This window comes from Rhodobacter capsulatus (genome assembly GCF_003254295.1).
GTDB classification, from domain to species: Bacteria; Pseudomonadota; Alphaproteobacteria; order Rhodobacterales; family Rhodobacteraceae; genus Rhodobacter; species Rhodobacter capsulatus.
The window spans coordinates 1-109,793 of sequence record NZ_QKZO01000007.1 but is presented as its reverse complement, the minus strand read 5'-3'; the positions used below and the strand labels follow the sequence as shown (position 1 = coordinate 109,793).

General features: G+C 66.2%; 118 protein-coding genes, 3 tRNA genes, 3 pseudogenes and 1 riboswitch. Of the genes and pseudogenes, 63 read left to right on the top strand and 61 right to left on the bottom strand.

Translation table 11 applies throughout. From position 1 onward, the window contains the following. Positions 1-5 precede the first annotated feature (5 nt). From LY44_RS11625 to LY44_RS11535, 20 genes are all read right to left on the bottom strand, one after another. Positions 6-677 (bottom strand): phosphoribosylanthranilate isomerase, encoded by a 672-nt coding sequence (locus LY44_RS11625; protein WP_055210008.1) that lies wholly within the window; start codon positions 675-677, stop codon positions 6-8. 7 nt (positions 678-684) lie between these two features. Beyond that, the gene (locus tag LY44_RS11620; RefSeq protein ID WP_055210006.1) at positions 685-1,041 is read right to left on the bottom strand and encodes a lipopolysaccharide assembly protein LapA domain-containing protein; all 357 of its coding nucleotides are present in this window, start codon (positions 1,039-1,041) and stop codon (positions 685-687) included. Between the two features lie 6 nt (positions 1,042-1,047). After that, on the bottom strand, positions 1,048-1,335 hold the full coding sequence (ihfB, locus tag LY44_RS11615) for an integration host factor subunit beta (protein WP_055210004.1): 288 nt from the start codon (positions 1,333-1,335) through the stop codon (positions 1,048-1,050). A gap of 275 nt (positions 1,336-1,610) precedes the next feature. Then, positions 1,611-3,290 (bottom strand): 30S ribosomal protein S1, encoded by a 1,680-nt coding sequence (rpsA, locus tag LY44_RS11610; protein ID WP_055210001.1) that lies wholly within the window; start codon positions 3,288-3,290, stop codon positions 1,611-1,613. 161 nt (positions 3,291-3,451) lie between these two features. Beyond that, on the bottom strand, positions 3,452-4,084 hold the full coding sequence (locus LY44_RS11605; protein WP_055209998.1) for an NAD(P)H-dependent oxidoreductase: 633 nt from the start codon (positions 4,082-4,084) through the stop codon (positions 3,452-3,454). 78 nt (positions 4,085-4,162) lie between these two features. Next, positions 4,163-4,750, bottom strand: coding sequence for a (d)CMP kinase (locus tag LY44_RS11600; protein WP_055209996.1), 588 nt, complete (start codon positions 4,748-4,750; stop codon positions 4,163-4,165). A 96-nt stretch (positions 4,751-4,846) separates the two neighbouring features. Continuing rightward, a complete protein-coding gene (gene aroA / locus LY44_RS11595; protein WP_055209994.1) occupies positions 4,847-6,190 on the bottom strand; it encodes a 3-phosphoshikimate 1-carboxyvinyltransferase in 1,344 nt (447 codons plus the stop codon). Between the two features lie 95 nt (positions 6,191-6,285). Next, complete coding sequence (gene trmB, locus LY44_RS11590) at positions 6,286-7,011, bottom strand: tRNA (guanine(46)-N(7))-methyltransferase TrmB (RefSeq protein WP_055209992.1); 726 nt, start codon at positions 7,009-7,011, stop codon at positions 6,286-6,288. 319 nt (positions 7,012-7,330) lie between these two features. Next, positions 7,331-8,497 carry a methionine adenosyltransferase gene (metK, locus tag LY44_RS11585; RefSeq protein WP_055209989.1) on the bottom strand — a complete coding sequence of 389 codons (1,167 nt, stop codon included), beginning with the start codon at positions 8,495-8,497 and terminating at the stop codon, positions 7,331-7,333. 7 nt (positions 8,498-8,504) lie between these two features. Continuing rightward, positions 8,505-8,553, bottom strand: a riboswitch (SAM-SAH riboswitch). Positions 8,554-8,560: 7 nt separating this feature from the next. Next, positions 8,561-10,096: an apolipoprotein N-acyltransferase gene (gene lnt / locus LY44_RS11580; protein WP_055209987.1), complete on the bottom strand. Its 1,536-nt coding sequence runs from the start codon at positions 10,094-10,096 to the stop codon at positions 8,561-8,563. A gap of 21 nt (positions 10,097-10,117) precedes the next feature. Then, positions 10,118-11,023 carry a transporter associated domain-containing protein gene (locus tag LY44_RS11575; RefSeq protein WP_055209985.1) on the bottom strand — a complete coding sequence of 302 codons (906 nt, stop codon included), beginning with the start codon at positions 11,021-11,023 and terminating at the stop codon, positions 10,118-10,120. Positions 11,024-11,051: 28 nt separating this feature from the next. Then, positions 11,052-11,564 (bottom strand): rRNA maturation RNase YbeY, encoded by a 513-nt coding sequence (ybeY, locus tag LY44_RS11570; RefSeq protein ID WP_055209983.1) that lies wholly within the window; start codon positions 11,562-11,564, stop codon positions 11,052-11,054. After that, positions 11,545-12,570 carry a PhoH family protein gene (locus LY44_RS11565; RefSeq protein WP_055209981.1) on the bottom strand — a complete coding sequence of 342 codons (1,026 nt, stop codon included), beginning with the start codon at positions 12,568-12,570 and terminating at the stop codon, positions 11,545-11,547. Before LY44_RS11565 ends, ybeY begins: the two co-directional genes overlap by 20 nt. 174 nt (positions 12,571-12,744) lie before the next feature. Further along, positions 12,745-13,047 carry a hypothetical protein gene (locus tag LY44_RS11560; protein WP_055209979.1) on the bottom strand — a complete coding sequence of 101 codons (303 nt, stop codon included), beginning with the start codon at positions 13,045-13,047 and terminating at the stop codon, positions 12,745-12,747. Between the two features lie 11 nt (positions 13,048-13,058). Beyond that, positions 13,059-13,616, bottom strand: coding sequence for an OmpA family protein (locus LY44_RS11555; RefSeq protein ID WP_111396018.1), 558 nt, complete (start codon positions 13,614-13,616; stop codon positions 13,059-13,061). A gap of 219 nt (positions 13,617-13,835) precedes the next feature. Next, positions 13,836-15,155, bottom strand: coding sequence for a tRNA (N6-isopentenyl adenosine(37)-C2)-methylthiotransferase MiaB (gene miaB / locus LY44_RS11550; RefSeq protein ID WP_055209977.1), 1,320 nt, complete (start codon positions 15,153-15,155; stop codon positions 13,836-13,838). Positions 15,156-15,307: 152 nt separating this feature from the next. Continuing rightward, entirely contained in the window at positions 15,308-15,469 is a 162-nt protein-coding gene (hemP, locus tag LY44_RS11545; RefSeq protein ID WP_074555411.1) for a hemin uptake protein HemP, read from the bottom strand. Continuing rightward, complete coding sequence (locus tag LY44_RS17965) at positions 15,466-15,630, bottom strand: hypothetical protein (protein WP_160320014.1); 165 nt, start codon at positions 15,628-15,630, stop codon at positions 15,466-15,468. The genes hemP and LY44_RS17965 overlap by 4 nt, the downstream gene beginning before the upstream one ends. A 75-nt stretch (positions 15,631-15,705) precedes the next feature. Beyond that, a complete protein-coding gene (locus LY44_RS11540; protein WP_055209975.1) occupies positions 15,706-17,832 on the bottom strand; it encodes an EAL domain-containing protein in 2,127 nt (708 codons plus the stop codon). Positions 17,833-17,880: 48 nt separating this feature from the next. Further along, entirely contained in the window at positions 17,881-18,690 is an 810-nt protein-coding gene (locus LY44_RS11535) for an alpha/beta fold hydrolase (RefSeq protein ID WP_055209973.1), read from the bottom strand. A gap of 154 nt (positions 18,691-18,844) precedes the next feature. On the opposite strand from LY44_RS11535, the gene LY44_RS11530 reads away from it, so the two are divergent. From LY44_RS11530 to LY44_RS11505, 6 genes and pseudogenes are all read left to right on the top strand, one after another. Next, on the top strand, positions 18,845-19,573 hold the full coding sequence (locus LY44_RS11530) for an NAD(P)-binding domain-containing protein (protein WP_055209971.1): 729 nt from the start codon (positions 18,845-18,847) through the stop codon (positions 19,571-19,573). Positions 19,574-19,675: 102 nt separating this feature from the next. Next, positions 19,676-20,548 (top strand): glycosyltransferase family protein, encoded by an 873-nt coding sequence (locus LY44_RS11525; RefSeq protein ID WP_055209970.1) that lies wholly within the window; start codon positions 19,676-19,678, stop codon positions 20,546-20,548. Between the two features lie 288 nt (positions 20,549-20,836). After that, a pseudogene (locus tag LY44_RS11520) lies at positions 20,837-21,088 on the top strand (tyrosine-type recombinase/integrase); the annotation flags it as partial. Between the two features lie 194 nt (positions 21,089-21,282). Further along, positions 21,283-21,633 (top strand): tellurite resistance TerB family protein, encoded by a 351-nt coding sequence (locus tag LY44_RS11515; protein WP_055209966.1) that lies wholly within the window; start codon positions 21,283-21,285, stop codon positions 21,631-21,633. Beyond that, entirely contained in the window at positions 21,633-22,274 is a 642-nt protein-coding gene (locus tag LY44_RS11510) for a terminase large subunit domain-containing protein (RefSeq protein ID WP_223230685.1), read from the top strand. Before LY44_RS11515 ends, LY44_RS11510 begins: the two co-directional genes overlap by 1 nt. Before the next feature lie 29 nt (positions 22,275-22,303). After that, on the top strand, positions 22,304-22,975 hold the full coding sequence (locus LY44_RS11505) for a hypothetical protein (protein ID WP_223230686.1): 672 nt from the start codon (positions 22,304-22,306) through the stop codon (positions 22,973-22,975). Positions 22,976-23,101: 126 nt separating this feature from the next. Here the strand turns inward: LY44_RS11505 and LY44_RS11500 are convergent, their stop codons facing one another. After that, positions 23,102-23,854, bottom strand: a complete 753-nt coding sequence (locus LY44_RS11500) for a DUF5131 family protein (RefSeq protein ID WP_081024361.1) — start codon at positions 23,852-23,854, stop codon at positions 23,102-23,104. Further along, positions 23,854-24,972: a three-Cys-motif partner protein TcmP gene (locus LY44_RS11495; protein WP_081024359.1), complete on the bottom strand. Its 1,119-nt coding sequence runs from the start codon at positions 24,970-24,972 to the stop codon at positions 23,854-23,856. The genes LY44_RS11500 and LY44_RS11495 overlap by 1 nt, the downstream gene beginning before the upstream one ends. A 215-nt stretch (positions 24,973-25,187) precedes the next feature. Between LY44_RS11495 and LY44_RS11490 the strand changes: the two genes are divergently transcribed. Beyond that, positions 25,188-26,417, top strand: coding sequence for a DNA methyltransferase (locus tag LY44_RS11490; RefSeq protein WP_055209962.1), 1,230 nt, complete (start codon positions 25,188-25,190; stop codon positions 26,415-26,417). A gap of 1 nt (position 26,418) precedes the next feature. On the opposite strand, the gene LY44_RS11485 is transcribed toward LY44_RS11490, so the two are convergent. Further along, positions 26,419-26,661: a hypothetical protein gene (locus LY44_RS11485; RefSeq protein WP_201778584.1), complete on the bottom strand. Its 243-nt coding sequence runs from the start codon at positions 26,659-26,661 to the stop codon at positions 26,419-26,421. 71 nt (positions 26,662-26,732) lie between these two features. Here LY44_RS11485 and LY44_RS11480 point away from each other — a divergent pair, with 71 nt between their 5' ends. Both LY44_RS11480 and LY44_RS11475 read left to right on the top strand, forming a co-directional pair. Then, on the top strand, positions 26,733-27,218 hold the full coding sequence (locus tag LY44_RS11480; RefSeq protein WP_055209960.1) for a hypothetical protein: 486 nt from the start codon (positions 26,733-26,735) through the stop codon (positions 27,216-27,218). Between the two features lie 234 nt (positions 27,219-27,452). Further along, a complete protein-coding gene (locus LY44_RS11475) occupies positions 27,453-27,998 on the top strand; it encodes a phage antirepressor KilAC domain-containing protein (protein ID WP_055209958.1) in 546 nt (181 codons plus the stop codon). A 269-nt stretch (positions 27,999-28,267) separates the two neighbouring features. Here the strand turns inward: LY44_RS11475 and LY44_RS11470 are convergent, their stop codons facing one another. Further along, positions 28,268-29,689, bottom strand: a complete 1,422-nt coding sequence (locus LY44_RS11470; RefSeq protein ID WP_055209957.1) for a tyrosine-type recombinase/integrase — start codon at positions 29,687-29,689, stop codon at positions 28,268-28,270. Between the two features lie 86 nt (positions 29,690-29,775). Next, positions 29,776-29,850 (bottom strand) — tRNA-Asn (locus LY44_RS11465). A 500-nt stretch (positions 29,851-30,350) separates the two neighbouring features. On the opposite strand from LY44_RS11465, the gene LY44_RS11460 reads away from it, so the two are divergent. Continuing rightward, positions 30,351-31,364: an extracellular solute-binding protein gene (locus LY44_RS11460; RefSeq protein WP_055209956.1), complete on the top strand. Its 1,014-nt coding sequence runs from the start codon at positions 30,351-30,353 to the stop codon at positions 31,362-31,364. A gap of 8 nt (positions 31,365-31,372) precedes the next feature. Then, the gene (locus LY44_RS11455) at positions 31,373-33,061 is read left to right on the top strand and encodes an ABC transporter permease (RefSeq protein WP_055209955.1); all 1,689 of its coding nucleotides are present in this window, start codon (positions 31,373-31,375) and stop codon (positions 33,059-33,061) included. Here the strand turns inward: LY44_RS11455 and LY44_RS11450 are convergent. After that, complete coding sequence (locus tag LY44_RS11450) at positions 33,058-33,933, bottom strand: MBL fold metallo-hydrolase (RefSeq protein ID WP_055209954.1); 876 nt, start codon at positions 33,931-33,933, stop codon at positions 33,058-33,060. The two genes, LY44_RS11455 and LY44_RS11450, sit on opposite strands and share 4 nt — an antisense overlap. A 39-nt stretch (positions 33,934-33,972) precedes the next feature. On the opposite strand from LY44_RS11450, the gene LY44_RS11445 reads away from it, so the two are divergent. Then, a complete protein-coding gene (locus LY44_RS11445) occupies positions 33,973-35,313 on the top strand; it encodes an ATP-binding protein (protein WP_055209953.1) in 1,341 nt (446 codons plus the stop codon). A gap of 22 nt (positions 35,314-35,335) precedes the next feature. Here LY44_RS11445 and LY44_RS17960 read toward each other — a convergent pair whose 3' ends face one another. Then, positions 35,336-35,485 carry a hypothetical protein gene (locus tag LY44_RS17960; RefSeq protein WP_160320013.1) on the bottom strand — a complete coding sequence of 50 codons (150 nt, stop codon included), beginning with the start codon at positions 35,483-35,485 and terminating at the stop codon, positions 35,336-35,338. Between the two features lie 413 nt (positions 35,486-35,898). Here LY44_RS17960 and lon point away from each other — a divergent pair, with 413 nt between their 5' ends. From lon to LY44_RS11430, 3 genes are all read left to right on the top strand, one after another. Then, the gene (lon, locus tag LY44_RS11440) at positions 35,899-38,310 is read left to right on the top strand and encodes an endopeptidase La (RefSeq protein WP_055209952.1); all 2,412 of its coding nucleotides are present in this window, start codon (positions 35,899-35,901) and stop codon (positions 38,308-38,310) included. Positions 38,311-38,445: 135 nt separating this feature from the next. Next, entirely contained in the window at positions 38,446-38,844 is a 399-nt protein-coding gene (locus tag LY44_RS11435; RefSeq protein ID WP_055209951.1) for an HU family DNA-binding protein, read from the top strand. Positions 38,845-38,863: 19 nt separating this feature from the next. Next, positions 38,864-38,938, top strand: a tRNA-Val gene (locus LY44_RS11430). A gap of 82 nt (positions 38,939-39,020) precedes the next feature. Here the strand turns inward: LY44_RS11430 and LY44_RS11425 are convergent. The 6 genes from LY44_RS11425 to LY44_RS11400 form a co-directional block, all read right to left on the bottom strand. Beyond that, the gene (locus tag LY44_RS11425) at positions 39,021-39,803 is read right to left on the bottom strand and encodes a tyrosine-type recombinase/integrase (RefSeq protein WP_223230761.1); all 783 of its coding nucleotides are present in this window, start codon (positions 39,801-39,803) and stop codon (positions 39,021-39,023) included. A 104-nt stretch (positions 39,804-39,907) separates the two neighbouring features. Next, a complete protein-coding gene (locus tag LY44_RS18560; protein ID WP_223230687.1) occupies positions 39,908-40,207 on the bottom strand; it encodes a helix-turn-helix domain-containing protein in 300 nt (99 codons plus the stop codon). Positions 40,208-40,403: 196 nt separating this feature from the next. Beyond that, positions 40,404-40,616, bottom strand: a complete 213-nt coding sequence (locus tag LY44_RS11415; RefSeq protein ID WP_055209949.1) for a hypothetical protein — start codon at positions 40,614-40,616, stop codon at positions 40,404-40,406. A gap of 86 nt (positions 40,617-40,702) precedes the next feature. After that, a complete protein-coding gene (locus LY44_RS11410) occupies positions 40,703-40,996 on the bottom strand; it encodes a DUF2312 domain-containing protein (RefSeq protein ID WP_055209948.1) in 294 nt (97 codons plus the stop codon). Positions 40,997-41,065: 69 nt separating this feature from the next. Next, the gene (locus tag LY44_RS11405) at positions 41,066-41,284 is read right to left on the bottom strand and encodes a hypothetical protein (protein ID WP_146707235.1); all 219 of its coding nucleotides are present in this window, start codon (positions 41,282-41,284) and stop codon (positions 41,066-41,068) included. A gap of 592 nt (positions 41,285-41,876) precedes the next feature. Further along, a complete protein-coding gene (locus LY44_RS11400) occupies positions 41,877-42,221 on the bottom strand; it encodes a hypothetical protein (protein ID WP_023917193.1) in 345 nt (114 codons plus the stop codon). Between LY44_RS11400 and LY44_RS17665 the strand changes: the two genes are divergently transcribed. The 35 genes from LY44_RS17665 (at position 42,220) to LY44_RS11230 (ending at position 70,448) form a co-directional block, all read left to right on the top strand. Next, complete coding sequence (locus LY44_RS17665) at positions 42,220-42,675, top strand: hypothetical protein (protein WP_146707234.1); 456 nt, start codon at positions 42,220-42,222, stop codon at positions 42,673-42,675. The two genes, LY44_RS11400 and LY44_RS17665, sit on opposite strands and share 2 nt — an antisense overlap. Beyond that, a complete protein-coding gene (locus tag LY44_RS11395; RefSeq protein WP_013067700.1) occupies positions 42,672-43,118 on the top strand; it encodes a hypothetical protein in 447 nt (148 codons plus the stop codon). Before LY44_RS17665 ends, LY44_RS11395 begins: the two co-directional genes overlap by 4 nt. Further along, a complete protein-coding gene (locus tag LY44_RS11390) occupies positions 43,115-43,435 on the top strand; it encodes a hypothetical protein (RefSeq protein ID WP_055209946.1) in 321 nt (106 codons plus the stop codon). Before LY44_RS11395 ends, LY44_RS11390 begins: the two co-directional genes overlap by 4 nt. Before the next feature lie 109 nt (positions 43,436-43,544). After that, positions 43,545-44,210 carry a hypothetical protein gene (locus tag LY44_RS11385; protein ID WP_111396016.1) on the top strand — a complete coding sequence of 222 codons (666 nt, stop codon included), beginning with the start codon at positions 43,545-43,547 and terminating at the stop codon, positions 44,208-44,210. A gap of 173 nt (positions 44,211-44,383) precedes the next feature. Then, complete coding sequence (locus LY44_RS11380; protein WP_055209945.1) at positions 44,384-44,995, top strand: hypothetical protein; 612 nt, start codon at positions 44,384-44,386, stop codon at positions 44,993-44,995. After that, entirely contained in the window at positions 44,992-45,903 is a 912-nt protein-coding gene (locus tag LY44_RS11375) for a hypothetical protein (RefSeq protein ID WP_081024355.1), read from the top strand. Before LY44_RS11380 ends, LY44_RS11375 begins: the two co-directional genes overlap by 4 nt. 122 nt (positions 45,904-46,025) lie before the next feature. Beyond that, complete coding sequence (locus tag LY44_RS11370) at positions 46,026-46,400, top strand: HNH endonuclease (protein WP_013067705.1); 375 nt, start codon at positions 46,026-46,028, stop codon at positions 46,398-46,400. Positions 46,401-46,524: 124 nt separating this feature from the next. After that, positions 46,525-46,965 carry a phage terminase small subunit P27 family gene (locus LY44_RS11365; RefSeq protein ID WP_065118387.1) on the top strand — a complete coding sequence of 147 codons (441 nt, stop codon included), beginning with the start codon at positions 46,525-46,527 and terminating at the stop codon, positions 46,963-46,965. Next, entirely contained in the window at positions 46,949-48,622 is a 1,674-nt protein-coding gene (locus LY44_RS11360) for a terminase large subunit (protein WP_055209943.1), read from the top strand. The genes LY44_RS11365 and LY44_RS11360 overlap by 17 nt, the downstream gene beginning before the upstream one ends. Next, positions 48,619-49,923 carry a phage portal protein gene (locus LY44_RS11355; RefSeq protein ID WP_111396015.1) on the top strand — a complete coding sequence of 435 codons (1,305 nt, stop codon included), beginning with the start codon at positions 48,619-48,621 and terminating at the stop codon, positions 49,921-49,923. The genes LY44_RS11360 and LY44_RS11355 overlap by 4 nt, the downstream gene beginning before the upstream one ends. Positions 49,924-49,926: 3 nt before the next feature. Then, complete coding sequence (locus tag LY44_RS11350; RefSeq protein WP_055209941.1) at positions 49,927-50,835, top strand: S49 family peptidase; 909 nt, start codon at positions 49,927-49,929, stop codon at positions 50,833-50,835. A 135-nt stretch (positions 50,836-50,970) separates the two neighbouring features. Next, complete coding sequence (locus tag LY44_RS11345; protein WP_055209940.1) at positions 50,971-52,296, top strand: phage major capsid protein; 1,326 nt, start codon at positions 50,971-50,973, stop codon at positions 52,294-52,296. Between the two features lie 54 nt (positions 52,297-52,350). After that, entirely contained in the window at positions 52,351-52,857 is a 507-nt protein-coding gene (locus LY44_RS11340; protein WP_055209939.1) for a hypothetical protein, read from the top strand. Beyond that, entirely contained in the window at positions 52,857-53,450 is a 594-nt protein-coding gene (locus tag LY44_RS11335) for a head-tail connector protein (protein ID WP_065118385.1), read from the top strand. Before LY44_RS11340 ends, LY44_RS11335 begins: the two co-directional genes overlap by 1 nt. 2 nt (positions 53,451-53,452) lie before the next feature. Then, the gene (locus LY44_RS11330; RefSeq protein ID WP_055209937.1) at positions 53,453-53,788 is read left to right on the top strand and encodes a phage head closure protein; all 336 of its coding nucleotides are present in this window, start codon (positions 53,453-53,455) and stop codon (positions 53,786-53,788) included. Beyond that, the gene (locus LY44_RS11325) at positions 53,785-54,288 is read left to right on the top strand and encodes an HK97-gp10 family putative phage morphogenesis protein (protein WP_055209936.1); all 504 of its coding nucleotides are present in this window, start codon (positions 53,785-53,787) and stop codon (positions 54,286-54,288) included. Before LY44_RS11330 ends, LY44_RS11325 begins: the two co-directional genes overlap by 4 nt. After that, positions 54,288-54,656 carry a DUF3168 domain-containing protein gene (locus LY44_RS11320; RefSeq protein ID WP_055209935.1) on the top strand — a complete coding sequence of 123 codons (369 nt, stop codon included), beginning with the start codon at positions 54,288-54,290 and terminating at the stop codon, positions 54,654-54,656. The genes LY44_RS11325 and LY44_RS11320 overlap by 1 nt, the downstream gene beginning before the upstream one ends. A gap of 10 nt (positions 54,657-54,666) precedes the next feature. Further along, positions 54,667-55,107 carry a phage tail protein gene (locus LY44_RS11315; RefSeq protein ID WP_013067716.1) on the top strand — a complete coding sequence of 147 codons (441 nt, stop codon included), beginning with the start codon at positions 54,667-54,669 and terminating at the stop codon, positions 55,105-55,107. Positions 55,108-55,112: 5 nt separating this feature from the next. Further along, positions 55,113-55,469 (top strand): hypothetical protein, encoded by a 357-nt coding sequence (locus LY44_RS11310; RefSeq protein ID WP_055210022.1) that lies wholly within the window; start codon positions 55,113-55,115, stop codon positions 55,467-55,469. A gap of 77 nt (positions 55,470-55,546) precedes the next feature. Then, positions 55,547-55,780: a hypothetical protein gene (locus LY44_RS11305; protein ID WP_055209934.1), complete on the top strand. Its 234-nt coding sequence runs from the start codon at positions 55,547-55,549 to the stop codon at positions 55,778-55,780. A 50-nt stretch (positions 55,781-55,830) separates the two neighbouring features. Next, positions 55,831-58,719: a hypothetical protein gene (locus LY44_RS11300; protein ID WP_111396014.1), complete on the top strand. Its 2,889-nt coding sequence runs from the start codon at positions 55,831-55,833 to the stop codon at positions 58,717-58,719. Continuing rightward, positions 58,716-59,654, top strand: coding sequence for a hypothetical protein (locus tag LY44_RS11295; RefSeq protein WP_013067720.1), 939 nt, complete (start codon positions 58,716-58,718; stop codon positions 59,652-59,654). The genes LY44_RS11300 and LY44_RS11295 overlap by 4 nt, the downstream gene beginning before the upstream one ends. After that, positions 59,654-60,598: a pyocin knob domain-containing protein gene (locus LY44_RS11290; protein ID WP_055209931.1), complete on the top strand. Its 945-nt coding sequence runs from the start codon at positions 59,654-59,656 to the stop codon at positions 60,596-60,598. Before LY44_RS11295 ends, LY44_RS11290 begins: the two co-directional genes overlap by 1 nt. Continuing rightward, positions 60,598-61,092, top strand: coding sequence for a DUF4376 domain-containing protein (locus LY44_RS11285; RefSeq protein WP_055209930.1), 495 nt, complete (start codon positions 60,598-60,600; stop codon positions 61,090-61,092). Before LY44_RS11290 ends, LY44_RS11285 begins: the two co-directional genes overlap by 1 nt. A gap of 61 nt (positions 61,093-61,153) precedes the next feature. Then, positions 61,154-61,474, top strand: coding sequence for a phage holin family protein (locus tag LY44_RS11280; RefSeq protein WP_023917239.1), 321 nt, complete (start codon positions 61,154-61,156; stop codon positions 61,472-61,474). Between the two features lies 1 nt (position 61,475). Further along, entirely contained in the window at positions 61,476-62,165 is a 690-nt protein-coding gene (locus LY44_RS11275) for an NlpC/P60 family protein (RefSeq protein ID WP_055209929.1), read from the top strand. A gap of 18 nt (positions 62,166-62,183) precedes the next feature. Further along, positions 62,184-62,531 (top strand): hypothetical protein, encoded by a 348-nt coding sequence (locus tag LY44_RS11270; protein ID WP_055209928.1) that lies wholly within the window; start codon positions 62,184-62,186, stop codon positions 62,529-62,531. A gap of 169 nt (positions 62,532-62,700) precedes the next feature. Continuing rightward, complete coding sequence (locus LY44_RS11265) at positions 62,701-63,510, top strand: DNA adenine methylase (RefSeq protein WP_055209927.1); 810 nt, start codon at positions 62,701-62,703, stop codon at positions 63,508-63,510. Positions 63,511-63,805: 295 nt separating this feature from the next. Further along, the gene (locus LY44_RS11260) at positions 63,806-64,774 is read left to right on the top strand and encodes a DNA cytosine methyltransferase (protein WP_055209926.1); all 969 of its coding nucleotides are present in this window, start codon (positions 63,806-63,808) and stop codon (positions 64,772-64,774) included. After that, entirely contained in the window at positions 64,774-65,613 is an 840-nt protein-coding gene (locus LY44_RS11255) for an NgoMIV family type II restriction endonuclease (protein WP_055209925.1), read from the top strand. Before LY44_RS11260 ends, LY44_RS11255 begins: the two co-directional genes overlap by 1 nt. 132 nt (positions 65,614-65,745) lie before the next feature. Beyond that, positions 65,746-66,609 carry a hypothetical protein gene (locus LY44_RS11250; RefSeq protein ID WP_146707233.1) on the top strand — a complete coding sequence of 288 codons (864 nt, stop codon included), beginning with the start codon at positions 65,746-65,748 and terminating at the stop codon, positions 66,607-66,609. Positions 66,610-66,638: 29 nt separating this feature from the next. Beyond that, positions 66,639-67,835, top strand: coding sequence for a helix-turn-helix domain-containing protein (locus tag LY44_RS11245; RefSeq protein WP_065118384.1), 1,197 nt, complete (start codon positions 66,639-66,641; stop codon positions 67,833-67,835). 446 nt (positions 67,836-68,281) lie between these two features. After that, on the top strand, positions 68,282-68,968 hold the full coding sequence (locus tag LY44_RS11240) for a phosphoribosyltransferase (protein WP_146707232.1): 687 nt from the start codon (positions 68,282-68,284) through the stop codon (positions 68,966-68,968). Positions 68,969-68,971: 3 nt separating this feature from the next. Beyond that, on the top strand, positions 68,972-69,934 hold the full coding sequence (locus LY44_RS11235) for a DNA-processing protein DprA (RefSeq protein ID WP_055209921.1): 963 nt from the start codon (positions 68,972-68,974) through the stop codon (positions 69,932-69,934). Between the two features lies 1 nt (position 69,935). Continuing rightward, the gene (locus tag LY44_RS11230) at positions 69,936-70,448 is read left to right on the top strand and encodes an HAD family hydrolase (RefSeq protein WP_055209920.1); all 513 of its coding nucleotides are present in this window, start codon (positions 69,936-69,938) and stop codon (positions 70,446-70,448) included. Between the two features lie 721 nt (positions 70,449-71,169). On the opposite strand, the gene LY44_RS11225 is transcribed toward LY44_RS11230, so the two are convergent. The 5 genes from LY44_RS11225 to LY44_RS11205 all read right to left on the bottom strand — a co-directional run bounded on the left by LY44_RS11225 (position 71,170) and on the right by LY44_RS11205 (position 76,629). Continuing rightward, a complete protein-coding gene (locus tag LY44_RS11225) occupies positions 71,170-72,039 on the bottom strand; it encodes a hypothetical protein (protein ID WP_146707231.1) in 870 nt (289 codons plus the stop codon). Between the two features lie 3 nt (positions 72,040-72,042). Then, complete coding sequence (locus tag LY44_RS11220; protein ID WP_201778583.1) at positions 72,043-72,351, bottom strand: hypothetical protein; 309 nt, start codon at positions 72,349-72,351, stop codon at positions 72,043-72,045. Positions 72,352-73,088: 737 nt separating this feature from the next. Further along, a complete protein-coding gene (locus LY44_RS11215) occupies positions 73,089-74,297 on the bottom strand; it encodes a tyrosine-type recombinase/integrase (protein WP_055209918.1) in 1,209 nt (402 codons plus the stop codon). Positions 74,298-74,772: 475 nt separating this feature from the next. Continuing rightward, positions 74,773-76,437 (bottom strand): FAD-dependent oxidoreductase, encoded by a 1,665-nt coding sequence (locus LY44_RS11210; RefSeq protein WP_111396013.1) that lies wholly within the window; start codon positions 76,435-76,437, stop codon positions 74,773-74,775. Positions 76,438-76,553: 116 nt separating this feature from the next. After that, positions 76,554-76,629 (bottom strand) — tRNA-Thr (locus LY44_RS11205). A gap of 101 nt (positions 76,630-76,730) precedes the next feature. Here LY44_RS11205 and LY44_RS11200 point away from each other — a divergent pair. Beyond that, positions 76,731-77,618: a hypothetical protein gene (locus LY44_RS11200; RefSeq protein WP_055209916.1), complete on the top strand. Its 888-nt coding sequence runs from the start codon at positions 76,731-76,733 to the stop codon at positions 77,616-77,618. A gap of 15 nt (positions 77,619-77,633) precedes the next feature. On the opposite strand, the gene LY44_RS11195 is transcribed toward LY44_RS11200, so the two are convergent. Continuing rightward, positions 77,634-77,882, bottom strand: coding sequence for a DUF2312 domain-containing protein (locus LY44_RS11195; protein WP_013068296.1), 249 nt, complete (start codon positions 77,880-77,882; stop codon positions 77,634-77,636). 142 nt (positions 77,883-78,024) lie between these two features. Here LY44_RS11195 and LY44_RS11190 point away from each other — a divergent pair, with 142 nt between their 5' ends. Next, complete coding sequence (locus LY44_RS11190) at positions 78,025-78,240, top strand: hypothetical protein (RefSeq protein ID WP_055209915.1); 216 nt, start codon at positions 78,025-78,027, stop codon at positions 78,238-78,240. Here LY44_RS11190 and LY44_RS11185 read toward each other — a convergent pair. The 10 genes from LY44_RS11185 to LY44_RS11145 form a co-directional block, all read right to left on the bottom strand. Beyond that, positions 78,233-80,170, bottom strand: a complete 1,938-nt coding sequence (locus tag LY44_RS11185) for an enoyl-CoA hydratase/isomerase family protein (RefSeq protein ID WP_081029198.1) — start codon at positions 80,168-80,170, stop codon at positions 78,233-78,235. The genes LY44_RS11190 and LY44_RS11185 overlap by 8 nt on opposite strands. Before the next feature lie 124 nt (positions 80,171-80,294). Next, on the bottom strand, positions 80,295-80,618 hold the full coding sequence (locus tag LY44_RS11180; protein ID WP_055209913.1) for a TraR/DksA family transcriptional regulator: 324 nt from the start codon (positions 80,616-80,618) through the stop codon (positions 80,295-80,297). Between the two features lie 95 nt (positions 80,619-80,713). After that, a complete protein-coding gene (locus LY44_RS11175) occupies positions 80,714-81,967 on the bottom strand; it encodes a FliM/FliN family flagellar motor switch protein (protein WP_055209912.1) in 1,254 nt (417 codons plus the stop codon). Between the two features lie 83 nt (positions 81,968-82,050). Next, entirely contained in the window at positions 82,051-84,783 is a 2,733-nt protein-coding gene (locus LY44_RS11170) for a sensor histidine kinase (protein ID WP_055209911.1), read from the bottom strand. Positions 84,784-84,786: 3 nt separating this feature from the next. Further along, on the bottom strand, positions 84,787-85,074 hold the full coding sequence (locus LY44_RS11165) for a hypothetical protein (protein ID WP_055209910.1): 288 nt from the start codon (positions 85,072-85,074) through the stop codon (positions 84,787-84,789). Beyond that, positions 85,074-85,517, bottom strand: coding sequence for a response regulator (locus LY44_RS11160; protein ID WP_055209909.1), 444 nt, complete (start codon positions 85,515-85,517; stop codon positions 85,074-85,076). The genes LY44_RS11165 and LY44_RS11160 overlap by 1 nt, the downstream gene beginning before the upstream one ends. A 60-nt stretch (positions 85,518-85,577) precedes the next feature. Beyond that, the gene (locus LY44_RS11155) at positions 85,578-86,927 is read right to left on the bottom strand and encodes a helix-turn-helix domain-containing protein (protein WP_055209908.1); all 1,350 of its coding nucleotides are present in this window, start codon (positions 86,925-86,927) and stop codon (positions 85,578-85,580) included. Between the two features lie 190 nt (positions 86,928-87,117). Beyond that, positions 87,118-87,273 (bottom strand): hypothetical protein, encoded by a 156-nt coding sequence (locus LY44_RS17955; protein ID WP_160320012.1) that lies wholly within the window; start codon positions 87,271-87,273, stop codon positions 87,118-87,120. Positions 87,274-87,381: 108 nt separating this feature from the next. Next, positions 87,382-87,837: a hypothetical protein gene (locus LY44_RS11150; protein WP_055209907.1), complete on the bottom strand. Its 456-nt coding sequence runs from the start codon at positions 87,835-87,837 to the stop codon at positions 87,382-87,384. Between the two features lie 94 nt (positions 87,838-87,931). Then, on the bottom strand, positions 87,932-89,257 hold the full coding sequence (locus LY44_RS11145) for an aspartate aminotransferase family protein (protein ID WP_055209906.1): 1,326 nt from the start codon (positions 89,255-89,257) through the stop codon (positions 87,932-87,934). 186 nt (positions 89,258-89,443) lie between these two features. Here LY44_RS11145 and LY44_RS11140 point away from each other — a divergent pair, with 186 nt between their 5' ends. The 4 genes from LY44_RS11140 to accC all read left to right on the top strand — a co-directional run bounded on the left by LY44_RS11140 (position 89,444) and on the right by accC (position 92,903). Continuing rightward, the gene (locus LY44_RS11140) at positions 89,444-90,094 is read left to right on the top strand and encodes a TetR family transcriptional regulator C-terminal domain-containing protein (protein ID WP_081024352.1); all 651 of its coding nucleotides are present in this window, start codon (positions 89,444-89,446) and stop codon (positions 90,092-90,094) included. 237 nt (positions 90,095-90,331) lie between these two features. Further along, positions 90,332-90,760 carry a hypothetical protein gene (locus LY44_RS11135; RefSeq protein ID WP_055209905.1) on the top strand — a complete coding sequence of 143 codons (429 nt, stop codon included), beginning with the start codon at positions 90,332-90,334 and terminating at the stop codon, positions 90,758-90,760. A gap of 297 nt (positions 90,761-91,057) precedes the next feature. After that, complete coding sequence (gene accB / locus LY44_RS11130; protein ID WP_055209904.1) at positions 91,058-91,549, top strand: acetyl-CoA carboxylase biotin carboxyl carrier protein; 492 nt, start codon at positions 91,058-91,060, stop codon at positions 91,547-91,549. Between the two features lie 7 nt (positions 91,550-91,556). After that, entirely contained in the window at positions 91,557-92,903 is a 1,347-nt protein-coding gene (accC, locus tag LY44_RS11125; RefSeq protein ID WP_055209903.1) for an acetyl-CoA carboxylase biotin carboxylase subunit, read from the top strand. Positions 92,904-92,930: 27 nt separating this feature from the next. On the opposite strand, the gene LY44_RS11120 is transcribed toward accC, so the two are convergent. Further along, the gene (locus LY44_RS11120; protein WP_055209902.1) at positions 92,931-93,638 is read right to left on the bottom strand and encodes a methyltransferase domain-containing protein; all 708 of its coding nucleotides are present in this window, start codon (positions 93,636-93,638) and stop codon (positions 92,931-92,933) included. 64 nt (positions 93,639-93,702) lie between these two features. Here LY44_RS11120 and aat point away from each other — a divergent pair, with 64 nt between their 5' ends. After that, positions 93,703-94,341 carry a leucyl/phenylalanyl-tRNA--protein transferase gene (gene aat / locus LY44_RS11115; protein ID WP_055209901.1) on the top strand — a complete coding sequence of 213 codons (639 nt, stop codon included), beginning with the start codon at positions 93,703-93,705 and terminating at the stop codon, positions 94,339-94,341. On the opposite strand, the gene LY44_RS11110 is transcribed toward aat, so the two are convergent. From LY44_RS11110 to LY44_RS11090, 5 genes are all read right to left on the bottom strand, one after another. Then, positions 94,305-94,673, bottom strand: coding sequence for a DUF2155 domain-containing protein (locus LY44_RS11110; protein WP_055209900.1), 369 nt, complete (start codon positions 94,671-94,673; stop codon positions 94,305-94,307). The two genes, aat and LY44_RS11110, sit on opposite strands and share 37 nt — an antisense overlap. Further along, entirely contained in the window at positions 94,670-95,143 is a 474-nt protein-coding gene (mlaD, locus tag LY44_RS11105) for an outer membrane lipid asymmetry maintenance protein MlaD (protein WP_055209899.1), read from the bottom strand. Before mlaD ends, LY44_RS11110 begins: the two co-directional genes overlap by 4 nt. Positions 95,144-95,182: 39 nt before the next feature. Then, entirely contained in the window at positions 95,183-95,557 is a 375-nt protein-coding gene (locus LY44_RS11100) for an NADH:ubiquinone oxidoreductase subunit NDUFA12 (RefSeq protein WP_055209898.1), read from the bottom strand. Between the two features lie 122 nt (positions 95,558-95,679). Next, positions 95,680-96,954 carry an ATP-dependent Clp protease ATP-binding subunit ClpX gene (gene clpX, locus LY44_RS11095; RefSeq protein WP_055210016.1) on the bottom strand — a complete coding sequence of 425 codons (1,275 nt, stop codon included), beginning with the start codon at positions 96,952-96,954 and terminating at the stop codon, positions 95,680-95,682. Positions 96,955-97,075: 121 nt separating this feature from the next. Then, entirely contained in the window at positions 97,076-97,705 is a 630-nt protein-coding gene (locus LY44_RS11090) for an ATP-dependent Clp protease proteolytic subunit (protein ID WP_055209897.1), read from the bottom strand. Between the two features lie 206 nt (positions 97,706-97,911). Between LY44_RS11090 and LY44_RS11085 the strand changes: the two genes are divergently transcribed. Beyond that, the gene (locus tag LY44_RS11085; protein WP_055209896.1) at positions 97,912-98,481 is read left to right on the top strand and encodes a hypothetical protein; all 570 of its coding nucleotides are present in this window, start codon (positions 97,912-97,914) and stop codon (positions 98,479-98,481) included. Between the two features lie 13 nt (positions 98,482-98,494). After that, a complete protein-coding gene (locus tag LY44_RS11080; RefSeq protein ID WP_055209895.1) occupies positions 98,495-101,143 on the top strand; it encodes a methyl-accepting chemotaxis protein in 2,649 nt (882 codons plus the stop codon). Positions 101,144-101,149: 6 nt separating this feature from the next. On the opposite strand, the gene uraH is transcribed toward LY44_RS11080, so the two are convergent. Further along, positions 101,150-101,506, bottom strand: coding sequence for a hydroxyisourate hydrolase (uraH, locus tag LY44_RS11075; RefSeq protein WP_055209894.1), 357 nt, complete (start codon positions 101,504-101,506; stop codon positions 101,150-101,152). A gap of 133 nt (positions 101,507-101,639) precedes the next feature. Here uraH and puuE point away from each other — a divergent pair, with 133 nt between their 5' ends. Both puuE and LY44_RS11065 read left to right on the top strand, forming a co-directional pair. After that, positions 101,640-103,055, top strand: coding sequence for an allantoinase PuuE (gene puuE, locus LY44_RS11070; protein ID WP_055209893.1), 1,416 nt, complete (start codon positions 101,640-101,642; stop codon positions 103,053-103,055). Continuing rightward, complete coding sequence (locus LY44_RS11065) at positions 103,052-103,882, top strand: bifunctional allantoicase/(S)-ureidoglycine aminohydrolase (RefSeq protein WP_055209892.1); 831 nt, start codon at positions 103,052-103,054, stop codon at positions 103,880-103,882. Before puuE ends, LY44_RS11065 begins: the two co-directional genes overlap by 4 nt. On the opposite strand, the gene LY44_RS11060 is transcribed toward LY44_RS11065, so the two are convergent. The 4 genes and pseudogenes from LY44_RS11060 to LY44_RS11050 form a co-directional block, all read right to left on the bottom strand. Continuing rightward, a complete protein-coding gene (locus tag LY44_RS11060; protein ID WP_081024350.1) occupies positions 103,879-105,141 on the bottom strand; it encodes a glycerate kinase type-2 family protein in 1,263 nt (420 codons plus the stop codon). The genes LY44_RS11065 and LY44_RS11060 overlap by 4 nt on opposite strands. Then, positions 105,129-105,383 (bottom strand): annotated as a pseudogene (locus LY44_RS11055) (D-lyxose/D-mannose family sugar isomerase); the annotation flags it as partial. The gene LY44_RS11060 and the pseudogene LY44_RS11055, both read right to left, overlap by 13 nt. A gap of 36 nt (positions 105,384-105,419) precedes the next feature. Beyond that, positions 105,420-105,506, bottom strand: a pseudogene (locus LY44_RS18555) (D-lyxose/D-mannose family sugar isomerase); the annotation flags it as partial. 96 nt (positions 105,507-105,602) lie between these two features. Beyond that, positions 105,603-107,168 (bottom strand): bifunctional metallophosphatase/5'-nucleotidase, encoded by a 1,566-nt coding sequence (locus LY44_RS11050; protein WP_055209890.1) that lies wholly within the window; start codon positions 107,166-107,168, stop codon positions 105,603-105,605. 158 nt (positions 107,169-107,326) lie between these two features. Here LY44_RS11050 and LY44_RS11045 point away from each other — a divergent pair, with 158 nt between their 5' ends. Then, positions 107,327-107,665 (top strand): DUF952 domain-containing protein, encoded by a 339-nt coding sequence (locus LY44_RS11045; protein ID WP_055210012.1) that lies wholly within the window; start codon positions 107,327-107,329, stop codon positions 107,663-107,665. After that, complete coding sequence (locus LY44_RS11040; protein WP_055209889.1) at positions 107,662-108,720, top strand: quinone-dependent dihydroorotate dehydrogenase; 1,059 nt, start codon at positions 107,662-107,664, stop codon at positions 108,718-108,720. Before LY44_RS11045 ends, LY44_RS11040 begins: the two co-directional genes overlap by 4 nt. Before the next feature lie 147 nt (positions 108,721-108,867). Here the strand turns inward: LY44_RS11040 and LY44_RS11035 are convergent. Then, the coding region (locus LY44_RS11035) for an AMP-binding enzyme (protein ID WP_146707230.1) at positions 108,868-109,793 on the bottom strand (926 nt) is incomplete at its 5' end.

Sequence of the window (109,793 nt, the reverse complement as noted above, 5' to 3'; positions counted from 1 at the left end):
CCACCCTACCCCTGCGCCGCCGCGACAAAGGCGGCGATCCGGGCGGCCTCCTTGACCCCGGGCGCGCTTTCGACACCGGAGGAGACATCGACCTGAAGCGCCCCGGTCAGCCGCACCGCTTCCGCCACATTCTCGGGCGTCAGCCCGCCTGCGAGCATCCACGGACGTTGCCAGACTCGACCCGCAATCAGCCGCCAATCGAAAGCCAACCCGTTGCCGCCCGGCAGCGCCGCGCCCTTGGGCGCCTTCGCATCGACAAGGATCTGATCCGCCACGGCCTCGTAATCGGCAATCGCCGCCAGATCGGCTTCCTCGGCCACGCCGACGGCCTTCATCACCGGCAGGCCGAAGCGCGCCTTCACCGCGGCCACCCGGGCCGGGCTTTCCTTGCCATGAAGTTGCAGCATGTCGAGCGGCACCGCATCGGTGATCGCCTCCAGAGCCGCGTCATCGGCATCGACGACCAGCGCCACCTTGGCCAGCCCCACGGGTGCGGCAAGCGCCAGATCGCGGGCCTGCGCAATCTCCAGATGCCGGGGCGAGCGGGGAAAAAACACAAGGCCGATGTAGCCCGCCCCCGCCTGCGCGGCAGCTTCCACATCGGCCGGTGTTCTCAGCCCGCAGATCTTGCAGCGCACCCCGCCGGGGCGGCCGCGATTGACGGCGACGGTGACCACGGCGCCCTCAGGCGCGCGGCTTGTCGAGCAGCGCCAGAACTTCGTCCTTCGGGCCCTGCGTCTTTTCCTTCAGCCGGCCCAGTTCGCGCTCCAGCGTCGCGGCCTGTTTCGTCGCCTTGCGGGCGGTCTTGCGGAAACGATGCTCGCGCAGATATTCCCAGACGAAGCCGACGCCCAGCCCCAGCAGCATCCCGCCGAAGAAGACGAAGAACAGCGGCACCGGCAGATGCAGGTTGAAGCCGACAAAAGCCTCGATCTCGGAGGTCAGCAGACTGAGCGTCACCACCTCGCGGTTGGACATCGCCAGCGTCACCAGAACAAGGATGAGGCAAGCCAGGAACAGGTAGCGGATCGCGCGGAACATCGGGTCTTACTCCTCTCCCCCGTTCAGCCGGTCACGCAGAAGCTTGCCGGTCTTGAAGAAGGGCACGTGTTTTTCTTCCACCGCGACCGAAGTGCCGGTGCGCGGATTGCGCCCGGTTCTAGCGTCCCGTTTCTTCACCGAAAAGGCGCCAAAGCCGCGCAGCTCGACCCGATCACCGCGGGCCATCGCCTCGATGATCTCGTCGAAGATCGTGTTCACGATCTTCTCCACGTCGCGCTGAAACAGATGCGGATTCTCTTCGGCGATCTTGGCGATCAATTCAGAGCGGATCATGCGTCATCTCCCCCGTCACCCGGCTCGACCCGGACTGGTTCTTGCCCAGACTATAGGAGGAATTTTTCGCGACACAAACAGCAATGGCTTGGAAAGGCGGGAAATTATCGCCTGCCATCGCGGTTTCGGCCCCGATCTGCGGCGCTCGGACGCAGTCGCCCATCGGTTGACCCCGCGGAAAGCCGGTTTCAGCCCCGACCCGCCCCCCCGTGGCGAATCGCGCAAAGGAAAAGGCCCCGCGAAAGCGGGGCCTTTCCGATCCCTTGCGGGAAAGATTATTCGCGGCCCTTGAGCGCGGCGCCAAGGATGTCGCCGAGCGAGGCACCCGAGTCGGACGAGCCGTATTGTTCCACGGCTTCCTTCTCTTCGGCGATCTCGCGCGCCTTGATCGACACGCCCAGCTTGCGGGTCTTGCTGTCGATGTTGACGACGCGCACGTCGACGTGATCACCGACCTGGAAGCGCTCGGGGCGCTGGTCGGCACGGTCGCGGGCCAGATCCGAACGGCGAATGAAGGACTTCATGCCGTTGTATTCGACCTCGATGCCGCCGTCTTCGATCGCGGTGACGTTGACGGTGATCACCGAGCCACGTTTCACGCCATCGACCGCATCCGAGAAGGTGTCGGCATCGAGCGCCTTGATCGAGAGCGAGATGCGTTCCTTGTCGGTGTCGACTTCGGTGACCGCCGCGCGCACGACGTCGCCCTTGCGGTATTCCTGGATCGCTTCTTCGCCGCGCTTGTCCCACGACAGGTCGGACAGGTGCACCATGCCGTCGATGTCGTTTTCGAGGCCGATGAACAGACCGAATTCGGTGATGTTCTTGACTTCACCCTCGATCACCGTGCCGACCGGATGGGCATCGGCGAAGGCTTCCCACGGGTTGCGCAGGCATTGCTTGAGGCCCAGCGACACGCGGCGTTTCGCGGTGTCGATCTCGAGCACCATGACGTCGACTTCTTGCGAGGTCGAAACGATCTTGCCGGGGTGCACGTTCTTCTTGGTCCAGGACATTTCCGAGACGTGAACCAGACCTTCGACACCGGCTTCCAGCTCCACGAAGGCGCCGTAATCGGTGATGTTGGTGACGCGGCCCTTGTGGACCGAGCCCAGCGCGAATTTGGTTTCCACCGAATCCCACGGGTCGTTCAGCAGCTGCTTCATGCCGAGGCTGATGCGGTGGGTGTCCTTGTTGATCTTGACGACCTGAACCTTGACGGTCTCGCCGATCGTGAGGATCTCCGACGGGTGGTTGACGCGGCGCCAGGCCATGTCGGTGACGTGCAGCAGGCCATCGACGCCGCCGAGGTCAACAAACGCACCGTATTCGGTGATGTTCTTCACCACGCCGTCGACGATCTGACCTTCGGTCAGGTTGCCGATGACTTCGGCGCGCTGTTCGGCCCGCGATTCTTCCAGGATGGCGCGACGCGAGACAACGATGTTGCCGCGACGACGGTCCATCTTGAGGATCTGGAACGGCTGCTTGAGACCCATGAGCGGGCCCGCGTCGCGCACCGGACGGACGTCAACTTGCGAGCCCGGCAGGAAGGCCACGGCGCCGCCGAGATCGACGGTGAAGCCGCCCTTGACGCGACCGAAGATGGCGCCATCGACGCGCTCTTCGCTGGCATAGGCTTTTTCGAGACGGTCCCAGGCTTCTTCGCGACGGGCTTTCTCGCGCGAGATGACGGCTTCGCCACGGGCGTTTTCGACGCGATCGAGGTAAACTTCGACCTCGTCGCCGACGGCGATCGAGGGAGCTTCACCGGGATTCGCGAATTCTTTCAGATCAACGCGGCCTTCCATCTTGTAGCCGACGTCGATGATGGCCTGGCCCGCCTCGATGGCGATGACCTTGCCCTTGACGACAGACCCTTCCTGGGGGGTGTCGATCTCGAAGCTTTCCTTCAGGAGGGCTTCGAATTCTTCCATGCTAGCTTTGGCGCACATGCGGTCTAGTTTCCTTTGTATGGGTTTTCTGGCCATGCGGTTGGCTCCGCCGGTCTTTCGTTGCGTATGTCACAAGGGGGCAGACCTGCGCCTGCCCCCCGTGGACGTGGCCCCTATAGGCGGGAATCGCCTGTGGGGCAAGGGTTTTCGACCCCGGCGCCTCAGTCGATCCGCGTCACCAGCTCCGACAGCGGCTTGCGCACCTTCTTCATGCCGGCCAGCCAGTCGCCGTCAGTCGCGCGGTAGCCCAGCGGCATCAGCGTGACAGACCGCAGCCCCTTTTCCCGCAGGCCCAGGATCTCATCCACCGCAGCCGGGTCGAAGCCCTCCATCGGCGTCGCGTCGACCTCAAGCTCGGCCGCCTGCGCCAGCGCGATGCCAAAGGCGATATAGGCCTGATGCGCGGCATGGGCGGCGTTCACCTCGGCGGTGCGGGCCAGATACATCGCCTTGAGGTTGTCGTAATAGGGCTGCACCATCTCGCGCGGGATCGCCCGCTCGGTCACATGCAGATCGACCACCGCATCGATGCGCTCGGCGGTGTAATTGTCCCAGGCGGCAAAGACGACCAGATGCGAGGCATCGGTGATCTGGGTCTGGCCAAAAGCCGCGGCCGAGATCTTGGCGCGCAGCTCCTTGTTGGTGATGACAAGAATTTCAAAGGGTTGCAGCCCCGAGGAGGTCGGCGCCATCTGCGCCGCGGTCAGGATCTTTTCGACCTTGTCCTCGGAAACGGCCTTGGCCGGGTCCATCTTCTTCGTCGCATAGCGCCAGTTCAGGGTATCAAGCAACATCGGGGGCATCCTTTCGCGGTTGAGCGTGTGGCGCCAAGATATGCGCACAGCCGCACGACGCAACGAAAGCTTCTGCGCCTATTTGCACAGCCGTTCGGACACCACCGCGCAGGCCGCCGCAACCGCTTCCTCGATGCCCAGACTTGACGTGTCGATCACCACGGCATCCGCAGCGGGGCGCAGCGGCGCATCGGCCCGGGTCATGTCGCGCGCGTCGCGCTCCTTCACCTCGGCCAGCACCTGCGCGGCATCGCCGCCGACTTCCAGCCAGCGCCGATGCGCCCGCACCTCGGGGCTGGCGGTGACGAAAAGCTTCACCTCGGCGGCGGGGCAAATGACGGTGCCGATGTCGCGGCCATCCAGCACCGCGCCGCCCGCGCGCCGGGCAAAGTCGCGTTGAAAGTCCAGCAAAGCCTGCCGCACCTCGGGGATCACGGCCACCTTCGAAGCCGCCTGCCCCGCTTCCAGCGTGCGCAGATCGGGCCGCGCCAGATCCTCGGGGGTCAGCCCGCGCGCAGCCAGAACAGGATCGCCGCCCTTGACGCCGACAGCCCGGTAAAGCGCCCCGGTGTCCAGATGCGCAAAGCCGAACCGTTCGGCCACGGCACGGGAAATCGTGCCCTTGCCAGCGGCGGCAGGCCCGTCGATCGCCACGGTGAACATCATCTTGAACCTCGCACGGGGCTTTTACGTTGCAGTTTGCGTATTTTGACCAAGAAGAAACCATTGGCTTTTTCTTGGTCCAAATACGCCCTTTCGACCTCAGTCCCGGGTGATGCTGGCGCCAAGATCGCGCATCAGATCCTCGAAGACCGGGAAGGAGGTGGCGATCGGCGAGCCGTCATCGACCGAGATCGGCTGCTGCGACACAAGGCCGAGCACCAGAAAGCTCATCGCGATGCGGTGGTCGATCTGGGTGGCGACGGTGGCGCCGCCGGGCACGCCATCGGCGCCCAGACCGTGCACGATCAGCGTGTCTTCGTCTTCCTCGACGCGGATGCCGCAGGCCTCCAGCCCGCGCGCCATCGCCGCGATGCGGTCGCTTTCCTTCACCCGCAGCTCGTGCACGCCGCGCATCACCGTGGTGCCGCTGGCGCAGGCGGCCAAAGCGGCCAGCACCGGATATTCGTCGATCTGGGCGGCGGCGCGCTCGGGCGGCACCGCGATGCCGCTCAGGGCCGAATGGCGCACGCGCAGATCGGCGACCGGCTCGCCGCCCTCCTCGCGTTCATTGAGGAATTCGATATCGGCGCCCATCTCGCGCAGGGTCAGGAAGAGCCCGTTGCGCGTCGGGTTCTGGCTGACCCCCGGCACGAGGATGTCCGAGCCCGGCACCAGCAGCGCCGCGCAGACCGGGAAGGCCGCCGAGGAGGGATCGCGCGGCACCGCCACCTCTTGCGCCACAAGCTCCGGTTGGCCCTGCAGGGTGATCCGGCTGCCCTCGGGCGTGGCCTCGACCGTCACCTCGGCGCCAAAGCCGCGCAGCATCCGTTCGGTGTGATCGCGGGTCGGCGTCTTTTCGATCACCACGGTTTGCCCCGGCGCGTTGAGCCCCGCCAGCAGCACCGCCGATTTCACCTGCGCCGAGGCCATCGGCGTGGTGTAGGTGACCGGCACCGGCTCGGCCGCGCCGACCAGCGTCATCGGCAGCCGCCCGCCCGCGCGCCCGTAAGACCGTGCGCCGAACAGCGCCAGCGGATCGGTCACCCGCCCCATCGGCCGCTTGCGAAGCGAGGCATCGCCGGTGAAGGTCGCACTGATCGCGCTTGTCGCCATGCAGCCCATGATCAGCCGCACACCGGTGCCCGAATTGCCGCAGTCGATCACCTCGGCGGGCTCGGCGAAACCGCCGACCCCCACCCCCTCGACCGTCCAGGCGCCCGGGCCGGTGCGGGTGACGGTGGCGCCAAAGGCCTGCATCGCCTTGGCCGTATCCAGCACGTCCTGTCCCTCGAGCAGCCCGGTGATCCGCGTCGTGCCGACCGAAAGCGCGCCCAGGATCAGCGCCCGATGCGAGATCGACTTGTCGCCCGGCACCGCGGCCACGCCCGAAAGCGGGCCGCCCTTGCGCGAGGTCATGCGGATGGGGGAACCGTGAGCGGACATGAAAGCCTCCCTGAATGTCAGGGCCCTGTTAGCGCACCGCGCCCCGACCGAAAAGCCCCGCGTTTCTTCTTGGCGCAAATACGCCCTTGCCCGGCTCAGGGTTTGCGGAAGGTGGCATAATCGGGCACCCGCCCTTCGCGGAGCGCTTTTTGCTCGTAGCGGGTCGACAGCCAGTCGTCCCAGGGGGCAGGGCTGTGCGAGACGAGAGTGAAGCCCGCCTTCGGCACTTCCTCAAGCGCCTGCTCCATGTAATTCGGGATGTCGGTGGCGACGCGGAATTCGGCGCCCGGGGCGAGGATGCGGAACAGCGCGCCCAGATAGCCCGGCGTCACGAAGCGCCGGCGATGGTGGCGGCGCTTGTGCCAGGGGTCGGGGTAATTCAGGAAGGCCTTGGCGATGCAGCCCTCGGGCAGCACCTCCATCACGTCGCGCACATCGCCCGGCCAGATTGCGACGTTGGACACCCCCGCCGCGCGGATCTTGCCCAGAAGCATCGCGACACCGTTGATGAAGGGCTCGCAGCCGAGGATGTTCACCCCCGGATTGCGCGCGGCCATATGCACCATGTGCTCGCCGCCGCCGAAGCCGACCTCCAGCCACAGGGGCGCGTCCTTGCCGAAGATCGTGCCGGGATCAAGGATCTCGCGGCCCGGGTTGTCCTCTTTCGAGATGCCGCCGGGGGTGAGCGAGGCCAGATCCTCGCTGAGATAGGTCTTTTGCGACGCCCGCATCGTCTTGCCCGAGCGGCGGCCATAGAAATTGCGCCACTCCGGTTGCGGGGCGGGCGGGACGGTGTCGGGCGTTTCGGGGCTCTCGGTCATGGGGCTGCGCCTTAGGGTGCAAAGGGGCTCCCGGTCAAGGGGCATGCGCTGCGATGATTTCGCCTCGGCTTGCGCCGAGGCGACCCGCGGGGGGCTCCGCCCCCCGCACCCCCCGGCGTATTTTGCCAAGGAAAAACTGAAGACGAGGCCCCTCATTCCGAATGGGGGCCTCATCCCATTTCACCTTGGCGCAAATATCCCGGGGGTCCGGGGGCGGAGCCCCCGGCGGGTCGCTTCGGGCTCGCCCGAGGCGAAATACCCTGCAACGCATTGAAAAAGGGGGCCGAAGCCCCCTTCCCCGTGATCCTGGCAAACCGGCTCAGACGGCTTTCTTCAGCGCCTCGACCAGATCGGTGCGCTCCCAGCTGAAGCCACCATCGGCTTCCGGCGCGCGGCCGAAGTGGCCATAGGCCGAGGTGCGCGCATAGATCGGGCGGTTCAGATCCAGCTGCGTGCGGATGCCGCGCGGCGTCAGATCCATGCATTCCGCCACGATCCGCTCGATTTCCGCATCCGGCAGCTCGCCCGTGCCATAGGTGTCGGCATAGATCGACAAGGGCTTCGCCACGCCGATCGCATAGGACACCTGAATGAGGCAGCGCTTCGCCAGACCCGCGGCCACCACGTTCTTCGCCAGATAGCGCGCGGCATAGGCGGCCGAGCGGTCCACCTTGGTCGGGTCCTTGCCCGAGAAGGCCCCGCCGCCATGCGGCGCCGCGCCACCATAGGTGTCGACGATGATCTTGCGGCCGGTCAGACCGGCGTCGCCATCCGGCCCGCCGATGACAAAGGTCCCGGTCGGGTTCACCCACCATTCGGTCTTTTCGTCGATCCAGCCCGCCGGCAGCACCGCGCGGATATGCGGCTCCACGATGGCGCGGATGTCATCCGAGGTCTGGCTTTCGTATTTGTGCTGCGTCGAGAGCACGATCGAGGTCACGCCGACCGGCTTGCCGTCCTCGTAGCGCACCGAGAGCTGCGATTTCGCATCCGGGCCCAGCGTCGGCTCGGCGCCCGATTTGCGCACCTCGGCCAGACGGCGCAGGATCGCATGCGCATACTGGATCGGCGCGGGCATCAGTTCCGGCGTCTCGTCGGTCGCATAGCCGAACATGATGCCCTGATCGCCCGCCCCGTCCTTGTCGACGCCTTGCGAAATATGCGCCGATTGCGGGTGCAGGTAATTGGCGAAGTTCAGCGTCGCCCAGTGGAAGGCGTCCTGTTCATAGCCGATATCCTTGACGCAATCGCGCACGATCCCGTCGATGCGGCCCATGAACTCGGCCAGTTTCGCCTTGTCCGACAGACCCACTTCCCCACCGACAACCACCTGATTGGTGGTGGCGAAGGTCTCGCAGGCGACGCGGGCATTCGGCTCTTCGGCAAGGAAGGCATCCAGAACGGAATCGGAGATGCGGTCGCAGACCTTGTCGGGGTGACCCTCCGAGACGGACTCGGAAGTGAAGACATAGTTAGAACGTGACATGGGGAAGTGCTCCATTGATGTGTTCCCACCCCGCCAGGAAGCCGTTGGAGTGGTGGAGCGACGCTAGCCCCCGATCCGGCGCCGGTCAACGCGCGATTTGCGCCCAAGCCCCCAAACCAGGGCAACTGCGGCGATAAGACCTGCAAGCCAGGGCAGATCGCCCCAGCGCGCATAGGGCGGCGCGGCCAAGGACCCGGGCAAGGCCGCGTCGATCACGCCCTGCTGCCCCATGCCCAGGCTTTCGATCACCCGGCCCCGCGCGTCGATCAGCGCCGAGATCCCGGTATTGGCGGACCGCGCCAAGGGCAGGCCGAATTCGATCGCCCGAAACCGCGCCTGCACCAGATGCTGCACCGGGCCCGACATCTCGCCGAACCAGGCGTCATTGGTGATCTGCAACAGCCAGTCCGGGCGGCGACCCGCGTGCATGTCCTGGGGAAACACCGCCTCGTAGCAGATCAGCGGCTGAACAAGGCCCAGACGGCCCAGATCAAGGAGCTTGCGTTCCGTGCCCGCGGAATAGCCGTTGCCCTCGCGCGCGGCAAAGGCGCTGATGCCGAAGCGGGCAAGTTCATCGCCAAAGGGGATGTATTCGCCAAAGGGCACCAGATGCACCTTGTCATAGACCGGGCCGATCTTGCCGCCCGCTTCGATCATCGCCAGCGAATTGAAATAGCGCAGCCCCTCCTCGCGCTGGATGCCGACGGCGACGGGGGCGCCGCGCGCCGCCTCGGCGATCATCGTCAGGCCATCGCCCGCGCGATCGAGCAGAAAGGGCACCGCGGTTTCGGGCCACAGGACCAGATCCGGCGCTGCCTTGCCCGGCGCAGGCGGCTGCGCGGTCAGATCGAGGTGGCGAAAGAAGAATTCCTCGGCGTATTCGGGGCGCCATTTCAGGTCTTGCGGCGCATTGGGCTGCACGATGCGCAGGGTGACCGGCGTCGCGCGCGGCGGCACCGGCTGCGCCAGCTGCCAGCTGCCCGCGCCCCAAAGCCCCGCGATCACCGCCGCCGAAACGCCCGCCGCAGGCAGGCGCCAGTTTGCCCGGGGCATCAGCCAGGGCAGAACGGCGAGACACAGCGTCAGCGCGCTCAGCCCCATCGCGCCCACAAGGGCCGCGCCCTGCGAAAGCGGCGTGTCGATCCAGATATGGCCAAAGAGCACCCAGGGCAGCCCGGTGAAGAGATAGCTGCGCAGCAGATCGGCGCCGAAAAGCCCGACCGCGACGCCTGCCGCGCGCGAGACCGAAGCGCCCCCCAGCCGCGCGCCAAGGCTCATGCCCAGCGCCCAGAAGAGCCCCATGCCCAGCGCCATGAAAACAAGCGCGAAAGGCGCCATCCAGCCGTAGATCTCGGGCTCGACGAAGAACGGCTCGACGATCCAGAACATGGCCAGCGCCGCATAGCCCGTGCCCGCCGCAAGCCCCACCCGAAAGGGAGAGGTCGCCTGCCCCATCGCGATCAGAAGCGAGAGCGCGACCAGCGCGACCCACCAAAGCCCGAACGGCGCCTGTCCCAGCGCCACCCCCGCCCCGAGGAGCGCGGCCAGACCCCAGACAAGGATCTTGACCGCGGGATTGTAAAGCGGGGGCACGCGCATGGAATGTCCGTTCTGTTCAGTCTATTCGGCGGCGACGCCCGGCAGCCGCACCCGCAGCCGTTTCACCCGGCGCGGATCGGCGTCAACCACTTCGAATTCGACGCCGTTTTCCGCCACGATCACCTCGCCCCGGGTCGGCACGCGGTCGATCTGCATGAAGACAAGCCCGCCCAGGGTGTCGATCTCGGCGCCTTCTTCGGCATCGGCCAGTTTCATGCCGATCTCGGCCTCGAAATCGGTCAGCGGCGTGCGGGCCTGCACCAGCCATTGACCGGGCTTTTCGAGCTTCCACAGACCATCTTCTTCCTCGTCGTGTTCATCCTCGATCTCGCCGATCACCTGTTCGATCAGGTCTTCGAGCGTGACAAGCCCGTCCACCCCGCCGTATTCGTCGATGACCAGCGCCATGTGGATGCGCTGCAGCTGCATCTTTTGCAAAAGCACGCCGATCGGCATCGAGGGCGGCACATAAAGCAGCGGCCGCAACAGCTTGCGCAGCGAGAACCGGCCCGGGGCGCCGCCAAAGCCATGCGCCAGCGCCAGATCCTTCAGGTGCACCAGCCCCATCGGACTGTCGAGCGTGTCCTTGAACACCGGCAGGCGCGAATAGCCCTGGGTGCGGAAGACCTCGACAAGTTCCTCGCGGGTGGTGGTGACCGGAACGGCGACAATCTCGGCCTTCGGCACGGCGACATCGCCCACCCGCATCTTGCGCAGGTTGCCCAGGCCCGGCAGGCCCAGAGCGGCAGCCGCTGAGGTGGCGGATTGCGCCTCGGAGGCGTCGGCCTCGCCCGGAGAGGCGCCAAGCGCGCCCAATATGCGCCCGAAAAAGCCTCTAGGCTGAGGTTCGTTGCTACTCTCGCCGGCTTCGGGTTCCGAAGCGGGCGCGGCGGCGGCGGAATTGCTTCCGTCTGCGACTTGTCCCATCGTTCCTTCCAAATACGCCCCGGCGGGGCTAGATCTCGTAGGGATTGGCAATCCCCAGAGCGGCCAAGATACGCACTTCGATGGCTTCCATCAACTGCGCGTCTGCGTCGCGGATGTGGTCATAGCCCAGAAGATGCAAAACGCCATGTATCACCAGATGTGTGACATGATCGTGAACGGATTTGCCCGCGGCCTCGGCCTCGCGCGCGCAGGTCTGAAAGGCAATCGCGATGTCGCCAAGGGAATCGCGCTCGCCCGGCACGAAGGGCTCGGGGAACCAGGGCTCCTCGCCGTCGTTTTCGGCCGCCAGATCCTGCGCGGGCCACGAAAGGACATTGGTGGGGGTGGGCTTGCCGCGGAACTCGGCGTTCAGATCGGCGATGCGGGCATCATCGCAGCCGATCAGGCTGATTTCCCAGGCCTCCGGGTCAAGCTCCTGATCGGTCAGCACGATCCGGGCCACGCGTTCCGAAAGCCCGGCAAGGTCGATCCCCTGCCAGGCCGCTTCCTCGATCAGACAATCAACCAGCGGTTCCTTCATCCGCCCGTTCATAAGCGCCAATGATCCGCGCCACAAGCGGGTGACGCACCACATCGGCGGCGGTGAAATAGTTGAAGGAAATCCCCTTCACCCCGCCCAGGATGCGTTCGGCATCGGCCAGCCCCGAGGCGGTGCCGCGCGGCAGGTCGATCTGCGTGCGATCGCCGGTGATCACCATGCGCGAGCCCTGCCCCAGACGGGTCAGGAACATCTTCATCTGCATCGTCGTGGCGTTCTGCGCCTCGTCCAGCACGACAAAGGCATTCGAGAGCGTGCGCCCCCGCATGAAGGCCAGCGGCGCGATTTCGATGCGCTTTTCCTCCATCAGCTTGGCCATCTGCTTGGCGGGCAGAAAGTCGTTCAGCGCGTCGTAAAGCGGCTGCATGTAGGGATCGACCTTGTCCTTCATGTCGCCGGGCAGAAAGCCCAGACGCTCGCCCGCCTCGACCGCGGGACGGCTCAGGATGATCTTGTCGACCAGCCCGCCGATCAGCATCGTCACGCCCACGGCGACGGCGAGATAGGTTTTCCCGGTGCCCGCCGGACCGATGCCGAAGGCCATCTCGTGCTCGAACAGCGACCGCACATAGGCCTTTTGCGCATCCGTGCGCGGCTCGACCTGCTTCTTGCGGGTGCGGATCTCGTATTTTCCGGCCGCGAACATCTCCAGCTGCTCATCGACGGAGACGCCGTCATGGCCCAGATCCGACATCCGGATCGCCGCGTCGATCTCGCCCGCGTCGATCGGCTTGCCCGCCTCCAGCCGGGCATAAAGCGCATTGAGCACCCCTCCGGCCAGCCCCTGCGCCTCGGCGGTGCCCACCACCGCCAGCTGATTGCCGCGGCGCAGGATATGAACCGAGAGCTTGTGCTCGATCTGCGCCAGATTGCGGTCGAATTCGCCGCAAAGGTCGATCAGCAACCGGTTGTCGGGATATTCGAGAAGCGTCTCGTAAGCGTCCTGCGTGCGAGGCGGGGGGGTGATCGCGCTAAAGCCCAATAACATCTCCCTTGGCTGGGTTGGTAAAGATATGGTGCACCCCACCCGGGCCCCACGCAAGCGCTGGTTTGCCCGAAACCGGCCCGCAGGGAAAAAATTCATCTGCGCGACATGAAAGCGGCCGCGCAGGGCATTGCGCGGCCGGGTTGCCCAAATTTCGGGCAGATGCTGATTTCCCGGTCAGAGATAGTCGGGAACCGGCGTGCCTTGCTTGAACGGGCCGACGGCGGTGTTCGGCGGCGCCGCGCCCGAGCAGATCGGCTTGCCGTAATCATCGACGCGCGCGCTCATGTAGCCCTCGACGCCGTCATCGATGATCCAGTGGTCGCAGCCCTCGGGATCGACCCAGACCCCGGCCTTGAGCGTGCTCAGATGGTGGGAATTGATGCCGCGATCGATCGACTTGTCGGGGCCATAGCTGTCGTCGCAGGCCGCGAGCGCCAGCGCCGCGACGCCCAGCAGCAGGAGTTTCTTGCCGTTCATGGTGATGCCCCTCACTTCACGCAGATCACTTCGACGCGGCGGTTTTGCGCCATGCCCGCGGCGGTGGCGTTGGTCGCTTTCGGCATCCGCTCGCCATACCAGTTCACCGCCAGCACCGGGGCGCCGACCTGTTGCGCCACGCCCGCCACGGCCTCGGCGCGGCCCTTGGACAGGCGCATGTTGTATTCATCCGAGGCGCGGCTGTCGGTGTGGCCGGTGATGATGAAGCTGCGCGCCTGCGCGGATTGGAAGAATTGCTGCAGGGTGCCGCGCCCCGAGGCGGTCAGCTTCGTGCTGTCGGTGGCGAAAAGCGTGTCGGTCTGCAGCACGCCGCAGACGTTGCGGTGGCAGACCGGGCGGCCGTCGCGGGTCTTGCGCGCGTCCATGTAGCCCTCGCTGCCGTCATCCATCGCCCAATGTTCGCAGCCGTCAGGGTCGATCCAGATCGCCGGAATGTAGGTCTCGGCCTGTTGCTGCGCCGCCACCGGGCCGACCGAAGCCGCCAGCGCCAAAGCCGCCGCCCCAAAGATCGCGACCACGGGTTTCCCCCCCAGGGTCAATCTTGTCATCCCCCACGCCTCCTAGAATGGCCGCCCCGGCCGGGCCGGGGCGTTAACGAATATGAACCACAGTAACAAAAGCTTGAGACAAGGAAAGGGCTTTCGCCCGGTTATTGTGGCCGTTCCGGGAACAAACCGGGGCGCAATGCGCGCGAATTGGGACAATTTCAGGGCAGATGCCGAAACTGCCCCGCAATCGGGAAAGCGTTTCCGAAGTGCCCCAACGGGTCAGAGCAATTCGCCCGCCAGCGAATTCGGCGCCGAGGCGGTGATTCTCACCTGAGCCAATGTGCCCGGGCCGATGCCCTCGGCCGTCACATGCACCGCATGCAGGTAATCCGACTTGCCGCCCCATTGCCCGGGCAGACGGCCGGGCTTTTCGAACAGCACGCCGACCGTGCGCCCGACCATCGAGAGCTGCGTGGCCTTTTGCTGCGCGGTGATCAGCGCCTGCAACTCCTGCAGCCGCGCATCCGCCACCTCGGCCGCGACCGGGGTGCGGCTGGCGGCGGGCGTGCCGGGACGCGGCGAATATTTGAACGAAAACGCCGCGCCAAAGCCCACCGCGCGGATCAGATCGAGGCTCGCCTGATGATCGGCCTCGGTCTCGCCGGGGAAGCCCGCGATGAAATCGGAGGACAGCACCAGATCGGGCCGCGCCGCGCGCAACCGCTCGATCAGCCGCAGATAGTCCTCGGCACTGTGCTTGCGGTTCATCGCCTTCAGGATCGCATCCGAGCCCGATTGCACCGGCAGATGCAGATAGGGCATCAGCTTCGGTTCCGCGCCATGCGCTTCGATCAGATCCTCGGCCATGTCGTTGGGGTGGCTCGTGGTGTAGCGGATGCGGTCGAGCCCGTCGATCCGGGCCAGCGCGCGCACCAGACGGCCCAGGCCCCACGCCCCCCCCTGACCTTCGCCGTGATAGCCGTTGACGTTCTGGCCAAGGAGCGTGATTTCCCGCACGCCCTTGGCCACCAGCTTTTCGGCTTCCGAGAGGATGCGGGCCACCGGACGCGAGATTTCAGCGCCGCGCGTATAGGGCACGACGCAGAAGGCGCAGAACTTGTCGCAGCCTTCCTGCACGGTCAGAAAGGCGGTGGGACGCGCCTGCACCGGGCGTTCGGGCAGACGCTCGAACTTGTCCTCGGCGGGGAATTCGGTGTCCACCGGGCGCTCGCCGCGCGCCACCGCCGCCACCATCTCGGGCAGGCGGTGGTAGTTCTGCGAGCCCACCACCAGATCGACCAGCGGCATCCGGCGCATGATCTCCGCGCCCTCGGCCTGCGCGACACAGCCTGCGACGCCGATCGTCAAACCCGGTTTCGCCTCCTTGAAGGGGCGCAGCCGGCCCAGATCGGAATAGACCTTTTCGGCGGCCTTCTCGCGGATGTGACAGGTGTTGAGCAGCACCATGTCCGCCTCGGCCGGATCGTCGGTCAGGGTATAGCCCTGCACGCCCATCGCCTCGGCCATGCGCTCGCTGTCATAGACGTTCATCTGACAGCCATAGGTCTTGATATGCAGCTTTTTCGGCGTGTCGGACATGGGGCCTCCCGGGGTTGGCGCCCGATACCGCAAACGGGCCGGTGCCGCAAGTTTTGCGGGGGGGACGGTGCCGCCGGAGCAGAAAAAAAGGGCCGGTTGCCCGGCCCCAAGTCAGCGATGAGAGAGTGCGGGGACGCTGGCCGACCACGATCTTACTTGGTCAGGATCAGCTTTCCCTGCCGCGTGATACGCAGCGTATAGGTTTGTCCGTCGAGATCGATCTGCGCCAGATTGCCGCCCCGGGTCAGGATGCGCGCATCATGGGCGGGCAGGACCGGGGTGGCGGTGCCCGACAGCGGAAGGCTCATGTTCATGCGCGCCCCTCCATCCGGTCCAGGATCGCCTCGTGGCGGTGGGCGTGATCCAGCCCGGTGCAAAGCGCGGTGACCAGATCGGAGAGCGAGAAGGAAACCTGCCCCCGGTCGTCGCGCGGCGGCGCGGCCGGACAGGTGCGGAAGGAAAGGGCAAGGGCCATGGGCAGATCCTCGGCGGGTTGCGATCAATGACCTAAACCTGACAGAAATGATTGGGTATGTAAAGTCCGAATCTTTTAGTCGGATACCCCCTGACGCAGCGGAGCCGCCACCACCTCTGCCACAGGATCGGGCAGCGGTTCCGGCAACGGTTGCGGGCGGCCGAAATGATAGCCCTGCGCGGTCTCGAAACCGAGCTCGCGCAGCAGATCGGCCGCCTCGGCGCTTTCCACCCCCTCGGCCACGGTGCGCAGACCAAGCGCCTGCGCCAGCATCACGATCGCCCGCAGGATCGGCGCGTTGCGCGCATCCGCCTGCAGCCCCAGCACGAAGGATTTCTCGATCTTCAGCCCGTCGATCGGCAGATCGCGCAGATGCGAGAGCGAGGCGAAGCCGGTGCCGAAATCATCCAGCATGATCCGCAATCCGGCGGCGCGCAGCCGCGCGAAACCCGCCACCAGCTCGGGGGTGCGCTGATCGACCAGCACGGTCTCGACGATCTCCAGCTCGAGCTGCGTCGGCGCCACCCCGGCCCGCGCCAGCGCGCGCAGCAGATGCGTGGCGAAATCGCCCCGCCGCAGGCTGTGCTCCGAGACATTCACCGCCACCCGGCCCAACCCCAACCCCGTCCCCGACCCGGCGCGGCGCAGATCGGCCAGCACCCGGCGCAGCACCGCGGCATCGAGCAGCGCGGCGCATTCGGGATCGTCCAGCGCCTCGGCCCAATCCCCGGGGCCGCTGATCTGCCCGGCCCGGTCGAAGATCCGCACCAGCGCCTCGTGACCATCCGGGGCGCCATCGGCCAGCCGCAGCTTCGGCTGATACCAGACCCGGATCCGGTCCTCCTGCACCGCGTCGCGCACGCAGCCGATGGCCCGGTGCCGCGCGCCGACCCGCGCCAGCATCGCACCGCGCAGGAAATCGGCGCCGCCGCCCGCGCGCTTGACCTCGCTCAGCGCCTCCTTGGCACGGGCAAACAACGCCTCGGGGGCGCGGCCATCCTCGGGAAAGGCCGCAAGCCCCATCGCCGCGCGCAGCCGTACCGCCCCGCCGACCCCGGCCAGCGGCGCATCAAGCGCCGCCGAAGCCGCCGCCGCCAGCCCCCGCGCCGCCGCATCGGGGTCGGCAGCAGGCAGCAGCAGCGCGAATTCGTCACCCACCAGCCGGGCGGCGAACCCCTCCTCGGGCAGCAAGGCCGCCAGCCGTCCGCCGATCTCCTGCAGCATCGCATCGGCGCGATCCGCCCCGAACCGATGGTTCACCGCGCCGAAATCCGCGATGTCGATCAAGACCAGCGCCAGCGGCGCGGCCGCGGCACAGGCCGCGCGCAGGTGGCTGCGGAAATGATGCCGGTTCGCCAGCCCGGTCAGATCGTCGACATGCGCCATCCGCCACAGCCGCTGCCGGTCGTCATGCGCCCGGGTGATGTCGCAGACCACGCCCTGCACCCGCTCGACCCGGCCCCGCGCCCAAAGCGGCTCGCAAAACAGCCGGATCTGCCGCAGCGCGCCATCGGGGGTGCGGATCCCGGCCTCCAGATCCAGCGGCTGGCGCAGTGCCTCGGGCGCGGCAAGACAGGCGCGCAGCTGCCCGCGCAGCGGCTCCGAGATCAGCCGGTCGAGCAGCGTGTCAAGCCCATCCGCGGGGCCGGGGCGCAGCCCGAGAATGTCGAACATCCGGTCCGAGCCCTGCAGCCGGTCCTGCGCCGGATCCCAGGACCAGGCGCCCACCTCGGCCATGCGTTCGATCTGCGCCAGCCAATGCGCGCGGGTCTGCGCCTGCGCCACCTCGCGCGCCTGATCCTCCTCGAAGACATGCCGCCGCTCGGCCTCGAACAGCACCAGCGCGCAGCCCCCGCCCGCGGTCTGCCGCGCCGACACCAGACAGCGCCGGGTGCCGCCGCAGCGGTCGGGCAGCGCCAGCGACACCTCGTCCAGCCGCCCGTTCAGCCGCAATTGCGGCGCAAGATGCGTCGTCCAGAACAGCCGCCCCGCCGACGACAGCAGCCCCGCCAGATCGAGCCTGCCGATCACCTCGGCGGCGGGGCGGCCGATCCAGTCGCACAGCGTCGCATTCGCGCTTTCGATGCGCCCGGCCGGATCCAGCTGCAAAAGCCCGCAGGGCGCGGCCCGCGCCGCGGCGCCGTCCTGTGTCGCAAGATCGCGGGCGGCAAGATCGGGGGCCGCCAGATCGGGGGTCGGCATCCGGTGCGCCGAAACGGGCTTTGGCGGCGGCGACGGGCACATAGCGGATCAGGCCTGCGGCGGGGGCGTGTCAAAGGCGGCCCGCAGCGCTGCCACCACCGCCTGCGGATGGCTGATATGCGGGCAATGGCCGGAACTGGCGAGCCGCACCAGCCGACTGCCCGGGATCGCCCGATGCACGAAGGCCACCGCGGGGTCGGGCGCGATCGGATCGTCGGGCGATTGCAGGATCAGCACCGGCACCCGCAGCCGCGGCAAGAGCGCGCGGGTGTCGGAAAAGAAGGTGGCGCGGGCGAAGGCCGAGGCGATCTCGGGGTCGTTGCGCTGCAGACGCCGGGCGAAGTCCCGCGCCAGATCCGGCCGATCGGGGTTGCCGGTGGCGACCGGCGCGAAACTGGCGGCCCAGCCGATGAAATTGCGGTCCATCAGGGTCAGCAGATCCTCGACCGTGTCGCGGCTGAAGCCGCCGTGATAGCCGTCCTCGTCCAGATAGCAGGCCGAGGGGCCGATCATCACCAGCTCGGCGAAAAGATCGGGCCGCTCCAGCGCCGCCAGCGCGCCGATCATCGAGGAGACGGAATGGCCGACGAAGCGCACCGGCCCCAGATCGAGCCGTGTCAGCAGACGGACGACATCCTCGGCATAGCCCTGCAGACGGGCGTGGCGCTGGCGGTCATAAAGCCTCGGATCGGCCAGGCCGCAGCCTGCGTGATCGAACAGCACCACCCGATGCCGCAGCGCCAGCGGCGGCGCAACGTCTTTCCAGACCGTCTGGTCACAGCCGTAGCCATGCGCCAGAACCACCGGCGCGCCCTGCCCGCCAAGCATGCAAAGGTTGCAATCCAGGCTGTCAAGCATCCGCCCTGCCCCCGAAAGTTGAATCGATCCTGCTGCAAACATAAGTCTAGCGGTCAAAATTCGTTCTGCAAACCTTGCCGCGCGAAAATCTTTGCAATCCGCGCGTGTTCCGGTTTGTCTTGACGTGAACTGCGGGGGCGCGAACGGGGGGCGGATGCGGATCGGAATCTTGGGGACGGGCGCGATCGCCGAGGCGGTGGTACGGGGGATCGCTGCCGACGGGCACGAGATCACCGTCTCCGACCGCAGCGCGACCCGGGCGGCGGCGCTGGCGCGCGATGTCGTGGGGCTGCGCGTGGCGTCCAATCAGGCGGTGCTGGAGGCCGCCGATGTGGTGATCCTCGGCCTGGTCGCCGGGGTGGCGGGCGCGGTCCTGCCGGGGCTGCGGTTCCGGCCCGGGCAGCGGGTGATCTCGCTGATGGCGGGGGCGGGGCTGGCCGAGGTCGCCGCCTGGGTGGCCCCGGCCCGGGCCGAGGCGGTGATGCTGCCCTATCCCGCCATCGCCACCGGCGGATCGCCGATCCTGGCCTTTGGCGAGACCGGGCTGATCACCGCGCTGTTCGGCGCGCGCAACCGGATTTTCGCGCGCGCCTCCGAGGCGGAGCTGGCCGATTTTCTGGTGGCGCAGGCGGTGCTGTCGCCGCTGGCACTGGCGCTGGCGGACACCGCGGCCTGGCTGGCCCCGCGCATCAGCGACCCCGCCGCGGCCGAGGTCTTCCTGCGCGATCTGGTCGCCACCAGCCTGGCCGCCGGTCCGCTGCGCGATCTTCTGGCCGCGCTCGACACCGAAGGCGGCTACAACCGGCGGCTGCGCCAGCACATGGAGCGCGCCGGGATGACGCGGGATCTGCGCGCCGGGCTGGACCGTCTGGCGGACCCTTGAGGGTGGGGCTTTCATGTCGGGCCCCTGCCCCGTCCGCCCCGGCCAAGCCCGCTTGCATTTGCCCGCGCCATCCGCGACGTTGCGCAAAAAGGGACCAGAGGCATGGACTACGCTTCCCAGACCGACTTCCTGAGCATGGCGCGCGAGGTTCTGGCCAAGGGGCCGGTGGCGGTGATCCTGGCCGAGGATCTGGTCGAGGTGGAAAGCACGCTGCGCCACCATCTCAAGCTCGGCTTTCGCACGCTGATCCTGTGCGCCCCCACGGCGCTGCGCCTGCCCGACGATCTGGCGGCGCAGGTCCATCGCATTCCCTGGATCGCCGATCACCCCGAGGCCTTTGTTGACGCGCTCAATCCGCTGATCGCCGCCGCGCCGGAGGGCACCTGGTTCTATTACGGCTTCAACGCCGAATATCTGTTCTTTCCCTTCTGCGAGACCCGCTCGATCCGGGAAATGCTGGCCTTCCACACCGAGGAACGCCGCTTCGGCATGCTGAGCTACGTGATCGACCTTTATGCCGCCGATCTGGACAAGAACCCCGACGGGGTGAACCTGGCCGAGGCGATGCTCGACCGCACCGGCTATTATGCGCTTGGCCGCCCCGATCCCGACAATCCGGGCCGCCCGCGCGAACGGCAGCTGGATTTCTTTGGCGGGCTGCGCTGGCGGTTTGACGAGCATATCCCCCCGGCGCGGCGCAAGATCGACCGGATCGCGCTGTTTCGCACCGCCCCGGGGCTTCGGCTGCGCGCCGATCACACGCTCTCGGACGAGGAGAGGAACACCTATGCCTGCCCCTGGCACCACAATCTGACGGCGGCGATCGCGTCCTTCCGGGTGGCGAAGGCGCTCAAGCGCAATCCGGGGTCGACCTATGACATTTCAACGTTCCGCTGGCACAATTCGGTGCCCTTCGCGTGGTCCAGCCGTCAGTTGCTGGATCTGGGGCTGATGGAACCCGGGCAGTGGTTCTGAGCGGCTCGGGGTCTCTGTGCTGGTCCCTCAAACTTGCCGCAAGGGCAGGAAACGCCGCAAATTGACACTTGCAGCCGCCGCAGTCGCGCGCTGAGCGATTCCTGAGCCGTTTCACGCGGTTTTCAGACGATTTCGGCCAGATCCCCTTCCTCCCCTCCGGCCAGAAGCTGGTGGCCGATGACGACCAACCCGGGCTCTACCTGAAGGTGGGCAAGACCGCCAAGAGTTGGGTAGTCCAGACAGAGGTGCGGGTGCTGGACGACAAGATGAAGCCTAGCGGATGCAGAGTTGAACGGGGCGACGTGGCACCTTTCAGCGGCGCGCACCAAGAACGGGCGGGCGCATGACGTGCCGTTGAGCGAAGCCGTGCTTGGTGTTCTGGGGACGATTGACCGGATCGCAGATAAGGACGGCAAACTTCGCTACCTTTTCACGACCACCGGGAACACTCCGATCAGCGGCTTTCACAAAGCCCGCGCCAAGATCGCGGCCGAGATGGAAAAGGCGGCCGCGAAAGAGCGCGATGAGCCCGTCACCATTCCGCATTGGACCTTTCATGACCTGCGCCGCACCGCCGCAACCGGGATGGCCCGCTTGTCGATCACTACGCTTGCGGAACTGCTTCCTCTGGTCGAGGGCGCAAAGTCGTGCAGGGAGTTCGGGTTCGTGATCCTGGCCTGTGTCCCGGGTGCCAGGCTTCGAAGAATGCTGGCACGGGAAGCTCGGGACGAGCTTTGGCCGCGCTGGTCTCGGCCGCCGATGGCGAGATCGAAGACAGCGAGGTTGGCGCGATCCTGGACGCCCTCAGCAACCACGCCACGCTTTCGGCGGCATTCAAGGCGCCCGAGATCGAGGCCGCGCTGAACAAGCAGTTGGCTCGGGCAAAAGGCGGCATGGCGGGCAAGCTGGCCCTCAAGCGCGAGATCGCCGAGATGAAAGACAAGAACACGCACGACGAGCTGGAAATGGCCTTCGTGATCGCGATCGACGTTTCGCTCTCGGACGGCGAAATGGAGCCCGCCGAGAAGAAGGTGCTCGACGACCTCGGCAAGTCGCTGGGCTTCTCGCTGGCGAGCTACCTCTGATGCGTCCGCTGGTGGTTTGGGCCACTGGCCTGCTTGCCGTTTTTGCTGTCATCGTCGGACAGCTGGTGTTGACCATCTGCATCGCCCCCGCTGAACGTCAGGCGAAGATCATCGCCCGCGAGATCGGTCGCCAGCTTCGCCGCACGGACCTCGTGATCACGCGGTCAACCCTGACAGAACTCGAAATGTCGAACGGCGCGCGGGTCGTCGCGCTGCCGTCCACGTCTGACACCATTCGGGGTTTTCCGTCTGTGTCGTTGCTGATCATCGACGAGTGCGCCTTCCTGAAAGGCGACGACGACGAGGAAACGCGCGGCGAGACGTTGATCTCGGGCGTTTTGCCGATGTTGACGACGCAGGGGCAAGTGTTTTTCAGCAGCACGCCCGCAGGCAAACAGAACTATTTTGCGAAGCTGTTCCTCGACGCGAAACCCGATGATGGCATCCACCGCATTGTCGTGAAAGGAACGGCCATTCCGCGACTGGCCGAAAAGGTAGAGCGGATGCGCCGCACCCTGTCTGCGACGAAGTTTCGCCAAGAAATCGAAGTCGAAATGCTGGCCGATGGCGCAAGCTATTTCGATCTTTCAATCATCGAACAAGCCACAAGCACGGAGAGCGCAATATGTCCTCGTCTATAGACCTCGTTTTCATGCCCGATGGGCGCGTTGTGAATGACACGCACCAAGACCCCGCAATCCCGCGCGTGACGGGTTTTCAGAACTATTGGGTTGCTGCTGACCTCGGGCAGGCGCACGACTATTCGGCTGTCTGCGTGATCAAGGATCAGGCGTTGCCCACGGTGGACGAGGGGCGTGTGATCGTCGGCTCGCGCGAACGGACAGTCGTTTTCGCTGACCGCTTCCGTGGGGTCAGCTATGTTGACGTGGTGGACCATCTGATCCGCCTCAAGAACGTGCCGCCGTTCGGCGGCAAGTCGAACCTCGTGATTGACGGCACGTCCATCGGGCGTGTCGTCTCGGACATGCTGCACGAGCAGAACGTGCCGCACTTCGCCATTCAGATGACGGGCGGGCAGGAGTGGACGAAGAAGGGCCGCTACGTCAACGCGGGCAAGACGGCCATGATCGAGACCCTTGCCGTGATGTTCGCCGCAGGCGAGATCAAATTCGCCCACGACTGCCCCCTGCGTGCCGAGATCGAGGCCGATCTCGCATCCTTCACGACGCAGACGACGGCGGCTGGCAATCAGATCATCACACAAGGGCGCAACGGGTCTGGCCACGGTGATCTCGGGATTGCGCTGATCGTCGGCGGCTTTGCCTCGCAGCACCTCAAGCCGCAGCGGATGGAGGTTGCGCACCTGAGCGGGTATTACTGACAGCGCCGCAGCGCGGGCGGGGTAGCAGGCGCGTCTTGCGATTGCGACCTATCAGGGTAGGGCGCAAGCCGCGACCGCCTTCGCTGACGCGCTTTTCAGCCTATACTTGGGAAGGCAAACGCTAACTTAAGCAACAACCGACACCGGAAGTTCATCCCATGTTCTTCCATCAAGTGTCCGTCCAGACTTTTTCTTATTCACACCGCCCCACTGTTTGAAGTGGAACGCAACGCCGCTGCTGATGCATTGATCCCGGATTGACCGAACCCATTCAGGCTGCATATCACGCGCAGCAGGCCCGCTCTCGCCGCCTGCAATCGCCCAGTCAATCCCTTTCAAGTTCAATGCTCCAAGATCGCCGAGAAGGGGTTCAAGAGACAAGAACTTTACTTTGGCGGGTGTTTTTCTAAGGTTTTCGATCCTAAACTTGTAATCTTCTGACTCAACGCTAACACCCATCCAGATATTTGGCGTCCAATCGAGGTATGGAGCAACTTCGACAAGTTGCTCCGATCTTTTGGTAAGGACTTGAAATGTATGATGCGGGCAATCGCGCATTACTGCAAAAACCTGTTGGATGAAAGATAGCGGGACATCTTCATGGAAAAGGTCAGACATCGAGTTGACGAATATCATGCGTCCGACCTTCCACCCAAGAGGGATACGAAGCGAAGATTCATCCAGACGGATCAATCCGTTCCATTTTGGCCTGCCTCCACTAGTGCGAGTGAGGCCAGAATACTTGTCCTGCCCCATCGCCTCAAGCCGACGAGCCATTCTCATAGCGTAGCAGTTTGTGCATCCCGGTGAGACAATAGAGCATCCAGCAACCGGATTCCATGTCGCCTCTGTCCATTCAATTCGTGAGTTTGTTCCCATTATCCTGCCGCCTCTAGAAAAGTCACTAACAAGCGATCAGCGAAAGAATTCTTGCGCCTTTTCTTCCCCTCAGGGTCTGTTACTTTGATTTTGTCAGCTTCTTCGAGTTTTCCCAATACTTCCTTATAGTGTCTGCTGAGATAGGGGCGTCCGACGCTATGCTGGCAATAGATGTCACGCATTGAAATTGTCTGCCCCGAGAATGCTCTTGTTAGCATGTCACCAAGTTCGTCGAGCGGTCGTTGAAATTCGAAAAGAAACGGCATCGTCTCGTCTGCGGGAGAGTAGGCGAAGGAAGAAACGCCTTGCTCTTCGGTCGAGCTTTCCTTTGCCATAATCTCCTTCATGACTTCATACCCTTTGAAGCTCTTCGAGACAAAAACGAGATGATGCGTCAGGCGTCCTTCCTGATTTTTGAACCGGAATGGGAGGACGAAAGCAGCGCCCATTTCAATTAGTGCATTGGACAATTCCTCGAGAACCATTTCTTGCCGATGGGCTGGCTTCGCATTCTCGACTTTCCCTCGAAGACTTTCCGCGCGCTCGACCCCAAACAAAGCGTCAAGGTGCGACTTTACCATCGGATTGGATAGCCCGGCGTTTATGCGGTTGTAGTTAAAGAAGAAGACGCAATCGCAACCCCAGTCCTTGATCACTCCGTTGATTAGTTTAAGCGATAACCCCTTATATCCAAATGGGTCAAAGAAAGTGAATGACGGAATGATTTTCGTTTCTGAGAAGTAGGCTTCCGCATCAGCACCAACCTCATTGCAGTTCACGATTGGTTTGTGCTTAAGCTTCTCAATACCCGGCAGTGCCGCAATTTCTTGCTCCAAAGTCTTGGAGTTGTTTTGATCGCGGTCATTGAATAAGGCAACCAAGGCTTTTCTAATAGGTTCACTTTCAATTGCCTTCTCCAGAACCAATAGCGGTGTTGAAGCGGCTCCATCCTTGTATCGCCCGGGTCCCGCATAGAGGTCGATGTATGCAATTTTCGCATCACCAAACTTGGCCGCTGCTGCGACAATGATGTTCGCCCACGCAACAAAATACTTCTGGACAATTCGTGCTTTCACGACTGACTGATCGCCGCGCTCTTCAAAAAACTGCTTTGTCATAACCACCTTACTCCTTCGCATCGCCACACGCGATGGTAGAGCGCCACACTTAACCTTGACAATAGAACATTGAGGGAACAAAGGGAAGATGTCATTCCGTCTGGTCTGACATGCCAGACACACGCGATACCGGCTCGGTTCCCGGCGCGGGCGTGGTTGTGTTTTGGCGAGTTTTGCAGACATATGGTGACAGAACAAACTTTCGGCAGAGGCCCATGAACCAGCTTTCCATCTTCGATCAGGACCAGTTCGCGGCGACGGCTGAGACCTTCATCGACGACCTTCGGGCGTTCGATGAGTTTGGCCAGCGCACCGTGACTGAGACCGTGGAAGGCATCCCTTACCTGATCAACGAGTTCTGGACGGCTGGGCAGCGCCAAGCGCACTCGATCCACGAGGTGTCCTATCGGGCCTGCTTCAAGGCACAGTTGCCCGAGTTCTTCATCAATCGGCTGACCAAGCCGGGGGACGTGGTGTTCGACCCGTTCATGGGGCGGGGCACGACGCCTGTGCAGGCGGCGCTGATGGGCCGTCAGGCCTTCGGCAATGACATCAACCCGCTGTCGGTCCTGCTGACCCGTCCCCGGCTTCGCCCGATCACCTTGCAGGCTGTCGCGGCGGCGTTGCAAACCGTTGATTGGTCACGCGGTGAGATTGAGCGAGAAGACTTGCTTGCCTTCTACCACCCCGAAACGCTCAGAAAGTTGGAGGCGCTACGCTTGTGGCTTGCCGAACGTGCCCCGCTTGGTGGCGAGAGTGTTGACCCGGTGGCCGACTGGATTCGGATGGTGGCGATCAATCGCCTCTCTGGCCACTCTCCGGGCTTCTTCTCTGGCCGGTCGATGCCGCCGAACCAAGCCGTGTCGGTCAAGGCGCAACTCAAGATCAACGAGAAGCTCGGCGTTTCGCCGCCAGATCGCGACGTGGCCGCTGTGATCCTCAAGAAGTCTAAGACCCTGCTCAAGGACGGCTGTGCCCCTAGCCAGGTGCGTTCAGGCCTTCACACCGGCGCTGCGTGGGACTTGCGCGGCATCGCTGATGCTTCGGTCGATCTCACCGTCACGTCGCCGCCGTTCCTCGACATCGTGCATTATGCTGCCGACAATTGGCTGCGCTGCTGGTTCGCGGGCATAGACCCGGAAACCGTCGCCATCGACATGCACCGCACCGAGGAGGCGTGGACCGCGATGGTGCATCGCGTCCTAGCCGAACAAGCCCGCATCCTGCGCCCCAGTGGCTATGTCGCCTTTGAGGTTGGAGAGGTGCGCAATGGCAAGGTGCTGCTCGAACGGCTCGTCTGGAAGGCGGCGGAGGGCCTGCCGTTCAACCGGCTGGGCGTGATGGTGAACGATCAGGAGTTCACCAAGACGGCCAACTGCTGGGGCGTTGACAACGGCGCGAAGGGCACCAATACCAACCGGATCGTGCTGCTCCAGCGAGATTGAGTTAATTCATCTCGCTCAAGTGGTTTCCGAAGATCGACTTCAGTTGGTTTTCCCAACCGCCATTGCCGTAGTCGTAAGCATAGCGGCAGATTTTACCGCGATCCTCGTCGGTCAGATCAATTCGCCCGGTTTGTTGGTCGAGTTTGCCTTGGAGGTATTGAAGCAGACTCTGAAACCCACCTTGGCCGACTGTGGGTTGCATCAGGCGAGCAATTTCGACCGCGTCGAGGATAACTCTTTTCAACTCAAATCTCCAAGGGTTTACTAGGCGTCGCGAATAGGGGACAACGCTCTCATAGCAACTGTGAGGGCATTGTGGAAAGACGTTTTCAACTTCGCTGGGATGAGGAAGAGCTTGCCCGCGCGTTCCGGGTGACGCCCAAGGATGTCCGCGAATACCTGACCGATGGGCGGCGCGTCTCGTTCATCATCGAGCGGCGTCTGATGTGGGAGAATCCGGGCTGGAAGCTGGCTCCGTCAGAGGGCGCTGGCTACGATCTGCTAGACCCAGAGGGTGGCATGTGGGAGGTGCGTTCGATCACGCGGCAGGGGGTGTATTTCAACCCGAGCAATCAGGTCGGGTCTGGCAGGGTGTTCAATGAGGAAGGCTTCCAAGCCAAGTTGTCGGGCATCAAGGGCTTCATCCTGTCCGACATCGTGGGCTTTCCTGTCGTCGATGTCTTCGTCGTGCCGGTGGACAACGTGCTGCGCTGGCACCGCGGGCGCGCTCTCGGCAGCAACGCAAAAATCTCGCGGGACAAGTTTCTTAACATTCTGGCACGCGACATTCGCCACGAATGACTGACCCGAAAGCGAAGTATCGCCGGAAGAACCGGGCTTTGCTTGCCTACAAGCAGGCTTTGCGCCGGGCGGGGCCTGCTGCCCCGCCTTGGCTTATCCCTGAGCAGCACGCGCAGATTCTTGCGGTCTATCAGGAGGCGCAGGCATGGACCGAGCAGACAGGAATCAAGCACAGCGTTGACCACTTGGTGCCCCTAAAGGCCCAAAGCCACGGCATACACTACCCTCGGCGGCGTGCAATCGCTCAACATCATCTCGGAAAGCGGCCTGTATGCGCTCGCGCTTCGGTCCAACAAGCCCGAGGCGAAAGCCTTCCGCAAATGGGTCACGGCGACCGTGCTGCCGACGATCCGCAAGACCGGCTCTTATGTGCGCGGCGAGGAAGCCTTTGACGTGACCACCGAGGAGGGCCTAGCCGCTGCAACGATGCACGTCATGGCTGCCCTGCAAGCGAAAGCGGACGGGTTCAAGGCGATGTATGAGGCCGCCAAGCCCAAGGCCGACGCCTTCGCGGTCATCGAAGAGGCCACGGGGTCTATGACCGTCACCGAGGCCGCCAAGGCGCTGAAAGCAAAGCGGGTGGACCTCTACGGCTTCCTTGAACATCGGAAGTGGGTCACGAAGGGCAAGGGGCGTCAGGCCACGGCATACGCCCTGCGCACCGGCTATATGGACACACGGACCCACACGGACACCCGAGGGCGCGTCCACACGACCCCCGTGGTGACGCCTAAGGGCCTCGCCTATCTTGCCCAGATCAAGGCCCAGCAGCGGGCCTAGACGGGCACGGCATGGGCACCTGATCGGGGATGGGAGGAGGGGTTGACAGAGCAGGTTCGCACCCTCCGGGCACCTGCGAAGCAATTACGACACACCATAGGAGAGGGCCCCCTTTACATGCTAATAAACATGCATGGGATGCCCAAAGTGAGCGGCTAGGTTAGGGCACGTTAAGCGTCCCGTCAGTGCCTCCCGCTCATCCCTCCTCCCCTCCGACAACGCAAAGAGGCTCCTTTCGGGGCCTCTGCATGTTTTCGTCAGTGAGCCGCTTACGGCTGATCCTCGGCACCGTCCGCCTCGACTGCGGGCAAGCCCAGCGCCTTGCGCATCGCCTTCGTGGTCTGCCGCAGCTTCGCCACCTCGCCCCCATACACCCGGTCCCCCACACTCCCGAGGGCGTGACCAAGGATCAGGTTTTGCTCCAGTGTCGCCACCTCGGCCAGAATGAGGGCGTCCTTCATGTTGTGCCGCAGCGAATGGACAACGTGCTTGGGGTCTTTGGTCACGGTGCGCAGGTGCTTCATCAACGACGCTGAGGCCGCGTCAGCGCCCCGCTCAGACGCATAGGCGGGGAACAGTAGGTTGCCCTGCCGGGGCAGCTTAAGGGCCTCCTTGGCGGCTTCCAGCGCGTCACCGGCAAGGGGAACGGACCGGCGAGAGGCTTCGGTCTTGAGCCGCCTGTTCTCGTGCCATGTGACCTTGATATGCGGGAACTCCCCGCCCGTCACCACGTCCTCGACCCGCAGCCCTGTGACCTCGGCAAGGCGGCATCCGGTCCCCTCAAGGATGCGCCAGATCAGCACCAAATCGGCCTTAGCGTGGCCCACGATCCGCTCGCGGACCTTCCGCAGCACCGTTGCCGGAAGGGGGTCACGTTTCTCACCGTCCGACGCACGGCCCCGCACGGTGCCCAGAGTGAGCTTGTTAAACGGGTTCTGAAAGGTCGCAGGAAGGGGCAACTCAGTGGCCGCGAAGTTGATCACGGCTTTCAGCCCGTTCATGTCTCGCGCCACCGACGCCGGGCTGATCTTCTCGCCGTTGTCCTTGAACCGGGACAGCATGTAGTCGCGGACCCTGCGGGCATCATCGCGCGTCAGGTCCACAAGGACCGGATCAGACCCGAGGGCCGCGCGGACGTGGCCAACGATCCGCTCGACCTGCCCAGCAAACCGCGCCAGTGCATCCCCTGCTTCGCCGCTCTTGGCCCGTTCTTCGAGATAGAGCCGCTTCGCGTCTTCGAGTGTCGCGGCGGGTGCGGGGTAGCGCTTCGGCCCGAGGCGCAAAAGGTTGATCGTGTGGCGCTCCACAGGGGGCACCCCGATAGGCTCAAAGTGGTCTTGCGGGAAGCTATCCGCCAGCGAGGCAGCTTCAAGCGCGAGGTCTTCCTCGGTCGCGCCGCGCTCGATCAGGTCAGCCCGACGCCGCAGCGCTTCGACATAGGCTTCCCGGTCTGACGCCTCAGACGACGACGCAGCCGCAGCCCCGGCAAGCCGCCGCTTGGCCTCGGCAATCTCACGCTCAACTTCGGCATGGTAGCGGGGATAGGCGGCCAGAGCGGCCTTCTCAGAATCACCCAGCTTGCGCTTGAACTCGCGCTTGGTGATTACGGACGCGACCTCTTTGGGAACTCTCCGGCGATATTGCCAGCTTCCCGCTTTGGTGCGCTCTACATGCTTCAAGACCAGTCCCATGTGTGCCTCGCGTGTGCCGCAATGTGCACCGAGAGGGACGCAAAGTCACGGAAATCCTTGATATTCAGGACTTCTAGTTGGGATATTGGCTCCGGCGGTAGGGATCGAACCTACGACCAATTGATTAACAGTCAACTGCTCTACCGCTGAGCTACGCCGGAACACGAGGGGGTGTATAGCGGCGGCTGAATCGGGGTGCAAGGGGGGGCGACGTTTTTTTCTCCACCCCGAAACTTGTCTCCGCAACCGCCCCTCTCGTCGGTGCCGGGGCGAGAACGGGCGGTTCCAGCGTTATTACGCAGGGCGACAGGGCCGTCGGACCTGCCCCCAACCGCCTGCCCGCGACGTCAGATCGAAAACGGCGACGCGACTGTTCACGAAAACGTTTGCTTTCCGGGCGCCCCCCCGTGGGCGCGGCGCAGCGGGAATCGTCTCGAAACGCGGCCGCGCCCGCCAGGCTTTACCCGGTACCCCCCCGTCGGGCGGCCCGTTCGACCAACGGAGGACCGGCTCCGCCCCGTCCCGACCTCGCCCCAACCGCCCCCCGACAAAAGCTGAGCCAAACACTCATATTTATTTCTTGACGGATTTAGTCATGCATGCCATCCCGATCCAGCCCGATACCGGGCGACATGACCTTTCCAGCCCCGGAGGCCCTGCCATGACCCTTTCCCCGCGCGCCCTGCTTCTGACCTCGGCCCTGCTTGCCCCCCTGCCCCTCGCGGCGGCCGAGCTCAATCTTTACACCTCGCGCGAGCCGAAGCTGGTCGAGCCGTTGCTGACGGCCTTCACCGCCGAGACCGGGATCACCGTCACCACCGTCTTCCTGAAGGACGGCCTGGCCGAACGCGTCGCGGCCGAGGGCGCGGCCTCGCCCGCCGATGTGCTGATGGCGGTCGATGCCGGCAACATGGCCGATCTGGCCGCCAAGGGCCTGACGCAAGCCATTGACTCCGAAGCCGTTTTGGCCGCGGTGCCGAAAGAGCTGCGCGACCCGGAAAACCAGTGGGTGGCGCTGTCGATGCGGGCGCGCGTCGTCTATGCCGCCAAGGATCTGGGCCTGAGCGCGATCACCTATGAAGAGCTCGCCGATCCGAAATGGGCGGGCAAGATCTGCATCCGCTCGGGCCAGCACCCCTATAACACCGGGCTTTTCGCCGCCTATCTGGCGCATCACGGAACCGCTGCGACCGAGACCTGGCTGACCGGGCTCAAGGCCAATCTGGCGCGCAAGCCCGGCGGCGGCGACCGCGACGGCGCCAAGGACATCCTGGGCGGTATCTGCGACATCGCGGTGGCGAATTCCTATTACGTCGGGCTGATGCGGACGAACGAGAAAGAGCCCGAGCAGAAAGCCTGGGGCGAGGCGATCACCGTGCTTTTGCCCACCTTCAAGGACGGCGGCACGCATGTGAACATCTCGGGCGCGGCGATTGCGAAACATGCCCCGCACAAGGCCGAGGCGGTGCAGCTGCTCGAATACCTCACCTCGGATGCGGCGCAAAAACTCTATGCCGAGGCGAATTTCGAATATCCGGTCAAGGCCGGGGCCGAGCTTTCGCCGATCGTGGCCGGTTTCGGGCCGCTCTCTGTTGATCCGCTGCCGCTGACCGAGGTGGTGAAGGCCCGCAAGGAGGCAAGCGCGCTCGTCGACAAGGTCGGCTTCGACAACTGAGCCCGGCCATGGCCGTGACCGATCTGAACCCGCGCCTGCCCGGGCGCCTGCGCACCCGCCCCCTCATGGGGGGCGGGTCGCCTTGGCTTTGGGCGGCGGGCGGCATCGCCGCGCTGGTGCTGGCGCCGGTGGCGGCGCTGCTCTGGCAGGCGGCGCAGGGCTCGAACGGGCTTTGGAACCATCTGTGGGCCTATGTGCTGGCCCCCGCGCTGGGGCAGACGGCGCTGCTTCTGGCCGGGGTCGGGCTCGTCGTCACGGTTCTGGGCACCGCTTTGGCCTGGCTGGTGGCGGCGCATGCGTTTCCGGGCCGCAGGCTGCTTGACTGGGCGCTGCTGCTGCCGCTGGCCGTGCCAAGCTACATCATCGCCTTCGTCTATCTGGAGGTGACGCATCCGCTCGGCCCGCTGCAAGACGGGCTGCGGGCGCTTTTGGGCTACACCTCGCCACGGGAGTTCCGGCTGCCCGACATCCGCTCCCTGCCGGGGGCGATTTTCCTTTTGGGGCTGGTGCTTTACCCCTATGTCTACCTGCCGGTGCGGGCGATGTTCGCGATGCAGGCGGCGGGGCTTTTGGAGGCCGGGCGGATGCTGGGCTGCACGCGGCGGGGGCTGCTGTGGCGGCTGGCGCTGCCGCTGGCCCGTCCGGCGATCGCGGCGGGGGCGAGCCTGGCGCTGATGGAGACGCTCAACGACATCGGCGCGGCCGAGTTTCTGGGCGTGCGCACCCTGACGGTGTCGATTTATGCGACCTGGGTCACGCGCTCGGATCTGCCCGGGGCGGCGCAGATCGCGCTCGTCATGCTGGCGGTGGTGGCGGCGCTGGTGGCGCTGGAACGCTTCGCGCGGCGCAGGCAGCGCTTTGCGGGCGGGGCGCAACGGATGCGCCCGCTGGTGCCGGTGCGGCTGACGGGGCTGCGCGGCTGGGCGGCGCTGGGGCTGGGGCTGGTGCCGGTCCTGCTGGGCTTTGGCGTGCCGCTGGCCTGGCTTTTGTCCGAGGCCGTGACGCGGATCGCCGAGACCGGGATTTCCGCGCAGCTGCGCGCCGAGATGCGGGCGACGCTGCTGCTGGCGACGGCGGCGACGGTGGCAGTCGTGGCGGGGGGGCTGGTGGTGGCGCTGACGGCGCGGCTTTGCCCCGGCGGGCCCGGCGCAGTGATCGGGCGGCTGGCAAGCCTTGGCTATGCGATGCCCGGAACCGTGGTGGCGCTGGGTGTGCTGGTGCCGGTGGGGGCGCTGGACCGGCTGCTCGACGCGGGCGCGCGGGCGGTTCTGGGTCAGGGCACCGGGCTGGTGCTGATCGGCTCGGGGCTGGCTTTGGGCTATGCGTATCTGGTGCGGTTTCTGGCGATCGCGGTGGGCGGCTGTGAAAGCGGTCTGGCGCAGATCCCGTCTTCGCTCGATCAGGCGGCGCGCAGCCTTGGCCATGGTCCGGCGGCGAGCCTGCGCCGGTTGCATCTGCCGTTGCTGCGCCCGGCCCTGATCGCCGCCGCGCTGCTGGTCTTTGTCGACACGATGAAGGAACTTTCGGCCACGCTGCTTTTGCGCCCGCTGGGGGTCGAGACGCTCGCCACCCATCTTTATGGCGAAGCGGCGCGGGGCAGCCATGAAGACGGCGCCATCGCGGGCCTTGCCATCGTCGCCGTGGGCATCCTGCCGGTGATCGCGCTGTCGCGGCTGGCGCAGCGGCGGGGGATCTAGTCGGCGCGGGCGAAGACCGCGGTCACCGCCAGACCCGGATCCGCCACCACCCGGCCCTGCGCCACCAGCGCCACCAGATGCGCGAAAAGATTGCGCGAAGCCGCCCGGTGCAGGGCCGCGGGCGTCTCGGCATAGACCCGCGCGGTCAGCGTGGGCAGCGTCGCAGGCCCCGCGTCCAGGGCCTGCAGGATCTGCGCCGTGCGGGCCTGCCGATGCGCCGCAAGCGCGGCCAGCCGCGCCGCGGGATCGGGCACCGGATCGCCATGGCCCGGATAGAACACCCGCGCCCCCTGCCCCGCCAGCCGGTCGAGCGCGGCGAAATAGGCCTGCAGATCGCCATCGGGCGGCGAGATCAGCGTCGTCGACCAGCCCATCACCACATCGGCGGTAAACACCGCATCCCCCATCGCGAAGCACAGGTGATTGCCGAAATGCCCCGGCGTGTGCAGCGCCGTCACCGACCAGTCGCCCATCGCCAGCGTCTCGCCATCGGAAAGCGTCTCATCGGGGCGAAACCCCGCATCCACCCCCTCGCCGCCGCCCGCCAGCCCCGCTTCGGCCAGCGCCCGCATCGGCGCCGAGCGCCCCGCCGCCGCATCACCAAAAGCGAAGATCGGCGCCCCGGTCAGATCGGCCAGCGGCCGCGCCGCCTCGGAATGATCCAGATGCGCATGGCTGACCAGAATCGCCGCCACCCGCTCGCCCGGGGCCAGATGATCGAGCAGCGCGCGCAGATGCCCCGGATCGGCGGGCCCGGGGTCGAGCACCGCCACCTCCCCCCGGCCCAGCACGTAAGAACAGGTGCCCCGATGCGTCAGCGCCGAGGGATTGGGCGCCACAAGCCGCCGCACGCCCGGTTCCAGATCCTTCATCCCTCTTTCCCTCTGCCGCCATCAGGGCTAGGTTGTGGCATGGATTTCGCCTGGCTCAAACACTTCCTGCCGCGCGGGCTTTACGGCCGGGCCGCGCTGATCCTGATCTTGCCGGTCGTCACCATCCAGCTGGTCGTCTCGGTCGTGTTCATCCAGCGCCATTTCGAACGCGTGACCGAGCAGATGACCACCTCGATGCTGCGCGAGATCGCGCTGGTGGTCGAGCGCGCCGAGACCGCCGAAACCGGGGCAAAGGCCGCGACGCGGATGGCGGAGCTGGCGCAGGCGCTGGATCTGCGGCTGGAGCTGCCCGCGCCCCGGCCCGTTCCCGCCACAGACCGGCGCGAGATCACCGATTTCACCGGGCTGACCGTGCAATCGACGCTGCGCGCGGGCCTGCCGGGGATGATCGCGCTGGATCTGACCGCGGGCGGGCGGGTGCAGCTTTGGGTCGCGACCCGGCACGGGCCGCTTTACATCGGCTTTCCGCGGATCTGGGTCTCGGCCGCGAACCCGCATCAGCTGCTGGTGCTGATGGTTTTCGTCTCGGTGCTGATGACGCTGATCGCGTTCTTGTTCCTGCGCAACCAGTTGCGGCCGATCCAGCGGCTGGCCCGCGCCGCCGAGGCTTTCGGCAAGGGCCAGATCGCGCCCTATCGCCCCACCGGCGCGCTGGAGGTGCGGGCGGCGGGCAAGGCGTTTCTGGAGATGCGCGACCGGATCGAGCGGCAGACCGAAAGCCGCCGCCTGATGCTGTCGGGGATCAGCCACGATCTGCGCACGCCCCTGACGCGGCTCAGGCTGGGTCTCTCGATGCTGCCCGAAGAGCCCGAGACCGAAGCCGAGATCGCCGCGATGGCGCGCGACGTGACCGAGATGGGCAAGATGATCGACGCCTTCCTGAATGTCGCGCGCGAGGAGGCGATGGCGGGCGAGCCCGAGCCGGTGGAGATCTGCGCCTTTGTCGCGCAGGTGGTGGAGGACGCGGTCCGCGCCGGGCAGCCGGTGCAGCTGGTGGCCTGCCCCGAAGCGCCGGTGCAGACGGTGCTGCGCCCCGATGCGCTGCGCCGGGCCCTGGAAAACCTGATCGGCAATGCGGTGCGCTATGGCACCCGGGCCGAGGTTTCGGTGACGGTGCGCCCGCGCAGCCTGCGTCTGCTGGTCGAGGATGACGGCCCCGGCATCCCGGCCGAGCGGCGCGAAGAGGCGATGCGGCCCTTTACCCGGCTTGATCCTGCGCGCAATCAGGACCGTGGTCAGGGCGTCGGGCTGGGGCTGGCGATCGCCGCCGACATCGCCCGCGGCCATGGCGGCAGCCTGAGCCTGCTGGAAGGCAAGCGTCTGGGCGGGCTGGCGGCGGAACTGATCCTGCCGCTCTGACGTTGCCGTTCCGGGACGGGTCTCAGAAGATCAGCACGAAGACACCGATCCAGACCCCGGCCCCCGCAAGCACCATGGGCAGGATCCACCAGCCAGAGGTTGTTTCGATCGGCCGGACCTCGGTCGCGACGTCCCGCGACGGATCAAGACCCGGCTTCGCTGTTGTGTCCACCGCTGTGCTCCTTCACGTCGGACCTGGGGTCCTGCAACTGCAGGATGCGCGCGAAGTCTTAACGAAACCTTAACAGCCCCGGGCCCGCGGAGCTTGGGCAAGGGATTGGGGGCAAGGTTTGGCGCACCGCCTCTTGCGCGCCGGGTTTCGGCACCGATGATCCCCCCTTCCGCGGCCTCTCTCCCAGATGCAAAAGGTCAGACGACAATGGCAAAAGTTTGTCGGGCATATGAACCAAGCTTCGCTTGCAGCACGGGGCATTCTGCCGCAGTGTGAAGACTTGATGACGGCGGCGCGGGCTGTCGGTTCGGTGCAGTTGAACTGTGCCTCACCCCCCCCTAGATATGGGGCATGGGAAGGGACGGGTTGCCAATCGCGGGACCGGTGCCTTTCGCCGCAAACAAGGACAGAGAATGACCGCACTCCCCTCCACCCATCCGGTCCTGCCGCTGCGCGACATCGTGGTGTTCCCGCACATGATCGTGCCGCTTTTTGTCGGCCGCGAAAAATCCGTGCGCGCCCTCGAAGAGGTGATGGCCGACGACCGGCAGATCCTGCTGGCCAGCCAGATCGACCCTTCGATCGACGACCCCACCGATGAGGGGATCTTCCGCGTCGGCGTGCTGGCCAATGTGCTGCAGCTGCTGAAACTGCCTGACGGCACGGTCAAGGTGCTGGTCGAGGGCAAGAGCCGGGTGCGGATCACCGAATTCGTCGAAAACGACCGCTTTTTCGAGGCGCAGGCCGAAACCCTGACCGAGGTCGAGGGCGATCTCGACACGATCAAGGCGCTCTCGCGCTCGGTCGCCGAGGAATTCGAGCGCTACGCCAAGATCAAGAAGAACATCCCCGAAGAGGCGATGGCCGCGGTGTCCGAAACCCGCGAGGCCGACAAGCTGGCCGATCTCGTCTCGGGGCATCTGGGGCTTGAGGTCAAGCTCAAGCAGGAGCTGCTGGAAACGCTCGACATTTCCGAACGGCTGGAAAAGGTCTACGGGCTGATGCAGGGCGAGGTCTCGGTCCTGCAGGTCGAGAAGAAGATCAAGTCGCGCGTCAAGTCGCAGATGGAAAAGACGCAGCGCGAATATTACCTGAACGAACAGATGAAGGCCATTCAGCGCGAGCTGGGCGATGGCGAAGACGGTCAGAACGAGCTCAACGAGCTTGAGGAAAAGATCGCCAAGACCAAGCTGTCGAAAGAGGCCAAGGACAAGGCCGAGGGCGAGCTGAAGAAGCTGCGTTCGATGAGCCCGATGTCGGCCGAAGCGACGGTGGTGCGCAACTATCTGGACTGGCTTCTGAATCTGCCCTGGGGCGTGAAAAGCCGGGTGAAGAAGGATCTGATCGGCGCCGAAAAGGTGCTCGATGCCGATCACTACGGGCTGGAGAAGGTCAAGGAGCGCATCGTCGAATATCTCGCGGTGCAGGCGCGCTCGGACAAGCTGAAGGGGCCGATCCTGTGCCTTGTCGGCCCGCCGGGCGTCGGCAAGACCTCGCTGGGGCGCTCGGTCGCGCGGGCGACGGGGCGGGAATTCATCCGCATCTCGCTTGGCGGCGTGCGCGATGAAAGCGAGATCCGCGGCCACCGGCGCACCTATATCGGCTCGATGCCGGGCAAGATCATCCAGGCGCTGAAAAAGGCGAAGACCACCAACCCGATGATCCTGCTCGATGAAATCGACAAGATGGGGCATGATTTCCGCGGCGATCCGGCCTCGGCGCTTTTGGAGGTGCTGGACCCGGAACAGAACTCGACCTTCGTCGATCACTATCTCGAGGTCGAATATGACCTCTCGAACGTGATGTTCCTGACCACGGCGAACAGCTACAACATGCCCGGGCCGCTTCTGGACCGGATGGAGATCATTTCGCTTGCGGGCTATACCGAGGACGAAAAATCCGAGATCGCCCGTCAGCACCTGATCCCCAAGCAGGTCAAGGCGCATGGGCTGAAGAAGGGCGAATTCACCCTGACCGACGGCGCGCTTTCGGACATCGTGCGCTATTACACCCGCGAAGCCGGGGTGCGGAACCTGGAGCGCGAGATCGCGAAAACCGCCCGCAAGGCGGTGACCGAGATCATCAAGGCCAAGGGCGCGGTGAAATCGGTCACGGTCGATGAAGCAAAGCTGGGCGATTATCTGGGCGTGAAGCGGCACCGTTACGGTCTGGCCGAGGCCGAGGATCAGGTGGGCGTCGTCACCGGTCTGGCCTGGACCTCGGTCGGCGGCGATCTGCTGCATATCGAGGCGCTGAAACTGCCCGGCAAGGGGCGGATGAAGACCACCGGGAAACTGGGCGACGTGATGAAGGAATCGATCGAGGCGGCCTCGAGCTATGTCCGCTCGATCGCGCCGGAAATCGGGGTGAAGCCGCCGAAATTCGAAACGCTCGACATTCACGTCCACGTCCCTGACGGGGCGACGCCGAAGGACGGCCCCTCGGCCGGGCTCGCCATGGTGACCTCGATCGTTTCGGTGCTGACCGGCATTCCGGTGCGCAAGGACATCGCGATGACCGGGGAAGTTTCGTTGCGCGGCAATGCGATGCCGATCGGCGGGCTGAAGGAGAAACTGCTGGCGGCGCTGCGCGGCGGCATCAAGACCGTGCTGATCCCCGAGGAAAACGAAAAGGATCTGGCCGAGATCCCGGCCAACGTCAAGGCAGGGCTGGAGATCATCCCGGTGACCCATGTCCGCGAGGTTCTGGCCCGCGCGCTGGTGCGGGCGCCCGAGCCGGTGGAATGGGACGAGGCGGCCGAGGAAGCCGCCGCCGCCGCCCGCGCCGCCGCCCGGGCCGAAGCGGCGGGCGCCACGGCGCATTGATCTGCCCTTGAAACGGGCTCTGACGCGCCCCCCTTGCGGGGGCGCGTTGTTTTTTCTGCGCCCGGCCTTGCACCGCATGGATTGTTGCGCCGTTGCGGCCTAACCTTGGCGTGACAGCAAACCGATGGGGCCGAGATGCGCAAATCCACGAAAAAATCCACCGCGGCAAAGGCCGTGCCACCGCAGCCGGTGCCGGAAGAGCTCGCGCCCGAGGCAGCACCCGAGGCAGCGCCCGTCGCGGTCCGCGTGCAGGTGAAGAAAAAGGACTTCGTCGAGCGCGTGGTGCTGCGCAGCGGCGCCAAGAAGCCGGTCGTGCGCGATCTGACCGAGGCGGTGCTGGCGGTGCTCGGCGAAGCGCTGGCGAAGGGCGAGACGCTGGTTCTGCCGCCGCTGGGCAAGATTTCGGTGGCCCGTTCGGTCGGCAAGGCGGGCGGCGAGATCCTGCATGTGAAGCTGCGGCGGATGGCTGCGCCGGAAGATGCGAAAAAGGATGAAGATTCCGCGTCAAACCCCCTTGCGGATGCCGAGGAGTGAGGCTAAACACCGCTCCACCGGGCGATTAGCTCAGCGGTAGAGCGCTTCGTTCACATCGAAGATGTCAGCGGTTCAAATCCGTTATCGCCCACCATGTTTCCCGTTGAAAGCGCTGGATTTTTCCGGCGCTTTCTTCATTTCAGCGAAGCGCGCTCCGGTTCGGTGAACCTAGTATGTCACTTCGGAACCCTCCGCAGGTTCATGAAATCGAGCGCCGCGACGGCATCGTCCATCTGGTTCGGCAGGTAGCGCGCATAGGTTCGGAACGTCACTGCGGTGTTGCTGTGGCCGAGGACCTGCGAGACTTTCTCGAGCGGCACCCCTGCCCCGAGCATGTGAACCGCCGCGGTGTGGCGCAGCTCGTGGATGGTGACATGCCCCAGCCTGGCCCGGCGCACCGCCGCGCTCACGCCGTTGCGGATGCACGCCACCGGCCCGCCCGCATATTCGATCACCGAATCGGACAGTGCCGCCTCGCGCGCCGTCGCCAGTGCGGCGCGCACGCTGGCATTCATCGGCACGATGGCCCTGCCCTTGCGGGTCTTGCTGTCGGCGATCCGCAGGTTGATGCAGTTGCGCTCGAAATCCACCCGGTCCCAGGTCAGATCCAGCACGGCGCCGACCCGCGCGCCGGTCCCGAGCAACAGGATCAGCGCCAGGCGGATATGCGGCGCGCTGGCGTGCTCGATCAGCCGCCGCGCCTCACCTGCATTCAGGATGCGCTTTTCAGGATCCGGTTTCGGCGGGCGCCAGAGGTGCACGGCCTCCCCGGCATAAAGGCGCGTTTTTTTGCCGTAGTTCAGCGCGCTTTGCAGGTGGCCGAGTTCGGTCCAGATGCTGCCCTGCGAGATGCCTGCCGCCTCGCGCGCCGCGGCATAGGCGCGGCAGGCGGTGCGGTCTATCTGCTCTGGCGCCATGTGGCCAAAGGCGGGCAGGATCGCCTTGCCGGTGTAGCCCATCGTCTTTGCGGTCGGCTTGTCGCCAAGGTCACGGACGTAATCAGCCCAGATCGAGGACACCGTCGCCACGCTGGTCGACGCCGCGGCTTTCTGGCGATAGACGGCTATTGCCTCGCTCTCGGCCTCCTTTCTGGTGCGTGCCTCAAGCTGATAGCGGCGGCGTCCGGTATCGTCGTGCCAGTAGACGCAATATCCGCCTCGCAGGCGTCCGATGCTGATGTCGGGCATTGCTCCGCGTTCCTTTCGTATTCTTCGACGGCGTCGGGTTTGATGCGCAACAGGCGGCCGACTCTGTAAGCGCGCAGTTCGCGCCGGTGTATCAAGTTGCGCACCGTCTGCGGAGAGACGCCCCACAGATCGGCCAGGGTGTCCGGGGTGAACGGCCGCTGGTCATGTTTGGTCATTGGCTTGCCCCCCTTTGCTTCCCGGCATTTCGTCCCATGTGCGCCCATCGAGCAGGCGGCCAGCGCGGGCTTTTCCGACGCGGAACATGCTCATAGACCCCGGGCCGGAGAACGCTCCATGTTCCAGCAAATGATACTGGCCTGCTTTGCCGGTTGACCAAGACGGACACAAAAACAAGAATAGCGCCGATGATGGTCATGTTTCGCTCCTGCCTCTCGGGATGCCGTGCCGCGGGCGGGCCAGCGGGGTGATTTTCAGCGCAAGGCCGCTCAGCAGCCGGGACATGATCTGCCCCTGCAGCCAGCCGCGACCGGCGGGGGTGTGATAGTCGATCTCGCACCGGCCGGTGTCGCGGATCACTTCGTCAAGCTCTGGGTCGATGACTTCGACGCGGACAGGAAAGGTCATGGGGGGCTCGCGTGTTGGGGGGCTGCGGCGCGTGGAGGGGGGATGACGCGCCGCAGCCATGCCCGTGCGGGTGGGCGCACGGGATCTCAGATCATGCCGAGGGCGGATTTGTAGAGATCGAGGATCGCCTCTTCCTCGGCGACATCGGCCTTGTCGCGCTTGCGCAGGGCGATGATCTTCCGGATCACCCTGGTGTCATAGCCGCGCCCTCTGGCCTCGGCCATGATGTCCTTCTGCTGCTCGGCGATGTCCTTCTTTTCGGCGTCAAGCTGCTCGTATTGTTCGACAAACTGGCGCAGCTCGTCGGCGGCGACGGCATAGGCGCGATCGCGCACCGCGCGATCGGCGGCGGTCTCTTTCATCGGGGTCTGGTCCAGCATCCTGTGTCCTGGAAAAAGGGCCCGGGCGCGGCGTCGCTTGAGCGCCCGGGCCAGGTGCCAGGCCGGGAGTCAGCGGCACTCGGGATAGAGAGGCGCCGCCGCAAGGGCCGGGTGGCAGATGTGCGGTTCGAGCGCGAGGGTGAGGTTCAAGGCGGTGCGCAGGCCCAGATGGCCGAAGAGCAGCGTGGCCGCGAGGATCGCCGCATAGGCGGGAAACGAGAGCGAGGGGTGATGCGACACGGCAAGCCCGTCGCGCAGTCGCAAAAATCTGGGTTCGTCGCGCCGCATCACTGCCTCCTGTGTGGTGGTTGGTGCGGTATTGTTGCGATAATCGCAATCGCAGGTCAAGCCATGAAGTTGCGCTTATCGCAACTTTTCATTTGCTTCGATTCGTGGGGACTTCGACGGGCGGGCCCTGGGGGACCGAAGCTCAAAAGCCCCGCTTTCCGGCGAGGCCAAGGCCGAGCGACGGTGAAGGCAGCGCCACAGCGGCGGTCGATCTGCGTGCAATTCTTCCAAGGTTGCGACGCTGCGATGCGGGGGACCGTGCCCTGGGCGCGTCGCTCGGCGGCAGGCGCAATCTTTCTGCCGACGGGCGGCCATTTTCATCGCGTGAAAGCATAGTCGCCACTCTCAAGGTGGCAGTGCGAAAAGGGCAATCGCCTCGGTGCCGAGCCTGCCCGCGATCCGCTTTCCGGGGGCCTCTCGGCAAGCGCCCTCGTCAGCGCTCATAACATATTGATTCTTTTGAAACTAATGTCGCCGCATGTCTCTTTTTGCGGTTTGGTGGGTACCTGACCGCAAGATCTGGCGGCTTGAACGCGGACAATGTTCCCGTAAGGTTCCGGCCCTTGGAGATAGGGGGTCAGGGTGGACGCAGTCACTTTTCAGAAGCATGCCGAGGCGCTTTCTGCGGATCAACAGGACCTTCTTCTGGACTTTCTGCTTTCGCTTTTAGGTAGAGAAGAAACTCTTCCGCCTGCTCTTGCAGCTTTGGTGGAAGATGCTCGAAGATCGCTGCAAAGGTGTCCGTCCTAGTCCGCCCCCCTTGCGCCCTGAAGAACTCCAGAACCTTCGGGATCTCCTCGGGTTGCACCCGACGACTGCCCGAGAGTGTCTTGGTGACCTTCTCCAGAGAAATGCCGAGAGCTTGAGCGAGTTCGGTTTTCTCGCCCCTCCGGCCTGTCAGGCGTTGCTTGATCCAGTTTCCGTCAATCACTTCCATGGCCGCAGCATCGCAAAAGCTGCGAAAATCGAAAACTGCCGAAAATCGCAAGTCGTCACTTGACCGAACATTGCGATTATCGCAATGTCTCGGCATGTTGAACCCTGCCAAACGAGTGATCCAGATTTGCGGCGGATACGATGCCGTTGCCGAGATGACCTGCCGCAGCGCCGCGAGGGTGCGGCGTTGGGAGTATCCCCGCGCGCGCGGCGGCACCGATGGGCTGATCCCTGCGGACTGCCAGAAGGCGCTCCTCGCCGCGGCGCGGGCGCGCGGAATCGATCTGCGGCCGGAGCATTTCTTCGACTGGCCTGATCCCCCAGCCGTTGCCGAGGGCGCGAGCCTTGCGCCGGGTCTTCGCACCTTGCCTGCCGTTCAAATGGCACCTGACCTTTCCCAAAATTCCTTGACCGATACGCGTCATCCTGACGGTGCGGAGGGACGTCTCCCATGAGAAACGGCACTTTGATTTCGCAAGAAGATGCGGCGCGGCGGATCGAGGATGCGCTGCGGCTTCGGGTCGGGCGGGGGCGGCGGTTTTCGTTTCCGGCGCTGTCGGATGCGACGGGCATCCCGACGCGGACGCTGGAGAGCTATGTGCAGGGGGCGACGCCGCAGCTGAACGCGCTGTTGTCGATCTGCTCGGTGCTGGGGCCGAGCTTTACCAGCGACATTCTGGCGGCCTGCGGGCAGATGGCGCATGAGGCAAGCCCGGGCGAGCCCGAGCATCTGCGGGTGGCGGCCTCGCTGGGCGAGCTGGTGATGCAGATTTCCGAAGCGGTGGCAGATGGTTACGTCGATCACCGCGAGGCGGCGCAGATGCGCCCGCTGGCGGCGCGGCTGATCGAGCTCTTGGAGCCGCTGGCCTATGACCCGGCGGCGCGGGGGCGGCCATGAGCGGCGCGGCGCTGCGGATCGAGACCGGGCGGATGGCGCGGTTTCTGGGGCTGATGCGCGACCGGCTGGCGCTTCTGGGCGATGGCGAGATCGACGCGGTCGAGCGGTTTTGCGACGCCGCGGGGCTGGTGCGGCTGGTGCAGGGACCGCCCGAGGGCGGCGCGCTGGTGCTGCTGGCGGTGCCGAGCCTGCGCATGCTGCATTTTCTGGACCGGATCGGCTGCGCGCCCTGGGCGGCGATGGCGGTGGCCTTTGCCGGGGTCGAGGTGCCGCCCGAGCTGGGCGAGGTCGATGACCTGCTGGCGCGGGCGTTCTGAGGACGGGGCGGCACGATGGGCATGAAGCTGATCAGCGGGCCGCGGGCACAGGGCAAGGTGATGCTGCCGCCTGTCGGCGGGGCAGTTCTCAACGCGGGGAGGATCTGCGATGGTTGAGGCATTCCATGGGGCCGGGATACAGCGCGCCGCGCTCTTCAAGCCGGTGGGCGCCGAGGAGATCCGCGACTATCCGCTGTCGAACGAAGACCGGCTCGACAGCCATTACTTCGTGCCCTGGGAACGGCGGCGCTGGCTGAACTCCGACATGCGCTTGCGCGGCACGGCCGAATGCCGGGCGCTCTATCTGGATCTGATCTTCATCTCCTATGACCAGTCGCCGGTCGGCACGCTGCCGATCGACACCGACATTCTGGCGCGGCTGGTGATGGTCGATCCGGTGCATATGCGGGCGCTGTGCAGCCTGCCCTACGGCCCCCTGCACCGCTGGGAGCGCTGCCGCTGCGATGGCGGCGAGATCCGGTTGATGCATCCGATGGTGCTGCGCACCCTGACCGAAGCGATCGCGCGCAAGGAAGACAACCGCGCGAAGAACGAGGCGGCCAATGCCGCCAAGCGCCGCCAGCGGCTGCGGATCACGATCTCCGGCTATGCGGCGGATCTGGCCAAGAACGATGCGGCGCTGCTGTTCATGGATGAATGGCTGGTGAGCCAGGGCTGCGAGTACCGGTCCTCGGTATGGGTCGAGCGGGCGCTGGCGGCCTGGTCGGATCACATGCTGGCGCTGACCATGCGGGCCAGATCGGACCGGCCATAACTGTCCAAGATTGTCCGAAAGACAGTGTCAAGACAGTCCCGGACACTCTCGGACTGTCCTGCACGACAGGGAAAAGGACAAGACATTGAAAGGGATAGAGGCCGATCCTCAGGCAGGCCCGGGCGGGCGAACCTGTGGATATGTGGATAAGTGCTGAGAAAGGAGCAGGGAAGATGACAGGGCAGGATCAGGAACAGGACGTGGAGCGGCCGGACGGTGAACGTCCGGACGGGGGCCGGAGCGAGGCGCGGGTGCGCGCCGAGTTGCTCGGGCCGATGGCCGGGCTGCGGCGCAGCCGCAAGGTGACGGCCGGGGACCATGCCCGCGATCAGGCGATGATCGCGCGCAGGCTGTCTTACATGAGCCGACAGAACCTGCGGGGCCTGTGCGAGATGGCGCTCAAACAGGCGCGCGGGGTCTGGCCGGAACCGGCGCTCTTGCTGAGCTGGGCCTATGGGCTGGAACAGCCGCCGCCGCAAAGAAGCGATTACGTCGCCTCGTTGCTGCGTTCGGCGGCGGGGCGCGAGGCGCGCGACGGCGGCTATCTGGTCGAGCTGATGCGGATGGCCCGGCGGCTGGGCCCGCCGCCCGGGCGTTACATGATCTCGAAGCTGCGCGAAGAGGCCGCCGACAATGCCCGCCGCCGCGCCGGGCTGCGCCAGATGCTGGAGCGCGGCAGCAGCCTGCGCCGCGAGGATCACGCCTGGCTGGAGGCCTATCACGCCGATCTGGCGCTGGCGGAGGCGATGATGAAGAGTTCGGATGCAGAGGATCGCGCAGCATGAGCCTGATGACATTTCCCGGGGGGCGGGTCGTTCCCGCGACGGTTCTGGCGGATCTGGCGGTGCGCCATCTGACGGGCACGGCCGATCCCGCGGCGATCCGGGCGCTGGCCGCGCGCGATCGGGCACAGTTCCGCTTCTGGGTCGAGGTGCTTGACTGGGCGCTGACGACGAAAGCGGTGGCGCGGAGCGAGCTTTGGGCGCGACGGGGCGGCGCGGGTGGCCCGCTTGAGGTGGTGCTCTCAGTCACGCGGATGCAGGCGCTGGCGCAGGCCTGCGTGATGGCGCGGGCGGCGGCGCCGCAAAGCTGCGGGCCGGAGATCGCGGCCGCGCCCGCGCGGGGCGCCGCGCTGCGGTTTCAGCCGGTCGCGATGGTGCCGAAGGGCGCCGCGGGCTTTGCCGCGGAACCGGCGGGCTATCGCGGCCGCGATGCGGTGCGCCGCGCCGATCTCTTCGACAAGATGGACCGGGCGGCGCAGCGGCGCGGTCAGGCGGCGCCGTTCTCGCCCGGGCAGGTTCTGGCGGGGCGCAGCTATGCGGCGCTGGCCGAATTCGTCTCGGCGGGCGGGGTCAGATGCTCCAGCCTCGAAGGGCGGCTCGGCGGCGGCGGCGCGGGCGGGCTCGACTGGATCGAACGGCACGCCCAGGCGGCGGCGCGGCTGGCGCGGATGCAGGCGCGGATCGGCCCCGGCGCGGCGCTCTCGGTGCGCCGGGTGCGGCCCTCGAAACGCGCCGAAGAGGGCGGCGCGCGCCTGATCGCGGACCGGGCGCTGGTCGACGGTTTCTGCCTGCAGGGCCAGAGCCTTGGCGATGTGCTGCTGGCGCATGGCTGGGCGAAGAGCGGGCAGAACATCGAAGCCCTGCGCAAGGCGCTGGCGGCGGCCCTGGAGCGGATGCGACTTTGCGCTTGACCAAAACGAATGCGACTTTGCGCTTGACCGTTAAATCGCGACTGCGTATGGATTTTGCATGATCTCGAATTGCGCCCGAAGGCTGACCGGCCTTGCGGGCGTTTTTATTTTCCGGGGACGACATGGCGATCAGGAAGCTGTGTTCGGCGCCGGGCTGCGAGGCGCTGGCCCTGCCCGGCGGCTCGCGTTGCCCCGAACATCTGGCCCGTGACCGGGAGCGCAAGGCCAAAGCCGCACGCTCGGCCGAGGCCACGCGCTGGCACGCGCTTTATCACGATCCGCGCTGGCGGCGGGCGGCGGCGGCCTTTCTGGCGGCGCATCCGCTTTGTGCCGATTGCGCCGAACTGGGCGTGATCGAAGCCGCGCGCGAGGTCGATCACATCACCCGCCACAGGGGCGATGCGCGGGCGTTCTGGGACCGGACGAACTGGCAGCCGCTGTGCAAGCGCTGCCATTCGCGCAAGACCGCGCGCGAGATCTGGCACGGCGCGGACTGAGCCCCCCCGGGGGGTATCCGGAAACTGGCCCCCTCCCCCCCGCACCGGCGGGAGGAGCTCCGTTTTCGCGGGCGGGAAATTGGGATCAAAAACCCACTTGGAAGGAAGGAACACGGGGGGCGGCATGCGCGGCGCGAAAGGCACTCTGAGGATCGTCACCCCGATGAAGGGCGAAGACGAGACCATTCCGGCGCCGCCCGAGTTCATGAGCGCGGATGCGCGCGCGGTCTGGCTGCGGCTGGCCCCGCAGCTGGTCCGGCTCAAGCGGCTGGAGCCGCATTATCACGAGCTCTTCGCGGGCTATTGCGAGGAGGTCGCGGTCTATATCGCGATGACGCGCGATATCGGCGCGAACGGCGTGACCTACGAGACCGGCGCGGGGCGCAACGGCAACCAGAAGCGCACCCGCCCCGAGGTGCATCTGCGCAAATCCGCGCTGGAGGGAATGATCCGGCTCGGCGCGCTTTTCGGGCTCTCGCCGATCGACGAGAAGCGGCTCGGCGCGGCGAGCCAGGGCGATCTTTTTGAGGATCTGATGCGGGCGGTGAATGCGCCCTGCGCTTGATCACCCGGTCTCGCGCTATGCGACCGATGTGATGGAGGGGCGGATCGTGGCGGGCGAGCTGGTGCGGCTGGCCTGCGCGCGCCATCTGCGCGATCTCGACACCGGCGCCGAACGCGGGCTTTACTTCGACTGCGCCGCCGCCGACCGGATCATCAATTTCGCGCGGATGCTGCAACATACGGTCGGCCCGATGGCGGGCAGGCCGCTGGAGCTGCAGCCCTGGCAGGTGTTCCGGCACGGCTCGGTCTTTGGCTGGAAGCGCGAAGGCTCGGGGCTGCGCCGGTTCCGCTCGACCTATCATCAGGTCGGCAAGAAGAACGGCAAGACCACCGATACCGCGGTGCCGATGCTGTTCACCCAGCTTCTGGACGGCGAGGCGGCGCCGCAGGGCTTTTGCGCGGCGACGACGCGCGATCAGGCGGGGCTTTTGTTCAAGGAGGTGGGGCGGATCGTCAAGCGCTCGCCGGTCCTTTGCAGGATGATGCAGACGATGCGCCACGAGATCGTCACGCCGCGGGTGGACGGGGTGATCAAGTGCCTGTCGCGCGATGGCGATTCCAGCGACGGGATCAACCCGAGCTTTCTGGCGCGCGACGAGATGCACCGCTGGACCGACCGCGAACTGGCCGAAACGATCGTCGAATCGATGATCGCGCGGGCGCAGCCGATCGACTGGGTGATCACCACCGCGGGCCATGACCGCCAGTCGCTCTGCGGCGAGCTGCGCGGCTATGCCGAGGGCGTGCTGCGCGGCGCGATCACCGATGACGCCTTTTTCGGCTTCGTCGCCGAGCCGCCCGCCGATTGCGACCCGCTCGATCCGGCCTTCTGGCCGATGGGCAATCCGAACCTCGGCGTGTCGAAGCCGATCGGGAAGATGCACGAGGCGGCCTCGAAAGCGGCGGCGATCGCCGCCTCGATGCCGAACTTCAAGCGCTTCCACTGCAACCTCTGGACCGAGGGCGAGCAGATGTGGATCGCGCGCGAGAGCTGGGACCAGGGCGCGGCCGATGCGCCCTTCGATCCGCGCAGGCTTTACGGCCGCGATGCCTGGGTGGGGGTGGATCTGTCGAACAAGATCGACACCACGGCGATTGTCGTCGCGGTGCCGCTCGACGGGCTGATCTACCTGATCGCCTATACCTTCCTGCCCGCCGGGCCGAAGGGCTTCATCGTGCGGGCGCAAAAGGAGAAACGGGAATATGTCGCCTGGCGCGACCAGGGCTGGCTGGAGGTGCATACCGGCGGCGCGATCGACGAGGCGCAGATCGAGGCGCGGATCGGCTGGATCGCGAAGACCTTCGCGGTGCAGGAGATCGCCTATGATCCCTGGGGGATGAAGTACATGGCCGACCGGCTGGCAAAGCGGCGCCTGCCGATGGTCGAGCACCGCCAGGGCTTTGCCAGCATGTCGAACCCGATGAAGCGGGTCGAGGAACTGGTGGCGCAAAACCGCCTCCGCCACGGCGGCAATCCGGTGCTCGCCTGGCAGGTGGGCAACGTGCACCGCGACGAGGACGCGGCCGAGAACATCAAGCCGAACAAGAAACGCTCGACCGGGCGGATCGATGCCGCGGTGGCGATGATCATGGCGGTGGGACGCGCCGCCGCGGGCGAGCGAAGGCGCAAACAAGCAAGAGGGGTGGAGACATTATGAACCTGCGCGGTCTTCTGGGCCTGGGCGCCCGTGCCATGCCGCCTGCCATGCCGCCTGCCGCGGCGCGGATCGAACCGGCCCTGACCGGACCGGCCCTGGGGCGGGCGACGGCGGGCGCGGCCGCCCTGCCCGTCTCGCACGACGCGGGCTGGCGGGAGTTCGGGATCGCGGGCGCAAGCCGGGTGCGCAGCCTGCCGCGGGTGACGCCCGATCTGGCGCAAAAGCATGCGACCGTGGTGGCCGCCTGCACGGTGATCGCGGGCGATCTGGCAAAGCTGCCGCTCGGCGTGTTTCAGCGCGCGGGCAGCGGGCGCGAGATCCGGCTGCGCGACCATCCGCTTGATCACCTGCTCAATGCCGAAGCCGCGCCCGGCGTGCCCGCCCATGTGATGCGCTTCGCCATCGGCTATGCCTTCACCCTGCGCGGCCGCGGCTTTGCCTTTGCGCCGCGCGACGGCGCGGGCGAGGTCACGCTGATCGAGGCGATCCGGCCCGATCACTGCACCGTGCTGCGCGCCGGGCGCGAACGGTATTACGAGTTTGAGGACGGCGCGCAGGTACACCGCCGCGTTTCGGGGCGGGTGATGGCGCATCTGCGCTACATGGCCGAGGACGGCTGGACCGGGCGCAGCCCGATCGAGGTGGCGGCCGAGACGCTGGGCATTGCGCTGGCGCGTCAGGAGGCGGCGGCGCGGCTGGCGGGCGGCAAGGGCTTCAAGGCGGTGGCGAAGCTCGAGGATTTCGGCGCCGATGACGAGACCTGGCAGCGCGCGCGGGCGCGGCTCAAGGCGGCGATGGCCGAGGATGCCGACGAGGGCGTGCTGATCATCGGACAGAGCGACGACATCAAGTCGCTTGGCCTTTCGGCGGCGGATCTGGAGCTGCTGGCCTCGCAGAAGTTCGACCGCGAACAGATCGCGGCGCTTTACCGGGTGCCGCCCGCCAAGCTGCAGATGCTCGAATACGGGGTGAAGGCGAACGGCGAGCAGCAGGCGCTGGATTACAAGGCCGAATGCCTGACGCATTGGGGCCGGTTCCTTGAATCGGGTCTGGGCCAGGGGCTGCTCAGCGCGGCCGAGCGCCGCGCCGGGCTGTTCCTGCGCCACCAGTATGACGCGCTGCTGATGGCGACGACGAAGGAACGCTACGAGGCGATCACCAAGGCGGTGGGCGGGCCGATCCTGACGCCGAACGAGGGGCGCGCGATCGAGGGCAAGGACCCGATCGCGGGCGGCGATGCGCTTTATCCGCCGCCGAACATGACGCGCAAGGACGAGGCCGCAACCGGGAAGGAAGACTGAGCGATGGGCAGAACGGTGCGGGAGGTGCTGGCCGCGGGCGGCGGGCTGATGGCGCTGGACACGGCGCGGGCCGCCGATCTTCTGGCGACGGCCTGGCCCGCAGCGGCGGCGGCAGAGCCGCAGGCCCTGGCGGGCGATCCGGCGCGCTACACGCGCGAGCGCGGCCTTGCGGTGATGCCGGTGCGCGGCCTGCTGACGCCGAATTCGGCGCTTCTGGAACGCTATCTGGGCTGGGCGACCTATCGCGGCATCGCGGAGGCCTGCGCCGAGCTCGCCGCCGATGCTGCGGTGTCGGCGGTGGTGGTCGAGTTCGACACGCCGGGCGGCTACACGCTTGGCATCGAGGATGCGGTGACGGCGCTGCGCGATCTGGCGGCGGTCAAGCCCGTCCATGCGCTGGCCGCGCCGCTTGCCGCCTCGGCGGGCTATTGGCTGGCCAGCCAGGCGCGCGAGCTGGTGATGACGCCCGGCGCGGCGGTGGGCTCGATCGGGGTGGCGGTGACGGCGGCGGCCAATGTCGCGCCGGGCGCCGCCTCGGGGGTGCAGCTCTTCGATTTCACCTCGCGCCATGCCCGGGCAAAATGGCCCGATCCGGCGACCGAGGACGGCAAGGCCGAGATCCGCCGCGGCCTTGACCGCACCGAGGCGCGGTTTCACGCGGCGGTGGCGGAAGGGCGCGGCATCGCGCCCGAAGATCTCGCCGCGCGGCTGTCGGTCAGCGACGATCCCGAAGATGGCGGCGCGGTCTTTGATCCCGCCGAGGCGCTGGCCCGCGGGCTCGCCGACCGGATCGAGACCCGCGCCGCCTTTTATGCCCGGCTGCGGGCCGCCCATGCCCGCGCCCCCCGCAAGGGTCTGGCGCGGGGGGCGCGGGCGCTGGCCGCCGCGGCCCGGGCGAAGGCCCGTCTTTAAGATATCCCGGCGAAGGCCCGTCTCTAAGACATCCCGGCCCCGGCCGGTGTGACCCCGCGCGCGGTGGCGGCGGGGAATGTGGCCGCGCGCCCGGCGCCGCGGCCTTGGATCCCGGACTCTCGGAAAGGAAGAACGATGACGATCGATGATCTGCGCCGCGCGCGAAAGGCGGCGGCGGACGGCATGTCCGAAAGGGCCGAGGCGCTGGCCGCGCTGGAAGCGGCCGAGACGCCCGATGCGGCGGCGATCAGCGCGGCGGAAACCGCCTTTGCGGCGGCGCAGGGCGCCTTCGAGGCCGCCGACAAGCAGGTGAAGCGCGCCGAGGCGGTGGAAGCCGCAAAGGCCGCCGCCGCGGGGCCGGGCGACACCGATCCGGGCGCGACCCCGGGCGCGGCTCCGGCTCCGGGGGTGGCGGCGGTGCCGAAAGACCCCGCCCACAAGGGCATCGAGGTCGGGCTGATCGTCGGCGCGCTCGCGGCGCAAAAGGGCGATCTGGGCCGCGCCGTCGCCCAGCTGGAGCGGGCGGGCTTCGGCCAGGTCGCGGCCGCGCTCAACGCCACCGATGCGACCGCGGGCGGCGTGACGGTGCCGCGCCCGCTGGCCGCGGATCTGATCGAGATGCTGCGCCCGCGGGTGGTGATGCGCCGCGCCGGGGCGCGGGTGGTGCCGATGCCCGCGGGGCAGCTGCGCAAGGCGCGTCAGGCGGGCAGCGCAAGCGCAGGCTATGGCGGCGAGACCGTGGCGCCGCGCGCCAGCGCCCCGGGCTTCGAGGCCGTCGACCAGAGCTTCAAGAAGCTGCGCGCGCTGGTGCCGATCTCGAACTCGCTGCTCTCCTATTCCTCGCTGCAGATGGGCGCGCTGGTGCGCGATGATCTGCTCAAGGTGATGGGCGCGCGCGAGGATCTGGCCTTCCTGCGCGGCGACGGCACGAACGAGGCGCCCAAGGGCGCGCGCAACTGGATCCCGGCGGGGCATTGGCTGGGCGCGGTGGCGGGCACCGACGCGCTGGCGATCGACAAGGCGCTGCGCAAGCTCGTCTCGCTGGTCGAGGATGCCAATATCCTGATGGTCACGCCGGGCTGGATCATGCGCCCGGGGGCGAAGAACTTCCTGGCCGCGCTGAAGGATCTGCATGGCAATGCGCTTTATCCCTCGATCGACGCGCGCGGCGAGCTGATGGGATTTCCGATCCACACCACCACCCAGCTGCCCAACAACCTTGGCGCCGGGGCGAACGAGACCGAGGTGATGTTTGCCGATTTCTCCTATCTGGTGATCGGCGAAAGCGGCCTCTTGCGGATCGCGCAATCGACCGAGGCCGCCTATCTCGACGCCAATGGCGAGATGCAATCGGCCTTTGCCAATGACCAGACGCTGATGCGCGCCATCGCCGAGCATGACTTTGCCCCCGAACATGAGGTGGCGATCGCCGGGCTGCAGGGCATCGGCTGGGCGCTGTGATCCCCCGGGCCGCGCCCGGTCGCGGCCCGGTCCCTGATCGGAAAGGAATGACACATGGCCAGGCTGGTCACGGTAAGATTTCTGCGGGGCTCCGCGCCCTACAACACCGGCGAGATTGCCGGGTTCGAGGCCCCCGTCGCGCGCGCGCTGATCGCCAGCGGCGCGGCCGAGGCGGTGAAGGCCGCGCCGTCCTTGCCCGCCACGGCGGCCGGGCCGGAAGCCTGCAAGCGCGTGGTGCTGACCTTCCTCGCCGCCGCGCCGCCCTATCATGCGGGCGATGTGGCGGGCTTCGATCCGCTTGAGGCCGCGGCGCTGGTGGCCCGGGGCAAGGCGGTGCCGCTGACCACCAGGACGGCGGCCGGGGAAGATCCGGCCGAAGAGGAAGAGCCCGCCGCCGATCACGCCGCCGACCCCGCCGCGGAAGGCCCCGATGACGAGACCGACGACGACGCGCCCGAGCCGGAGTTCGTGCTCGTCGACCCTGACGACGACGGCGCAGGCGAAGACCTTGACGACGACGGCGAAGACGGCGCCCCGCCGGTGCAGGGGCGCGCGGGCTGATGCGCGTTCTGGGACCGGTCCCGGGCGTGGTCAGCGTCGCCGAGTTCAAGCGCGCCACCCACATGGACGAGGGGACAGAAGACGACGCGACCCTCGCGGCCTGTCTTGCGGCGGCGCAAAGCCTGGTCGAACAGGCGACGAACCGCCCGCTCGGCCCGCGCGAGGTGGAGATCACGCTGGAGGCCGTGCCCGGCCTGCGGCGCTGGTGGTTTCCCTGCGCGCCGGTGGTGGCGGTGGCGCAGGTGGTGGTCGAGACCGAAACGGGCGCGCAGGCGCTTGACCCGGCGCGCTGGCGGCTGCGCCTCGCCCATGACGAACCGCGGCTCGACTTTGCCGCGGGCGCGCTGCCCTCCGGCGCAGCCCCCTGCCCCGTCACGATCACCGCCACGGTCGGCGCCGATCCCGAAAGCCCGGCGCTCCTGCCGCTGCGCCAGGCGATCGTGCTGATCGCGCGGGACTGGCACGCGGCCGGGATCACCATCGCAGGCGAGGCGGCAAGCCCCGGTGCGCTCTCCTTCGGGGCGCGCGCGATGCTCCGGCAAGCCCGCTATCTGCGCCCGCGCGTGATGGCGGGCGGGCTTTCGGGGGGCTGAGAATGGGCGAATGCCTTGACACAAGGGCGACGATCCTGCGCCCGCGGCTCGGCGATGACGGGCTGAGCCGCAGCCTCACCGGCTGGGACGAACATGCGACCCTCTGGGCCAGCCTGCGCGAGACCGCGGGCGAGGAAGCCGCCGCCGCCGGGCAGATCGGGACGCGCCGCGATGCAAGGCTGCGCCTGCGCGCCTCTCGCCTCGCCCGCCAGATCACCGCCGCGGACCGGGTGCGGGCGCGCGGCCAGCTGTGGGAGATCCGCGGGATTTGCGCCCCGGGCGCCGGGCTGATCGAGCTCTCCCTTGCGGCGATCATGATCGGAAAGGCGGCCGGATGACCGGCACGGTGAAGCTGGAAGGGCTGCGCGACCTCGAACAGGCGCTGGCGCAGATCGAAAGGACCGCCACGGCGAAAGCGGTGATGCGGCGCGCGCTGAAGACCGCCGCCCGGCCGGTGGTGGATCTGGCCGCGGCGCTCGCCCCCGAGGGGCCGACCGGCAATCTGAAGCGCTCGATCAGCATCAGCACGAAGCTCAGCAAGCGCCAGCAGCAGGCAAACCGCAAGCTGCAGGCCGAGGGCAAGGCCGCGGTCGAGATGTTCCTCGGCCCCGATTACAAACAGGCGGGCAATCACGCCCATCTGGTGGAATTCGGCACCAAGCCGCACCGCAACCGCGGTCAATTCGCCGGAACCCAGCACCCCGGCACCGCGCCCCGCCCCTTCCTGCGCCCCGCCTGGGAGGCCGAGGGCAGACCCACCCTCGATCGGCTGGGCAAGACGCTCTGGGTCGAGATCGAGAAGGCGGCGCGACGCGCGGCCGCAAAGGAGAAGGGCTGATGGAAGAGAGCTTTCGCGCCGCGCTGCTGGCCTCGGGCGCGGTCACGGCGCTGGCGGGCGACCGGATCGATTTCGGCGCCAACCCGCAGGACACCGCCTGCCCGCGCCTCGTGCTCTGGACGATCGCCGAGACCGGCGGGCTGCTGCTCTCCGGCCCCGATGGCATTTCCCGCGGCCGCGTCCAGGTCGATTGCTACGCCGAAAGCTACGGCGCGGCCAAGCGCCTCTCCCGCGCCGTGCGCGCCGTCCTGGATGGCTACAGCGGCGGCGGGTTTCAGGGGGTCTTTCACGCGGGCACGCGCGATTCACACGACAGCGAGGCCCCGTTCCGGGTCTCGCTCGATTTCATCACGGTTTTCACCAGCTGAGGAGGGCCGCATGGCCAACAGTCAAATCATCGCTTACGGCGCCACCGTCGAGCGCTCCACCGATGGCGTCGCCTGGACGGCAATCCCCGGATGCAAGGGCATCGCCATCCCCGCGCCGAGCACCGATTACATCGATGCCACCTCGCTCGACAGCCCGAACGGCTTCAAGGAATACATCCGCGGCATGCGCGACGCGGGCGAGATCTCGGTGCCCTGCGGCTATACCGCCGCGGGCTACGAACAGCAGATCGCCGATTCCCTCCGCGACGAGCCGGTTTACTACCGCACCACCCTCAAACCCGCCCCCGGCCAGAAGACCGGCGATGTCTTCCAGTTCCGCGGCTTCCCGACCCCGCAGGTCGAGGGCAACGACGTCACCGGCCTGATCGCCATGACGATCAGCATCCGCGCCACCGGCAACGTGACCTGGACCAAGGGGACGAAGGCATGACCGGCATGACCAGCTTGCGCGGCGCGGTGCCCTTCGCCGGAGAGCGGTATTTCCGGCTCTCCACCAATGCCCTCGTCCGCTACCAGGACGCCGCGGGCGAGACCCTGCTCGAGGCGATGGCCGCGCTCGAACAAAGCCCCGGCGACACGCGGCGCATCCGCCGCATGGTCTGGGCGGCGCTCTCGCATGAGGGCCTCACCGAGGAAGCGGCGGGCGATCTGATGGACGAGATCGGCCAGACCGAAGCGGCAAGGCTTCTGGGCGAGGCGATCCGCGCCGCCTTTCCGCAGGCGGGCGCCCAGACCGGGGACGCCGGAGAGACCGGGGGAAACGGGGCGAGCCGGAAGAAACGGACCCCCTGAACGCGCTGCTGCGCGCCTGGCTTGAGGCCGGGCAGGACTATCCGGGCTTCTGGGATCTGACCCCGCGCGAGGCGGTGATGATCCTGCGCGGTGCCGCCGCGCAGCGCCGCGCCGAGGTCGAGACCGCCCGCGCCCTCAATCACCAGCTCGCCGGGCTCGTGGCCTTTGCCTTCCACGATCCGCAACACCTGCCGGAGTTCCGGCCGGACGACACCGCCGCCACCGCCGCCCCCGCGCAGGGCGCGCGCGAGGTGGACCATGAACGGGTCCGGGGCGCGCTGATCGCCATGGCGCTGCGCCCCCGGCCTTGATCCGCTCAACCGGCCGCCTTCGGGCGGCCCTGTCTTTTCGGGGAATGCCCATGTCTGCATCCGCGGTGATCGGCGCGCTGCGCGTCAATCTCGGTCTCGACAGCGCCAGTTTCCAAAAGGGCGTCGCCAGATCGACGGCCTCGCTCGGCACGCTCAAGGGCGCGGCCATGGCCGCCTCGGCCGCGGTCTCCGCCATCGGCGCGGCGATCGGCGGCCCGGCCCTGGCCGCGATCGTCACCGCGGCCGCGCGTTCCGCCCGCGAGATCACCCGCCTGTCGCAGGTCGCGGGCGCCTCGGCGCAGGAGCTGCAGCACTGGTCCTTCGGGGCGCGGACGGTCGGCATCGAACAGGAGAAGCTCGCCGATATCCTCAAGGACGTGAACGACAAGGTGGGCGACTATCTCTCCACCGGCGGCGGCGCGATGGCGGATTTCTTCGAAAAGATCGCGCCGCGCGTCGGCGTGACCGCGCAGGCGTTTCGCGATCTTTCGGGGCCGCAGGCCTTGCAGCTTTATGTGTCGAGCCTGGAGAAAGCGGGCCTCTCGCAGGCGGAGATGACCTTCTACATGGAGGCCATCGCCAGCGATTCCACGCTGCTGCTGCCGCTTTTGCGCGCCAATGGCGCAGAAATGGCCCGCCTGGGCGAGACCGCGTCGAGCTTTGGCGCCGTCCTCGGGACCGATGCGATCACCGCGCTGCGCGCGGCCGAGCGGGCGCTCGACGATATCTCGGTCGTCATCGAGGCCACGCGCAACCGCATTGCCGCCGATCTCGCCCCGGCGGTCGAGGCGATGGCGCGCGCCTTCGTCAATGCCATGCGCGAGGGCGGGTTCCTGCGCGGGGTGATCGACGGGCTGATGGCGGCGCTGCCGCATCTGACCGCCTATGCCGCCGCCTTCACCGCCGGGCTGATCGCCTGGCAGGCGGCCGCGCTCGCCGCGCGTCTGGCGACGATGGCGCTCTCGGTCTCCATGGCCGGGCTGCGCGCCGCGATCGCCGCCACCGGCGTCGGCGTGCTCGTCGTCGCCATGGGCGAGCTCGGCCTTGCCATCCTCGATGCCGTGCGCAAGGCCGGGGGCTTTGCCGCCGCCTGGTACAAGCTCAAGGCGAAGTTCTTCGAGGTTCTGCGCGACATGGCCGGGGGATGGGTGGAGTTCACCTGGGCACTTGCCGACGGCATGAATGATCTGTTCGGCACCCGGCTGATGGGCGCAGATGCGGGGATCACGCAAACCCTGCGCGACCTGCAGATCGGGGCGGAAGACGCCGCCGCGGCCGCGCAGGAGGTGAGCGCGGCCGCCACCGAAGCCGAGGGCACGCTGACAGGTCTCGGGGGCGCGGGCTCCGGCGCCGGAAAGAAGGTCAAGAAGGGCCTGACCGAGGCGCAAAAGGCCGCGCAGGAGTTTGCCGATGCGCTGCGGGACGGGGTTCGGTCCTCGGTCGAAGGCGCGGTGGACTGGATGCTTGACGGGTTTCAGGGCGGCTTCAAGGGGCTGGTCAGCCTCGCCCGGGACGCGCTCAAGCAGGTCGTGGCGCTCTTTCTCAAAAACCGGATCACGCTCTCGCTCGGCCTTGGCGTCAGCGGCGGCGCCGCCACGGGGGCAGCGGCGGGGGCGGCGGGCGCGGCCGTCTCCGGGGCGGCGGCGGGCGGCTTTGCGGGACCGCTCGGCCTCCTTGGCACCGCGGGCAGCTTTCTCGGCGCGATCGGCTCGGGCGCGGCGGGGCTGGGCACCGCGCTTTTCGGGGCGGGCGGCGGCCTTGGCGCCGCGGGCACCTATCTCTCCTCGGTCGTCGGCAGCGCGACGAGCAGCCTCGGGGCCTTCGGCGCCGCCATCGGCGCGGCGCTGCCGATCCTTGCCGGGGTGGGCGTGGTCTTCTCGTTCTTCAAGAAGAAGGTCACCCAGCTTGACGCCGGGCTGCGGCTGACCGTCACCGACATGGACACGCTGGTCGAGACCTTCAGCAAGACGAAGACCTCGCGGTTCTGGGGGCTGTCGAAGAAGACCCGCGAGACCTTCACCGAAGCCGGTGCGGCGATTGCCGACCCGATCGAGGCCGCGGTGGCCGGGATCGTGGGCGGTGTCGCGGACATGGCCGACACGCTCGGCATCGCCGGGCGCGACGCGCTCAAGGGCTTTGCGACGCAGATCAAGATCTCCACCCACGGGCTCTCCGACAGCGACGCGCAAGAGGCGATCCGGGCGGGATTCACGCAGCTGTCCGACGAACTGGCGCGGATAATCCTGGCCGCGGGCGAAGGCGTCAGCGGCAATCTTTCGGCCTTCACCTCGGCCTTCGCGCGCCGGGGCGAGAGCGCAAGCGAGACCCTGACCCGGCTTTCCTCGGCGCTGGCCACGGCCAATGCCTGGCTCGACCGGCTCGGCAAGACCGCCTATGACACCTCGCTGGCGGGCGCCGATGCGGCCTCAAAATGGGCCGGGGCCTTCGGCGGCCTTGAGGCCATGTCCGAGGCCGTCAGCAGCTATTACGCCGGGTTCTACAGCCCCGCCGAACGCCTCGCCCAGGCACGCGAAGAGCTGTCGCAGGCGCTGGCGGGGCTCGGCATCGACGCCCTGCCCGGCTCGCGCCAGGCCTTCCGGCAGCTGATCGACGCCGCCTTTGCGAGCGGCGACAGCGATCTGGCCGCAAAGCTGATCCAGCTGGCCCCGGCCATGGCCGAGATCACCGATCAGGCCCAGGCGCTGACCGCGGCGCTGAAGGATCTCGACACCCAGTCGCTTTATCGCAGCGGCGCCGAGGCGCTTTATGCCGCGACCTCGGAAGGCCATCGCCGCCGCCTGACCGGCACCGATGCCACCGTGCAGGGCCTGCTGGCCGAGGTGGTGCGCGCGATCCGCGAAGGCGACATCAACAATGCCCGCCTCACCGCCCGGCTGCTGGCCGTGCAGGAGCGCATGAGCCTGGACCCCGCGCGATGAAGATCCTGACCCCGATTGCCGTCACCGATGCGACGCTGATCTCCTGCTCTATCCCCGAGACGGATTTTCCGCGCTGGAACGCGCAGACCACCTATCCCCGCGGCGCCTTCGTGATCAGCCCCGCCACCCATACCGTCTATCGCGCGCTCCAGGGCGACAACACCGGCCATGATCCCGATCTCGAACAGGCAGCGCTGGCCGATCCGCTGATCGACGACCCCGATCCGGTCTTCTGGCAGGTGATCGGCGCCACCAACCGCTGGCGGCTTTTCGACGGCAAGCCCTCGGTTCTGGCCCGCGCCGCCGAGATCATCCGCGTCACCCTCGCCCCCGGCGTGGCCGTGGGCGGCGTCGCGGGCTTTGGCATCAGCGCCGCCGAGATCCGCGTGACGATGACCGATGCCGGGGCCGTGGTCTACCGCCGCGCGATCGCCATGCAGGACGAAACCGTCGTCAGCGACGGGCTGGGCTATTATGTCGAGCCGATCACCGAGCTCTCCGAATTCGTCCTCACCGATCTGCCGCCCTATGCCGCCGCGCAGATCACCATCGAGGCCATCCGCCGCGGCGGGCAGGTCAGCGTCGGGCAGATCGTCCTCGGCCCGGTCTGGGCGCTCGGGCGCCCGGTGATCGGCGGCACCGGGTTTCAGGGCGTCGATTTCTCCTATGTCAAACAGGACGATTACGGCGATCTGACCACCGTGCGCCGCGCCGCAACCCGGCTCAGCACCTTCGAGACCTGCCTGCCGAACGCCCGGCTGCTCGGCTTCGACACCCGCATGCGCAGCCTGCGCGGCGGCACCGCCGCGGTCTGGATCGGCTCGGACGATCCCCGCAAGGCGGCGATCAACTACGGATTCTATCGCAGCTACCGCGCGGCCTATCAGACCGACGCCTGGTCGCTGATCTCCATCGAAGTACAAGGAATCGTCTGATGGCAAAACCCGCCAAACCGACCGTCCCGCCGCCGCCGCTGCGCTCCAACCCGGAGACCTTCAGCGCGCGCATGGAAGCCTCGCTCCTGTTCTGGAAGACCTTCGCCGAGTATCTCGACGCGCTCGGAGATCATGCCGAGACCCAGGCCGATGCGGCGCTGGCCGCGGCGCTTGCGGCGGGCGCCGGGACCGGACTTGCGCTGAGGGGCAATGGCGGCAAGCTGATGGCCGTCAATGCCGGGGCAACCGCGCTGGAATTCCTGACCGCCTCCGGCGCCGGAAAGGCGATCCTCGCCAATGCCAGCGCCGCCGGTCTGGCGCTGGCGAGCGACGCGGATGCGGCCGCGCAACGCGCCACGCTCGGCCTTGGCACGGTCACCCCCCTGGCCGAGGCGGTGACGGATCTGAACGCGATCACCCGCTCGGGCTGGAACCGCTTCACCGCTTCCCTGACCGACAACACCCCCTTTGCAACCGGCGCGGGGATGGTGCTGACGATCTTTTACGACGGCTCGGCCGCGGTCCAGCTGGTCTGGGGCCACAACAAGGGCGAGAGCGACACCGGGCAGTGGATCCGCTGGCGCGCCGCCAGCACCTGGCGGGCCTGGGTGCGGCTGCATGGCTCGCAAAGCGAGATCAACGGGCTGATCGGGGCGCTGGCGCTGGGGGTCGCGCAGTCCTGGCAGGATGTCACCGCCGCCCGCCTCGCCGGAACCAATTACCAGAACACCACCGGGCGCCCGATCGCGGTCAGCATCACCACAAGCGGCACGACGGCGAACACCGCGCTTTATCTGGGCGTCGCGGCCCCCGCCAACATCCTGATCGCCGCGACCGGGACCGGCTCGACCCTGCGGATCATGTCGCATCAGGCCGTCGTCCCCGCGGGGCATTATTACCGGTTCGAGGGCGCCGCGCCCGCAACCTGGGCGGAGCTGCGCTGATGGAACACGGCTTTTTCCACCCCGCCCACGGCTACTGGCAGACCATCGGGACCCCCGAGGCGGCGCTTCGCACCGCCTATCCCGAGGGCACGGCCGAGGTGCCGCTGCGCCCCGGGGCCGATCATCTCTGGACCGGCGAGGGCTGGGAACCGGCCCCGGCGCGGCTCTCGGTCGATCAGGCGCTCGCCAATCTCAAGGCCGCGCGCGACGCCGCCATCGCCCGCGGCATCGAGCACGACGGGCTGCGCCTGCAGACCGACGATCTGAGCCAGAGCCGCCTCACCGCCGCCGCCCTTGCCGCCCAGCTCGATCCGGCCCTGACCCTGCGCTGGAAGCTTGCGACCGGGGAGTTCGTCGCGCTGAGCGCGCCGCAGATCATCGCCCTCGCGCTGGCCGTGCGTGCCCATGTGCAGGCCTGTTTCGACCGCGAAGCCGATCTGGCCGCGCAGATCCGCGCCGCCGCCGACCCGGCCGCGGTCGCCCTCACCTTCTGATGCCCTCGGGCGCCGTCACCGTCACCGCCCGCCGGGCGGCAAGCCGCGAAAGGGCAGGATCATGAGCGATGCAAGGGGCCTCGTCGAACTTGTCGATGCCATCTGGGGCGGGGCCGTCACTACGATGGCGGCGGCGCTCGCCGGGCGGCTGATGTGGCATTCGACCGAGGTGCGGGCGCGCAAGCGCCGGTTCCTGAGCCGCGAACTGCTCTGGGAGCTGCCCGTCGCGGTCGGCATGGCGATCATCGGCGAGGCGGTGGCGGCTTATTTCGAGCTCGGCCGGACCGTGACCACCGGCGTCGTCGCCTCGCTCGCCTATCTCGGCCCGCGCGGCGCCCAGGTGGCGCTGACCCGGGTCTTCTTTCACAACAAGGAGTCGTGAGATGACGACAGACTGGCGGGCCGCGCAGCTGCGGCTCCGCGCGCTCGGCTTTGACCCGGGGCCGATCGACGGGCTTTGCGGGCCGAAGACGAAAGCCGCGATCACGGCCTTCGGGCGCAGCCGCGGGCTGTCGGCCGAGCCCGGTTTCGGGCCGGTGATCGCGGCGCTGATGCGCGCAGATGCGCCCTGCCCCGACCTTCCCTGCCCCGACCTTCCCTGGATGACCGAGGCGCTGCGCCTGCAAGGCCTGCACGAGCGGCGCGACACAGCGCGGCTGCGCGCCTGGCTCGATCCGGCGGCCGGGGCGATCGACCCGCGCGCCGTGCCCTGGTGCGGCGCCTTCGTGGCAAGCTGCCTGCGCGCGGCCCTGCCCGGGGTGATCCTGCCCGACACCCCGCTTGCCGCCCGCGCCTGGAGCCGCTTTGGCGATCCCGTCGCGCCGGTCTTCGGCGCGGTGCTGGTCTTCTGGCGCGGCGCCCCCTCCGGCTGGCAGGGCCATGTCGGCTTTTACCGCGGCGAGGATGCGAGCGCCTATCACGTCCTCGGCGGCAATCAATCCGATGCCGTCACCGTCACCCGGATCGCCAAGACCCGCCTCCTCGCGGCGCGCTGGCCCGCGGGCGTGCCCGTCACCGGGCGGCCGGTCCGCCGCACCACCAAAGGCCTCGCCCTCTCCAGCAACGAAGCCTGAGCCCCCACGGAGACCCCGATGACCGACACCCTCCTCGCCACGATCCTCGCGCAGATCGTGCTGCCGATCCTCGCCACGATCACCACCGCGCTGATCGGCTGGGCGGCGGCAAAACTGCGCGCGCGCTGGGGCATCGAGATCGAGGCCGCGCAGCGCGAGGCCTTGCATCAGGCGCTGATGACCGGCGCGCAGCTCGCCCTGACCCGCCGTGGGCGCCGCGACGACGGCCGCGATCTCGACCTCCTCGCCCGCGACGCCGTCGCTCATGCCCAGGCCTCGGTCCCCGACGCCATCCGCGCCCTCGCGCCGCGCGACGGCGTGCTGCGAAGCCTCGCCGTGGCCAAGATCGCAACCCTCAGCCGGTGAGACCGCCCGCCGGGAAGGTTCTGTAAAGAATGACGTTTTGGCCTCTTGGGAGGCCAGAGGGGGCGCCAACCCCCTCCGACACGGGGAGAACCGCTAAGAACCCCCGTCGACCAGCACAAGCTCATGGCCGCTCCCCCCTCGCGAGGGAGGGCCCTTGGAACATATTCAGATGACGGAGTCGATGATTCCCGTCGCGCCGGTGGCCCCCGCGGCACCCTGGCTCGGCGGCAAACGCAACCTGGCGAAACGGATCTGCACGATCCTCGACGAGACCCCCTGCCGGACCTATTGCGAGCCCTTCGTGGGCATGGGCGGGATCTTCCTGCGCCGCCGCGCCCGCCCGCGGGCCGAGGTGATCAATGATGCGGGCCGCGACATCGCGAACCTGTTCCGGATCCTGCAGCGGCATTATCCGCAGTTCCTCGAAATCCTGCGCTTCCAGCTGACGGTCCGCAGCGAGTTCGAGCGTCTGCTGGCGACCCGGCCGGACACGCTCACCGATCTCGAACGCGCGGCGCGGTTCCTCTATCTCCAGCGCACCGCCTTCGGCGGCAAGATCAGCGGCCGCAACTTCGGCGTCAGCCGCGATCGCCCCGGCCGCTTCAACCTGCTGACGCTGGAACCGATGCTGGAGGATCTGCACGCGCGCCTCTCGGGCGTGGTGATCGAATGCCTGGATTTCGGCGCCTTCATCCAGCGCTATGACGCGCCCGAGACGCTGTTTTACCTCGACCCGCCCTATTGGGGCTGCGAGGGCGATTACGGCAAGGATCTGTTCAGCCGCGACGACTTCCAGCGCCTCGCCGATGGGCTGCGCGGCCTCAAGGGGCGGTTCCTGCTCTCGATCAACGACGTGCCCGAGATCCGCGAGATCTTCTCCTGGGCTGAGATCGAGCCGGTCCGCACCACCTATTCGATCGCCGGAAAAGGCCAAAGCATCCCCGCCGCTGAGCTGCTGATCCGCGGGAAAGTGCGGTAGCGGGGGAAGGGAAAGGCGTGGGCCCTCGAACGCGAGGGCCTACGCCTGTCGCCTATGTCGCAAGCTTCATCGGTGCGCCGCGCGCGATCCGACAAGCGGTGCTGTTGCTTGTCGCCTGACGGTGTGAGACCCGCGAGGCCGCGCAGCCCGGGGCGCGCCTCGAATCCCTGCCTCACACGTCCCCGGATCGATTTTGCAGGTCAACGCAAGACGCGCGACAAGGGGGAGGGAATTGACATTTTGCCCGCTGACCCGCTCTGTATGAAGCACCAAGCTTTAGGGAAGGCGGACTGCGTTGGGTGAACTTACATCTGTGGAACTTTGCGCGGGCGCAGGTGGGCAAGCGCTTGGCATCGAGCAGGCGGGTTTCGCCCATCAGGCCTGTGTCGAAGTGGATGACTGGTGTCGGAAGACACTGAACCTGAACCGGAAATGCTGGAACGTCCTCGAAGGCCCTCAGTCCGACCTGACCCAGTTCGATGCGCGTCCTTATGCGGGGGTTGATCTGGTAGCGGGGGGCGTCCCCTGCCCACCGTTTTCGAAGGCAGGCAAGCAACTCGGGGCCGCCGACGAACGCGACCTCTTCCCGTCTGCCATCCGTGTGGTGGATGAGGTGCGCCCGAAAGCCGTGATGCTCGAAAACGTCCGCGGATTTCTGGATGCCGTCTTCCATGACTACCGGCAGGAACTGAAGGCCCAGTTGCGAGCCCTGGGCTACACTTTCGCCGAATGGCACCTCTTCAATGCATCGGACTTCGGCGTCTCCCAATTGCGGCCGCGTGTCGTGATCGTCGCGGTCCATGATCGATACGCCGACAAGTTCGAATGGCCCAAGGGGAGCGACATGCGCCCCCCAACCGTCGGAGAACGCCTGCGTGACCTCATGGGCGCGAATGGCTGGGAGGGCGCCGATGCCTGGGCTGCACAGGCTGACGAAATCGCCCCCACGATCGTTGGCGGTTCCAAGAAACACGGCGGGCCGGATCTCGGGCCGACCCGCGCCAAACGCGCCTGGGCGACCCTTGGGGTGAACGGCCATACCATTGCCGAAGACGCCCCCGAGCCGGGCTTTGCGGGCGTCCCCCGCCTGACTGTCCGCATGGTTGCGCGGCTGCAGGGCTTCCCCGATGACTGGCAATTTGTCGGCCGCAAGACGGCGGCATATCGCCAGGTCGGAAATGCCTTCCCGCCCCCGGTGGCCCGTGCCGTCGCGCAGAACTTGCGCAAAGCGATCACGGCGCGTCGCTTCCATGCGGTGGCCTGATGCGGCCTTGGTTGCTTGAAGCCCGTCGCAAGTTCCATGCCGAATGTCTGGCTGGCCCGATCACTGAAACGAAGGGGGTTCCGTCGATTGCCGACGTGTCCAATCGCCCAAGTCGGGATATAGCGACAGCATTGGTGGCGAAGATCGGCGCGAGCAAGAGCCATGCCGCGAAACCCGCGGGGCAGACGGCGGGGGCGATGTTCGAAACCGCTACGCAGAACTTCGTCGCGTCCTGTTTCGCGCAACTGCTGCATCTGCGCCCCGGCTCCTTTGCGGTCGAGAGGGGGCAGGCAATCTCGCAGTTCGACCAGTACAGCCATCTCGACGCCCTTCGCTCCCTTGCGATCGAGAACAAGGAACTGCGGACCCTTCTCGGGACGGACTACCTCATCAAGCCCGACGTCGTCGTCTTGCGCCGACCTGAACCCGACGCCAACATCAACAGGCAGCAGCTCCTAGTGGATGACACGGTCGCAAGACACACTGCGCTGCGCGAGGCCAATGGCGTGCAGGCGAGCCTGCACGCGTCGATCAGCTGCAAGCTGACAATCCGTTCCGACCGCGTGCAGAACACGCGTTCAGAAGCGTTGAACCTTGTCAGGAACCGAAAGGGCCGGTTGCCCCATATCGTCGCCGTCACCGCCGAGCCAACTCCTTCACGTATCGCGGCCATCGCGTTGGGAACGGGCGACATGGACTGCGTCTATCACTTTGCGCTCCCCGAATTGGTGGAGACTCTGCGCGAACAAGACCGGGAAACCCTGGAACTGGTCGAAACCATGATCGATGGCCAGCGTCTCCGAGATATCGCGGACCTTCCTCTGGACCTCATCATCTGACCCGAAACGGCGATCAGTCCGCTGCCCTCGCAAAGGGGCGGGAAGCCGCCTGACGGCAGTGCAGCATTGCGACCGCAGCAGGGTTAAGGAAGCCGACATCCCCGGAGCATGTCATTTTCTAGGTCACCCTCAATGCACGAGAGGCAAAATGAAGGTAACGACATGGCTTGGTACTGTCTTGCAGTGTCGATGCGGAATCCGACGACCATTACCGCGCGAGCAAGCTGCGCAGCACGGCTTTGCTACATCCAAGCTTGTCAAAACCACATATTTTACGGATTCCCGCTTGATAACGCAAAAAATGTGAGGCAATATCCAGAAAACAGCAAGCAGGGTGTCGCCTTGACCCACGATCCTATTGCCCGCCTTGTTCAGGCATGGCCCGAGACGTTCTTCCGCTCGTTGGGCGAGGAAATTGACGCAGCGTTCGCTCAAGCCCACAGGCTGACAGCTGAGAAAATTGCTCCCCCGGAGCGCCGTGGTGCCTTGGGTCAGTTGCGGCATTTCTTGGCGGAGGACGGCTTCCGCAGCGCCGGGAGAGCAGCCGGCCTCAATGTTCACGTCCCCGACACGTCTCCAAAGGGAGCCTGCTACTCCGTGGTTGAGCGCGACGGAAATTTCATGATCCGCGCCAATGTTCTTTCGCATTGCGGTCAACCGCGCCCCACGAAGTTCCGGCAGCGGTGGAGCGCGTTGAACGAATGGCTTAGCCCGTGGCAGATTGACCTGTTCGACAGGAACCGGCCACAACCGTCCCCAGACAATATGTGCGCGATGCTGGTGGTTACCGCCTCCAAGAATGGCGATCCGATGCTGCCGGCCTTCGCGGGTGTCGGCATCCCCTCCCACGATCTGTCATCTTGGATTAAGCTGTCCTCGATCGAGGACATCATCGCGCTCTACAACGCCCCCGCCGAGCAGAAGGATGTTCCGGTCGATATCGCGGATCGGGCGGTTCCGAAACTCAAGCGCAAGGGGCCTTCGGAGCAGGGCTGAGCCATGCTCGGCACACCGGAGGACACAATATGAAAACTGGAACGCCGGGCTTCCAAGCGAAGCGATTGGTGGAAGCAAGGGATTCGAGGGGGCTGACTCAGATCGCCCTTGCCGAAATGGTTGGCCGGAAAAGCTCCGCGATTTCTAGATGGGAGTCCGGGGACCATTCGCCGGAGCCGGATGCGTTGGATGCCCTTGCCACGGCGCTACGCTTGCCGGTGTCCTATTTCCTGCGTTCGGATCTAGAACATGGCAGCCGCCCAATGTTCTTCCGATCCCTTCTGTCGAGCACTACTCAAGGGGAACGGAAGCGCGCGAGGGTTCGGCTGCGCTGGGCGCAGGATATTTCTGCGGTGCTGCAGGACTGGGTCGATCTGCCGGAGGTGGACGTTCCATCAATCGAGGCGAAAGATCACCGGGACATTCGCGACGAGGACATCGAGGCCGCCGCGCTTGAGTGTCGTGCTCGCTGGGGCTTGGGCCTTGGCCCTATCAACGACCTGCTGCTCGCGATCGAAAATGCTGGCGTCGTGGTCGTTCGCGAGGAAGTCGGCACATCGAAAATGGACGGCGTCTCGAACTGGTCGGACCTCGACAATCGGCCATACATGCTGATCGCAAGCGACAAGGCGACGGCGGTTCGATCCCGCATGGACGCGGCGCATGAGCTTGCCCACCTCGTGCTTCATCGTTTCATCCCCTCGAAAAGCCTGAACGGATCCGCTGACTTCAAGGAGATCGAACGGCAAGCCTTCTATTTCGCGGGCGCGTTCCTGATGCCCGCTGAAACCTTCTCGTCCGAAATATGGTCGCCCTCACTGAACACTTTTCTCGCCCTCAAGGAGCGGTGGAAGGTGTCGGTCGGCGCGATGATCATGCGGTGCGTGAACCTCGGGATTGTAGAAGGCGAGTATGAGCGCCGGCTTTGGAAGCATTACAGCGCGCGGGGCTGGCGGAAGAGTGAACCCCTTGACGATACGCTGATCCCAGAAGATCCGCGTCTGCTCTCGCGTTCCATCAAGCTTCTGCTGGATGAGGGAGTCAGAACGAGGGCAGACCTAATCGCCGATTTCCGACTATCGGAATCCGATGTCGAATCACTTTGTGGGCTGCCTCCAGGCTCCCTGTCAGCCTCGAAGGCTGAAATTTTGCCGTTTCCATCACTTAGGGCTAAAAGTGAGGTGGCAGGAGATCGAAATAATGTCGTTCCACTGAGGCGCGACTGAGGCATAATTCTGTCTCTAATCGACACTGGAGGCACCAATCTTCTAGGTGTCTCACTCGCAGTCTTCACGCCTGCCGCGGGAAATTCGTTCCGCGGCGGGTAGATTTCACCGGACGAATTGGGGCGCCATACACCGCCGTCGGCTACACTTAATCTACTGCTGACGGGCCCAGCATGCTGCTGGCCGATCAGTATCATGCCGGTTGAAGACAGACCGGGGCTGATGGTGACGAGGGCAACGTGATCGCCAAGGTCTTACTGTTGAAGTCGTCTAGGGGAAATCGTCGTCTAGGCTCGCGAACCGTTGGCAGACCGTCTTGCAGCATTTACTTTGACTTCCGCTAGGCGATCATCGAATGCCATCACTCGACCGGCGAAAATGCCGCACGCGAGCGCCAACGGCAGATTTGGGGAAGCTGCGCCACAACATCGGCAACTGAGGGACAAATGATTTATTACAAGAGCGTTTCAGGTTGGATGGAGTTTCCGCGGCTAAGTATGTCCAACGGCCTGACTGCAACTTACACCATCGCCTACAGGCTGAAGGATAAGACTGGCGAGCATTGGACCTCGCGCTTCAACCGATTCAAGAACAAGGAGAACAAGGCGGAGTGGGGCGCGGCGACGGTGATGTACGAAGCGGTGCCCGCGCTGATGAAGCATCTCGGCCTCAATATGCACCAGACCATGTTTCTGCCCGTCCTCTCGTCGGGTGAAACGCAAGCAAACCCTAACAGATCGATATGCTGGATGACGAAGGAGTGCGCCGGCGTTTGCGGCGCCAACTATAGCAGCACGTCACTTGCCAAGAACATCCATCAGAAGATTCATAATATCTATGACGCCAGCGCGCGATCAGCTGAGTTGGACAAGGCAAACTACCAAGCAGCGAAAATGCAGACAAACACCTTCGTGATTTTCGATGATATCGTAACACGAGGCGACACACTTTCGCGAGTTGCGTTGGCTATCCATGCCGCCAACCCTGGCAGCACTGTCTATGGAATTGCGCTCGCGAAATCCGAGCGCGTAGCCTATTGTCCGAACCCTGATAATGACCACGTTCCCGCCAGCTGGGACAATTTGTGGCAGCAAGGCGAGAACGAACATGCCCAAAAGAACTCGAAGGTCTGATCCATGAACGAGGCAGCTATCACTCCGTCCACTATTGGCCTTGCGGCCCTGCTGAACCTCAAGGGGATCGGGCGCCGCGCAGCTCTGCGGATAATCAGAAGCCCGCTAGAGGCCGGGAGCGCGCGCGATCAGATCGCCGAGCTGGCCCGCGTAGGCAATATCTCGAATATCGACTTCGCTGACGCATGGAGTAAGGCGGAGGATAACCTCCAACGGTCCATCGATAGCGGCATCAAGGCGTTTTCCTTCTACGATGAAAGCTATCCAGAGCGCCTGCGCCATATGCCCGATCCTCCCGCAATCCTCTATGTTAAGGGGGACTCGTCGGGATTGCACGCAGCACATAGCGTCGCCGTGATCGGCACTCGCGACCCCACGGCCTACGGTGAAAAGGTAGCAAGGCGCTCTGCCGCTACAGCCACCGAGCAGAGATTTGTTGTGGTCAGTGGCTTGGCCCATGGCTGCGATACTCTCGGCCATGAGGGCTGCTTGGATCAAAACGGCGTCGGCGTCGCCGTGATGGCTCACGGATTAGAGAAGGTGTATCCCGCCGCGAACCGCGGTCTTGCGAGCCGCCTGCTGGAAGCGGGCGGGTGCCTCGTGAGCGAGTATCCGATTGGAATGACACCGATGCGTTCCGCATTCGCGGAGCGTGACCGCATCCAAAGCGGCCTTTCCGATGCGGTCCTCGTTATAGAAACCGACGTGAAGGGCGGAACGATGCACACCATCCGCTTCTCTCGCGAGCAGAAACGTGCGCTCGCCTGCATCGATCACCCGCAGTCGTGGCGTCACGAGCCGAAAACGCAGGGAAATCAGATGCTCATCGCGGAGAATTGGGCGGTGCCGATTGCGGACGGTCACGCCCTCCTTGCTTTTCTAAACAGTGTGAAAGCCATTGATAAATCGGCGCCCACGGAATTCCCCGTAGGGACTGGAAAATCTCAAATCTCGATGGACTTTTGACATGATTATCTTCGATTTCGACCAGACGCTCGTCGACACGTCCTCGGTCGAGCAGTTGAGGGCTGCACGGAACTGGAAAGCCGTGATGGCGAAGGCGCCTCAACTGCCCGTTTATGAGGGCATGACAGAGCTACTCAGCGAGCTACATGCCTCAGGGCATACCCTCGCCATCGTCACGAAAAGCCCCGACATGGTGCCTAAGGCATTCATAAGAGCACACAAGTGGCCCATCGACATCGTCGTGGGTTATCATCAAGTGAAAAACAAAAAGCCGGACCCGGAAGGCTTGCTTCTGGCTATGTCGAAGGCAGGCGCCAGTCCTGAGAACACCTATCACGTCGGTGATCAGCCGCAGGATACGGAAGCATCTCGCGGCGCTGGGGTCATGGCCTTGGGCTCAGCTTGGGGATGCGGTGACATACAAGGTCTGGAAGCGTCAAATCCTGACGAGATTTTCTCGACTGTCGCTGATCTCGCCGTCTTCCTCAAAAGTGGCGTAGTGCGTGTGAGTTGAACGCAGAAAGCGATAGGGTAACGTCAAACAGGGTTTCCCGGCATGGCAGGTTTCAAGTGTTCGACACTGATCAAGGAACGACCGAGTTTCAGGCGCGAAGCGGATGTCGGCTATAGGGGCCATCGAGAGGCCGCTTAGGGTCGAGGCTGTGTGGAAACTCGATCGAACCTGGTCGACTCTGGAGCGATGTTCTCCGGCCGTCGCGCCTACGAAGTTTCGTTCCGATACGAGCTGCCACAGGCGAGCTGCCAAGGAAACCGTTCTTTTAGAGTCCGGGAAATCAGAGTTCCACACAGCCTCGGCCGAGAGGTGTTATTTGAGCGAGGGGAGGAGGCCACAGCGCAGACTTGAATCGCGGCGAAGGCCGGCATGTCGCCCTATAACAGGGAAGGTGGGGGCCGACTTGCCCCCAACCTTTGAATATCAGACGTGACCTGCCGCGAGATTTTTCCTCCACCGTCGATTAGAATCCGGCCCAACTTGAGGATGCTCCGAAGGCCGGTTTGGCGAATGTCGCTTCGCGGCATAGGATGGCCCCAACCGTACGCAAAAGGCCGGTCACGTCGTTCGATTCGTTACCGTCGCGTAGGGGCGGAAAGCGCAAGTTCGCTGCGCTCGCGAGCGAATAATGACCGTGTACAGAACACCGACATCGAGAAGATGCAAAACGCAGCCAGAGGTCTTCATTTCAGCTAGACAGCCTCGTGCCCACGTCGACGGTTCAGGCCAAGGGGCGCTTTGAGTTGGTCAAGAAAGTTTCTTCAGAAAAGACTCCCTTGTAGACGCTTTCCTCCAAGAAGCTGAGGACCGTTTTCAGGTCGCGCTTCACGGACGGAAGAACAATGCGACCACCGTCTTCCACCAGCGTAAGTCCTACGGTTTTTGCCCTAGCGATGATCTCCGCAGCATTGTGATCGACTAGGACTCTCGATTTACTGATGCCTCGAATCAATTTTCGGCAGCGCTCATCCATGTGGCTGTCGAAAACGGCTCGGTTCTCGATATGAAAAGATGCGTGTTGTGCGAATTCGTCGACTTCCTGAGCGGTCGCTTCGGCGAAATGCTCTTGAACCGTCAAGATAGACCGCAGCACGTGGAAGCTGACAAACATTACGGTGTCGCCGTCAACAACAGCGCCCAGCCTTTCATCCAGCGAAAACCCTCGCTCTGATAGTTTGCCAAACTGGTTGCCGTTAAACGCCAGCGTCAGACCCTTGCGTTGCAGGTACTGGGATGTGCGAAACTTCTGCAATAGAATATGCCCTTTGATCTGCTCGGAATGCATGAACAGCGCTTTGACCCCGGCTGTATCATAACTGCTGATGTCCAAACGGTCGTATGCCCCCGCCCCGATGGCCAACGTCTCATTCATTTGAGCAAGAAGATCTCTGTCAGTGATGCAAAGCAGCTGATTTTCATCTGGCTTCCAATCGCCATTAAACTCAATCGGTTCATCTTTACCGAGGAAAAATGATTGTTCCTGTTCGTCGAAGATCCTTTCGACGTCGCCCTGCACGCCGTCTTCCAATGGGACACGACGCACGACCGTCTGCCCGTCATGATTGCAAAGTGCGAAAAGTGTTCTCGGCATTAGTTACTCCGTTTCTAGAATCACATAGTCCCCCAGCTCGATACCGTTGATCGTCTGGTCACCTTTGCGGATCGTCCGCTTGGTAATTAAGATGCTGGTGACGTTCTGTGGGGTACCGACACGGTAGAAGTGCCAGCCGAACGCACCTAGCAGGGGGTTGAAAAAGTAGCTGTGGCTGGTAACGGCGATAAATGCGAAGATCGCAATCGTGGGCACCCACATTATCCAGTTCAATTTTCCGAAATCAGCCGTAAACAACGGCAAGAGATACAAGAGCATAATCGCCATGTTCTCTCTGTCGGCAGGTTCCACCGTGGTGATCCTGTGTCGCTCAGCGGCAGGGGCGCGCCTGGAGCGGATTGCCTTGAGAACCCACAGGCACAACACAACCAATATCGTTGAGCCGAGCGATAGCCACATCATTGTTGACCACGCCCGGTTGAAGGCGGCGACGAATGCATATGTGAACCCAACGGGCGCGATCGCCGTGGCAGTCAGAGCAAGGCGGGCTAGGCTGCTAAGCAATTTCTAGCGCCTTCAACTTGTCGGATTGGGCTTGTGGGGCCAATGCGTCAGACAACATTGTACGATCCTCGCATAATTGAGCGCCTGCCAGATTCAGTTACTGTCATGCTCCCAATAAGGCTGCCTAGCTAATCGATCGAAAGACCCAGTTCCTCAGAAATATCGTTGCGAGTTACTCTTTCCTGCCAGCCTATTGTCAGCACCTTCTTCCATAGTACAGACGTCTCACGCTAAATGCTGACAGGCTCTCCGGACCGGTGGCCGCGCGTGAAAGGTCGATGCAGATTGACTTGCACTGCCAATCCGACAGCCTGCCTATGCTGGTGCAACCGATAGGCCAATGTCAAGGTTCAAGTTGCACTGCCCCCATGAATCGCGAAGGTTGGAATTTCGCACTTCAGTTGTCGTGATGCTTTAGGTGGTGGAAGTTACGCGAACGGCCGCAAAGTGAAATGCCGCGTCGCGGCATTTCACGCCAAGCGAGTGACAGGTTTGGGCCGATCGCGACGCCAGGCCCGACCAGATCAGCCCGCGCTTGGCCTCAGCTGCACCACCTGCGCCGACTCGCCGGTCACATAGTCCGCCCACCGCTGCATGAGCGCGGCGCGTTGGTCGAGGTAGTCGGATCTGGCGTAGGCGCGGCGCACCTTGTTGCCGATGACGTGGCCAAGCGCCGCCTCTGCCGCCAGATCGTGCGAGCCGTCCAGCGTATCCTGCACCCAGGTTCGGAATGTCGTGCGAAAGCCGTGCGGCCTGCCCGCCTCGCCGATCTTGTTGATCGCCTTCAGCAGCGCATTCTGGCTGATCGGTTCGCCGCGATCGCCCGGAAACAGCAGGCCGGTCTCGGGGTCGTTCGAGAGCCGCCGCGCCTCGGCCACGATGGCAAGCGCCTGGGACGAAAGCGGGACGCGGAAATCCGTGGCCGCTTTCAGCCGCCCCTTCACGCGCTCTTTCGGCACGATCCACAGGCTGCCGTCGATTTCGTTGAAACGCGCGCCCCGGGCCGCATCCCCCCGGACGGCGGTCAGCAGCAGCAGGCGCAGGCACATCAGCCCGGAGGTATCCCCGGCCAGCCGCGTGAACAGCGCCGGGGCATCCTGCCAGCGCGTCGCGGCGATATGCTCGGGCTCGATGTGCAGATCCCCCAGCAGCTCGCGCGCCGCGGCCAGCGTGTCGGAGTCGACGGCATAGCCGATGCGCTTGCCCTTCTTGAAGCAGAGGTTGAGCCGCGAATAGGCCTTCTCGGCGACCGTCGGCTTCGTGCGCCAGATCGGCTGCAGCACGCGCACGAAATCGGCGGTCCGGAGCGATGATGCCGGGCGCGTGCCGATCTTCGGAAGCACATGGACGCGCAGCGGCGACATCCAGCGCCCCGCCTCCCCCTCACCCTTGAGCGTGTGCTTGATCGCGCCAAAGACGGTGTCGACAAGATCCGACAGCGACGGGTCCTCGCGCGTTGCCGCGGCCTCCCTCTCGCGCGCCCGCTCGGAGATCGGGTCCCGGCCGGATGCAAGCACCGCGGCCCAGCGATCACGCTCGCGGCGCGCCTGGGCGAGGGTCACGGCATCGAGAGAGCCCAGCCCCATGTCGCGGCGCCGCCCGGCGATCGTATAACGGTAAAGCCATTTTCCGCCGTCCTCGGTGCGGTCGAGGTATAACCCGGCGCCGTCGCCATATCGCCCCGGCGCCGCGGCCCGGATCTTGACCGCCGTCAGCTTGTCCCTTGCCCCCATATCAGCCCCACACTTGGCCCCACATTGTCGATGCGGTGCAGGGGTATCACCCGCAACACCTTGAGACAATTACATCTTTGTGGCGTTGAGATTTCCCGGGGCGCAGAGTCAACATGAGACGGCATGCAACACGACACTGGTGCAGACCACCGGAATCGAACCGGTCTTCACGGATTTGCAATCCGGTGCGCGTTTACGAAGCGCGCGGCGGTTCATTGAACTGGGCGAACCTGAAACACCTTTGCGAGACAGTCGAAACGGCCTCAATAAAAACAGCGCGATCAGCCAAAAAACAATAGCTTGGCCTCGCGGCGCTTTGTTCACATCGAAGATGTCAGCGGTTCAAATCCGTTATCGCCCACCATCATTCCAAAAGGCGCTGGAAACTTTCCAGCGCCTTTTCCTTTTCCGGGCCGTCGCAGGCCGCCAAAACCGGGCGCGGCACCGCCGCGGCCAGGCTCAGGCGCGGCCAGGCTCAGGCGCCCGGGCGCTGCGGCTCTTCTTTCGGCTCGGCTTTCGGCTCTGGCCCGGCCGTGCCGGGCAGGCTGACGCCGTGCTTGTCCATGTAGGGGCGGAAATAATCGCGGAAGGCCTCGAAGCTTTCGACCAGCATCAGGAATTCGGCGCGGTTCATCACCAGCACCTTGGTATCCTCGATCGCGTTCACCGAGGTCTTGCGCCGCGTCGCCCCCAGAATCAGCCGTTCGCCGAAATGGCCGCCGGGGCCGATCACCCGCGTCGTCATCTCGCCCGACTCGGGGTCGGTCCGCACCATCTGCACCGCGCCCGAAATCACCGTGTAGAACCCGTCCGAGCGGTCGCCCGCCTGATAGATCCGGTCGCCGGCGCGGAAATAGACATGCCGCATCGGCGGTTTCTGATAAGTGCGCAGCTGCACGAGGCTGCGCGCCCCCAGCAGATCGAGCGACCAGTTGATCATCACCCGGATGCGGGTACCGATGCCCGGCAACAACGCCAGATAATAGGACCGCCAGATGAACCAGGCCGGAAAGCCGGTGATGTTGCGCCCGAAGATATCGGCGACGCCGCGTTTCGCGCCCAGCGAGGCCAGCGCGCCGCGCGAGCTGTAGGCGAAGACCCCGGGCGCGCGCCCCTTCAGCACGGCGGTGATGTTGGCGGCGACCCGTTTCGCCTCGCGCACCGCGAATTGCGCGGTGGGCGGGGCGAAATCGTTGCGCTCCGTGGCATCGTCCTTGAGCGGGATCAGCGCGCAATCGCCCAGCGCCCAGACATCGGTCCGACCCTTGACGCGCAGGCAGCGATCCACCGCGACGCGGCCCTTTTCCAGGGGCAGCCCCATGCGCAGGATCACCGGCAAGGGCGCATTGCCGATCGTGGCGACGATGGTGCGGGTGTCGATCACCTCGCCCGCGCTCGTCACCAGTTGCCGATGCGTGGCCGAGCGCACGCCGGTGCCCAGTTTCAGCTCGATGCCATGGCCGAGCAGATGCTTCGTCGCGTAATCGGCCAGCTCCTTCGGCATCTCGTTCAGGATCCGCGGCGCATATTCGACCAGCAGCACGCGGACTTCGGAGGGGTCGATGTTGGAATAGAACGGCAACGAGCGGTCGAGCAGCTCCTTCATCTCGCCCACGGTCTCGACGCCGGAAAAGCCGCCGCCGACGACGGTGAAGGTCAGCGCGCCGCGCTTGGTGTCGGGCAACGCGGTGACCTGCGCATGTTCAAGCTGCTCGATCACATGCTCGCGCAGACGCCGCGCATCCTCGAGCGTCTTCATCTTCAGCGCATGTTCCTCAAGCCCCGGCATGCGCGAGAAATCGGTGCCCTGCCCCAGCGCGATCACCAGATGGTCATAGGGCACCTCGGTCGGGCGGCGCTGGATGCCCTGAAAGACGGTGACCACCTTGCGCTCGAAATCGACGCTGTCGACGACGGCCTTGCGCACCTGCACGCCCTTGAGCAGGAAGCGCAGCGGCGAGACCGCATGGGCGGGCATGATCGAGCCCGCGCCCACCTCGGGCAGAAGCGGCTGGAAGACGAAGTAATTCTCGGCGTTGATCAGCTCGATCTCGGCCTTGCGGCCCAGCCTGCGCGCAAGTGCGCGGGCCGTGTACATGCCGCCGAAACCCCCGCCCAGAACGACGATCCGCGTGACCATGACACCCTCCATGCTGCTGCGCGAAGCATAGCCGAACGGCGCCGGACCGCCAGAGCCTATTCACGCCCGCCCGGCCCCGCAGGGCAGCAAGATGGCCGATTTCTTGCCATGAAGACTGGTGCCGGCGGAGGGACTCGAACCCCCGACCCCCTGATTACAAATCAGACGCTCTACCAACTGAGCTACGCCGGCCACGGTGCTGAAATAACCTTCCGGCCGCCCCGGCGCAAGACCGGACGGCGGGGCTTTGCCTTCCCGGCTTTGGCCGTTATGGTGACGCGAGGAGAACACCAATGGATCTGGTCTTTCATCTGGGCGCCCATGCCACCGATGACGAACGCCTTGTCAGGACGCTGGCCACCAACCCCGAGGCGATGACCGCGGCGCAGTCCCATGCCCCCGCCCCCGCGGCCTATCGCATGGCGCTGCGCGATGCGCTGATCGGGCTGAAAGGGCAGCCCGCCGATGCGGCGACGCAGGACCGGCTGCGCACCGCCTGCCTGCGCGGCGCCCGCGGCCCGGTCGAGCGGCTGGTCTTCAGCTACGAGAATTTCCTCGCCCTGCCCGAGCGCGCGATCGGCGCCAGCGGGCTTTATCCGGCCGCCGCCGACAAGCTGGTGCCGCTGGCCAATCTGTTCCCGCAGGACCGGACCGAGTTTCACCTGGGCCTGCTTGACCCCGCGCTGCTCTTGGTGGCGCTGGCGGCGCGGCAGCCCGGCCGCGATTTTTCCGAGCTGCTCTGCGGCCATGCGCCCGAGGATCTGCGCTGGGGTCCGGTCGTGGCGCGGATGGCCGAGGCCGCCGGGCGGGTCGGTGCGAAACTCGTGCTCTGGTGCAACGAGGATCTGCCGCTGCTCTTCCCCGAGGTGCTGCGGCGGATGGGCGGGCTGCCCGAGGCAGGGGCTTTGATGGGCGAATATGGTCTGGCCGAGGCGCTGATGCAGCCCGAGGGCGCCCGGCGGCTGCGCGCCTATCTGGCCAGCCACCCGCCGCAGACGGCCGAGCAGCGGCGCAAGGTGCTGATCGCGTTTCTGGAAAAATTCGCCCGCCCCGAGGCGCTGGTGGCCGATGTGCCCCTGCCGGGCTTCACCGCGGATCTGGTGGCCGAGATCGCTGCGCGTTACGCCGCCGATCTGGCCGACATGGCCCGCCTGCCGGGCGTGACGCTGATCACGCCCTGACGCGGCGGCGGGCGCTTACGACATGCCGAGCGCGGCCTTGTAGATATCGAGGATCGCCTCTTCCTCGGCCAGATCGTTCTTGTCGCGCTTGCGCATGGCGATGATCTTCTTGATCACCTTGGTATCATAGCCGCGGGCCTTGGCTTCGGACATGATGTCCTTCTGCTGCTCGGTGATGTCCTTCTTTTCGGCTTCAAGATGCTCGTATTGCTCGATGAACTGGCGCAGCTCGTCCGCGGCCACGGTATAGGCGTCGTTCGACATGAAGGCTCTCCGAAGGTCGTTACGCGGGATGAAGCCCCTGACTAGCGCAGCCCCGCCCCCCCTTCAAGCCGCAACCCGCCCCCGATCACGGCGCTTGCCAAGACCCCGCGCGCGCGGTAGCCCGGGCAAAACGGAGGCGGTGATGGACTTTCTGATCTGGGCTGGCGCGGCGGTCTCGCTTTTGGGGATGATCGGCATCCTCTATTGCGCGGCGCAAGTGGCCAAGGCGAAAAAGGCCGGGCTCGATGATGCGGGCCTGCGCGCGGCGCTGCGCGGCATCGTGGCGCTGAACCTGGGCGCGCTTTTCGTTTCGGTGATCGGGCTGATGCTGGTCGTGCTGGGCGTGACCTTCAAGTGAAGCGCCCGGCCAGGGTCTGGCCGTCGCGGATGAGCGCATCAAGGAGCGCGGGCGGCGGCGGCGCCCCCTCGGCCGCCAGCGCGCGCAACCGCTTGCGCAAAGCCAGCGCGCCGATCCGGTCGGCCTGAAACATCGGCCCGCCGCGAGGCGCGGGAAAGCCAAGCTCCGCCCCCGCCATCAGATCGATGTCGCCCGGCCGGAACGCCTCCCCCGTCTCCAGCGCGGTCAGGCCCGGCAGCGCCAGCTCGGCCAGGATGCGGGCCAGGATCTCGGTCTCGGAAAAGCGGCGCGGCACGATCCCGGCCTCGGCACGCAGCGCGGCCAGCGCCGCTTCGGCCGCCCCTTCCGGCCCCCCGCCCAGCACCGCCAGCGTCGCCAGAACCGGGCCCGGCCCGCGCCCGGCGGCGCTCAGGCGGGTCGCGGTCCGCTCGGCGCCCAGCCGCGCGGCACGGGCAAAGGGTCCCTCGGCAAAGCCCCAGCGCGTCAGCGCGGCATCGACCGCCTGCGGCGCCGCCCCGGCCAGAACGCAGCGATCGGCGGCGCAAAGCCAGGCCGCCTCGAGCCGCAGGGCCAGCGCCCGGGCATGGATCACCCGCATCCCGCCCGCGCGCAAAACCGCCGCCAGCCGCGGCAGATCGGCCAGCCGTTCGGGTGTCGCCGCCCAGATCGCCGCAAGGCGCTGGCTGCGGTCGATGCCCAGCTCGCCCGGGCCCGGCGCCGTGCCCGAAAGCGCCAGAACCGCCCCCGCGGGCAGGGCCTGCCGCAGAAGGTCGCGCTCCGCAAGGCTGGCGGGTTTCGCAATCACGAGATCGGTCGGCCCGAAAGCCTCGGGGGCGGCCACCGGATCCAGCCGCGCCCAATCGGCTGCGCGGCGGGCGGGATCCAGCTGCCCCGCCGCCACCGCCTGTTCCTGCGCGCGGGCGATCTCGGTCAGCAGACGCGCCAGCGCCTCGGGCGCGGTGGTGCCGATCTGCACCGACAGCCCGCGCCGCAGCAGCGCCTCGGTCTGCGCCGCCGAGGGGTTCCACAGCGCCACGCGCAGGACCGGGGCGACGCCCTCGGTCGGCGCGGCGGCGAGCGTTTGCTCCGCCGCCCGCGCCCGCGCCAGATGGCGCAGCGCCGCCGCCGCCTCGCTGCGGGACAGATCGTCATAAGCCACCGCCTCGACATCCAGCGCGGCGGCGAGCGGCAGCAAAAGCGCCGCCTCGGCGACCTCGGCGATGCGGGCGACGGCGGGCAGATCGGCGCGCGCCGGATGGCGGGCCCGCGCCGCCGCCAGCGCATCGAGCGCCGCGCCCGGGTTCGAGAGCGCACCGTCGCGCGGGGAAAACGGCGCCTCGGGGCCCAGCGCCGCGACGCGCAAGGCCTCGGTCAGGGCGGCGGTCTCGATCGTGCCCTCGGAGGCGACGGCATCGCACAGGCCCAGCGTCATCGCCTGCGCCGGATCCAGCACCCGGCCCGAGAGCAGCGCCTCCAGCGCCGCCCCGCCCGCGCGGCGCACCAGCCGCACCGTGCCCCCCGCCGCGGGCAAAAGGTTCAGCCCCGCCTCGGGGCAGTGAAACCGCGTCGCGGCCAGCGCAAGGCGCAGCCCCGCAGCCTGGCTCAGCGCCAGCGCCCCGCCCGAGATCGTGCCCGACAGCACCGCCACCACCGGCACGCTCGCCTGCGAAAGCTGCGTGCACAGCGCCGCCAGCACCGGCTGTTCGGGGCCGTACTCCTCGGCCGGATCGATGCCGCAGGGCCAGCCGCCCGGCCCGGCGCGCAGAACGATCGCCTGCAGCCCCGGGGTCGCGAAAGCCTCGGTCAGCGCGGCGTCAAGCTCCCGACGCAGCGCCGGATCGAAGCCGCAGTCCTTCGGCCCCGTCGCCGCGCCCTCCAGCGTCACCAGCGCCACACCGTCCCGCCGCTGCACGCTCACCCGTCTTGCCATGCCCCCTCCGGTTTTGCCGCAGGTTACGCGCGGGCCCCCGGTCACGGCAAGCGCAACCCGGCCTCAAGCCGCGGTTTGAACAGGAAAATCTTCGCGCCCGCCAGGCCATGACCCGAGGCGGGCTTCAATGCCGGGCGGCGTGGTCGCGGCAGAAGGGGGTGGCGGGCAGAAGATCCAGCCGCTCCTCGGCGATCGGTTCGCCACAGCTGACGCAATAGCCATATTCGCCATCATCAAGCCGCGCCAGCGCCGCCTCGATCATCCGCAGCTCGGCCCGGGCCGCATCGCCCAGATCGGCAAGCACCTCGTCGCCCTCGCGCTCGGTCGCCATCTCGGCCCAGTCCTTGGCCTCATGCGTCTCGAACTCGTCCGAGATCTGCGTCATCCGCGCCGTCAGCGCCGCCTTGCGGGCCAAAAGCTCCTCCCGCCGGTGTTCAAGGGATTTCATCGCATCCTCCTGTCCGGCGAGAAAAGCGCAAAACCCGGAAGAATGCCTTGATACAGGTCAATCGACAGGCGAGGCGAGAGACGGGGGCGACCGGCTCAGAACCCCGAGCCGATCTTCAGCGGCGGCAGATCGCCCGCCGGATCCTCGCCACCGAACCCGTCCAGCGTCAGCCCCATCGGCGGCAGATCGGCGCCACTGTCGAAGCCGCCAAGACCGCCCAGACCACCCAGATCGCTGCCGCCCTCCAGACCGCCCAGACCGCCAAGGCCCCCCAGGCCGCCGCCTCCGGGCAGCGGATCATAGGCCGGGGAATCGATCCGGTCGAGCGGCGCGCGCGGGCCGCTTGGCGCCGATTTCCCGGCAAAGGGGCTCGGCCCCGCCTCGAAAGGCGGCGGCACGACGCGGCGCACCTTCGGTTCGGGCGGCGCCATCAGCTCTTCTTCCTCGTGTTCGATCAGCCGCACCGCGCGCAGACCGCGATGCTGGCCCAGCCGCGCGGCCGAGAGCTTGCGCCGCCCCACCCCCTCGACCGTCAGATTTTCCAAAGCGTCCGAGGGGATCGGAATGTCCATCCCGGCGCGCAGCCGCAGCACCGCCGCCAAGGGCAGCGTCACCCGATGCAGCACCGCATCCAGCTGCGCCGAGGCGCCCATCACCGAATTTTCCAGCCGATGCGCCCATTCCGCCGCCTCGCGGTCGGGAGAGATCGGCCCCTCGTCGGGCAGCCCGGGCATCCGGCGCAGCGAATGGCCGCGCCCGTTCACCGGCACCGCCCAGACCAGCTTGCCCTTGCGCTCGAACCCGGCGCCAAAGCCGATTTCCAGCTGCCAGAGCCGGTATCCCATGTCTTCCAGCAAAAGCCCCAGCGGGCGCGGATCATCGAGATAGGAGGCATAGCGGAAGCCGCCCGCCCAGATCACCGCCTCGGTCTCGACCAGCGTTTCCTCGATCATCGCGAGCGTCGTATCGAGGAAATCGACCACCATCGAGGCGTCGATCCGCGTCGGCTTGCGCGGCGGCGGCGGGGCCTTGCCCAGATTGCCGGTGGTCTGCATCTCGATCAGCACCGAAAGCGTCTCGGGCGGCAGGGCGATGATGCCCATGCTTTCCTCGGGCCCCTCGATGATCGCGATGAGCGAAAACGGATCGATCGCCTCGGGCAGGTCGGCCAAGGTCCGCCGCCCCTCGCTCACCTGCATGACCTGGGCGGGCAGCTGGAACATGTCCTGCGCCACTTTCGAGACCGCCTGCACGATCGCCCGTTCGGCCGTGACCGGAGAGCCGTCCGCCGCGGGCCTGCCCGCCTCGGCCTTGCGCCGCATCACTGTTTGAAGCCGTTCTTCCGTCATCCCGTCCCGCCGTTTCCCTGTGCGTCGACGGATAAGGAATCGCAGATCAAGGTTTACAAAAGGTTGAGATCTGCCCCCGGACTTTACACTTTTTCGCGGTCTTTCCCGGAGCTTGCCACGCCCCCCGGGACCGGGCCCGGACCCTGGCGGCGCAGCGGCAAGGTCACGCGGAAGGCCGCCCCGCCCTGCCCCGGCAGATAGTCGATCGACCCGCCAAGGTTCGCCATGATCTCGCGGCAGATCGCCAGACCGAGCCCCGCGCCGCCCGCCTTCGACGTGTCGGTCAGCCGCGAGAATTTCTCGAAGATCAGCCCCTGCGCGGCCTTCGGGATCCCCGCGCCATTGTCGCAAAAGTCGATCTGCACCAGCTTGCCGCGCCTTTTCACCTCGATGCGCAGCACGGCGCGTTCGGCACCGCAATATTTGCGCGCATTCGAAATCAGGTTGATGAAGACCTGCACCAGCCGGTCGGTGTCGGTGAAGACCGGCATGTGTTCGGCGGGAAAATCGCGTTCATAGCGGAAATCGCGCTCGGGCCGGGTTGACGACGCCGCCTGCACCGCGCGGTCGATCAGGTCATGCAGGTTCGCCACGGAAACGGTCAGCTGCACCTTGCGGTTTTCCAGCACCGCAAGATCCAGAAGATCATCCAGAAGACGGGTCAGGCGGCGGGCCTCTTCATGAATGATTTCCGCATATTGCGCCCGCAGCGGCTCGGGCAGGTCGGGCTCCATCAGAATCTCGGAAAAGGCCCGGATCGAGGTCATCGGCGTGCGCAATTCGTGGCTGATCTGACCCAGGAACGCATCCTTTTGCACCGAAAGCGCGGTCAGTTTCGCATTCGCCTCGGAAAGCGCGCGGGCGGTGCGGGCCAGTTCCGCCGATTTCGCCTCCAGCTGGGCGGAATATTCCTTGATCTCGGCGGCTTCGTTGGCCACCGCGATCAGATCCTGCACCGAGACCGCCGCGCCGCCGGTGAGCTGCGAAATCATCGCATGCGCCGTCGCCGCGCCGACCGACCCGGCCAGCTGCCGTTCGAGCGCGGCCAGAAAATCCGGCGTCGGATCGGGCAGGAAGCCGCGGCTGCCCTGCGCCGCCGCCTGCGCCTGAAAGAACAGCTGCGCTTCCTCGGCGCCCAGAATGCGCTGCGCCATCGACAGAAGATCCTCGGCCTCGGCCTGGGTGCGCGACCAGCCGCGCGCGCCCGGCCGCCCCTCGAAGACATTGACAAAGGCGACGCCCTGCAGCCGCTCGACCGGGCCCGGGAAGGACAGGATCGAAAACACAAGGAAAGCCAGGGTGTTGAACAGAAGGCTCCAGAGCAGCGCATGGAGCAGCGGGTCAAGCCCCTCGATCCCGAACAGCGCCTGCGGGCGCAGCCATGAAAGGCCCAGCGGCCCCTCGGCCATCAGCTGCGCCGAGATCAGCCCGCTTTCACCGACCGAGGGCAGGAACAGCGCATAAAGCCAGATCGCGAAGCCGGTCAGCAGCCCGGTCGCCGCGCCCAGATGCGTGGCGCCGCGCCAGTAGATGCCGCCCAGAAGCGCGGGCAGCACCTGCGCCGCGCCGACAAAGGCGATCAGGCCGATCTCGGCCAGCGCCCCGGTCCCGCCCGAGAGCTTGTAATAGCCGTAGCCCATCGCCAGCACGAGCCCGATCGAGAGCCGCCGCGACATCAGAACAAGACCCCGGACATCGCCGCGCTCGGCCGGTTCGTCGCGGTAGATCGCCAGCCACAAAGGCGTGACGACATGGTTCGACACCATGGTCGAGAGCGCGATGGCGGCGACGATCACCATCGAAGTGGCCGAGGAAAACCCGCCCAGAAAGGCCAAAAGCGCCAGCGTGCCGCGGCCCTCGGAGAGCGGCAGGGTCAGCACGAAGAGATCGGGATTGCTCCCGGCGCCGGGATGGCCCAGCCCGACGACGGCGATCGGCACGACGAAAAGGCTCATCAGCAGCAGATAGGCCGGAAAGGCCCAGCTGGCGGTGCCCAGATGCCGCTCGTCGGTGTTTTCGACGACGAGCACCTGAAACATCCGCGGCAGCGTCAGCACGGCGGCGGCCGAGACGAAGGTGAGGCCCGCAAAGCGGCCGGGCTTCAGGCTCCACTCGGCGATATCCGAGGCGTCGATCCGGGCGAGGATGTCGGAAAGCCCCCCCGCGACGCCCCAGACGACCCAGATGCCGACGGCCAGCAGCGCCACCAGTTTCACGATCGCTTCCAGCGCGATGGCGGTGACGACGCCGTGGTGACGCTCGTTCGCGTCGAGATTGCGGGTGCCGAAGAGGATGGTGAACAGCGCCAGCCCCCCCGCGATCCAGAGCGCCGTCGCCGATTGGTCGGGCAGCGCCCAGGAGCCGGGCGTCTGCGCCGCGAAGACGCCAAAGGACAGCGTGACCGATTGCAGCTGCAGCGCGATATAAGGCGTGGCCGAGGCCACCGACATCAGCGTGACGATCACGCCCAATAGGTTCGACTTGCCGTAACGGTTTGAAATCAGATCGGCAATCGAGGTGACGCGCTGGGTCCGGCCGATCCGGACGAGCTTGCGCAAGACCCACCACCAGCCGACGAAGACCAGCGTCGGACCCAGATAGATGGTCAGGAATTCCAGCCCCGAGCGCGCCGCATAGCCCACCGCGCCGTAAAAGGTCCAGGCGGTGCAATAGATCGAGAGCGAGAGCGTGTAGACCCAGGGGCTGTGCAGGAAGCGCAACCGGCCCCGGGCGGCGCGACGCTCGGCGACGAAGGCGACAAGGAACAGCACCAGCACATAGACCAGCGAAACGCCGACCAGCACGTCGAAGGGCATGGCTCAACCCTCGCCGGTTTCGGGGCTGCCCTCGGCCTCTTCCTCGGCGTCAAGCGCCGGGGCCAGACCACGCGCCAGCGCCGCGGTGGCGAGGATCAGCCCGGCCCAGACCGCAAACAGATAGATCATGCCGCGCGCGGTGTCGGGCACCGGCGCCTCGCCCGGATGCCAGAGCATCGGCAGCAGGAACAGCACCAGCCCGACCAGCGGCAGAAGCCGGGCCGCATCCATCATGCGGCGGCGCCGATAGGAGCGCCGGGCCAGAAAAAGCGGCGTGCCGGACCCCGGCATCAGACCGCCTTGCCCGATCCTGACAAAGCCGGGCCCGCCAAAGCCGGGTCTGCCAAAGCCGATCCCGCCAGAACCGGGGCGGCGATCGCCTCGAGCGCAGAAAGCACGTCGGCATTGGCGAAGGGCTTGGCCAGAAAGGCCGAGGCACCCGCGGCGGCGGCGGCCTCGCGGTCGCGGACCTGCCCGCGCGCGGTCAGCATCAGGACCGGCGTGCGGCCCAGCTCGGCATCGGCGCGCAACTGGGCCAGGATTTCCAGCCCCGAGCAGCCCGGCAGCATCAGATCCAGAATGACCGCCGTCGGACGCAGCGTCGCGATCCGGGCAAGGGCCGCGGCCCCCGAGGCCTCGACGCTCACCTTCCAGCCCGCCCGCGTCAGGATGAACCGGATCGCCTCGGCGATGTTCGGCTCGTCTTCGACCAGCAGCACTTGCTTTTCGGCCATGATCCTCCTCCTCCCCGGGGCCAATCTATCCACGCTTGGCCCCGCGCTGTCAAACCGCCGTCAGCGCGCCGCGATCAGCGAGGGCTCGCGCCGCCCGGCGCAGTCCAGCCGCGGGCAGACCCGGCAGGAGGTGCCGACCGGCCGGGCGGTCTCAAGGCGGCTGGTGGCGGGGGTGACCAGCATCATCGCCTCCATCAGCACCGGGGCGTCGAAACTGGCCGCGGCGCCCTCGGGCGGGCGGGGGGCGGCGAAGGCCCAGGATTGAAAGCGCTGCGGCAGCCGTCCGGCCATGTCGAGCGTCAGGCGCAAGGGCTGCATCGGCCGCGAGAGCGCCTCGTAAAGCGGCCAGAGCGGGCAGCCCGCGGCCGAGCGCGGCAGGGCAAAGCCGGGCAGCGGGCGGCGCAGGGTCAGCGTGCCCGAGCCGTCGCAGACGACCAGACCCAGCGGCGGCAGATTGGCCGCGCCCTCGGGCAGGGTCGCCAGACGGCGGAAGACCGCGGCCATCGGCGCGCCGAACCGCGCCGCAAGCCGCGCCGGATCAAGCCCGGTCTCGCTCAGCGCGGCGAGAAAGGGCTTGAGCGGCAAAAGGCGGCTGTCGGCCAGCGCCCGGGTCAGATAGGCCTGCGCCAGATCGCGCGCGGCCGAGGCGGCCAGCTCCGGCGCCTGGGCGATCAGCGCGGCGGGGTCGGGCGGATCGGGGCGCTCGAAGTCCGGCAGATGCCAGCCGCGCGCCGAAAGCCAGGCCTCCATTTGTTCCTGCGGCGCGGCCAGAGCCGAATCCGTCGCCTCGATACTGTCGAGATAGGCCACCAGCCCCTCGGCCGCCGCGCTCAGCCGCAGGCTTTCCGAGGCGATCGAGGCCAGGAACCGCGCCTGCCATTCCGGTTCGATATCCGGGGTCTCGACCAGAATCGCCGCGCCTGAGCGCAGCGAGGTCACCGCCGAAAGCACCTCGTGCAGCGCGTCGAGCAGGTAAGGATCCTGCCCCATCCGTTCGGAATAGGTCTCGACCACCCGTTCCAGCGCCGCCAGCCGGGCCTGCCTTGCGGCCAGCACCTTGGCCCAGCCGGGAAAGCGGCCGACGAATTCCTCGATCCGTTCCAGCTCGGACGGGTCGATCAGCGCGCCGCCGCCAACCGCAGGGCCCGCCGTCAGGCCAACGCCCGCCGCCGCCTCGCGCAGGGCTTCGAAAAGCGCGCTTTCGGCGCCTTCGGAGAGCGCCATCGGCGCCACGCCCAGCGCCTTGGCGAAACTGTCCAGAAGCGGCTCGGAGACCCGACGCCGGTTGTGTTCGATCAGGTTGAGATAGGCGGCCGAGATGCCGACCGCGCGGGCCAGATCGGCCTGCCGCAGTTTCAGCGTCAGCCGCCGTTCCCGTATCCGCGTCCCCGTCAGGGCAGACCGTGCCATCGTTTCCCCGCTTGCCGCCCGGCGCGCGGCCGCAAGGGGCCCTTCCCGCCGTCACGGCATGACCTTACCGGCAAGCTTCGGAAATACAAAGCGATTCAGGATCCCCACGGGCGGTTTCGCCGGGGTTCGGCGACAGCGGGCCCGCCGCGGCAAAGGCGCCCGGGCCGCAGAGGCCCCGGCGCCGCCCCGCTCAGCAGGGGTTTTGCACCGTCACGCTCGACAGCGTCGACAGGTCGGACACGCCGCCTTCGCATTTCTCGGGCGCTTGCGTGCAGCCCGCAAGGGCGACAAGCGCCATGGCGGCGACAAGGGCAAGCGACGCCTTGCGGGTGGATGTGCAGGTCATGTGCGGCCTCCTCCGGAACGCGATCGCCGCGGGTCGGCCCGGGCGATGTGAACTACATGGTTCACAGCATGCGCCGCCGCCCCGATCCGTGTCAAGCGGCCTGAAGTCTCAGTCGAAACTGCGGAACCGCGCGCCATAGGTGACGGCTTTCTGCGAACAGAGATCCATCGCATATTGCAACCAGACCGAGGATTTCTGCCCGGAACCCTGCTTGTCGACCGAGAGTTTCGCGCGGCCCTTCGCGATCGCCGGCCCCATGTCGGCCTCGATGTCGCGCAGCCGCTTGACCCAGAACTGCGCCGCCTCCTCGAAATAGCTGCCCGGCGGCGCGCCGCTGGACACGATCGACTGCGCCACGGTCAGGCAATACCCCGCCTCGACCTCTTGCGTGGGGGTGTTGAACAGATGCGCCGAGGGCGCGGCGAACTGGCTTTTCCAGACCCCCCAGAACAGGCCCGCGACCAGCAGCACAAGCGCGGATCCGCCCCCCCAGACCAGAAGCGGAGACAGCTCCTCCTCCGGGTTGACGCGCGGTTTCGACTTTTTGCTGGCAGTTGTGGGCATGGCATCCTCCGCCCCCAGGATGGCGCAGAATGGTTAAGAAACCCCGAAAGGAAATGGGGGCGGTCACCCGCCCCCCGTCCATCCTCCGATCGCCTCAGTCGAGCGTGTCGAGCACCGATTTCAAGGTGCCGATCAGCTCGTCGATCTGCGCTTTCGAGATGATCAGCGGCGGGCTCATCGCGATGATATCGCCGGTGGTGCGGATGAGAATCCCCTTTTCATAGGCCTTGAGGAAGGCGGTGAAGGCGCGTTTCGTCGGCTCGCCCGCGATCGGTTCCAGCTCGACGGCGCCGATCAGCCCCTCGTTGCGGATGTCGATCACATGGCGGGTGCCGCGCAGGCTGTGCAGCGCCTCCTGCCAATAGGGGGCGAGCTCGGCTGCCCGCTCGAAGAGCCCCTCTTCCTTGTAGGTCTCGAGCGTCGCGATCCCCGCGGCGGCGGCGATCGGGTTGCCCGAATAGGTGTAGCCGTGAAACAGCTCGATCATGTGCTCGGGGCCCTGCATGAAGGCATCGTGCACCGCCGCGGTGGTCAAGACCGCGCCCATCGGAATCACGCCGTTCGTCAGCCCCTTGGCCGTGGTCATCATGTCGGGCAAGACGCCGTAATGCTGCGCCGCGAAGGCCGAACCCAGACGCCCGAAGCCGGTGATCACCTCGTCGAAAATGAGCAGGATGCCGTGCTTCTTCGTGATCTCGCGCAAGCGTTGCAGATAGCCCTTCGGCGGCAGCAGAACCCCGGTCGAGCCCGCCATCGGCTCGACGATGACGGCGGCGATGGTTTCCGCGCCATGCAGCGTGACGATGCGTTCGAGTTCATCGGCCAGATGGGCGCCATGTTCGGGCTGGCCCTTCGAAAACGCGTTCTGCGCCGGAAGATGGGTGTGCGGCAGGTGATCGACGCCGGTCAGCAGGCTGCCGAACATCTTGCGGTTGGTGACGATGCCGCCGACCGAGATGCCGCCGAAGTTCACCCCGTGATAGCCGCGCTCGCGGCCGATCAGCCGGGTCCGGGCGCCCTCGCCGCGGGCGCGGTGATAGGCGATGGCGAGCTTCAGCGCGGTCTCGACCGATTCCGAGCCCGAATTGGTGTAGAACACATGTTCCATCCCCTCGGGCGCGATCTCGATGATGCGGTTGGCCAGTTCAAAGGCCGCCGGATGGCCCATCTGGAAGGCGGGCGCGTAATCAAGCTCGGCCGCCTGTTTCGCGATCGCCTCACTGATGCGCGGACGGCAATGGCCCGCGTTGCAGCACCACAGCCCCGCGGTGCCATCGAGCACCTGACGGCCATCGGCGGTGGTATAATGCATGTCCTTGGCGCCCACGAACATCCGGGGCGCTTTCTTGAACTGCCGGTTCGCCGTGAACGGCATCCAGAAGGCGTTGAGATCATTGGGCGTCTTGCGGTCGAGCGCCATGGAAGTCTCCCTGAAGGGCCCGGCTTGGGCCTAATTTTGCGCCCGGATCTCGGGCCGGGTCGTTTGACCGAACGGTCAGCATCAGGCTAACATCGGCACGGGCGGCGTCAAGCTTCCCGCGCCCGCGCAAGAGGCCCGAAGAAAAGGCCCGCACAAAAGGACCGTGACCGCATGCCTGCCGACCCGATGCCCGCCGATCCTGTGGCTGCCGAGCCGATGACGGCCGAGCCCGCCCCGCGTCCGCTCACCCGCATCCAGAAGCGCAACATCGACGCGATCCTTGAAGCCGCGCTGGAGGTGTTTTCGGCGCAGGGTTTCCGCGGCGCGACACTGGACCAGATCGCCACCGCGGCGGGGCTCTCGAAGCCGAACCTGCTTTATTATTTCCCCTCCAAGGAGGCGATCCATCTGGAACTGCTCAACTCGCTGCTCGATGACTGGCTGGCGCCGCTGCGCGAGATGCGCGCGACCGGCGAGCCGCGCGACGAGATCATGCGCTACATGCGCCGCAAGCTGGAGATGAGCCGGGCGATGCCGCGCGAAAGTCGGCTTTTTGCCAATGAAATCCTGCAGGGCGCGCCGCGGATGGCGGGAACGCTGGCGGTCGATCTGAAGGCGCTGGTGGATGACAAGGCGGCGATCATCCGCGGCTGGGCCGCGGCGGGCAAGATCGCCCCGGTCGATCCGCATCATCTCTTGTTCTCGATCTGGGCGCTGACGCAGCATTACGCCGATTTCGACGTGCAGGTCCGCGCCGTGCTCGGCCCCGGCCACGATCCCTTTGCCGAGGCGGAGCCCTTCCTCGACACGCTCTTCGAGCGGTTGCTGCGGCCCTGACCCCGGGCGCGGCGTTAACCCTCTGGCAAAATGATGGGATTCGGTAACTCTTGGGTAACCTGCCGGGCGCATCCTGATTGACAGGGGTAAAACCGCGAGGAGAGTGGGGAAATGGACCGCATATCGGGGCTGATGCCCCAAGTCGGATGGTCACCTTTGCTGAGCATGGTGCCACCAAAGAAAGCGCCGGCGACGACTGTCGAACCGGCAAGCACATCGTCTGGCACGAATTCCGGCATGGGGGCCGAAGTCGGTACCCAGGCGCAGGCCGAGCGGAGCACGCAATTGCAGGCGCGCAACCGCGATGTGACGGTCGAGACCGCCGTTCTGGCGCAAAGCCGCGCCGAGGCGGTGCCCGACCCGGATGCGCCGACCGGCCCGCCGCCGACCTTCGATGTGACGCCGCTTGAGGCCAAGGCCGCCGCGCTGATGGCGGTGCCGCCGCAGGACAGCGCGCCCGCTCCGGCGACCGCCCGGGCCGAAGAGCCCGCGCAACCGCCCGCGGAGCCCGCCGTCGCGGCCGAGCCGCAGGCGCAACCGGCAACCGAGGCCGCACCGCGGGCCGAAGCCGCGCCGCAACCGGCGCCGCAGCCGACACCGCAGCCCAATCCCGACTGGCAGGCCAGCTCGGAAACGGCCGAACCCAGTCTCGACGTCGTGCGCTGAACGCGGCCGGGCTGTCGTCCCGGCCCTGCGCATCCTCCGCGCGCCCGCGTCCCGCGGGTCGTGTCGCGGATTTCTGGCCGCACCGACGCCTTGCCGCCGACCCACCGGGTCGCGCGGCCAATGGCGCAGGTGCGGCCCGTTTTCATCGCGCGATTTGCCCGGCGCGGCCCGCCCGGACCGTTTCCCCTGCGTCATCCGTTCACGCTTTCCTCGCCCGCGCGGCTCGCGTATAAGCGGGGGCACATGAACGCGCCCCATCGAAGCCCCGGGGCCCCTGAAGAGTCTTTCGAGGACCGCATGACCAAACAATCGCATGAAAACGACGTCGCCTTCATCCAGGCGCTGGCGGAGTTGCTGAACAAGAATGACCTGACCGAAATCGCGGTCGTGCGGGAATATGGCGAAGACGACAGTCTTGAAGTGCGCGTGGTGAAACAGGCGACCGTCGTTGCCGCCCCCGCCCCGGTCTATGCCGCCCCGGCGCTGGCGGCCCCCGCCCCGGCCGCCGTTGCCGCTGCGCCCGCCGCTGCCGCCGATGCCGATCCGGCCAATCACCCGGGTGCCGTCACCTCGCCGATGGTCGGCACCGCCTATCTGGCGCCGGAACCGGGCGCCTCGGCCTTCGTGAAGGTCGGCGACACGGTCAAGGAAGGCCAGACGCTTCTGATCGTCGAGGCGATGAAGACGATGAACCACATTCCGGCGCCGAAATCGGGCACGGTGAAGCGGATCCTCGTCGATGACGGCGCGCCGATCGAATACGGCGCGCCCCTGATGATCGTCGAGTGAGGGCCAGATGTTCGACAAGATCCTGATCGCCAACCGGGGCGAGATCGCGCTGCGCGTGATCCGTGCCTGCCGCGAGATGGGGATCGCCTCGGTGGCGGTGCATTCCACCGCCGACGCCGATGCCATGCATGTGCGCATGGCGGATGAAAGCGTCTGCATCGGGCCGAACCCGTCTTCGGAAAGCTATCTCTCGATCCCCGCGATCGTCGCTGCCTGCGAAATCACCGGCGCGCAGGCGATCCACCCGGGCTATGGCTTCCTTTCGGAAAACGCGACCTTCGTGCAGGTGCTCGAAGATCACGGCATCACCTTCATCGGCCCGAAGGCGGAACATATCCGCATCATGGGCGACAAGATCACCGCCAAGGACACGGCGAAAAAGCTGGGAATTCCGGTGGTTCCGGGCTCCGATGGCGGCGTGCCCGACTATGAGGCGGCGAAGAAGGCCGCGGCCGAGATGGGCTATCCGGTCATCATCAAGGCCACCGCGGGCGGCGGCGGGCGCGGCATGAAGGTCGCGCAATCGGAAGCCGAGCTTGAGATCGCCTTCCGCACCGCGCGCAGCGAGGCCAAGGCCGCCTTCGGCAATGACGAGGTCTATATGGAGAAATATCTCCAGCGGCCGCGTCACATCGAGATCCAGGTCTTCGGTGACGGCCGTGGCCGCGCCGTGCATCTGGGCGAGCGGGATTGCTCGCTGCAACGCCGCCACCAGAAGGTCTTCGAGGAGGCGCCGGGCCCCTGCATCACCCCCGAGCAGCGCGCCCGAATCGGCGGCATTTGCGCCAAGGCGATGGGCGAGCTGGGCTATTCCGGCGCGGGCACGATCGAATTCCTCTATGAAGACGGCGAATTCTACTTCATCGAGATGAACACCCGCCTGCAGGTGGAACATCCGGTGACCGAGGGCATCTTCGGCGTCGATCTTGTGCGCGAACAGATCCGTGTCGCGGCGGGCGAGGAGATGGACTTCACGCAGGAAAATCTGGTGATCCGCGGCCATGCGATCGAGGTGCGGATCAACGCCGAAAAGCTGCCGAACTTCGCCCCCTGCCCCGGCAAGATCACGCAATACCACGCCCCCGGCGGGCTTGGGGTGCGGATCGATTCGGCACTTTATGACGGCTACAAGATCCCGCCCTATTACGACAGCCTGATCGGCAAGCTGATCGTGCACGGGCGCGACCGCAACGAAGCGCTGGCCCGGCTCAATCGTGCCTTGGGCGAGCTGATCGTCGATGGCGTCGACACCACGATCCCGCTGTTCCGGCAATTGCTGGAAGAGCCCGACATCCTGAAGGGCGATTACTCGATCCACTGGCTCGAGAAATGGCTGGCCAAGACCTACGGTTGACAAAAACGCCCCCGCAAGGGGGCGTTTTCATATCTTCGGCCGCAGCACGCAGGTGGCGCGGCGCTTGCCCTTGGGGCGGAAGTAATCGGCGACAAAACGCCGCTTGTTCGGCCGCACATCGGACCAATCCACCCAGTCGGTCCTGTAGCCAAGCACATCCGCCATCGCCTCGAGCGCGCCAAGGCTTGGGATGCCGATCAGCGCCTTCTCCTGCCCCGCGACCTGCGCCAGCGCGTTCAGATCCTTGCTCGGGTCTTCGCGCACCAGATCGATCACCTGCCCCGGCCGCTGCGAGAACTCGCTGTCAAGCAGCACCAGCCGCGGCTGGAACCGCGTCACCAGCTGCAGCAGCCGGAAATGGTCCATGATGTGATAAAATATGCCCAGCACGCCGATCACGTCATAGCGTGCCCCCGCCGCCAGATCGGCCTCCATGGCGTCGAAAATGTCGCCGCAGCGCAGCGTGACCCGGGCGGCGGCTGCGTCTTGCGGAAATTCGGCGAAGCGCTCGATCAGATGCTGTCGGCCCTCGATCCCCACCACCGCGGCCGCCCCCGCCGCGGCGAAGGCATAGGACCAGCGCCCGTCATGCGCCGCAAGATCCAGCACCCGCGCCCCCGCCAGATCGGCGGCAATCGGCGCGATCAGCTTGCGATGGCGCTGATTGAGCCGTCCGATCGCGTAATCATCGCTTTCATACCGCGCGACCGATCGTAAAAAATCGAAAAATCCCATGGCATTGCCGCGTTTTCGTGTCAAACTCGGGCAAGTCTATGGATCGGGGTGATGGTTGGCAACGATGACGGCAGGGCTTAGTCCGGAATTACTGCTTTCGGCCTATGCACAAGGCATTTTCCCGATGGCAAGCGCACGCGACGCGGCGGAGTTGCATTGGTTCGAACCGCGGCTGCGCGGCGTGGTTCCCTTGCAGAATTTCCACATTTCGCGGTCACTCGCCCGGGTCATCGGCCGGGAAACTTTCACAATTCGAACAAACACCGCGTTTCGGGCGGTGGTCGAAGGCTGCGCCGACCGGCCCGAGACCTGGATCAATGCGGCGCTGTTCAGCCTTTACGACGCGCTGCATGATCTGGGCGCGGCCCATGCGGTCGAGGTCTGGCAGGGTCCGGATCTGGTCGGCGGGATCTTCGGGGTGACGCTGGGGGGCGCGTTCTTTGGCGAAAGCATGTTCTCGCGCGCGCCGAATGCCTCGAAAGTGGCGATGGCCTATACGGTCGACCGGCTGATCCGCGGCGGCTTCAGCCTGTTCGACACGCAATATCTGACGCCGCATCTGCAAAGCCTGGGCGGGGTCGAGATCCCGCGGATCGAGTATCGCAAGCGCCTGCGGCTGGCGCTGGGGCAGAGGGCGGATTTCACCGCCCCGCCGCCCGCGACGGCTCAGTCGATCTTGCAGCGCAGGACCCAGACGTCGTAGCGCTGATGATCCAGCGCCGAAAGCGCCGGGTTCTGCGCGATCATCCAGCCGCGAAACACTTCGCGGCCGATCGCGGTATCGGTGATTTCCAGAAAGGCATAGGCGTTCGAGGCCGGATCGTCAGCCGGATAGCGGCAATCGACCAGCCGCACCGAAAGCGAGCCATAGTCAAGGCTTTGCCCGACCGAGAGCGTCAGATCGCTGGCCGCCCCGGCAATCTTGTCGAGCCCGCGCAGAAAGGCTCCCGGCGCTGCGGCCAGCCCCTCGGGGGCGCCCTGCGCCACGGCGGCCCCGGCCGACAGCAAAACCGCGACCAGCGCCGCGCGAATCACGGCGCGGCCCCCTCGGCGGGCTTGTCGTCACCCTTGCCGCCGGCGAATTTCATCATCAGACCCAGCGCCGAGACCGCGCCCTGGGTGTCGACGATTTCCTCGCCGGGGCCCAGATTGACCGGGCTGCCGCCGGGCAGGATCTCGACGAAGGCGCCGCCCAAGAGCCCCTCGGTCGCGATGAGGATCTGGCTGTCATCGGGAATGTCGACGCCCGATTTCATCGCCACCGTGGTATCGGCAAAGAAGGTCTGCGCATTCAGCGCGATATCGGTGACGGTGCCGACCTTGACCCCGGCCATCCGCACATCGGTGCCGACGGTGATCCCCTCGACCGAGCGGAACGAGGCTTTCAGCGGATAGCCGCTGGCCGCGGTGCCGAAGCTGTGCCCCTGCCCCGCCCACAGAAAAAAGCCGACCGCGACGGCCAGAACGGCCGCCCCGGTGAGCACTTCGAGACGATTTTCACTCATGATTTCCAGCCGGTTGCGCGGTGGGACGGTCTGGGCCGGTTATTCCGGCTGCCAGGCCTCGTAATCGGTGCGGGTCACGGGATCGGCGCGGCGCAGCGAGCCCGGCGGCACGAAGGCCGTGGCCAGACCGGTCTGATTCTGCTGGTGCGGCAATTCCCAGGGCTTGTGATCGAGCGGCGCCTTGGTCGGCGGTTCGTTCCAGGTGAAATGGATCCAGCCGTGCCAATCGGGGGGGATGCGGCTGGCCTGAACTTCGCCGTTGTAGATCACCCAGCGCCGTTTGCCATCCTTGCTTTGGTAGTAGCGATTGCCCTCGGCGTCCTCGCCGACCTTCACCCCGTGACGCGCGGTGAAGATCTGGGTGCCGAGTGTCTGGCTGTTCCACCACGTCAGCAGGCGCAGCAGGAATTTCATATCTCACCTCCGCATCTTTGGCCCCGTTATAGCGGCAGGGCCACCAAGGTCCAGTGTTTTGCGGACCCGATCAGCACAAAGGGCGGGTTTCCCCGCCCCTTCCGTTTCGCGACGACCGGGGCTCAGCCTGCGGTCTTCGGTTCTTTCTTGCCCGAGGTCTCGGCATAGATCAGCAAGGGTTTGGCGCCATTGGCCATTTCCACCGCCTCGTCGTTCACCACCACCTCGCGCACGCCTTCCATGCCCGGCAGTTCGAACATCGTGTCAAGCAGGATGTCTTCCATGATCGAGCGCAGGCCGCGCGCGCCGGTCTTGCGCTTGATCGCGCGGGCGGCGATCGCCTTCATCGCATCGGGGGTGAAGGTCAGCTTCACGCCCTCGATCTCGAACAGCCGCTGATATTGCTTGACCAGCGCGTTCTTCGGCTCGGTCAGGATCGTCACCAGCGCCGCCTCGTCCAGATCTTCCAGCGTCGCGATCACCGGCAGACGGCCGACGAATTCCGGGATCAGACCGAATTTCAGCAGATCTTCCGGCTCGAGCTCCTTGAACAGCTCGCCCGCGCCCCGCGATTCCGGGTCCTTCACATCGGCGCCAAAGCCGATCGCCGAGCCCTTGCCGCGCTGCGCGATGATTCGATCCAGCCCCGCAAAGGCGCCGCCGCAGATGAACAGGATGTTCGTCGTGTCCGCCTGCAGGAATTCCTGCTGCGGATGCTTGCGCCCGCCCTGCGGCGGAACGCTCGCCACGGTGCCTTCCATGATCTTCAGAAGCGCCTGTTGCACGCCCTCGCCCGAGACGTCGCGGGTGATCGAGGGATTGTCCGACTTGCGGGTGATCTTGTCGACTTCGTCGATATAGACGATGCCGCGCTGCGCCCGTTCGACATTGTATTCGCTGGCCTGCAACAGCTTCAGGATGATGTTTTCCACATCCTCGCCGACATAGCCCGCCTCGGTCAGCGTCGTCGCATCGGCCATGGTGAAGGGCACGTCCAGAATCCGCGCCAGCGTCTGCGCCAGCAGCGTCTTGCCGCAGCCCGTGGGGCCGATCAGCAGGATGTTCGACTTCGCCAGTTCCACATCCTGTTTCGTGCCGTGATTGAGCCGCTTGTAGTGGTTGTGCACCGCAACCGAGAGCACGCGCTTGGCATGCATCTGCCCGATCACGTAATCATCCAGCACCTTGCAGATGTCGCGCGGCGTCGGCACGCCATCCGTCGCCTTGAGACCGGTGGTCTTGGTCTCCTCGCGGATGATGTCCATGCACAACTCGACGCATTCATCACAGATGAACACGGTCGGACCCGCGATCAGCTTGCGCACCTCGTGCTGGCTCTTGCCGCAGAACGAACAGTAGAGGGTGTTCTTGCTGTCGGAGCCGGAATTGTTCGCCATCGTCATCCTCGAATGGCCCGACCCGGGCCTTTGGGGGCTGTCCTGAACCGAAGTCTAGGACAGCACCACGTTCTTCTCAATCGCAAATTCCCCGCCCCGGTTAAGAGCGGTCATCGATTTGTCATTTTCCGCCGTCAAGGCTCGGCCGCGCCGACAGGATCTCGTCGAGATGGCCCCATTCCAGCGCCTCTTCGGGCGACATGAAACGGTCGCGTTCCAGCGCCTCGGCCACTTCCTCGATCGACCGGCCGGTGTGACGGACGTAGATTTCGTAAAGCCGCTGGCGGATCTTTTCGGTCTCGCGGGCGTGGATCATGATGTCCGTCGCCTGGCCCTGATAGCCGCCCGAGGGCTGGTGCACCATGATCCGCGAATTCGGCAGCGAGAAGCGCATGCCCTTTTCGCCCGCGCAGGCGATCACCGAGCCCATCGAGGCGGCCTGGCCGATCACCAGCGTCGAGACCTTCGGGCGGATGTATTGCATGGTGTCGTAGATCGCCAGGCCCGAGGTGACGACTCCGCCGGGGCTGTTGATATACATGGAAATTTCCTTCGAGGGATTCTCGGCCTCGAGGAACAGCAGCTGGGCGCAGATCAGGCTCGACATGCCGTCATGGAACGGCCCGGCCAGGAAGATGATCCGCTCCTTGAGCAGGCGGGAATAGATGTCATAGGCCCGCTCGCCGCGCGAGGTCTGCTCGACCACCATCGGCACCAGCGTGTTCATGTAAAGGTCGACCGGGTCTTTCATTCGCTGCCTTTCCTCGTGATGTCCGCAAAGCCTTAGCGCGCGTCTGTTACCCAAGTCTTAGTGTCGCGCGGCCCCCCCTGCAAGGGCAGCGACTTAAAAGAGAGGAGTTGGAATGATTCTTGGCGATTAATCGGGCGGAAAGAGTTGCGCGCTAGGCTGTGCGACAAATGTTCTCGGGGAACCGTCCCCGCAACCGGAGCCCGCTCATGAAATTCAGCGCAGCACTGCTTGCTCTCGCATTCGTCGCCCTGCCCGCGCAGGCGGATGATGTTTCGCCGCAAGTCAAGGAAATCGTGGAAAAAGAGCTGCGCGCCTGGGCTGCCGATCCGGCCCTTGTCGCGGCGGTGATCGCCGCGAACGAGGCCCATGCCGCGCTGAGCCAGCCGCAGATCGACTCGCTCGACGCGGTCTGGCGGGCGGAACTGGACGCGGCCAACCGCCCGACCATCGAACCGATCCTCGCCGCGCCGGAATCGCTTGCGCTCAGGGCGAAGATCGAGGCGGGCGGCGGCCGCTTCACCGAAGCTTTCGTGACCGACAGCCGCGGGCTGAACGTCGCCCAGGCCGGTCCGACCTCGGACTACTGGCAGGGCGACGAGGCGAAGTTTCTGGAAACTTTCCCGAAGGGCGCCGAGGCCATCCATGTCGGCGAGGTGGAATTCGACGAATCCTCGCAAAGCTATTCGGTGCAAGCCTCCTTCACCGTGATCGACCCCGCCAGCAAAGCCCCGATCGGGGCGATGACGGTGGGTCTCAATGCCGAACTGATCCAGTAATCCGGGGTCCGAGATGAGCGCCAAGACGTCCGCTTCCGTCAGCTTCTTCCATTCGAGTTTCTTCCGCGCCACCCTTCTCGTCGCCGCTTCGGTGCTGACGGTCGTGGTCTCGATGACGCTCTACAACGTGCATACGACCACCGAACTGGCCTTGACGCAGCTGCAGCAACAGGCCCGGGGCGCCAGCAGCATCGTCGCCAAGCAGCTGGTGGGGCCGATGCGCTTCTCGGACAAGCTGCAACTGGGCAAGGCGCTGCAGGACGTCGTGGACGATCCCTCGAACCCGGCCGATGCGATGATGGCGGTGGACGAAAAGGGCAAGGCGATCGCCACCTATGCCGCCGAGGGCGCCGACATCTCCCCGCTCACGGCGATGGCGCAGACCGTCGCCGGGCAGAAATCCATCGTCACCTCGGAAGACGGGTTGACCATCGCCACCCCCGTCACCAGCCCGACCAGCGGCACCGTCCTTGGCTATGTGCTGTCGCATTGGTCCGAAGACCAGACCGATGCCGCGATCGCCTCGACCACCCGCACCGGCCTGATCGTGTCCGGCCTGATCCTGATCGCCGCGATGCTGATCACCAGCCTGGTCTTCCGGGCGATGGTCTCGCTGCGGCTGGGCCGGATCAACAGCGCGATGTCCTCGATCGCCGAGGGCGCCCTGACCACCGCCGTGCCCTATACCGGCACCAAGGACGAGATCGGCCATATCGCGAAATCGCTCGAAGCCTTCCGGCACTCGCTGGAACAGGCCGAAGCGACGAACCGCGTCGCGCTGATGCGGGGCACGGCGCTGGCCTCGGCCTCGACCGCGATCATGCTGACCAGCACCGAGCATGAAATCACCTGGGTGAACGAGGCGATGGTGAAGCTGATGCGCGTGCACGCCGCGGCGATCCAGGCCCGCAACCCGGATTTCGACCCGGACAACATGATCGGCTATCGCGCCGACCGCATCGTCGAGGGCGGCACCGAGATCGCGGGCGAGATGGACACCGGCGACCGGAGCTCGTTGCGCATCGAGCAGGATCTGGCCTCGGGCACCCTGGTGGTCGAAGCGAATCCGGTGATGACGGCGGATGGCACCAAGATCGGCCATGTCGCCGAATGGCACGACATCACCGAGGCGCGGCGCAACACCGCGATCACCGAGGCGATCGACGCGACGCAGCTGCGGGTGGAATTCACTCCGGACGGCCGGATGAGCGCGGCGAACGTGGCGATGTGCGTGATCTCGCAACGCGACGAGTCGCAGCTGATCGGCATGGATTTCTCGCGGCTGATTCGGGTGGCGGCGACCGGAGAGATGGCTTTCGAGGCGATTGCGCGCGGTGAAAGCGTGATCGGGCGGATGCTCGTCTCGATCGACGGCCAGGAGCTTCTGCTCAACGGGGCGATGACGCCGGTGCGCGACCGCAAGGGCACGATCCGGCGCGTCGTCACCATCGGCACCGACATGTCGGAGATCGAATCCCGCGAGACCCGCGCCCGGATCGAACGCGAGCGCCTGACGGCCGAGCAGCGTCAGGTGGTGGACCAGCTGCGCAACGTGCTGCGCCATCTGGCCGAAGGCGATCTGACGCAAGCGATCCGCGAGCCCTTCCCGGGAGATTACGAGTCGCTGCGCCTCGATTACAACGACGCCACGGCGAAGCTGCGCGAAGCGATGGCGATGGTGCTGGAAAATTCGAGCCTGATCCGCACCGAATCGGGCGGCATCTCGCGCGCGGCCGAGGATCTCTCGCGTCGGACCGAGCAACAGGCCGCCACGCTCGAGGAAACCGCCGCGGCGCTGAACCAGCTGACCGCTTCGGTGAAATCGGCCGCCGATCGCACGCTGAAGGCCAATGACATGGTGGCTCTGGCGCGGCGCAACACCGAATCGAGCGGTCAGGTCGTGCGCGAAGCCGTGCAGGCGATGGGCGAGATTTCCGAAAGCTCGAACAAGATTTCGCGCATCACCTCGGTGATCGAGGAAATCTCCTTCCAGACCAACCTGCTCGCGCTGAACGCGGGAGTGGAAGCCGCCCGCGCGGGCGAAGCGGGACGCGGCTTTGCCGTCGTCGCCTCGGAAGTGCGGGCGCTGGCGCAGCGGTCCTCGGAAGCGGCGCGCGAAATCGCCGGTCTGATCTCGGATTCGGCCGGTCAGGTGAAGCGCGGCGTGGAGCTTGTCGGCCAGGCGGGCAGCGCGCTGGACGGCATCCAGAGCTCCGTCGCCGAAATCGTCACCTTCATGTCGGACATCACCGCCTCGACCACCGAACAATCCGCCGGCCTGAGCGAAGTCAATACCGCGATCCTGCAGCTCGATCAGGTCACCCAGCACAATGCCGCGATGTTCGAGGAAACCTCGGCCGCCAGCCAGTCGCTGGCCCGCGAGGCGGATGGGTTGAACGAGACGATGAGCCGGTTCCGCCTTGGCACGCAGCAGGCGACCCCGGCCCCGGCCCCGGCCAGCAACTTCCGGTCAACCCGTCCGGTGGCTGCGGCGCCGGTCGCGCCTGCCCCCGCCGAACCGGCAGCGCCCACGCCGATCCGTGCCGCCGCCCCGGCCCCGGCATCGGCACCGTCACGGGCCCCGGCACCGCGCGCCAGCGTCCGGGCGTCAAACCTCGCGGTCAAGCACACGCCTGCCGAGGACAACTGGGAAGATTTCTGATCCGGCTCAACTGCCGCGATAGGTCGAATAGCCGTAAGGCGAGAGCAGCAGGGGCACATGATAATGTGCCCCTGCATCATTGATGCCGAAGCGGATCGGAATTTCATCCAGAAACAGCGGCTCTGCCGCGACCTGTCCGCTCTGGCGCAGATAGGCGCCGACGTGGAAGAGCAGTTCGTAACAGCCCGTCGCAAACGCTGCCGCCACGAGGATCGGCGCATCGGTCCGGCCGTCGGCATTGGTGCGACTTCGGGCGATCGGATGGCGCCCCGTGGCGTCGATGCGGCTCAGCACGATCTCGATGCCCTCCGCCGGGCAGCCCCGGGCGGTATCGAGCACATGGGTCGTCAGATATCCGGCCATCGCCCCCTCCTCTGCAGTGCCTTTCCCTCGCCGCGATGTCGCACGGCAAGGAACGAAACGGATGATTTCCTTTTCGAAAAAAACCTGAAACTCTCGCCCATGCAATCCCTTTGCAGCCGGACCGGAGGACAAGATGACCCGATATCCCAGAGACATGCGCGGCTATGGCGGCTCTCCGCCCGATGCGCGCTGGCCCGGGAAGGCCCGGATCGCGATTTCTCTGGTGCTGAACTACGAAGAGGGTGGCGAGAACTGCATCCTGCATGGCGATGCCGCCTCGGAAGCCTTCCTGAGCGACATTGCCGGGGCCGCGCCATGGCCCGGCCAGCGCCACTGGAACATGGAATCGATCTACGAATACGGCGCGCGCGCCGGGTTCTGGCGACTGCACCGGCTGTTCACCGGGATGGACCTGCCGGTCACCATCTATGGTGTGGCGACCGCGCTTGCCCGCAGCCCCGAGCAGGTCGCCGCGATGAAGGCGGCGGGCTGGGAAATCGCCAGCCACGGGCTGAAATGGGTCGAGCATCGCGACATGCCCGAGGACGAAGAACGCCGCCAGATCGCCGAGGCGATCCGGCTGCATGCCGAAGTCGTGGGCGACCGGCCGCGCGGCTGGTACACCGGGCGCTGCTCGGCCAATACCCTGCGCCTGACCGCCGAAGACGGCGGTTTCGACTGGATTTCCGATACTTACGATGACGACCTGCCCTATTGGCGGCGCATCGGCGGCCGCGATCAGCTGATCATCCCCTACACGCTCGAAGCCAATGACATGCGCTTTGCCACCGCCCCGGGCTATATCGAGGGCGAACAGTTCTTCACCTATCTGAAGGACAGCTTCGACACGCTTTACGCCGAGGGCGCGGCCGGGGCGGCAAAGATGTTTTCGATCGGCCTGCATTGCCGCCTGATCGGGCGTCCCGGCAAGATCGCGGGGCTGAAACGCTTCCTGGACTATGCCCGCAGCCATGCGGGCGTCTGGTTTGCCACCCGCAGCCAGATCGCAGCGCATTGGGCCGCCACGCATCCGCCGCAAGAGCTTGATCGGCCAAGCGAAATGACGCAAGCCGACTTCGTGGCCGCGTTTGGCGCGATCTACGAACACAGCCCCTGGATCGCCGAAAGGGCGCATGGGCTGGAGCTTGGCCCGGCGCATGACTGCGCCGAGGGCGTCGCCAGCGTGCTGGCGCGGGTGTTCCGTTCGGCCCCGGAGACGCAGCGGCTGCGCGTGCTCAAGGCCCATCCCGATCTGGCGGGCAAACTGGCCCGGGCGCGGCGGCTGACGGCGGAAAGCACGGCCGAACAGGCCTCGGCCGGGCTCGATGCGCTGACCGACGCCGAACGGGTGGCGTTTGAGGAGCTGAACCACGATTACACCGAAAAATTCGGCTTCCCCTTCATCATCGCGGTGAAGGATCATACGAAACCGGCGATCCTTGCGGCCTTCCGCCGCCGGATCGCCAACGACCGCGCCACCGAATTCGCCGAGGCCTGCCATCAGGTCGAACGCATCGCCTGGCACCGACTGAAGGACCTGCTGCCATGACTGGCTATTACACCCCGACCGGCGGTCTGCCGCCGCAAACCGCGCTGATGACCGGCCGCGCGATCTTTACCGAGGCCTATGCGGTGATCCCGAAAGGCTGTTTTTCGGACATCGTGACCAGCTTCCTGCCGGGCTGGACGAACACGCGGATGTGGCTCATCGCGCGGCCGATGAGCGGTTTTTCCGAGACCTTCAGCCAATATGTGATGGAGGTCGGCGCCGACGGCGGGGCCGATCTGCCCGATGCCGACCCCGGCGCGGAACATGTGCTGTTCGTCACCGGAGGCGCGATGTGGCTGTCGCTTGATGGCCAGGAACATGAGCTGGCGGCGGGCGGGTATGCCTATATTCCCGCCGGGTGCCGCTGGGCGGTGAAAAACGGCGCCGATGATCCGCTGCGTTTCCACTGGATCCGCAAGCTTTGGGAACCGGCGCCGGGGCTGGAAAAACCCGCCGCCTTCGTGACGAACGAGCGCGAGATCAAGCCCCTCGCGATGCCCGAGACCCAGGGCCGCTGGGCCACTACCCGCTTCGTCGATCCGACCGACCTGCGCCACGACATGCATGTCAACATCGTCACCTTCCAGCCCGGCGGGCTGATCCCCTTCGAAGAGACGCATGTGATGGAGCACGGGCTTTATGTCCTTGAAGGCAAAGCCGTTTACAAGCTGAACCGGGACTGGGTCGAGGTCGAGGCGGGCGATTTCATGTGGCTGCGCGCCTATTGCCCGCAGGCCTGCTACGCCGCCGGGCCGGGGCCGTTCCGCTATCTGCTCTACAAGGATGTCAACCGTCACGCCCGGCTGCGCGGCGTGCTCGGCCGCTAAAGGATCAGGAAAGCCCGGAAGTCGTTGACATTCGTCAGCGTCGGTCCGGGCTTCACCTGGGTTCCCAGCGCGGCAAAGAAACGATGCGCGTCATGCCCGGCCAGCGCCGCCGCCGGATCAAGCCCCCGCGCCCGGGCCTTGGCCAGACTGTCCGGGCCGATCACCGCCCCCGCCACCTCGGCCGCGCCATCGACGCCATCGGTATCGGCGGCCAGTGCCCAGATCCCCGGCGCGGCATCCAGCGTGCGCAGCGCCGATAGCAGAAATTCAACATTCGGCCCGCCCAGACCGGGGGTTCCGCGCAGGGAAACTGTACATTCCCCACCCGAGAGCAAAACCAGCGGCGGTTCCCCCGGGCGGCGGGCGCTGGCATAGGTCTGCGCCATCCGCGCCAGTTTCGCGCCCAGATCCGCCGCCTCGCCGGTCAGCGCATCGCCTTGCAGCCGCACCGCAACCCCCTGCCCGCGGGCAAAGGCCGCCGCCGCCTCGAGCGATTGCGCGGGGGCGGCAACGATGACGGTCTCGCAACGCGAGAGCGCCAAGGCGCCCGGCGCCAGCACGCCCGAGCCCGCGCGCAGCCGTGCCAGCACTATCTGCGGCACTTCGATGCGATGATCTTGCAGGATTTTCAGCGCGTCGGCCGGGGTGCTGCCATCCCCCACCGTCGGCCCCGAGGCGATGAAGCTCGGATCATCCCCCGCGACGTCGGAAATCAGCAGCGCCCGCATCCGCGCCGGAAAGGCCGCCGCGGCCAGCTGCCCGCCCTTCACCGCGCTCAGATGCTTGCGCACCGTGTTGATCTGCTCGATCGGCGCCCCCGAGGCCAGCAGCGCCGTGGTCACCGCCTGTTTTTCGGCCAGCGTCAGCCCCTCGGCCGGGGCGCAGAGCAGCGCCGAGCCCCCGCCCGAGATCAGCGCCAGCACGAAATCCCCCGGCGCAAGACGGCGCAGCAGATCCAGCATCCGCCGCGTCGCCGCCACCCCCGCCGCATCGGGCACGGGATGCGACGCCTCGATGATTTCAATACTTTGACAGGGCCGCGCATGACCATACCGGGTGATCACAAGCCCCTCGCAGGGGCCCCAGAGGCTCTCGATCGCCTCCGCCATCCGCGCCGAGGCCTTGCCCGCGCCGATCACCACCACCCGGCCGGGCGGGCGCGGCCCCAGCACCCGCGGCAGAACCTGCATCGGGTCCGCCGCCGCCACGGCCGTTTCGAAAAGCTTGTGCAACAAGTCCGTCGGGGTCAGGAACGCCACGTTTCATCATCCGAGACCAGCAGATGCTGCCGGTCCTCGTCCTCTTCGATATCCGCGAAACGACCGATCGGATCGCGGAAGATGTTGTCGGTGCGGTCATCGTTGACCGTGGAAACCTCGCCGATCAGTACATCTCCCCCTTCGCCCCGAAAGGCGTGCCGGTTGCCCGGCATCAGGGTCACGCTTTCCCCGGGCGCAAGCCGCAGGATACCGCCCGCAGGCAGGCATTTCGTCACCCCGTCCGAGGCGATGCCGTCGATTTCGGCGCGCGGGGACCAATGGGCGAAGGGGGGCAGGATCTGGCCGAAGCCGCGCAGGAAGGCCTCGGACTGTCGCAAGATGGTGTTGATCTCGGATCGCTTCATCGCCGCACCTCTGCCCCGAGGGTTGCGCAACACCCGATCACAAGCAAGTGAAAAGCGGGGGGAAATCCCCCCCGCGGCGCAATCGGGGCGCAGCCTCTACCTGCGGGCGATCCGGCCATCGACGGACGCCGCATAGGGCGAGTGCCGTGCCAGAAATTCCGCCGTCACATCGGCCAGATCGGGGCCGAAGTCATAGGCGTTCATCCCCTCGGTCGCGAACATCCTGTAGCCGTCGCCGCCGCCGCGCAGGAAGTTGTTCGTCACCACGCCATAGGTCGCCGCTGCGTCAAGCGGCGCCCAGCCGAGCGCGGTCGCCACCTGCACATCGCTGACGCGCGCCCCCGCGGGCCTGGCCGGATCGAAGCTGTATCGCAGCCCCGCCACCTGCGGAAACCGCCCCTCGCCCTCCTCGACCGCGCTGACACCGTTTTCCAGCGCCGCCAGGATCGTCGCACCCTTCGCCTCGAAGGTCGAGAGCGTGTTCTGGAACGGCAGCACCGTCAGCACCTCGCCCATCGTCACCGGCCCGGCATCGATCGAGGCGCGCAAGCCCCCGCCATTCGTGATCGCAATCGCGATGCCCTGATCCTTGACCCGGTCGAGCATCGCCTCGGCCACCAGATTGCCCATCGCGCATTCCATCTGCCGGCAATGATCGCGCGCGCCGTCGATCTCGGCCGTGCTGTCGGCAACGACCTTGTCGCGGATCTCCTGCAGCGGCTTGGCCAGTTCAGCCACCCGCGCCGCCACCGCCGCATCGGGCGTGACCGAGGCATCGAGCAGGATCGGTTCCCCGCCCGCCGATTTCAGAATGCCCGCATCGTCGAAGGTCAGCACCAGATGGCCCAGATATTTCGAATAGGCATAGGCCGAGACCACCGGCACCCCGCCGACCATCGTCGGATAGCCGGCGCCATCTTTGCCAAACAGCGTGTGCGAATGCCCGCCCGCCACCGCGTCGATCCCCGGAACGGCGGCGGCGATCTCCTGATCCTTGACGAACCCGGTGTGCGGGATCGCGATGATCTTCGTCACGCCCTGATCGGTCAGCGCCTGCACGTCGGCCTTCAGGCTTTCGATCTCGTCCTGAAAGCGGATGTCGGGCCCGGGCGAGGAGGTTTCCACCGTATCGGTGGCCAAAGCCGAGACCAGACCGATCTTCTCGCCGCCGACCTGCAGCACGACCGTATCGGCGATCTTGTCTTTAAGCGATGTGCGGCTCAGATCCAGATTGCCGGAAAGCACAGGAAATTGCACTTTTCCAACAAAAGCCGCCAAACCCTCGGGACCGTCGTCGAATTCGTGATTGCCCACCGCCATCGCATCATAGCCGATCCTTGACATGAATTCGGCCGTGTCCGCGCCCTTGTAGGTGGTGTAGAAAAGCGAGCCCTGGAACTGGTCGCCCGCATCCAGCACGATCACGTTCTGCCCCGCCAGCTCGGCCCGCAGCGCCGCCACCTTCGCCGCGACGCGGGCGATGCCGCCAAAGCATTTCGCCTCGGCCGCGTCCTTCTCGGAACAGGTGCTGTCATATGTGTTGATCGGCTCGATCCGCGAATGCAGATCATTGGTGTGCAGGATGTGCAGCGTGTAATCGGCCTGGGCAGTCCCGGCGGTCAGGGCCAATGCGGCAGTGGAAAGCAGCAGACGGACGGACATTCGATCCTCCTCGGTTGGGAATGGCGTACTGTGGCGTGCGCGGAGACGCGCTGTCAAAACCGGATTGGGCGTTTGGTCGGCCCTTGGCGCGACAGGGCGATGACGAAAGCCCGCAGCCGGGGATTGACCATTTTCTGGGCAAAGGGCATGAAACCTGCATGCTGATCTACAAGATCTTCCGCCGCCCCGAATGGGATGCGCTCTGCGCCGCGGGTGAAACCGCGGGGGCTCCCGTCGATCTGGCCGATGGCTACATCCACTTTTCCACCGCCGCGCAGGTCGTCGAGACCGCCGCGAAGCATTTCGCCACCGAAAGCGATCTGGTGCTGGTGGCGGTGTCCATCGCGGCGCTGGGCGCGGATCTGAAATGGGAAGTGTCGCGGGGTGGCGCACTTTTCCCCCATCTTTACCGCCGCTTGCGCCGGGCCGATGTGGTGTGGGACACCGCGCTGCCGCTCGGCCTGTGCGGCCATATCTTCCCCGAGGCGCTGTTATGAACATTACCGAACGGCTGGGGCTGACGCTCCTGCACGGGCTTGACCCGGAAACTGCGCATGGTCTGGCGCTGAAAGCCTTGCAGATGGGTCTGGTGCCCGGCGGCGGCCCGGTGACCGGGGCACGGCTGGCGACGACGGTCGCGGGGCTCGATCTGCCGAATCCCGTGGGGTTGGCGGCGGGATTCGACAAGAATGCCGTGGCCCTGGGGCCGCTGATGCGGGTGGGCTTCGGCTTTCTGGAAGTCGGCGCCGCGACGCCGCGCCCGCAGGAGGGCAATCCGAAACCGCGGCTCTGGCGGCTGGCCGAGGACCGCGCGGTGATCAACCGTTTCGGTTTCAACAACGACGGGATGGAGCCGATCGCGGCCCGGCTGGCGGCGCGGCCCGCGGGCGTGCCGGTCGGGCTGAACCTTGGCGCGAACAAGGACAGCGCCGACCGGGCCGCCGATTTCGCCACGGTGCTGAAACGCGCCGGCGCGCATATCGATTTCGCCACGGTGAACGTGTCCTCGCCCAATACCGAAAAGCTGCGCGACCTGCAGGGCAAGGAGGCGCTCTCGGCGCTTCTGCGCGGCGTGCTGGCCGCCCGTGCGGAGCTTGCCCGTCCGCTGCCGGTTTTCCTGAAGATCGCCCCGGATCTGAGCCCCGCCGAGCTGGAGGACGTGGCCGAGGTCGCCCGGGCCGTGGGGATCGACGGGATCGTGGCGACAAACACCACGCTTTCGCGTGAAGGTTTGAAAAGTGCAAGTTCGGTGCAGGCTGGCGGGCTTTCGGGCGCGCCTTTGTTCGAAAAGTCCACGCGGGTGCTGGCACAACTCTCGAAGTTGACGGAGGGAAAACTGCCGCTGATCGGCGTCGGCGGGATTTCCTCGGCCGAGGAGGCCTATGAAAAGATCCGCGCCGGGGCCTCGGCGGTGCAGCTTTACTCGGCGATGGTCTACAAGGGGATCGGCCTGGCGGCAGAGGTCGCGCGCGGCCTTGATGCGCTGCTGGCGCGCGACGGTTTTGCCTCAGTTTCCGAAGCGGTGGGCACCGGTCGCAACCGCTGGCTTTGATCCAAGCGTGGCAGCGGGGGTTTCACACCCCCGCACCCCCGTGGGATATTTGCGCCAAGGTGAAAGGGCATGGTTTCACCTTGGCGCAAATATCCTGGGGGGTGAATTGCCGAAGGCAAGAGGGGGGCAAAGCCCCCTTCTTTCGTTTCACGCCCTGTTCATCCGGTTGTCGATGAGGTCCTGCACCACGGCGGGATCGGCGAGCGTCGAGATGTCGCCCAAGGCGCCGTAATCATTCTCGGCGATCTTGCGCAGGATGCGGCGCATGATCTTGCCAGACCGCGTCTTCGGCAGGCCCGGCGCCCATTGGATCAGATCGGGGGACGCGATCGGGCCGATCTCGGTCCGGACCCATTTCACCAGATCCTTGCGCAGATCCTCGCTGGGCGCGATCCCGTTCATCAAAGTCACATAGGCGTAGATCCCCTGGCCCTTGATGTCATGCGGATAGCCCACCACCGCGGCCTCGGCCACCTGCGGATGTGCCACCAGCGCCGATTCCACCTCGGCCGTGCCCATCCGGTGGCCCGAGACATTGATCACGTCATCGACCCGGCCGGTGATCCAGTAATAGCCGTCCTTGTCGCGCCGGCAGCCGTCGCCGGTGAAATAGTACCCGCGGTACTGGCCGAAATAGGTCTCCTGGAAGCGGTCGTGATCGCCCCAGACCGTGCGCATCTGACCGGGCCAGCTGTCGGAAATGCAGAGCACGCCTTCGCATTCGACCTCGCCGATCCGCACTGCGGTTTGCGGGTCGAGCACCACCGGCTTGACGCCAAAGAACGGGTTCGTCGCCGAGCCGGGTTTCGTCGGTGTCGCCCCCGGCAGCGGCGTGATCATGTGCCCGCCGGTCTCGGTCTGCCAGAAGGTGTCGACGATCGGACATTTCCCTTTTCCAACATATCGGTCGTACCAGACCCAGGCCTCGGGGTTGATCGGCTCGCCCACCGACCCCAGCACCCGAAGGCTCGAAAGGTCATATTTCTCAACCCATTCCGGGCCCTGACCCATCAGCGCGCGGATCGCCGTCGGCGCGGTGTAGAACTGATTGACCTTGTGCTTTTCGCACACCG

Excerpts from the sequence above, each read along its gene's own strand:
- LY44_RS11255 (WP_055209925.1), top strand. The coding sequence starts at position 64,774 with ATGCGGCCTTGGTTGCTTGAAGCCCGTCGCAAGTTCCATGCCGAATGT.
- LY44_RS11415 (WP_055209949.1), bottom strand. The coding sequence starts at position 40,616 with ATGACCTTTCCTGTCCGCGTCGAAGTCATCGACCCAGAGCTTGACGAA.
- mlaD (WP_055209899.1), bottom strand. The coding sequence starts at position 95,143 with ATGAGTGAAAATCGTCTCGAAGTGCTCACCGGGGCGGCCGTTCTGGCC.
- LY44_RS11455 (WP_055209955.1), top strand. The coding sequence starts at position 31,373 with ATGGCCGTGACCGATCTGAACCCGCGCCTGCCCGGGCGCCTGCGCACC.
- LY44_RS11445 (WP_055209953.1), top strand. The coding sequence starts at position 33,973 with ATGGATTTCGCCTGGCTCAAACACTTCCTGCCGCGCGGGCTTTACGGC.
- rpsA (WP_055210001.1), bottom strand. The coding sequence starts at position 3,290 with ATGTGCGCCAAAGCTAGCATGGAAGAATTCGAAGCCCTCCTGAAGGAA.
- trmB (WP_055209992.1), bottom strand. The coding sequence starts at position 7,011 with ATGACCGAGAGCCCCGAAACGCCCGACACCGTCCCGCCCGCCCCGCAA.
- aroA (WP_055209994.1), bottom strand. The coding sequence starts at position 6,190 with ATGTCCGCTCACGGTTCCCCCATCCGCATGACCTCGCGCAAGGGCGGC.
- LY44_RS11600 (WP_055209996.1), bottom strand. The coding sequence starts at position 4,750 with ATGATGTTCACCGTGGCGATCGACGGGCCTGCCGCCGCTGGCAAGGGC.
- LY44_RS11250 (WP_146707233.1), top strand. The coding sequence starts at position 65,746 with ATGCACGAGAGGCAAAATGAAGGTAACGACATGGCTTGGTACTGTCTT.
- LY44_RS11300 (WP_111396014.1), top strand. The coding sequence starts at position 55,831 with ATGTCTGCATCCGCGGTGATCGGCGCGCTGCGCGTCAATCTCGGTCTC.
- LY44_RS11555 (WP_111396018.1), bottom strand. The coding sequence starts at position 13,616 with ATGACAAGATTGACCCTGGGGGGGAAACCCGTGGTCGCGATCTTTGGG.
- LY44_RS11040 (WP_055209889.1), top strand. The coding sequence starts at position 107,662 with ATGAACATTACCGAACGGCTGGGGCTGACGCTCCTGCACGGGCTTGAC.
- accB (WP_055209904.1), top strand. The coding sequence starts at position 91,058 with ATGACCAAACAATCGCATGAAAACGACGTCGCCTTCATCCAGGCGCTG.
- LY44_RS11535 (WP_055209973.1), bottom strand. The coding sequence starts at position 18,690 with ATGCTTGACAGCCTGGATTGCAACCTTTGCATGCTTGGCGGGCAGGGC.
- LY44_RS17965 (WP_160320014.1), bottom strand. The coding sequence starts at position 15,630 with ATGGCCCTTGCCCTTTCCTTCCGCACCTGTCCGGCCGCGCCGCCGCGC.
- LY44_RS11310 (WP_055210022.1), top strand. The coding sequence starts at position 55,113 with ATGACCAGCTTGCGCGGCGCGGTGCCCTTCGCCGGAGAGCGGTATTTC.
- LY44_RS11460 (WP_055209956.1), top strand. The coding sequence starts at position 30,351 with ATGACCCTTTCCCCGCGCGCCCTGCTTCTGACCTCGGCCCTGCTTGCC.
- LY44_RS11560 (WP_055209979.1), bottom strand. The coding sequence starts at position 13,047 with ATGAACGGCAAGAAACTCCTGCTGCTGGGCGTCGCGGCGCTGGCGCTC.
- LY44_RS11185 (WP_081029198.1), bottom strand. The coding sequence starts at position 80,170 with ATGGCAAGACGGGTGAGCGTGCAGCGGCGGGACGGTGTGGCGCTGGTG.
- LY44_RS11405 (WP_146707235.1), bottom strand. The coding sequence starts at position 41,284 with ATGCGGCGCGACGAACCCAGATTTTTGCGACTGCGCGACGGGCTTGCC.
- LY44_RS11165 (WP_055209910.1), bottom strand. The coding sequence starts at position 85,074 with ATGCCGGGGTCCGGCACGCCGCTTTTTCTGGCCCGGCGCTCCTATCGG.
- LY44_RS11120 (WP_055209902.1), bottom strand. The coding sequence starts at position 93,638 with ATGGGATTTTTCGATTTTTTACGATCGGTCGCGCGGTATGAAAGCGAT.
- LY44_RS11200 (WP_055209916.1), top strand. The coding sequence starts at position 76,731 with ATGGATCTGGTCTTTCATCTGGGCGCCCATGCCACCGATGACGAACGC.
- puuE (WP_055209893.1), top strand. The coding sequence starts at position 101,640 with ATGACCCGATATCCCAGAGACATGCGCGGCTATGGCGGCTCTCCGCCC.
- LY44_RS11180 (WP_055209913.1), bottom strand. The coding sequence starts at position 80,618 with ATGAAATCCCTTGAACACCGGCGGGAGGAGCTTTTGGCCCGCAAGGCG.
- LY44_RS11510 (WP_223230685.1), top strand. The coding sequence starts at position 21,633 with ATGCGTCCGCTGGTGGTTTGGGCCACTGGCCTGCTTGCCGTTTTTGCT.
- LY44_RS11470 (WP_055209957.1), bottom strand. The coding sequence starts at position 29,689 with ATGGGACTGGTCTTGAAGCATGTAGAGCGCACCAAAGCGGGAAGCTGG.
- LY44_RS11495 (WP_081024359.1), bottom strand. The coding sequence starts at position 24,972 with ATGACAAAGCAGTTTTTTGAAGAGCGCGGCGATCAGTCAGTCGTGAAA.
- accC (WP_055209903.1), top strand. The coding sequence starts at position 91,557 with ATGTTCGACAAGATCCTGATCGCCAACCGGGGCGAGATCGCGCTGCGC.
- LY44_RS11155 (WP_055209908.1), bottom strand. The coding sequence starts at position 86,927 with ATGGCACGGTCTGCCCTGACGGGGACGCGGATACGGGAACGGCGGCTG.
- LY44_RS11435 (WP_055209951.1), top strand. The coding sequence starts at position 38,446 with ATGCGCAAATCCACGAAAAAATCCACCGCGGCAAAGGCCGTGCCACCG.
- LY44_RS11395 (WP_013067700.1), top strand. The coding sequence starts at position 42,672 with ATGAGAAACGGCACTTTGATTTCGCAAGAAGATGCGGCGCGGCGGATC.
- miaB (WP_055209977.1), bottom strand. The coding sequence starts at position 15,155 with ATGTCCGACACGCCGAAAAAGCTGCATATCAAGACCTATGGCTGTCAG.
- LY44_RS11065 (WP_055209892.1), top strand. The coding sequence starts at position 103,052 with ATGACTGGCTATTACACCCCGACCGGCGGTCTGCCGCCGCAAACCGCG.
- LY44_RS11490 (WP_055209962.1), top strand. The coding sequence starts at position 25,188 with ATGAACCAGCTTTCCATCTTCGATCAGGACCAGTTCGCGGCGACGGCT.
- LY44_RS11340 (WP_055209939.1), top strand. The coding sequence starts at position 52,351 with ATGGCCAGGCTGGTCACGGTAAGATTTCTGCGGGGCTCCGCGCCCTAC.
- LY44_RS11150 (WP_055209907.1), bottom strand. The coding sequence starts at position 87,837 with ATGCCCACAACTGCCAGCAAAAAGTCGAAACCGCGCGTCAACCCGGAG.
- LY44_RS11140 (WP_081024352.1), top strand. The coding sequence starts at position 89,444 with ATGCCCGCCGATCCTGTGGCTGCCGAGCCGATGACGGCCGAGCCCGCC.
- LY44_RS11380 (WP_055209945.1), top strand. The coding sequence starts at position 44,384 with ATGACAGGGCAGGATCAGGAACAGGACGTGGAGCGGCCGGACGGTGAA.
- LY44_RS11090 (WP_055209897.1), bottom strand. The coding sequence starts at position 97,705 with ATGAAAGACCCGGTCGACCTTTACATGAACACGCTGGTGCCGATGGTG.
- LY44_RS11605 (WP_055209998.1), bottom strand. The coding sequence starts at position 4,084 with ATGTTGCTTGATACCCTGAACTGGCGCTATGCGACGAAGAAGATGGAC.
- LY44_RS11195 (WP_013068296.1), bottom strand. The coding sequence starts at position 77,882 with ATGTCGAACGACGCCTATACCGTGGCCGCGGACGAGCTGCGCCAGTTC.
- LY44_RS11575 (WP_055209985.1), bottom strand. The coding sequence starts at position 11,023 with ATGGGACAAGTCGCAGACGGAAGCAATTCCGCCGCCGCCGCGCCCGCT.
- LY44_RS11045 (WP_055210012.1), top strand. The coding sequence starts at position 107,327 with ATGCTGATCTACAAGATCTTCCGCCGCCCCGAATGGGATGCGCTCTGC.
- LY44_RS11360 (WP_055209943.1), top strand. The coding sequence starts at position 46,949 with ATGCGCCCTGCGCTTGATCACCCGGTCTCGCGCTATGCGACCGATGTG.
- LY44_RS11230 (WP_055209920.1), top strand. The coding sequence starts at position 69,936 with ATGATTATCTTCGATTTCGACCAGACGCTCGTCGACACGTCCTCGGTC.
- aat (WP_055209901.1), top strand. The coding sequence starts at position 93,703 with ATGACGGCAGGGCTTAGTCCGGAATTACTGCTTTCGGCCTATGCACAA.
- LY44_RS11265 (WP_055209927.1), top strand. The coding sequence starts at position 62,701 with ATGACGGAGTCGATGATTCCCGTCGCGCCGGTGGCCCCCGCGGCACCC.
- LY44_RS11410 (WP_055209948.1), bottom strand. The coding sequence starts at position 40,996 with ATGCTGGACCAGACCCCGATGAAAGAGACCGCCGCCGATCGCGCGGTG.
- clpX (WP_055210016.1), bottom strand. The coding sequence starts at position 96,954 with ATGGCGAACAATTCCGGCTCCGACAGCAAGAACACCCTCTACTGTTCG.
- LY44_RS11530 (WP_055209971.1), top strand. The coding sequence starts at position 18,845 with ATGCGGATCGGAATCTTGGGGACGGGCGCGATCGCCGAGGCGGTGGTA.
- lon (WP_055209952.1), top strand. The coding sequence starts at position 35,899 with ATGACCGCACTCCCCTCCACCCATCCGGTCCTGCCGCTGCGCGACATC.
- LY44_RS11315 (WP_013067716.1), top strand. The coding sequence starts at position 54,667 with ATGGCCAACAGTCAAATCATCGCTTACGGCGCCACCGTCGAGCGCTCC.
- LY44_RS11245 (WP_065118384.1), top strand. The coding sequence starts at position 66,639 with ATGAAAACTGGAACGCCGGGCTTCCAAGCGAAGCGATTGGTGGAAGCA.
- LY44_RS11290 (WP_055209931.1), top strand. The coding sequence starts at position 59,654 with ATGGCAAAACCCGCCAAACCGACCGTCCCGCCGCCGCCGCTGCGCTCC.
- LY44_RS11375 (WP_081024355.1), top strand. The coding sequence starts at position 44,992 with ATGAGCCTGATGACATTTCCCGGGGGGCGGGTCGTTCCCGCGACGGTT.
- LY44_RS11085 (WP_055209896.1), top strand. The coding sequence starts at position 97,912 with ATGAAATTCAGCGCAGCACTGCTTGCTCTCGCATTCGTCGCCCTGCCC.
- LY44_RS11355 (WP_111396015.1), top strand. The coding sequence starts at position 48,619 with ATGAACCTGCGCGGTCTTCTGGGCCTGGGCGCCCGTGCCATGCCGCCT.
- LY44_RS11275 (WP_055209929.1), top strand. The coding sequence starts at position 61,476 with ATGACGACAGACTGGCGGGCCGCGCAGCTGCGGCTCCGCGCGCTCGGC.
- LY44_RS11365 (WP_065118387.1), top strand. The coding sequence starts at position 46,525 with ATGCGCGGCGCGAAAGGCACTCTGAGGATCGTCACCCCGATGAAGGGC.
- LY44_RS11160 (WP_055209909.1), bottom strand. The coding sequence starts at position 85,517 with ATGGCCGAAAAGCAAGTGCTGCTGGTCGAAGACGAGCCGAACATCGCC.
- LY44_RS11540 (WP_055209975.1), bottom strand. The coding sequence starts at position 17,832 with ATGCCGACCCCCGATCTGGCGGCCCCCGATCTTGCCGCCCGCGATCTT.
- LY44_RS11525 (WP_055209970.1), top strand. The coding sequence starts at position 19,676 with ATGGACTACGCTTCCCAGACCGACTTCCTGAGCATGGCGCGCGAGGTT.
- LY44_RS11190 (WP_055209915.1), top strand. The coding sequence starts at position 78,025 with ATGGACTTTCTGATCTGGGCTGGCGCGGCGGTCTCGCTTTTGGGGATG.
- LY44_RS11280 (WP_023917239.1), top strand. The coding sequence starts at position 61,154 with ATGAGCGATGCAAGGGGCCTCGTCGAACTTGTCGATGCCATCTGGGGC.
- LY44_RS11050 (WP_055209890.1), bottom strand. The coding sequence starts at position 107,168 with ATGTCCGTCCGTCTGCTGCTTTCCACTGCCGCATTGGCCCTGACCGCC.
- hemP (WP_074555411.1), bottom strand. The coding sequence starts at position 15,469 with ATGAACATGAGCCTTCCGCTGTCGGGCACCGCCACCCCGGTCCTGCCC.
- LY44_RS11620 (WP_055210006.1), bottom strand. The coding sequence starts at position 1,041 with ATGTTCCGCGCGATCCGCTACCTGTTCCTGGCTTGCCTCATCCTTGTT.
- LY44_RS11100 (WP_055209898.1), bottom strand. The coding sequence starts at position 95,557 with ATGAAATTCCTGCTGCGCCTGCTGACGTGGTGGAACAGCCAGACACTC.
- ybeY (WP_055209983.1), bottom strand. The coding sequence starts at position 11,564 with ATGAAGGAACCGCTGGTTGATTGTCTGATCGAGGAAGCGGCCTGGCAG.
- LY44_RS11325 (WP_055209936.1), top strand. The coding sequence starts at position 53,785 with ATGACCGGCACGGTGAAGCTGGAAGGGCTGCGCGACCTCGAACAGGCG.
- LY44_RS11565 (WP_055209981.1), bottom strand. The coding sequence starts at position 12,570 with ATGTTATTGGGCTTTAGCGCGATCACCCCCCCGCCTCGCACGCAGGAC.
- ihfB (WP_055210004.1), bottom strand. The coding sequence starts at position 1,335 with ATGATCCGCTCTGAATTGATCGCCAAGATCGCCGAAGAGAATCCGCAT.
- LY44_RS11500 (WP_081024361.1), bottom strand. The coding sequence starts at position 23,854 with ATGGGAACAAACTCACGAATTGAATGGACAGAGGCGACATGGAATCCG.
- metK (WP_055209989.1), bottom strand. The coding sequence starts at position 8,497 with ATGTCACGTTCTAACTATGTCTTCACTTCCGAGTCCGTCTCGGAGGGT.
- LY44_RS11425 (WP_223230761.1), bottom strand. The coding sequence starts at position 39,803 with ATGGGCTACACCGGCAAGGCGATCCTGCCCGCCTTTGGCCACATGGCG.
- LY44_RS11240 (WP_146707232.1), top strand. The coding sequence starts at position 68,282 with ATGATTTATTACAAGAGCGTTTCAGGTTGGATGGAGTTTCCGCGGCTA.
- LY44_RS11175 (WP_055209912.1), bottom strand. The coding sequence starts at position 81,967 with ATGACGGAAGAACGGCTTCAAACAGTGATGCGGCGCAAGGCCGAGGCG.
- lnt (WP_055209987.1), bottom strand. The coding sequence starts at position 10,096 with ATGCGCGTGCCCCCGCTTTACAATCCCGCGGTCAAGATCCTTGTCTGG.
- LY44_RS17665 (WP_146707234.1), top strand. The coding sequence starts at position 42,220 with ATGGCCGCAGCATCGCAAAAGCTGCGAAAATCGAAAACTGCCGAAAAT.
- LY44_RS11210 (WP_111396013.1), bottom strand. The coding sequence starts at position 76,437 with ATGGTCACGCGGATCGTCGTTCTGGGCGGGGGTTTCGGCGGCATGTAC.
- LY44_RS11450 (WP_055209954.1), bottom strand. The coding sequence starts at position 33,933 with ATGAAGGATCTGGAACCGGGCGTGCGGCGGCTTGTGGCGCCCAATCCC.
- LY44_RS11225 (WP_146707231.1), bottom strand. The coding sequence starts at position 72,039 with ATGCCGAGAACACTTTTCGCACTTTGCAATCATGACGGGCAGACGGTC.
- LY44_RS11335 (WP_065118385.1), top strand. The coding sequence starts at position 52,857 with ATGCGCGTTCTGGGACCGGTCCCGGGCGTGGTCAGCGTCGCCGAGTTC.
- LY44_RS11400 (WP_023917193.1), bottom strand. The coding sequence starts at position 42,221 with ATGGAAGTGATTGACGGAAACTGGATCAAGCAACGCCTGACAGGCCGG.
- LY44_RS11135 (WP_055209905.1), top strand. The coding sequence starts at position 90,332 with ATGGGGGCCGAAGTCGGTACCCAGGCGCAGGCCGAGCGGAGCACGCAA.
- LY44_RS11295 (WP_013067720.1), top strand. The coding sequence starts at position 58,716 with ATGAAGATCCTGACCCCGATTGCCGTCACCGATGCGACGCTGATCTCC.
- LY44_RS11385 (WP_111396016.1), top strand. The coding sequence starts at position 43,545 with ATGGTTGAGGCATTCCATGGGGCCGGGATACAGCGCGCCGCGCTCTTC.
- LY44_RS11305 (WP_055209934.1), top strand. The coding sequence starts at position 55,547 with ATGATCCTGCGCGGTGCCGCCGCGCAGCGCCGCGCCGAGGTCGAGACC.
- LY44_RS11145 (WP_055209906.1), bottom strand. The coding sequence starts at position 89,257 with ATGGCGCTCGACCGCAAGACGCCCAATGATCTCAACGCCTTCTGGATG.
- LY44_RS11080 (WP_055209895.1), top strand. The coding sequence starts at position 98,495 with ATGAGCGCCAAGACGTCCGCTTCCGTCAGCTTCTTCCATTCGAGTTTC.
- LY44_RS11350 (WP_055209941.1), top strand. The coding sequence starts at position 49,927 with ATGGGCAGAACGGTGCGGGAGGTGCTGGCCGCGGGCGGCGGGCTGATG.
- LY44_RS11270 (WP_055209928.1), top strand. The coding sequence starts at position 62,184 with ATGACCGACACCCTCCTCGCCACGATCCTCGCGCAGATCGTGCTGCCG.
- LY44_RS11390 (WP_055209946.1), top strand. The coding sequence starts at position 43,115 with ATGAGCGGCGCGGCGCTGCGGATCGAGACCGGGCGGATGGCGCGGTTT.
- uraH (WP_055209894.1), bottom strand. The coding sequence starts at position 101,506 with ATGGCCGGATATCTGACGACCCATGTGCTCGATACCGCCCGGGGCTGC.
- LY44_RS11320 (WP_055209935.1), top strand. The coding sequence starts at position 54,288 with ATGGAAGAGAGCTTTCGCGCCGCGCTGCTGGCCTCGGGCGCGGTCACG.
- LY44_RS11215 (WP_055209918.1), bottom strand. The coding sequence starts at position 74,297 with ATGGGGGCAAGGGACAAGCTGACGGCGGTCAAGATCCGGGCCGCGGCG.
- LY44_RS11170 (WP_055209911.1), bottom strand. The coding sequence starts at position 84,783 with ATGCCCTTCGACGTGCTGGTCGGCGTTTCGCTGGTCTATGTGCTGGTG.
- LY44_RS11370 (WP_013067705.1), top strand. The coding sequence starts at position 46,026 with ATGGCGATCAGGAAGCTGTGTTCGGCGCCGGGCTGCGAGGCGCTGGCC.
- LY44_RS11330 (WP_055209937.1), top strand. The coding sequence starts at position 53,453 with ATGGGCGAATGCCTTGACACAAGGGCGACGATCCTGCGCCCGCGGCTC.
- LY44_RS17955 (WP_160320012.1), bottom strand. The coding sequence starts at position 87,273 with ATGACCTGCACATCCACCCGCAAGGCGTCGCTTGCCCTTGTCGCCGCC.
- LY44_RS11345 (WP_055209940.1), top strand. The coding sequence starts at position 50,971 with ATGACGATCGATGATCTGCGCCGCGCGCGAAAGGCGGCGGCGGACGGC.
- LY44_RS18560 (WP_223230687.1), bottom strand. The coding sequence starts at position 40,207 with ATGACCAAACATGACCAGCGGCCGTTCACCCCGGACACCCTGGCCGAT.
- LY44_RS11285 (WP_055209930.1), top strand. The coding sequence starts at position 60,598 with ATGGAACACGGCTTTTTCCACCCCGCCCACGGCTACTGGCAGACCATC.
- LY44_RS11235 (WP_055209921.1), top strand. The coding sequence starts at position 68,972 with ATGAACGAGGCAGCTATCACTCCGTCCACTATTGGCCTTGCGGCCCTG.